The 104,185-nt window shown below is 63.9% G+C and carries 74 protein-coding genes, 5 other RNA genes and 11 pseudogenes (1 of these 90 running past the window's edge); 42 read left to right on the top strand and 48 right to left on the bottom strand.

The window, feature by feature from the left end:
- On the top strand, positions 1–534 hold a 534-nt coding region (locus NX05_RS13115), incomplete at its 5' end, for an IS3 family transposase (protein ID WP_053012861.1).
- A gap of 102 nt (positions 535–636) precedes the next feature.
- On the opposite strand, the pseudogene NX05_RS22600 reads toward NX05_RS13115, so the two are convergent.
- A pseudogene (locus NX05_RS22600) lies at positions 637–801 on the bottom strand (GDP-mannose pyrophosphatase); the annotation flags it as partial.
- A gap of 327 nt (positions 802–1,128) precedes the next feature.
- On the opposite strand from NX05_RS22600, the gene NX05_RS24210 reads away from it, so the two are divergent.
- Complete coding sequence (locus NX05_RS24210) at positions 1,129–1,275, top strand: hypothetical protein (RefSeq protein WP_173568305.1); 147 nt, start codon at positions 1,129–1,131, stop codon at positions 1,273–1,275.
- Positions 1,276–1,438: 163 nt separating this feature from the next.
- Positions 1,439–2,713: a DUF4013 domain-containing protein gene (locus NX05_RS13105; RefSeq protein WP_039436899.1), complete on the top strand. Its 1,275-nt coding sequence runs from the start codon at positions 1,439–1,441 to the stop codon at positions 2,711–2,713.
- Positions 2,714–2,952: 239 nt separating this feature from the next.
- Here NX05_RS13105 and NX05_RS13100 read toward each other — a convergent pair.
- Both NX05_RS13100 and NX05_RS24940 read right to left on the bottom strand, forming a co-directional pair.
- A pseudogene (locus NX05_RS13100) lies at positions 2,953–4,063 on the bottom strand (rhomboid family intramembrane serine protease).
- 15 nt (positions 4,064–4,078) lie between these two features.
- Complete coding sequence (locus NX05_RS24940; RefSeq protein WP_010366705.1) at positions 4,079–4,354, bottom strand: hypothetical protein; 276 nt, start codon at positions 4,352–4,354, stop codon at positions 4,079–4,081.
- A 111-nt stretch (positions 4,355–4,465) separates the two neighbouring features.
- Between NX05_RS24940 and greB the strand changes: the two genes are divergently transcribed.
- Both greB and NX05_RS22585 read left to right on the top strand, forming a co-directional pair.
- The gene (gene greB, locus NX05_RS13090) at positions 4,466–4,969 is read left to right on the top strand and encodes a transcription elongation factor GreB (RefSeq protein WP_010366707.1); all 504 of its coding nucleotides are present in this window, start codon (positions 4,466–4,468) and stop codon (positions 4,967–4,969) included.
- A 5-nt stretch (positions 4,970–4,974) separates the two neighbouring features.
- Positions 4,975–5,460: a hypothetical protein gene (locus NX05_RS22585; protein ID WP_230597661.1), complete on the top strand. Its 486-nt coding sequence runs from the start codon at positions 4,975–4,977 to the stop codon at positions 5,458–5,460.
- A gap of 34 nt (positions 5,461–5,494) precedes the next feature.
- Here the strand turns inward: NX05_RS22585 and rimO are convergent, their stop codons facing one another.
- Positions 5,495–6,859 (bottom strand): 30S ribosomal protein S12 methylthiotransferase RimO, encoded by a 1,365-nt coding sequence (gene rimO, locus NX05_RS13085; protein ID WP_010379399.1) that lies wholly within the window; start codon positions 6,857–6,859, stop codon positions 5,495–5,497.
- Positions 6,860–7,040: 181 nt separating this feature from the next.
- On the opposite strand from rimO, the gene NX05_RS13080 reads away from it, so the two are divergent.
- The 4 genes from NX05_RS13080 to NX05_RS13070 all read left to right on the top strand — a co-directional run bounded on the left by NX05_RS13080 (position 7,041) and on the right by NX05_RS13070 (position 9,118).
- Positions 7,041–7,703, top strand: a complete 663-nt coding sequence (locus NX05_RS13080; RefSeq protein ID WP_010366714.1) for a dienelactone hydrolase family protein — start codon at positions 7,041–7,043, stop codon at positions 7,701–7,703.
- Positions 7,700–8,134 (top strand): HIT domain-containing protein, encoded by a 435-nt coding sequence (locus NX05_RS13075; protein WP_039436889.1) that lies wholly within the window; start codon positions 7,700–7,702, stop codon positions 8,132–8,134. Before NX05_RS13080 ends, NX05_RS13075 begins: the two co-directional genes overlap by 4 nt.
- Positions 8,135–8,161: 27 nt before the next feature.
- Positions 8,162–8,329 carry a LiaI-LiaF-like domain-containing protein gene (locus NX05_RS24450; RefSeq protein WP_008577498.1) on the top strand — a complete coding sequence of 56 codons (168 nt, stop codon included), beginning with the start codon at positions 8,162–8,164 and terminating at the stop codon, positions 8,327–8,329.
- 603 nt (positions 8,330–8,932) lie between these two features.
- Positions 8,933–9,118 carry a LiaI-LiaF-like domain-containing protein gene (locus NX05_RS13070; protein WP_010366726.1) on the top strand — a complete coding sequence of 62 codons (186 nt, stop codon included), beginning with the start codon at positions 8,933–8,935 and terminating at the stop codon, positions 9,116–9,118.
- A gap of 27 nt (positions 9,119–9,145) precedes the next feature.
- Here NX05_RS13070 and NX05_RS22580 read toward each other — a convergent pair.
- The 4 genes from NX05_RS22580 to apbC form a co-directional block, all read right to left on the bottom strand.
- Positions 9,146–9,220, bottom strand: a non-coding RNA gene (locus NX05_RS22580) — sX9 sRNA.
- A 59-nt stretch (positions 9,221–9,279) separates the two neighbouring features.
- Complete coding sequence (gene dcd / locus NX05_RS13065; protein ID WP_039436887.1) at positions 9,280–9,849, bottom strand: dCTP deaminase; 570 nt, start codon at positions 9,847–9,849, stop codon at positions 9,280–9,282.
- Between the two features lie 104 nt (positions 9,850–9,953).
- A non-coding RNA gene (locus tag NX05_RS22575) (sX9 sRNA) lies at positions 9,954–10,029 on the bottom strand.
- Between the two features lie 63 nt (positions 10,030–10,092).
- Positions 10,093–10,944 carry an iron-sulfur cluster carrier protein ApbC gene (gene apbC / locus NX05_RS13060; RefSeq protein WP_010366728.1) on the bottom strand — a complete coding sequence of 284 codons (852 nt, stop codon included), beginning with the start codon at positions 10,942–10,944 and terminating at the stop codon, positions 10,093–10,095.
- A 337-nt stretch (positions 10,945–11,281) separates the two neighbouring features.
- Between apbC and NX05_RS13055 the strand changes: the two genes are divergently transcribed.
- Positions 11,282–14,272: a TonB-dependent receptor plug domain-containing protein gene (locus NX05_RS13055; protein WP_039436885.1), complete on the top strand. Its 2,991-nt coding sequence runs from the start codon at positions 11,282–11,284 to the stop codon at positions 14,270–14,272.
- Between the two features lie 364 nt (positions 14,273–14,636).
- Positions 14,637–17,714 carry a TonB-dependent receptor gene (locus tag NX05_RS13050; protein ID WP_039436883.1) on the top strand — a complete coding sequence of 1,026 codons (3,078 nt, stop codon included), beginning with the start codon at positions 14,637–14,639 and terminating at the stop codon, positions 17,712–17,714.
- 103 nt (positions 17,715–17,817) lie between these two features.
- Here NX05_RS13050 and NX05_RS13045 read toward each other — a convergent pair.
- Positions 17,818–18,652, bottom strand: a pseudogene (locus NX05_RS13045) (phytoene desaturase family protein); the annotation flags it as partial.
- An 8-nt stretch (positions 18,653–18,660) separates the two neighbouring features.
- Here NX05_RS13045 and NX05_RS13040 point away from each other — a divergent pair.
- From NX05_RS13040 to NX05_RS13030, 3 genes are all read left to right on the top strand, one after another.
- Positions 18,661–20,802, top strand: coding sequence for a M13 family metallopeptidase (locus tag NX05_RS13040; RefSeq protein WP_052239576.1), 2,142 nt, complete (start codon positions 18,661–18,663; stop codon positions 20,800–20,802).
- A gap of 386 nt (positions 20,803–21,188) precedes the next feature.
- Positions 21,189–23,288 (top strand): M13 family metallopeptidase, encoded by a 2,100-nt coding sequence (locus NX05_RS13035; protein WP_039436879.1) that lies wholly within the window; start codon positions 21,189–21,191, stop codon positions 23,286–23,288.
- 184 nt (positions 23,289–23,472) lie between these two features.
- Complete coding sequence (locus tag NX05_RS13030) at positions 23,473–25,488, top strand: M13 family metallopeptidase (protein ID WP_039436877.1); 2,016 nt, start codon at positions 23,473–23,475, stop codon at positions 25,486–25,488.
- 223 nt (positions 25,489–25,711) lie between these two features.
- Here NX05_RS13030 and NX05_RS13025 read toward each other — a convergent pair whose 3' ends face one another.
- From NX05_RS13025 to NX05_RS13000, 6 genes are all read right to left on the bottom strand, one after another.
- The gene (locus NX05_RS13025; RefSeq protein WP_039436875.1) at positions 25,712–26,410 is read right to left on the bottom strand and encodes a rhomboid family intramembrane serine protease; all 699 of its coding nucleotides are present in this window, start codon (positions 26,408–26,410) and stop codon (positions 25,712–25,714) included.
- Between the two features lie 40 nt (positions 26,411–26,450).
- Positions 26,451–26,858 carry an MGMT family protein gene (locus NX05_RS13020; RefSeq protein ID WP_052239575.1) on the bottom strand — a complete coding sequence of 136 codons (408 nt, stop codon included), beginning with the start codon at positions 26,856–26,858 and terminating at the stop codon, positions 26,451–26,453.
- 460 nt (positions 26,859–27,318) lie between these two features.
- Complete coding sequence (gene gorA / locus NX05_RS13015; RefSeq protein WP_039436873.1) at positions 27,319–28,689, bottom strand: glutathione-disulfide reductase; 1,371 nt, start codon at positions 28,687–28,689, stop codon at positions 27,319–27,321.
- The gene (locus tag NX05_RS13010) at positions 28,686–29,936 is read right to left on the bottom strand and encodes an NAD(P)/FAD-dependent oxidoreductase (protein WP_039436872.1); all 1,251 of its coding nucleotides are present in this window, start codon (positions 29,934–29,936) and stop codon (positions 28,686–28,688) included. The genes gorA and NX05_RS13010 overlap by 4 nt, the downstream gene beginning before the upstream one ends.
- Positions 29,937–29,943: 7 nt before the next feature.
- Positions 29,944–31,188: a DUF418 domain-containing protein gene (locus tag NX05_RS13005; RefSeq protein WP_039436871.1), complete on the bottom strand. Its 1,245-nt coding sequence runs from the start codon at positions 31,186–31,188 to the stop codon at positions 29,944–29,946.
- A 227-nt stretch (positions 31,189–31,415) separates the two neighbouring features.
- Complete coding sequence (locus tag NX05_RS13000; RefSeq protein WP_010377590.1) at positions 31,416–31,895, bottom strand: FKBP-type peptidyl-prolyl cis-trans isomerase; 480 nt, start codon at positions 31,893–31,895, stop codon at positions 31,416–31,418.
- Between the two features lie 109 nt (positions 31,896–32,004).
- Between NX05_RS13000 and NX05_RS12995 the strand changes: the two genes are divergently transcribed.
- The gene (locus tag NX05_RS12995) at positions 32,005–32,547 is read left to right on the top strand and encodes a C40 family peptidase (protein WP_010377588.1); all 543 of its coding nucleotides are present in this window, start codon (positions 32,005–32,007) and stop codon (positions 32,545–32,547) included.
- 109 nt (positions 32,548–32,656) lie between these two features.
- A complete protein-coding gene (locus NX05_RS12990; protein WP_039436870.1) occupies positions 32,657–33,406 on the top strand; it encodes a C40 family peptidase in 750 nt (249 codons plus the stop codon).
- A 209-nt stretch (positions 33,407–33,615) separates the two neighbouring features.
- Here the strand turns inward: NX05_RS12990 and NX05_RS12985 are convergent, their stop codons facing one another.
- The 3 genes and pseudogenes from NX05_RS12985 to NX05_RS12975 form a co-directional block, all read right to left on the bottom strand.
- Complete coding sequence (locus tag NX05_RS12985; RefSeq protein ID WP_039436867.1) at positions 33,616–34,104, bottom strand: acyl-CoA thioesterase; 489 nt, start codon at positions 34,102–34,104, stop codon at positions 33,616–33,618.
- Between the two features lie 245 nt (positions 34,105–34,349).
- Positions 34,350–35,184 (bottom strand): annotated as a pseudogene (locus NX05_RS12980) (class I SAM-dependent methyltransferase).
- A 9-nt stretch (positions 35,185–35,193) separates the two neighbouring features.
- Complete coding sequence (locus NX05_RS12975; RefSeq protein ID WP_039436865.1) at positions 35,194–36,534, bottom strand: dicarboxylate/amino acid:cation symporter; 1,341 nt, start codon at positions 36,532–36,534, stop codon at positions 35,194–35,196.
- Between the two features lie 141 nt (positions 36,535–36,675).
- On the opposite strand from NX05_RS12975, the gene NX05_RS12970 reads away from it, so the two are divergent.
- From NX05_RS12970 to NX05_RS12950, 5 genes are all read left to right on the top strand, one after another.
- The gene (locus NX05_RS12970) at positions 36,676–38,382 is read left to right on the top strand and encodes an alkaline phosphatase family protein (RefSeq protein ID WP_039436863.1); all 1,707 of its coding nucleotides are present in this window, start codon (positions 36,676–36,678) and stop codon (positions 38,380–38,382) included.
- A gap of 504 nt (positions 38,383–38,886) precedes the next feature.
- Complete coding sequence (gene tilS / locus NX05_RS12965) at positions 38,887–40,191, top strand: tRNA lysidine(34) synthetase TilS (protein ID WP_039436958.1); 1,305 nt, start codon at positions 38,887–38,889, stop codon at positions 40,189–40,191.
- 31 nt (positions 40,192–40,222) lie between these two features.
- The gene (locus NX05_RS12960; protein WP_010366764.1) at positions 40,223–40,483 is read left to right on the top strand and encodes an exodeoxyribonuclease VII small subunit; all 261 of its coding nucleotides are present in this window, start codon (positions 40,223–40,225) and stop codon (positions 40,481–40,483) included.
- Position 40,484: 1 nt separating this feature from the next.
- The gene (locus NX05_RS12955; RefSeq protein ID WP_039436860.1) at positions 40,485–41,360 is read left to right on the top strand and encodes a polyprenyl synthetase family protein; all 876 of its coding nucleotides are present in this window, start codon (positions 40,485–40,487) and stop codon (positions 41,358–41,360) included.
- Between the two features lie 463 nt (positions 41,361–41,823).
- Positions 41,824–42,921 (top strand): M35 family metalloendopeptidase, encoded by a 1,098-nt coding sequence (locus tag NX05_RS12950; RefSeq protein WP_039436859.1) that lies wholly within the window; start codon positions 41,824–41,826, stop codon positions 42,919–42,921.
- A gap of 69 nt (positions 42,922–42,990) precedes the next feature.
- Here the strand turns inward: NX05_RS12950 and NX05_RS12945 are convergent, their stop codons facing one another.
- The gene (locus NX05_RS12945) at positions 42,991–43,452 is read right to left on the bottom strand and encodes a DUF4870 domain-containing protein (RefSeq protein ID WP_039436856.1); all 462 of its coding nucleotides are present in this window, start codon (positions 43,450–43,452) and stop codon (positions 42,991–42,993) included.
- Between the two features lie 327 nt (positions 43,453–43,779).
- Positions 43,780–45,147 carry a metalloprotease PmbA gene (gene pmbA / locus NX05_RS12940; RefSeq protein WP_010366774.1) on the bottom strand — a complete coding sequence of 456 codons (1,368 nt, stop codon included), beginning with the start codon at positions 45,145–45,147 and terminating at the stop codon, positions 43,780–43,782.
- Positions 45,148–45,293: 146 nt separating this feature from the next.
- On the opposite strand from pmbA, the gene yjgA reads away from it, so the two are divergent.
- On the top strand, positions 45,294–45,875 hold the full coding sequence (gene yjgA / locus NX05_RS12935; RefSeq protein WP_017121291.1) for a ribosome biogenesis factor YjgA: 582 nt from the start codon (positions 45,294–45,296) through the stop codon (positions 45,873–45,875).
- A gap of 169 nt (positions 45,876–46,044) precedes the next feature.
- Here the strand turns inward: yjgA and tldD are convergent, their stop codons facing one another.
- Positions 46,045–47,490, bottom strand: coding sequence for a metalloprotease TldD (gene tldD / locus NX05_RS12930; RefSeq protein WP_039436854.1), 1,446 nt, complete (start codon positions 47,488–47,490; stop codon positions 46,045–46,047).
- A gap of 98 nt (positions 47,491–47,588) precedes the next feature.
- On the opposite strand from tldD, the gene NX05_RS12925 reads away from it, so the two are divergent.
- On the top strand, positions 47,589–48,344 hold the full coding sequence (locus NX05_RS12925) for a DUF6065 family protein (RefSeq protein ID WP_039436954.1): 756 nt from the start codon (positions 47,589–47,591) through the stop codon (positions 48,342–48,344).
- Between the two features lie 5 nt (positions 48,345–48,349).
- Here NX05_RS12925 and NX05_RS12920 read toward each other — a convergent pair whose 3' ends face one another.
- The 3 genes from NX05_RS12920 to NX05_RS12910 all read right to left on the bottom strand — a co-directional run bounded on the left by NX05_RS12920 (position 48,350) and on the right by NX05_RS12910 (position 54,508).
- Positions 48,350–52,267, bottom strand: coding sequence for a YhdP family protein (locus NX05_RS12920; protein WP_039436852.1), 3,918 nt, complete (start codon positions 52,265–52,267; stop codon positions 48,350–48,352).
- Between the two features lie 169 nt (positions 52,268–52,436).
- Positions 52,437–53,936 carry a ribonuclease G gene (gene rng / locus NX05_RS12915; protein WP_039436850.1) on the bottom strand — a complete coding sequence of 500 codons (1,500 nt, stop codon included), beginning with the start codon at positions 53,934–53,936 and terminating at the stop codon, positions 52,437–52,439.
- Positions 53,936–54,508, bottom strand: a complete 573-nt coding sequence (locus NX05_RS12910) for a Maf-like protein (RefSeq protein WP_017117854.1) — start codon at positions 54,506–54,508, stop codon at positions 53,936–53,938. Before NX05_RS12910 ends, rng begins: the two co-directional genes overlap by 1 nt.
- A gap of 137 nt (positions 54,509–54,645) precedes the next feature.
- Between NX05_RS12910 and NX05_RS12905 the strand changes: the two genes are divergently transcribed.
- The 3 genes and pseudogenes from NX05_RS12905 (at position 54,646) to NX05_RS12895 (ending at position 59,799) form a co-directional block, all read left to right on the top strand.
- On the top strand, positions 54,646–55,380 hold the full coding sequence (locus NX05_RS12905) for an SIMPL domain-containing protein (protein WP_039436847.1): 735 nt from the start codon (positions 54,646–54,648) through the stop codon (positions 55,378–55,380).
- Between the two features lie 323 nt (positions 55,381–55,703).
- A pseudogene (locus NX05_RS12900) lies at positions 55,704–58,814 on the top strand (TonB-dependent receptor).
- A gap of 310 nt (positions 58,815–59,124) precedes the next feature.
- Entirely contained in the window at positions 59,125–59,799 is a 675-nt protein-coding gene (locus NX05_RS12895) for an energy transducer TonB (RefSeq protein WP_039436846.1), read from the top strand.
- A gap of 430 nt (positions 59,800–60,229) precedes the next feature.
- Here NX05_RS12895 and rlmH read toward each other — a convergent pair whose 3' ends face one another.
- Positions 60,230–60,700, bottom strand: a complete 471-nt coding sequence (gene rlmH / locus NX05_RS12890; RefSeq protein ID WP_039436844.1) for a 23S rRNA (pseudouridine(1915)-N(3))-methyltransferase RlmH — start codon at positions 60,698–60,700, stop codon at positions 60,230–60,232.
- Between the two features lie 47 nt (positions 60,701–60,747).
- Between rlmH and NX05_RS23775 the strand changes: the two are divergent.
- Both NX05_RS23775 and NX05_RS22560 read left to right on the top strand, forming a co-directional pair.
- Positions 60,748–62,263 (top strand): annotated as a pseudogene (locus NX05_RS23775) (alkaline phosphatase PhoX).
- Positions 62,264–62,480: 217 nt separating this feature from the next.
- Positions 62,481–62,556, top strand: a non-coding RNA gene (locus NX05_RS22560) — sX9 sRNA.
- A gap of 4 nt (positions 62,557–62,560) precedes the next feature.
- Here the strand turns inward: NX05_RS22560 and rsfS are convergent.
- The 6 genes from rsfS to NX05_RS12840 form a co-directional block, all read right to left on the bottom strand.
- Positions 62,561–62,974 (bottom strand): ribosome silencing factor, encoded by a 414-nt coding sequence (gene rsfS, locus NX05_RS12865; protein WP_039436837.1) that lies wholly within the window; start codon positions 62,972–62,974, stop codon positions 62,561–62,563.
- Between the two features lie 56 nt (positions 62,975–63,030).
- Entirely contained in the window at positions 63,031–63,933 is a 903-nt protein-coding gene (gene nadD / locus NX05_RS12860; protein ID WP_039436834.1) for a nicotinate-nucleotide adenylyltransferase, read from the bottom strand.
- Entirely contained in the window at positions 63,930–64,958 is a 1,029-nt protein-coding gene (gene holA, locus NX05_RS12855) for a DNA polymerase III subunit delta (protein WP_039436826.1), read from the bottom strand. The genes nadD and holA overlap by 4 nt, the downstream gene beginning before the upstream one ends.
- A 19-nt stretch (positions 64,959–64,977) precedes the next feature.
- Positions 64,978–65,622, bottom strand: a complete 645-nt coding sequence (locus NX05_RS12850; protein ID WP_010366825.1) for an LPS-assembly lipoprotein LptE — start codon at positions 65,620–65,622, stop codon at positions 64,978–64,980.
- A gap of 507 nt (positions 65,623–66,129) precedes the next feature.
- Positions 66,130–68,772, bottom strand: a complete 2,643-nt coding sequence (gene leuS, locus NX05_RS12845) for a leucine--tRNA ligase (protein ID WP_039436950.1) — start codon at positions 68,770–68,772, stop codon at positions 66,130–66,132.
- Positions 68,773–68,883: 111 nt separating this feature from the next.
- Positions 68,884–69,495, bottom strand: coding sequence for a DUF998 domain-containing protein (locus tag NX05_RS12840; RefSeq protein WP_017117417.1), 612 nt, complete (start codon positions 69,493–69,495; stop codon positions 68,884–68,886).
- A 205-nt stretch (positions 69,496–69,700) separates the two neighbouring features.
- On the opposite strand from NX05_RS12840, the gene trxA reads away from it, so the two are divergent.
- The 4 genes from trxA to NX05_RS12820 all read left to right on the top strand — a co-directional run bounded on the left by trxA (position 69,701) and on the right by NX05_RS12820 (position 74,203).
- The gene (gene trxA, locus NX05_RS12835) at positions 69,701–70,558 is read left to right on the top strand and encodes a thioredoxin (RefSeq protein WP_017121722.1); all 858 of its coding nucleotides are present in this window, start codon (positions 69,701–69,703) and stop codon (positions 70,556–70,558) included.
- Between the two features lie 263 nt (positions 70,559–70,821).
- Positions 70,822–71,271 (top strand): DUF4442 domain-containing protein, encoded by a 450-nt coding sequence (locus NX05_RS12830; RefSeq protein ID WP_039436823.1) that lies wholly within the window; start codon positions 70,822–70,824, stop codon positions 71,269–71,271.
- A gap of 1,642 nt (positions 71,272–72,913) precedes the next feature.
- Complete coding sequence (locus NX05_RS12825; protein WP_017116402.1) at positions 72,914–73,156, top strand: DUF378 domain-containing protein; 243 nt, start codon at positions 72,914–72,916, stop codon at positions 73,154–73,156.
- A gap of 138 nt (positions 73,157–73,294) precedes the next feature.
- A complete protein-coding gene (locus tag NX05_RS12820) occupies positions 73,295–74,203 on the top strand; it encodes a peptidylprolyl isomerase (RefSeq protein WP_039436822.1) in 909 nt (302 codons plus the stop codon).
- A gap of 88 nt (positions 74,204–74,291) precedes the next feature.
- On the opposite strand, the pseudogene NX05_RS23770 reads toward NX05_RS12820, so the two are convergent.
- Positions 74,292–75,177 (bottom strand): annotated as a pseudogene (locus tag NX05_RS23770) (DMT family transporter).
- A gap of 170 nt (positions 75,178–75,347) precedes the next feature.
- Here NX05_RS23770 and NX05_RS12810 point away from each other — a divergent pair.
- From NX05_RS12810 to NX05_RS12800, 4 genes and pseudogenes are all read left to right on the top strand, one after another.
- Positions 75,348–76,338: pseudogene (locus NX05_RS12810) on the top strand (LysR substrate-binding domain-containing protein).
- A gap of 44 nt (positions 76,339–76,382) precedes the next feature.
- Positions 76,383–76,510: pseudogene (locus tag NX05_RS24445) on the top strand (DUF2867 domain-containing protein); the annotation flags it as partial.
- A 6-nt stretch (positions 76,511–76,516) separates the two neighbouring features.
- A pseudogene (locus NX05_RS24440) lies at positions 76,517–76,772 on the top strand (DUF2867 domain-containing protein).
- 78 nt (positions 76,773–76,850) lie between these two features.
- Positions 76,851–77,144 (top strand): hypothetical protein, encoded by a 294-nt coding sequence (locus NX05_RS12800; RefSeq protein WP_017112333.1) that lies wholly within the window; start codon positions 76,851–76,853, stop codon positions 77,142–77,144.
- A gap of 196 nt (positions 77,145–77,340) precedes the next feature.
- Here the strand turns inward: NX05_RS12800 and NX05_RS12795 are convergent, their stop codons facing one another.
- From NX05_RS12795 to NX05_RS22530, 3 genes are all read right to left on the bottom strand, one after another.
- Positions 77,341–78,144, bottom strand: a complete 804-nt coding sequence (locus tag NX05_RS12795; protein WP_039436819.1) for a DUF4349 domain-containing protein — start codon at positions 78,142–78,144, stop codon at positions 77,341–77,343.
- A complete protein-coding gene (locus tag NX05_RS12790; RefSeq protein ID WP_039436818.1) occupies positions 78,141–78,497 on the bottom strand; it encodes a GFA family protein in 357 nt (118 codons plus the stop codon). The genes NX05_RS12795 and NX05_RS12790 overlap by 4 nt, the downstream gene beginning before the upstream one ends.
- Before the next feature lie 23 nt (positions 78,498–78,520).
- Positions 78,521–78,596: non-coding RNA, sX9 sRNA (locus NX05_RS22530), on the bottom strand.
- A gap of 420 nt (positions 78,597–79,016) precedes the next feature.
- Between NX05_RS22530 and NX05_RS12785 the strand changes: the two genes are divergently transcribed.
- The gene (locus NX05_RS12785; RefSeq protein ID WP_039436816.1) at positions 79,017–80,822 is read left to right on the top strand and encodes a DUF885 domain-containing protein; all 1,806 of its coding nucleotides are present in this window, start codon (positions 79,017–79,019) and stop codon (positions 80,820–80,822) included.
- Between the two features lie 291 nt (positions 80,823–81,113).
- Here the strand turns inward: NX05_RS12785 and NX05_RS12780 are convergent, their stop codons facing one another.
- The 6 genes from NX05_RS12780 to NX05_RS12755 form a co-directional block, all read right to left on the bottom strand.
- Positions 81,114–82,946: an ABC transporter ATP-binding protein gene (locus tag NX05_RS12780; RefSeq protein ID WP_039436814.1), complete on the bottom strand. Its 1,833-nt coding sequence runs from the start codon at positions 82,944–82,946 to the stop codon at positions 81,114–81,116.
- A 166-nt stretch (positions 82,947–83,112) separates the two neighbouring features.
- Positions 83,113–83,709, bottom strand: coding sequence for a plasmid pRiA4b ORF-3 family protein (locus tag NX05_RS12775; RefSeq protein WP_039436812.1), 597 nt, complete (start codon positions 83,707–83,709; stop codon positions 83,113–83,115).
- Positions 83,710–83,773: 64 nt separating this feature from the next.
- Positions 83,774–86,833 carry an efflux RND transporter permease subunit gene (locus NX05_RS12770; RefSeq protein ID WP_039436811.1) on the bottom strand — a complete coding sequence of 1,020 codons (3,060 nt, stop codon included), beginning with the start codon at positions 86,831–86,833 and terminating at the stop codon, positions 83,774–83,776.
- Complete coding sequence (locus tag NX05_RS12765; protein WP_017119012.1) at positions 86,830–87,936, bottom strand: efflux RND transporter periplasmic adaptor subunit; 1,107 nt, start codon at positions 87,934–87,936, stop codon at positions 86,830–86,832. Before NX05_RS12765 ends, NX05_RS12770 begins: the two co-directional genes overlap by 4 nt.
- Positions 87,937–87,958: 22 nt before the next feature.
- Positions 87,959–88,795 carry a MipA/OmpV family protein gene (locus NX05_RS12760; RefSeq protein ID WP_039436810.1) on the bottom strand — a complete coding sequence of 279 codons (837 nt, stop codon included), beginning with the start codon at positions 88,793–88,795 and terminating at the stop codon, positions 87,959–87,961.
- A 19-nt stretch (positions 88,796–88,814) separates the two neighbouring features.
- Positions 88,815–90,278 carry an efflux transporter outer membrane subunit gene (locus NX05_RS12755; RefSeq protein WP_052239574.1) on the bottom strand — a complete coding sequence of 488 codons (1,464 nt, stop codon included), beginning with the start codon at positions 90,276–90,278 and terminating at the stop codon, positions 88,815–88,817.
- A gap of 105 nt (positions 90,279–90,383) precedes the next feature.
- Here NX05_RS12755 and NX05_RS12750 point away from each other — a divergent pair, with 105 nt between their 5' ends.
- Both NX05_RS12750 and NX05_RS12745 read left to right on the top strand, forming a co-directional pair.
- Complete coding sequence (locus tag NX05_RS12750; protein WP_039436806.1) at positions 90,384–91,073, top strand: response regulator; 690 nt, start codon at positions 90,384–90,386, stop codon at positions 91,071–91,073.
- Positions 91,070–92,263, top strand: a complete 1,194-nt coding sequence (locus tag NX05_RS12745; RefSeq protein ID WP_039436804.1) for a sensor histidine kinase — start codon at positions 91,070–91,072, stop codon at positions 92,261–92,263. Before NX05_RS12750 ends, NX05_RS12745 begins: the two co-directional genes overlap by 4 nt.
- 58 nt (positions 92,264–92,321) lie before the next feature.
- Here NX05_RS12745 and NX05_RS12740 read toward each other — a convergent pair whose 3' ends face one another.
- The 3 genes from NX05_RS12740 to rraA form a co-directional block, all read right to left on the bottom strand.
- Positions 92,322–93,587 carry a cation:proton antiporter gene (locus tag NX05_RS12740; protein WP_039436802.1) on the bottom strand — a complete coding sequence of 422 codons (1,266 nt, stop codon included), beginning with the start codon at positions 93,585–93,587 and terminating at the stop codon, positions 92,322–92,324.
- Between the two features lie 140 nt (positions 93,588–93,727).
- Positions 93,728–95,323, bottom strand: a complete 1,596-nt coding sequence (locus tag NX05_RS12735; protein WP_172645755.1) for a serine hydrolase — start codon at positions 95,321–95,323, stop codon at positions 93,728–93,730.
- Positions 95,324–95,344: 21 nt separating this feature from the next.
- Complete coding sequence (rraA, locus tag NX05_RS12730) at positions 95,345–95,845, bottom strand: ribonuclease E activity regulator RraA (protein ID WP_010366889.1); 501 nt, start codon at positions 95,843–95,845, stop codon at positions 95,345–95,347.
- Between the two features lie 579 nt (positions 95,846–96,424).
- Between rraA and NX05_RS12720 the strand changes: the two genes are divergently transcribed.
- From NX05_RS12720 to NX05_RS12715, 3 genes are all read left to right on the top strand, one after another.
- Positions 96,425–97,258 carry a DUF72 domain-containing protein gene (locus tag NX05_RS12720; protein WP_039436798.1) on the top strand — a complete coding sequence of 278 codons (834 nt, stop codon included), beginning with the start codon at positions 96,425–96,427 and terminating at the stop codon, positions 97,256–97,258.
- Positions 97,259–97,316: 58 nt separating this feature from the next.
- Positions 97,317–97,393, top strand: a non-coding RNA gene (locus NX05_RS22525) — sX9 sRNA.
- 269 nt (positions 97,394–97,662) lie between these two features.
- Positions 97,663–98,610 carry a DMT family transporter gene (locus tag NX05_RS12715; protein WP_010366896.1) on the top strand — a complete coding sequence of 316 codons (948 nt, stop codon included), beginning with the start codon at positions 97,663–97,665 and terminating at the stop codon, positions 98,608–98,610.
- Positions 98,611–98,693: 83 nt separating this feature from the next.
- Here the strand turns inward: NX05_RS12715 and NX05_RS12710 are convergent.
- The 4 genes and pseudogenes from NX05_RS12710 to NX05_RS12695 all read right to left on the bottom strand — a co-directional run.
- Positions 98,694–99,820: pseudogene (locus NX05_RS12710) on the bottom strand (GGDEF domain-containing protein).
- Positions 99,821–100,036: 216 nt separating this feature from the next.
- A complete protein-coding gene (locus tag NX05_RS12705) occupies positions 100,037–100,759 on the bottom strand; it encodes a pseudouridine synthase (protein ID WP_039436795.1) in 723 nt (240 codons plus the stop codon).
- Between the two features lie 135 nt (positions 100,760–100,894).
- The gene (locus NX05_RS12700) at positions 100,895–103,300 is read right to left on the bottom strand and encodes a putative bifunctional diguanylate cyclase/phosphodiesterase (protein ID WP_017119008.1); all 2,406 of its coding nucleotides are present in this window, start codon (positions 103,298–103,300) and stop codon (positions 100,895–100,897) included.
- Positions 103,301–103,562: 262 nt separating this feature from the next.
- A protein-coding gene (locus NX05_RS12695) for a DEAD/DEAH box helicase (RefSeq protein WP_039436793.1) crosses the window boundary here: on the bottom strand, positions 103,563–104,185 show its final stretch. 1,300 nt of this gene lie beyond the right edge of the window; the window shows 623 of its 1,923 coding nt (coding positions 1,301–1,923); the start codon falls outside the window, past its right edge — the gene reads right to left on this strand; the stop codon is at positions 103,563–103,565.

Below are 104,185 nucleotides of genomic sequence, written 5' to 3'. Positions count from 1 at the left end.
CACGCGAAGAGGCGGCTGGTGCGCGAGCGGCCAGAGCCGTTGGCGGTGCCGGAGACGATCAACCAGTTCTGGTCGATGGACTTCATGCACGACCAGTTGGCCGATGGTCGCAGCTTCCGGTTGTTTAACGTGCTCGACGACTTCAATCGCGAGGGTCTGGGGATCGAGGTCGACCTGTCGTTGCCATCGGCCCGGGTGATCCGCTCGTTGGATCAGATCATCGAGTGGCGCGGCAAGCCGCGCGTGATTCGCTGTGACAACGGCCCGGAGTACATCAGTGGCGCGCTGCTAGCCTGGGCACAGCAGCGCGGCATTCGGATCGACCACATCCAGCCGGGCAAACCACAGCAGAATGCTTACGTCGAGCGCTACAACCGTACCGTCCGCTATGCCTGGCTGGCCACAACGTTGTTCGACACCATCGAGCAGGTTCAGGACGAGGCCACACGCTGGCTATGGACGTACAACCACGAGCGCCCCAACATGGCGCTGGGCGGCATCACCCCAGCGATGAAATTGGCGATGACCGCATAGCTCCACTTTTGGCGACCGCTAAAAGCGGGGGGATTACCCGGGCATACGCGCGTTGCGCGTTTGCCTACTTACCTATATTGGGCAGAGTGGACTGGGCGCACCTCACTCCAGCACACCATGCAACTTGGCGTACTGCAGCAGCATGATGGTCTTGGCGTCGGCGATCTCGCCCGTGGAGATCATTGCCAGCGCAGTGTCGAGTGATAACTCCAATACTTCGATGTCTTCGCCGTCTTCTTCGAGCCCACCGCCGTCGCCGACCTTGTCGCGATGTTACGAAGACGAACCTGCGGGTTGCCGGTGGGGGTGAGATCCAAGCAAAGCTCATTGTGGAAATAACGACTGACTTACCGTACGGCGGCGCTGAAGATGGAGTCGCTCAACACGACTATTGAGAGAAGCGTTCCATTGTCGGTACTTGCCAACACCGTATCCAAGGCGGAAGTTTACGTGGGCACGGCACAGCTTGGTTTGGTAACCCGATGACACACGGGACGCTGGTATTTTTCAGGCTGATTAGGCATCGCGTGATAGGCACACCACCGTGCTGAATCTGTGATTGCAGCTGCCTGCACGGCATGGGGCAACCCGGCGTTGACTCGGTTCTGGTTCTGGCTCTGGCTCTGGTTCTGGCTCTGGTTCTGGCTCTGGTTCTGGCTCTGGTTCTGGCTCTGGTTCTGGCTCTGGTTCTGGTTCTGGTTCTGGCTCTGGTTCTGGCTCTGGTTCTGGTTCTGGTTCTAGCTCTGGTTCTGGTTCTGGCTCTGCAGCGGCAGCGGCAGGTGCCGCAAGGTTGCTGCCAACAATCATCCCGCCACCCGCCCCGCTGGCGGAACTCACACGTCCCAATTGCGCAGCGACACGCGCGCCCGCACAATTCCTTCACATCACAGGCTTGGGGAGCGTCATGGAAGACCGTTTTCGCGCACGCAAAGTGGCCGCGCAAGCTGCGCCTGCGCCGTTCTGGACCCGCATTCCCTCCATCGCCACGTATCCGCTGCGTGGCTCCGCGCTGTATGCGCTGATCGCGCTGACGTTATGTAGCGCGTTATTGGTGCTGCCGGGCATCGTGAAACTGGTGATTGCCGGCGTGCTGGGTATGGCGACCTACACCTATGCGTTCGACATTCTGCGCTACACCGCCGATGGCGAAACCGACGCGCCACGACTGGGGTACAACAGTTTCGACAGCGCAGTGCTTCGCTTGATCCTGCTGGCCGTTGCGCTGGGCATCGTGATCGGCATGGCTGCCGCAATCGGGGGCCGGTTCGGGTTGACCGTTGCCTATCTGGGAACCATGTTGTTGCTGCCGGGCATGCTGATCTCGCTTGCCATCGACGGCAGCCTGCGCCGCGCACTCAATCCGCTCGTCTCGATCGACATGGCGCTGCGGATCGGCTGGCCGTATTTGGCCGCTTATGGCCTGCTCTATGTCATCCAGGGCAGCGGTACGGCAGCGGTATTCTTCGCCATGAAATATCTGCCCCCACTCGTGCGCGAAGCGACGGTGGTGATGACCTCGATCTGGTCCCTGTTCGCCAGCTTTCACCTGCTGGGGTATCTGGTCTACCAGTACCACGAGGAGCTTGGATACGAGCCTAGCAGCGGAGCCGCGCACGAACGCAGCGACCCGGATCAGCGCCTGCTCGACGAAGCAGAACAGTACGTACGCGACGGCCACTCCGACGAAGCCTTCCAGGCCCTGCGCGGTGCGGTGCGTTCGCGCGCGGTGAGTCTGGCAGTGCACGAGCTGTATCAGCGCCTGCTCCGGCAGCATCACCGCAACGACGAGTTACGCGAGCACACGCGCCAATACATCAACGGCCTGCTGCAGGAAAAGCAGGAGCGGCGTGCGCTTGCACTGCAGCGCGCGGCGCTGGACCTCGACCCCACATTTACACCGCTGACGCCCGAACAAGCCAACGTGCTGGCCGAGCGCGCAAAGATGGCCGGGCAGTTCCAACTCGCAACCGACGGCCTGCTGGCCGCTATCGCTGCATGGCCGCGCGACCCAATGCTGCCGGCCTGGTCGCTGGACGCCGGCTTGCTGCTGGCCGAGCGCTTCGGTCGCGACGACGAGGCGCGCGGTGTTCTGCATAACGCAATCGATCAGTGCGACAACGACGCGTTGCGCGCGAAACTGGATGCAGCACTGAAAGCGGTGCCAATTCAACCGGCTTGAGCGGCTGCCGAACCCTTTGAGGGATCTGATCAAACAGCTCTCATCGAGACTGCGCGCAGCAGTGCCAGCCAACTGGACTGGTCCTGGCCCGCTCGCCGCCGAGGCGCTTTAGACGGCATGGATGCCGCACAAAAACCTGCATGGATGTGCTTGCAGGCCACAGATCATCCGTTCCGTTATCGACAAACTATCGCTGGCGGTGAATGTTGGTCGCAGCACGCCAAGCAAGCTGAGACGGCTCACCCATCGTCGAGCAGGAAACCTGCCTTGGTGGCCTGACCTTGTTCGGGAAACTGCTCCGCGACCATACCTAACAGCCGCGTGCGCTGCTCGACTGCCTGTAGCTCGCCATGACGTAGAGCAAGCACAAGTCACTGTGCGCCAATGCGTCGCGTGGCGCACTCAGCTCGCCTTCTTTCAACAAGCGCTCGGCATCGGCGAGCAGTCCGTTGCGTATGCGCGCAGCGATCAAAGCCCTGCGCGCCGGGAGACCATAGGCCATCTTGGCCTTGCTGAGTTCGTCGGCGACCGCCAGCTGGATACGCCTGTGTTGCGCGTTGTGCGTCTGCAGTGTCAGCAACGTCCGGCATGGCGCAGGCTGTCCTGTCCGCGTCCTGCATGACGCGCTGCGCGATAACGCGCAAGCGCAACGTCTAGATTGTGCGGCTGCTCGCTGGCCAGCTCCGCCAGCAAATATTCGGCCTCGGCGTCTTCCATCCGGCCCAGATGCCACTGCGCACACTCCCAGCGATCATCCACCGCGAGCGCGTCGCCCTCTTCCATAAATGCCGGCCGGGTTCGCCGCAACAGCACCAGCAATGCGCCCAGCAATGCACCGCTGACTAGGCCGCCTGCATGCGCTCCGAAGGCGACTGCGCCGTTGTCGCTGGATGCCAGGCTGTACAACTCCCAGCCCAGCCACAGGGGCAACAGCAGGATCGGCGGGCCGCGCGCGTAGTTGAAGACGACGAAAAACCAGTAGAAAAAGCGTACCTTGCGTCGTCCCCAGACCACGCAAAACGCGCCCATCAAGTCGGCGATGGGACCGAATCCGCCGAGTAAATACAGCAGCAGGAACCAGCCACTGCCGATCGCACCTTCCAGCAAGGTGCCTAACGCCAGCAAAAACAGCATGTTTCCCAACAAATGATCGAAGCTGCCATGCAGGAACGTGGCGGTCAGCATGCGCGCTGGCGACCATTCGGAACTGCGCTGCAGATGGCGTAGCGTGAAGATTTTGGACAGCCACGTGCCGTAAGGCGCACGCAACGCGCGCCATTCGTGCAGATGCTCGTCGTCCTTGAACAAGCTGCCGCTGCGCAGCGCTTGTTCGAAGGCGCCATCGTGCATCGTCAGGTGCGCCAGCTAGGCGAGGCGCTGCGGTTTAGCCACGCTGTCCAGTTTTGCCTGGCGCGCCGCGCGCTGCTTGGCGTCAGCGGTCTGCTGCAGGTCACGGATATGCGCATCGGCCTCCAGCGCGCCCAACCCGGATTGCACGTAATAGTGCACGGCACTCTCGACCAGGCCATCGTCCTTGCGCTGGTAGCCCAGGTAGACGACCACATTGATCAGCACCAGCAGCAGCGTCACCCAGGGAATATTTTGGCGCGAGCAGGGTTTGTGCAGCGGCATGATCAGCATGACGACGTCCGTGTCCGAGAATGGCGCAAAGCTTCGCTGTGCGGCGGCAGATGCGCAAGCACGCTATGCGCGCTAGCATCGCGGCCCCGTCGTTCGAACCTGCCCTGCCCCATGAGCCGTTGGCGCCCACCTGCCGAAAAAAGCACCGCGCTGATCACGCCCGAAGGCCACGCCCGCCTCAAGGCCGAGCTGGAAGACCTATGGCGCGTGCGCCGGCCCGAGGTGGTCCGCGCACTGGCGGCGGCGGCCGCGGAAGGCGACCGCTCGGAAAATGCGGAATACACCTATCGCAAGAAGCAGCTCGGCGAGATCGACCGCCGTGTGCGTTATCTGAGCAAGCGCCTGGAAGCGCTACGCGTGGTGGATACCGCGCCCACCGACCCGAATGCGGTGTTCTTCGGCGCGCAGGTGGAACTGGAAGATGCCGACAGCGGCGAGTTGCTGCGCTACCGCATCGTCGGCCCGGACGAAACCGATGCCGGACGCGGCTGGATCAGCATCGATTCGCCCCTGGCGCGCGCACTGCTGAAAAAGCGCGTGGACGACGAATTCGATGCGCAATTGCCGGCAGGCAAGCACACGTTTGTGGTGATGTCCGTCCATTACGAGGCTTGAAACGCATGAACCTCAACCTACTAGACGCACTGGAAAGAGCTGACATTGAATCAAGACCTGATCGCGCTGAGCGCATCAAATGGCTGGGTGCGCTTGAGCAGTATTCCGTAGCCTTTTCGAGTAATGATATCGAATCACCCACTCTTCTCCAGGAAGCAAAGAAGTGCTTCAAACTTAGCCTGGACATTGCAGCAGTTTTAACGGCATCTGCTTATATTGAGATGACTTTGGCAGATGAGCTGAAGGCTGCAGGCCGCTCACTGAAGAAGCCAACACTGGGAATAATCATTGAAGAGATGAGAAAACACCAAATACCCAATTTAGTTTTAAGCCAGAACTTGCTGAAAAATCTATGCCTACTGGTTGAAAGAAGAAATGCCTATGCGCATCGAAAAGAAGCCTACGATCAAGAGCATACTCTTGGAAGCCGACTTATAGCCGAAAAAAACATCCGCGCGCCCTGGGTCGCGAAGACGCCGAACTCGCAATGAGAGTCATGTACGAGCTATTCTACGCAACCTTGCGCTAGCTGATCACCGCAAGTTCAATCCCGCGATTGCTCTTTACCGGCAGTGCATCGCCAAACAGATCGTGCTCATCGCTGTCGGTGATTTCCACGTCGACCAGATCGCCCACCTTCAGCCCGAGCTCGCCGCCGTTCTGGATATGCACCAAACCATCGATCTCCGGCGCATCGGCACGTGAGCGCGCCACCGCGATGTCGTCTTCGATCAGATCCACCAAGCACTGCTGCACGCTGCCGATTTTTGCTTCCAGCCGCAACGCAGAAATTTCTGCCTGCTTGGCCATGAAGCGTGCCAGGCGCTCCTGCTTCACTTCCTCCGGCACCGGGTCCGGCAAGGCGTTGGCGCCGGCGCCATCGACCGGCGAATACGCGAACGCACCGACGCGGTCCAGCTGCGCCTGATCCAAAAAATCGAGCAAGGATTCGAACTCGGCATCGGTCTCGCCGGGGAAGCCGACGATGAAGGTCGAGCGCACGGTGATCTCCGGGCACATCGCCTTCCAGCGTTGCACGCGCTCCAGGGTCTTTTCCACTGCACCCGGGCGCTTCATCAGCTTGAGAATGCGCGGGCTGGCGTGCTGGAACGGGATGTCCAGATACGGCAACAGCTTGCCTTCGGCCATCAGCGGAATCACATCATCCACGTGCGGATATGGATACACGTAATGCAGGCGCGTCCACACGCCCAACTCCGACAAACCTTCGCACAGCGCCTTCATGCGGGTTTGATACATGCGGTCACGCCACGGACGCTCGGCATATTTCAGGTCTACGCCGTAGGCAGAGGTGTCCTGCGACACCACCAGCAATTCCTTGACGCCACCGCGCACCAGCCGTTCGGCCTCGCGCAATACTTCATCCACCGGACGCGAGACCAGATCGCCACGCATCGACGGAATGATGCAAAAGCTGCAACGGTGATTGCAGCCTTCGGAAATTTTAAGATACGCGTAATGGCGCGGGGTCAGCTTGATGCCGTAGTCCGGCACCAGATCCACGAACGGGTCGTGACGCGGCGGCAAGGCGGCGTGCACCGCCTCCATCACGCTCTGGTAGTCCTGCGGACCCGATACCGCCAGCACCTGCGGATACGCTTCGCGAATTTGCTCCGGGCGCTTGCCCAGGCAGCCGGTGACGATGACCTTGCCGTTGGCATTCATCGCCTCGCCAATTGCATCCAGCGACTCGGTCACCGCCGAATCGATGAAGCCGCAGGTGTTGACCACCACCACATCGGCAGCGTCGTAGCTGGGCACGATGTCGTAGCCCTCCACGCGCAGCTGGGTGAGGATGCGTTCGGAATCGACGAGCGCCTTCGGGCAGCCAAGGCTGACGAAGCCGACTTTGGGGTTCAGCTGGGACATGGAAGCAGGAGCCTGGGGAACGGAGCGGCCTGGGGCCTGAGCGGCCCGATTATAGCGGTGCGTGGGCAGCGCTCCGAGCCGCATGCCCGCGCAAGCGAGGTCACCTTAGCGGAACCCTCACCTTCGGCGCCGCCAATCCAGTCGATAATGCGCGCCTCCCCGTACTGCAGCAGGAGTTTCCATGGGTCACTGGACCACGCTCGACACCCCCGACGGCCAGGTTGCCGCCTGGCACGCCACACCTGCTTCCAGCCCGCGCGGCGGCCTGGTGGTGATTCAAGAGATCTTCGGCGTCAACGAACACATCCGCGCGGTGGCCGACGATTACGCCGCGCGCGGCTACGAAGTGCTGGCACCGGCCTTCTTCGACCTGGAAGAGAAAGACGTGCAGCTGCCGTACGATCAGGAAAGCGTCCAGCGCGGCCTGGCGCTGGCCAATGCGGTGGGCCTGGAGCGCGCCGTGGCGGTGGTAAAATCCGCCGCCACCCTGCTGACCCGCGCCGGCAAGGTCGGCACGGTGGGCTACTGCTGGGGCGGTTCGGTCGCACTGCTATCGGCGATCCGCCTGGGGCTGCCTTCAGTGAGCTATTACGGCGGCCGCAACACCCAGCTGCTGGACGAAACCCCCAAGGCACCGGTGATGTTCCACTTCGGCGAGCGCGATGCCAGCATCCCGCCCGAGGCGATCCAGGCCCACCGCGAGAAGCTGCCGCAGATGGAAACCTTCGTGTACCCGACCGGGCACGCCTTCAACCGCAGCATCGACCCGACCCATTACGACGCCGACAGTGCCGAGCGCGCACTGGAGCGCACCCTGGGTTTCTTCGCGGCGCATCTGGGATGAGCGACACCGCGCCAGGCATGCCTGCGGGCGATTTCCAACTCGACCCGCGCCTGGCGGCGGACAGCGTGTTCGTCGCCGACGGGCCGCTGTCGCAGGTGCGGCTGATGGATGACGCACGCTTCCCGTGGCTGGTGTTGGTGCCGCGGGTGGCCGATGTCAGTGAGTGGATCGATCTGGATGGCGGCCAGCAGCGCTTGTTGCTGGCCGAAATCAACCAGCTTTCGCAGTTGCTGCACACCCAACCTGCGGTGAGCAAGCTCAATATCGGCGCGCTGGGCAACATCGTGCGGCAGCTGCACGTGCATGTGGTCGGCCGTCACCCCGGCGATGCCGCGTGGCCTGGACCCGTCTGGGGCAGCGGCAGTGCGCAGCGTTTTGTGCACGAGGCGTTGCAGCAGCATGTCGCAGCGTGGGCGCAACGGCTACGATAGGCGCCTGTCTTTCAACCAGTCTCCCGCATGAAATCCAATGTCGTCGCCGCGCTGATCCTGATCCTCGTCGGCCTGCTGTTCCTGGCAAACAACCTGGGCTGGACCAATCTGAGTATTGGTCGCTTGATCGCTACCTGGTGGCCCGCCGCGCTGGTAGCTTGCGGGATCGGCATGCTGTTCGGGCGCGGCAAGTAGGTGGGACTGGGATTGGGGAGTTGGGATAGGGGATTGGTTAGGGCGGGCTGCTGGCACTGCCGATATTCCAGCGGCTGGGCGGGAGTGGCGCTTGCGCGTTGAGGGGAGGCGCTGCGCTTGATCGCGCTGTTGCTATTGCATTCGTGGCATTTCACTCAATGGCCGATCTCGTATCCATGCTTCCCGTCGGGCAGATGCTCTAGTGCTTCAGCGATGCGCGTACGCATCCGTTGCTGCAGATATGGATTTAGCTCTTGTCCTGAGTAGAGCCGGCAGTCTGTCGCTCACCGCAGTTCCCTCCTCCCATCGGGCCTCGGTTGCCTTGATGGGGAGAAGGTGTCCCGAAGGGGCGGATGAGGGTCCGGGCGAAGCCTGGTGCGCTGTCGATTGCGCTTCAAAACTTTGGGTCTGCGACCAGGCTGCGTCGGCTATCGCGTTGGTAGCGGTCAATCACACGCGGCAGCGCCCACGCCTCCGCAAACGCTCGTCGCGCCGCGTGCCACTACCAACATGACGTTTGTCATCTGCGATTGTTGACTTCCGGCACCTGATCGGCGGGCGCATCCGGCGCAGCATGGCCTCACACCCAACGAGGACATCGCCATGAACTACCGTCTGATCCCCTCCCTGTTCCTGATCGTCCTGGGCGCGCTGTTCCTGCTGGACAATCTGGGCCTGGCCCATATGGATGTGGGCAATCTGATCGCCACCTGGTGGCCGGTGTTCCTCATTGCCGCGGGCGTGCGTCAATTGCTGCGCTACCGCGAGAAGGTTGCCGCGACCTGCTGAAGGCACTGCGGATCCTTCTTCAAGGGCGGCTAATAAACGTAGCGAGCAGTCGTCAGGTGGGCGTGGACGGCGCGGAGAAACCACAGCGTACGAGTGATACATGCCGCACCGGGCACCGGCCGCACACACATGGCCACTGAGCAGTAGTGTTGATAGCTGCTTTACGTGCGCGGCAAAGTCACGCCGGTCTGGCCCTGGTACTTGCCACCACGGTCCTTGTACGAGGTCTCGCATACTTCGTCGGACTGGAAGAACAGCATCTGCGCCACGCCTTCGTTGGCGTAGATGCGGGCCGGCAGCGGCGTGGTGTTGCTGAATTCCAGCGTCACGTGACCTTCCCACTCCGGTTCCAGCGGGGTCACATTGACGATGATGCCGCAGCGCGCGTAGGTGCTCTTGCCCAGACACACCACCAGCGTATCGCGCGGGATGCGGAAATATTCCACCGTGCGCGCCAGTGCAAAGCTGTTCGGCGGAATGATGCAGACATCCGATTCGATATCGACAAAGCTGCCCGGGTCGAAGTGCTTCGGATCGACAATCGTCGAGTTGATGTTGGTGAAGATCTTGAACTCGCGCGAGCAACGCACGTCGTACCCATAGCTGGACGTGCCGAAACTGACAATGCGCTGCCCGGCAGCGTCGTGCTTGATCTGGCCGGGTTCGAACGGCTCGATCATCGCTCGCTGTTCGGCCATGCGCTTGATCCAGCGGTCGCTCTTGATGCTCATGCGGTGTTCCTTGAAGACAGAAGGCGGCGGGCCGAGCGGCCCGCGCGAAGACGGCGAATTCTAGCAAGCGACCGGCATCGACGGCCGGCCGGTGTTCCAAGAGCGGCTAACAGAACGTAGCGAGCAATCGCCAGGCGGGTGAGGACGGCGTGGAGGAACCGCAGTCTACGAGTGGCAAATGCGGATTCCGAGCACCGGCCCCGCGCGCCCCTGGCGGTGAGCGCAGCCGCTTGCTTAGCTGCTCTAAAGCAGCGACGCCGAAATCGGGATGCTGGCGCGCGGGCGCTTGCCCAGCTCCTCGGCAAGCCGCGTGGCCGCCGCCAGGTAGGCCTGGGCTGCGGCCGACGCTGGCGCGGCTACCACAATCGGCTGACCCGCATCACCCTGCTCGCGGATCGCGATTTCCAACGGCAACGACCCCAGCAACGGCACGCCGTACTGCACAGCCATGCGCTCGCCGCCGCCTTCGCCGAACAAATGCTCGCGGTGGCCGCAGTTGCTGCAGGTATGCACCGCCATGTTTTCGACGATACCGAGCACCGGGACCTCGACCTTTTCGAACATTTTCAAGGCCTTGCGCGCATCCAGCGTGGCGATGTCCTGCGGCGTGGTGACGATCACCGCACCGGCCACCGGGATCTTCTGCGACAAGGTCAGCTGGATGTCGCCGGTGCCCGGCGGCAGGTCGATCAGTAAATAATCCAAGTCATCCCACAGCGTGTCATTGAACAGCTGAGTCAGCGCGGACGTCGCCATCGGCCCGCGCCAGATCATCGGGGTGTCTTGATCGACCAACAGGCCGATCGACATCGCCTCGATCCCGAACGCACGCAGCGGTTCGATCGACTTGTTGTCCGGGCTGTCCGGCCGCCCGCTCAGGCCGAGCATCGCCGGCACGCTGGGGCCATAGATATCGGCATCCAGCACGCCGACGCGCGCCCCCAGCTGACGCAGCGCCAGCGCCAGATTCACCGCAGTGGTGGACTTGCCCACGCCACCCTTGCCCGACCCCACCGCAATTACGTTGCGGATGCGCGGATGCGGCGCCAATGCGCCCTGCACCGCGTGCGCGGCAACTCTGCGTTCGCCCGTCATGGGTGGGACGCCCGTGTAAGCGCGACTGCCGTCACGTACCCAATTTCAACCATCGTTTTCATCGCTTACTCGACTTGTAGTGTGCCAACGCGCGCGCGACGCAAGCAGCGCCCGGCGCGACATCAAAAGAGGGGCGCAGTGTACTGGCTCGGCCGAAAACAGCTGGTCTGTTCGGCAACTCCAGCCCACGCCCGCGCGATTAGCATGCGCCACGTCGTGACACATTTCGCAAATATGGACACAAGATTAAATAATTGTTACGTTCGAAATACTGTTCAGCCAGCGCTCAGCGAGCACAGCTGTGCCAATCGAATCTCAGCAAGGAATCTGCGAAATCATGTCGAGCCGTACCTCGCAACGCATCCGTCGCCACCGCCTTAGCAGCGCACTCTTCGGCGTATTGGCCGTATCTGCCGGCCATGCCGCCGCCCAGTCAGAAAACGGGGTCGCACCCGATACGACCGATCTGGACAAGGTCACCGTCACCGGCTCGCGCATCGCGCGTACCGGCTTTGTCACGCCTTCGCCAGTAACCGCCATCAGTGCCGAAGAAATCCGCGCCACCGGCGCGACCACCATCAGCGACCTGATGGCGCGTATGCCGGCGCTGGCGCCGAGCTACACGCTGGGCAACTCCACCCGCTTTATCGGTACCGCCGGCCTGGGTCTGCTCGACCTGCGCGGCATGGGCGTGGACCGCACATTGGTGCTGGTCAACGGGCGTCGCCACGTGGGCTCCAGCCCGGGCTCGACCGCGGTAGACGTCAACACCATTCCGGTGGAATGGGTCGAGCGCGTGGAAGTCATCACCGGCGGCGCGTCTGCGGTCTACGGCGCGGACGCCGTGGCCGGCGTGGTCAATTTCATTCTCAAGAAATCGTTCACCGGTTTCGAAACCCGCGCGCAGACCGGCCTGGCCGACGAAGGCAATTACAACCGCTCGTTCGCCAGCTTTTCTGCCGGCACCGATTTCGCCGGCGGCCGCGGCAACATTGCGGTGTCCGGCGAATACAGCAAGCAAGACCGCTTCGGTCGCGGCAACCGCGCCATCGGCCGCGAGTATCTGGTGAGTGTGCCCAATCCCGCGTTTGACTCCACCCGCCCGCCGAGCGAAAGCAACCCGCAAAATGTGCTCAGCGGCCCCGGCGGCAACCATTCGACGTCCTACGGCGGCACCTTCAATCTGGGCACGTTCGATTTCCGTAACCCGGCCAGCTACGGCAACCGCTATCTGTTCAATGACGATGGCAGCTTTCGTCGCAACCGTTACAACGGCACCGTGGCGAGCAACACTTCGTGCGTGGATTGCGATTTCGTCGACCTCAATGCCGTGGCCGATCTGCAACCCGGCTTCGATCGTAAAAGCGTCAACACGATGATCAACTTCGAGATCAGCGAAAACCATCGCCTGTTCTTCGAAGGCAAGTACAGCGAAACCGATTCGGAATTCTTCGGCCAGCCCGCATTCGACAGCTCGCTGCGCGTGCGCCGCCAGAACCCGTACGTGAGTCCCGAGCTCGGCGCCTTGATGGATTCGCGCGGTGCAACGCAGATTCTGATGAACCGCTTCAACGTCGATGCCGGCCGCCGCGGCGAAAACATCGAGCGCAAGACCTACCGCGCCGTGCTCGGTGCCGAAGGCAACTTCACCGACAACTGGACCTACGAGGTGTCTGCCAATTACGGCAAGACCACAGTGGACCGCCTCAACCTCAACAACCGCATCAACGAACGTTGGCAGGCCGGCATCGACGCCGCACGCGATGCCAGCGGCAACATCGTCTGCCGCACCACGCTGGATCCGACTTCGGTGAACCCCAACACCGGCCGCGTGTATTCGGCGCTGGCACGTGACGGCTGCGTGCCTTTCAGCGTGTTCGGCAATGGTGCGGTCACCCCGGAAGCGGCTGCGTGGTTCAACACCACTGCGCGCTCACAGGCCAAGATCCAGCAGACCGTGTTCAGCGCCTCAGTGGCTAACAGCAATTTGCTATCGTTGCCGGCCGGCGACATCGGCATCGCTGGCGGCGTGGAATACCGCAAGGAACAGAGCGAGGAAGTCACCGACCCGTTGGCCGCATCGGGCGTGACCTTCCTCAACGCCATCCCGAACAGCGGCGGCGAGTACAACGTCAGGGAAGCGTTCGTCGAAAGCACCATCCCGTTGCTGGCCGGTCTGCCGGGCGTGGATCGCTTGGCACTGGACGTTGCGGGCCGCTATTCGGACTACAGCAGCATCGGCTCGACCAAGACCTGGAACATTGGTCTGGACTGGACCATCATCCCGTCGCTGCGTTTGCGCGGCACCCTGGCGCAAGCGGTGCGTGCGCCCAGTATCGGCGAGCTGTACGACTCGCAGAGCGAAAACTTCGCCACCATCAACGACCCCTGCAATTACCTGCCCACCAATACAAACCGCCCCGGCACTGCCGGCGACGTGGCACTGCGTCAGGCCAATTGCAGTGCGTTGGGCATTCCGGTGCGCTGGATCGACACCTACACCGCCACGCGCCCCGGCGTGAGCGGTGGCAACCCCGATCTCAAACCGGAGCGCGCGCGCAGCCTGTCGTATGGCCTGGTGTGGCAGCCGGAGTTTTTCGAAGGGTTCGGCATGTCGATCGACTATTGGCGTATCGACTTGCGCGATGCTATCGGCACCGTGACGGCCGAAACCAATGCCACCCGTTGCGTGGATAACCCCGGTGGTATCGGCAACAACTTTTGCGGTTTTGTGCAGCGCGCACCGCTGGGCGGCTTTACCGACCCGCAGGGCCGCATCTATCCGGAACACAGCATCACCGGTTGGCAGGCGCTCAACGAGAACCTCGCCCGGTCGCGTCGTGTCGGCGTGGACCTGGAAATGGACTACCGCTTCCAGATCGGCGAAGGCAATACAGTGCTGCGCTTTGTCGGCACCCGCCTGATCCAGTCGCGCGAGTGGGTATTCCAGGATTTCCCGCAGGAATATGACGAGTACGTGACCTACGTGACCGACCCGCGCTGGCGCGCGCAGTTCCAGACCAAATACAACTGGAACGAATGGCGCGCATCGTGGGACATGAACTACGTGGACGGCAACCTGCGCGTGACCCCGGAGAGCTACAACAGCAACCCGGGCTCGGCCAGCCCGATCAAGAACGGTTCGTATGTCTATCACAACTTCCAGTTCGGCTATCGGTTCCCCGGCTCGAAGATCGACGTCTATCTGGGCATCGACAACGCCTTCGATAAGGACCCGCCGCGCAACTACTTCGGCTCGGATTTCACATCTGCGCTGTACGACAACGTGGGCCGGTTCTTCTATCTGGGCACCACAGTGAGATTCTGATGGTTTAATGCGCATCGAAAAAAAGCCCCGCTGGTCGGGGCTTTTTTTGTGGGTTTGGCAGACCCTGGGGATTCGCTAGCCGCCTGAAACAATTCAATAACGGCCGAGTTAGCTTGCGACACACCGCAATATGTATCAAATGTAACTGTTAACTTGCGGCACTGCTCGAGCTCGTCTCCCTAGGTGTGTTGTGCGACGACATTTTGTGCAGGATTCCTCACTTTCGATGCGGATTTAGGTTATTTCATTAACAAATCGTTTCAAATGCTTGCACTGAATAGCAAGCATTCATTACGTTCGGGTTAAGGCCATCTGACTCCCCGATGACCGCCCCTTATCCGAACTTCAGGTGAAAAGGTCAGGAATGAGCAATCAGTTTCGTCGCCAAGTCCTCAAACGCACCGCCCTCGCCGTCGTGCTCGGTGCTTGCCTAACCAACGGCGCGGTCTACGCGCAAAGCACCACCGGCAGCATCTACGGCAGCGCCCCATCCGAAGCGGGCAGCACGATTGTCGTGCAGAGCGACACCGGCCTCAGCCGCACTATCACCGTCGATGCCAATGGCCGCTACACCCTCGGCTCGCTGCCGGTGGGCGCCTACACCGTCACCTTGAAGCGCGGCGACCAGGTCGTCGATACCCGCAAGAACGTACAGTTGCGCGTCGGCTCGGGCACGGAAGTGTCCTTCGCTGGCGCAGGTGCTGCGGGCAGCACTGCCGATGCAACCACGCTCGGTGCCATCACTGTCACCGCCGCCAATGCACCGAAGATCGATGTCAGCTCCACCAGCTCGCGTTCGGTGATCACCTCCGAACAGTTGGCCACCTTGCCGCTGGGCCGTAGTGCTGAAGCGATTGCGTTACTTGCGCCGGGTGCCATATCCGGAAGCGGTGCGTTCAACAATGGCTCGCGCTCCACGATCTCCTTTGGCGGCGCAGGTGTCACGGAAAACGCTTATTACATCAACGGCGTCAACGTCACTAATCCCTTCAATAATCTTGGGGGCTTGAGTCTTCCCTACGGTGCCATCGACCAGCAGGAAACCTATACGGGTTGCTACAGCGCCAAGTACGGCCGTTCCACCGGCGGCGTGATCAGCCAGGTCGGTAAACGTGGCACCAATGAGTGGCACTTCGGCGCGCAAGCGGTGTGGGAACCGAAGTCACTCGCCAGCTCACGCGGCGATGCGTGGTACCCGAACAGTACGCTGCCCGAAAATTATGGGTATGAGGACGATACCTTGCCCGGCACTATCTACCGCCGCGGTAAAGACGATGTACAGAGCAGAACGGTGTACAGCGCATACGCTGGCGGTCCGCTGATCGAAGATCGGCTGTTCTTGTTCGTCGCGGGCGAGTCCGACAAGGTCGACGGAGCGACCACAAACACTGCCACGGCGGCAGGCAATCAAGGCCGCAACCACTACGACAATAGCTCGCCCAAGTTTTACGGCAAGCTGGACTGGAACATCAACGATAGCAATATCTTTGAATACACACGGATCGAAAACACCGATCGCCGTTCCGGCGTCTACAGCAATTACGATTATTCGACGTACACGGATCAGGGTCCATCCGGACTGTTTACTGACACCTACAAGCTGAAGGACAGCGTCGATATCCTGAAGTTCACCAGCTACCTCACCGACGACCTGACCTTTAATGCGACCTGGGGCCGCGACACGCAGCACAATCAACAGTGGAACCCCGGGGCGTCGTCGTTGCCCAATATCGCCAGTTCGAATCTGCAAGATCCGACGATTACGGGTGGCAGGCGCATCATCAATGATCAGGCCACGACCACGGTCAAGGCAGGCGACCCCATCAATAAGAGCCGCAATCTACGACTGGAGTTGAACTATCGCCTGGGCAACCACGACCTGACCGCGGGTGTGGACAACATGTACTTTAACGCCTACGACGAAGGCGTGTTCACCAGCGGTCCGGGCTATCGCTGGATCTATGGCAAGCAGGACGATCCCACCCAAGCAATCAATGGCGCTCTCGGTGTTGGTCCATCGGGCGGTCAGGGCTACTTCGTGAACCGCCGTGTCTTTACCACGGTCACCAGCATGTCGGTCGAACAAAAGGCCTACTACCTCGAAGACCGTTGGCAGGTCAACGACAACTGGCTGCTGACCTTGGGCATCCGCAACGACAAGTTCACCAACTACAACAGCGACCACGTGGCTTACGTGGACAGTGGTGATCAGTGGGCTCCGCGCCTGGGCGTTAGCTGGGACGTTTTTGGCGACTCTTCTTTCAAGGTATTTGCCAACGTCGGCCGTTACTACTTGGCGTTGCCGAATCAGGTGGCAATCCGCGGAGCATCCGCTTCGACGTATACCAATGAGTACTTTAGTTACTCGGGGATCGACGCAAACGGTGAGCCAACCGGCCTGGCGGCACTCGGCCCGGGCCCTGTTTCTTCCAACGGAGAATATGGTGAGGCACCGGATCCGAACTCGTTCGCCCCAAGCGATCTGAAGTCGCAGTATCAAGACGAGTTCCTGGTCGGCTTCGAAAAGACGCTCGGCGAGAAGTGGAATTCGGGCGCCAAAGTTACCTACCGCAAGTTGCAGACCGCGATCGATGATGTCTGCGATCCAGGACGCATGTCCGATACGCTCGAGGCGGCTGGCGGCGACCCGAGCAGCGTGACTATTCCTGGCTGCGTGATGTTCAACCCTGGCGAAACCAATACCTACAACCTTGCCAACATTGATGGCTCTGGCTATACCCAACTGCGTATGTCGCAGTCTGATTGGGGCTTTACGGACAAGGCCAAGCGTAACTACGTCGCTGTGGATCTGTTTATCGAGCATCCTTTCGACGAAAAATGGTATGGCCGCGTCGACTACACCTGGTCGCATCTCTACGGAAATACCGAAGGACAAGTGAAGTCGGATCTTGGGCAAGCCGACATCTCCAAGACACAGGATTGGGATGCGGCACAATTGATGTACTACGCGGGCGGCAACCTGGCCAACGATCGTCGTCATCAGTTGAAGGCATTTGGCGCCTACCAGTTCACGCCTGAGTGGCTAGCGTCGGCAACGGTACGCGTCATGTCAGGCACACCGAAGTCGTGCCTGGGTTATTACGAGGGCCCTAATGCGGCAGCGGTGGACTACGACCCGGTGGGCTATGGGTCTGCCTACCACTATTGCTATGGACAACCTGTTTCTGCGGGCGGCGCTGGCGAGACTCCATGGATCAAAAATCTCGACCTAGGCGTCACCTATCGCCCAGGATTCGCCGACCACAAACTGGCGTTTTCGCTGAATGTATTCAATGTACTGAATGATCGTTCGGTCAATCGCATTTCCAGCACCAACGAAGTCACTCGCCGCACCGTGTCCAACACCTATGGGCTTGGCACCGAAGCGTGGAGCTACAACCAGCCGCGCTACATGCGCCTGACTGCGTCGTACGACTTTTGATCGCCTAGGTATCGAAGGCGGACTTGTCTTCGATACATCACTCAACGACGCACAAAGCCCCGGCTCGTCCGGGGCTTTTTTTGCGGATGTGTCGCGGCCCGGATCAGCCGCGGAAAATCACCCGCGCCGCATTATGCCCAGGCGCACCAGCCACGCCGCCGCCGGGATGTTTCCCCGACCCGCGCATACAGCCCCAGCACTGCACCGCGATAGGCGCCCTGCCCAGCGGCAGACGTGCGCTAAACAGTTGATTGAGGCTGAGCGCACCGTGGAAGATATCGCCGCCGACCAGGCCGAAGAGACGTTCAAGATCGAGCAGGCTCAGAATCTGCCGGCCCAGGACCGATGCCGCAAACCCAGGCGCATAGCGCTCTACGGTGGCGATCATCAGATCGGCCACCTCGTCGCGGTGATCATCCCACTGCCTGCCGTCGGGCAGTTGCGGCGCTACGTGCTGGCAGAACAGGCTGGCGACATGCTGACCCGGCGGCGCAAGGGTGTCGTCCAGAGTGCTGGGAATAAGCAGTTCGACCACCGGCGCACGCGACCATCCGAACGCGCGCGCGTCGTGCCAGGCGCGATCCATATAGTCCAGGCTCGGTGCCAGGATGATGCCGGCAGTCAGATGATCGCCACTGCCGGGTAACGCGGTGAAGTCCGGCAGGCACGAGAGTGCGACATTCATGCGAAACGTGCCCGATCGCAGCGGTAATGCGCAATCCGCGCGCGCGTTGCGCAGGCACGTCACGCCGCATGAGGCGCTGATACAACAGTTTCGGATTGACGTTGGCCACGACCGCGCGGGCGCGGATCGTCTGGCCGTCCGCGGTAACGACACCGGCCGCCCGCCCCTGCACACGCCGCACCCATGACCTTCGACACCATGCCATCCGGCTGGCGAGGCGTAGAGTGCCGGCCACGGCCCTGGTGACGGGGCCTCCCATTGATGCTTCTGGAGTCCTTTGTGATTCGTACACCTCATTTATTGACGCTGACCCTGGCCGTGGCCACCGCCCTGAGCGGTTGCAAGAAGTCCGAAGAGGCCGCACCCGCGTCCCCGGCGGGCGACACTGCGGCCACCACCCCGGCGGCCCCCACGACGCTGACCCTTGACCAGAGCAAGCTGCCGGCAGTGAATCAGTTCACCGCGGCCGACCTGGACCCCAACAGCAACGCCTGTACCGATCTGAACGCCTACGCCAATGCCAAGTTCCTGGCCGCCAACCCGGTGCCGAGCGACCGCACCAGCTGGGGCGCATTCGAGATGCTCGACGAACGCTCCAATGCGATCCAGCGGCAGTTGGTGGAACAAGCCGCCGCCGACAGCAAGGCCACGGGTGTGGAGAAAATCGTCGGCGACCTGTGGTCGACCGGCATGGACGAAGCCAAGATCAACGCGCAGGGCATCGAGCCGCTGAAGCCGGAACTGGCCGCCATCGACGCCATCAGCGACCAGGCCAAGCTGGTCGACTATCTGCGCACCAGCGCAGCCAAGGGCAATAACGTGCTTTTCAGCTTCGGCGCCGAGGCGGACTTCAAGAAGTCCAGCCAGAACATCGCCTATGCCATGCAGGGCGGCCTGGGCCTGCCGGACCCGGAGTACTACACCAGCGCGGCCAACAAGGCCAAGCTGGAGGCATACCAGGCGCACGTCGCCAAGGTGCTGGAACTGTCCGGCGTGGCTGCGGCCGATGCCGCCAAGCAGGCCAAGCAAGTCGTGGACTTCGAAACCCGTCTGGCCAAGGTCTCCAAGACCAGCACCCAGATGTCGCGCGATGCGTCGCTGGCCTATAACCCGATCTCGCCGGCCGATGCCGACAAGCTGACCCCGAACTGGTCGTGGACCGAGTTCTTCAAGTCCCAAGGCGTGGCCACGCCAGAGATGTTCTCGCTGGCGATCCCGGCTTTTCACCAGGAAGTGAGCAAGATGATCGCCGACACCGACCCGGCGATCTGGCGCGCGTACCTGCGCTTCCACACCGTCGATGGTGCTTCGCCGTTCCTGAGCCAGCCGTTCGTCGATGAGAGCTTCGCCTTCTACAACAAGACCATGCGCGGCCAGAAGGAAATCAAGCCGCGTTGGAAGCGCGTGCTGGCCACCATCAATGGTCAGGCTGGCGAAGCGCTCGGCCAGATGTACGTCAAGGTCGCCTTCCCGGCCGATTCCAAGGCCAAGATGGAAACCTTGGTGACCAACCTGCGCACCGCGCTGAAGGCCCGCATCGAAAAGCTGGACTGGATGAGCCCGGAGACCAAGACCAAGGCCATCGCCAAGTGGGAAAGCTTCACGCCCAAGATCGGCTACCCGGAAAAGTGGCGTGAGTGGAACGGCCTGAGCACGGGCCGCGACAGCTACCTGGGCAACGTGATGGCCGCGCAGGAGTTCAACTACAAGTGGAACCTGTCCAAGATCGGCAAGCCGGTGGACAAGACCGAATGGGGCATGAGCCCACAGACGGTCAACGCGTACTACAACCCGCTGCAGAACGAGATCGTGTTCCCGGCTGCAATCCTGCAGCCGCCGTTCTTCGACCCGAATGCGCCGGAGGAAATGAACTACGGCGGCATTGGTGCAGTGATCGGCCACGAAATGACCCACGGGTACGACGACCAGGGCAGCCGCTTCGGTGCCGATGGCAACTTCATCCCTGACCCGGGTTGGTGGACGCAGAAGGATCTGGACGCGTTCAAGGCACGCACCGGCAAGCTGGTGGCGCAGTTCGACGGCTACCGCACGCCAGCTGGCGACAAGGTCAAGGGCGACCTGACGCTGGGCGAGAACATCGCCGACCTGGGTGGCCTCAACACCGCCTACGACGCCATGAAGACCGCCACTGCCGGCAAGGACGACCCCAAGACAGACGGCATCACCCGCGACCAGCGCTTCTTCCTCAACTGGGCCACGGTGTGGCGCCGTAACTTCACCCCGGAAGAGCTGGTGGTGCGCCTGAAGACCGACCCGCACGCACCGGCGAACTTCCGCGCCATCGGTGCACCGTCGAACATGCCGGCATTCGCCGCTGCGTTCTCGTGCAAGGCGGGCGACCCGATGGTGCGTCAGGGCGACAAGCAGGTTGTGATTTGGTAACTGCGCAATCGCTGTAAAAAAAGGGCGGCGATCGAAAGATCGTCGCCCATCTTTTTGGGCGCTCGGTTTTTCCGGCGGTGTCTCATTCATCACTCATCAGTCCGCACCAACGGCCGATGCAGGCTGCCCCCTGCCACTAGTCGACGATAGCTACACGTACTCGTCGGCAGACGCGCGCCGAGACATCGCGTGCGGCGCACATGCATCCACAACAACATCGCGACGCATGATCGTCATCGCTCGCTGCACGCAAGACCCGCAAACACCCCCTGCGACGCGCCGCGATCTGCAATCCCACCTGCATGCAAGCCTCAACAAAACTCAACGCATGCCCCCTCGTGGACGCGTCCGCTTATGCTCGAAGTTCATCCCAGCGACTGGCGCGCATGTCACCGACCAAGACCTCCACGCTTGCCCTTGCCCTGATGGTTGCCCTGACGGGCTGCCAGCGCGGAGGGGAGACAACCAGCACCAAGGAAAAAACTGCCGCGCAGGCCGCTCCAGCGACACCAGCGGCAACGAAACCTGCGTTCGATATCAGTGAACTGGATGCAGCCACCGGCGCCTGCCAGAACCTGGACGATTTCGTGAATGGCCCTTGGAAAAAAGCCAATCCCATCCCGGCCGACCGCACCAGCTGGGGCGTGTTTGATGTGCTCGTGGAGAAAAGCCTGACCACCCAACGCCAGATTGCCGAAGACGCAGCAAAACAGTCGGGGAAGCAAACCAATCCTGTCGCCCACAAGATTGGCATGCTGTACGCCTCCGGCATGGATGAAGCAGCCATCGAAGCGGCCGGCGACCAGCCGATCCGGCCACAACTAGACGCAATAGCCGCGCTAAGCTCAAGCAAGGACGTTGCCCAATACATCACCCGCCGTTTTGCCGAAGGCGATGCGCTGGTCTTCGATTTCGGTGCGCGTGCCGACTTCAAACATGCAGATAGGCAGATCGGGTCCGCGGAGGAAAATGGGCTGGGCCTGCCGACCAAGGAGTACTACACCGCGCCCGAATACGCGGCCATTCGCGAGGCATATCTGGCCTATATCGCCAAATCCTTCGAACTCACCGGCAGCACCGCTGAAGCTGCCAGAGCGCAGGCCAGCGAGGTGCTTGCCCTCGAAACGCGGCTGGCTGCCGCCTCGCTCACACGCGTCGAGGCGCGCGACCCTAAAAATCAATATCACTTCGTCAGCACGGCTGAGGCAGACAAACTCACTCCGCACTTTTCATGGAGCGGTTTCTTCGCTGCGCAAGGCATCGAAAGCGGCACTGGCTTTTCCCTGTCGCAGCCGCGGTTCTTCGCTGAATTCGATCGCCAGCTGGCAAATGCGCCGATCGCGCAATGGCAGGCCTATCTGCGCTTTCATACCATCGACGATGCCTCCAAACAGCTCAGCAAGGCCTTCGTCGACAACAACTTCGCCTTCTACGGCAAGACACTTTCAGGGCAACCCGAACAGCAGCCACGCTGGAAGCGCGTGTTGCGCGCGGTCAACGGCGCAATGGGCGAAGGGCTGGGGCAACTCTACGTTGCCAAGGTATTCACGCCTGAAGCCAAACAGCGAGCGAGCGACCTGGTCGACAACGTGCGTGCCGCGCTCAAGGCACGCATCGAAAATGTCGACTGGATGAGCCCGGAAACCAAAGCCAAGGCCATCGCCAAGTGGCAAACATTCCTGCCAAAAATCGGCTATCCAGACACCTGGCGCGACTGGTCGGGGCTGGAGATCGTGCCCGGCGCGTATTACCGCAACCTGCGGGCGGCAGCCAAGTTCAATTACCACGACGACATCGCCCGGATTGGTAAGCCCACCGACCGCATGCGCTGGTCGATGACGCCGCAGACCGTCAATGCGTATTACAACTCCAGCACCAACTCCATCAATTTCCCGGCTGGAATTCTGCAGCCGCCGTTCTTCGACGCCAGCGCAGACGATGCCTTGAACTACGGCGGCATTGGCGCGGTGATCGGGCATGAAGCCACGCACGGCTTCGACGATGAGGGCAGGCAGTTCGACGGCGCCGGCAACAACGTGGACTGGTGGACGCCGCAGGATCGCAAGGCCTTCGAGCAACGTGCCGAGCAATTGGTCAAACAGTTCGATGCCTACACGCCGCTGCCCAGCCACCCCACGGTGCATGTCAATGGCAAGCTCAGCTTGGGCGAGAACATCGCCGACCTGGGCGGCCTCAACGTCGCCTACGATGCACTGCAAGCAGATCTGCGCGCGCATCCGGAGCGAGCAGTCGCGATCGACGGCTACAGTCCGGATCAACGCTTTTTCCTGAACTTCGCGCGCAGTTGGCGTGGGCAGACACGCGAACAACAACAACTGGTCTACCTGGCAAGCGACCCACATGCGCCAGACAACCTGCGCGCCATTGCCCCGCCCTCGAACATGCCCGCATTCGCCACCGCGTTTTCCTGCAAGGCCGGCGATGCGATGGTGCGGCCCGAGAAAGACCGCGTGGTGATCTGGTAAGCCGACGCAGCCGGCGGCTGCAAGCGCTTTCAGCACGATGACACCAGGCACAGGCCCGCACGCGCGGGCCTGTCGCATTCATGCACGCGGCCAGCAGCGGGCATGAACCGCAGCGCCCGCCCGCCTGCACGGCACGCAGCCTTGCTAAACTCCGCCGACTTTACTTTGGCCACCCTTCTTCTCGATGCCCACCATTCGTCCGCTTGCCCTCGCTCTTGGCTTCAGCCTGATCTCGCTGCTGTCCGCCCCCGACGCCGACGCCGCTCGCAAGAAGAAGGCGGCAGCGCCCAAGGCGCCGGCCGTTTCGGCGGCCTGCACCAGTTTCTACGACTACGCCAACGCCAGCTGGCTCAAGGCCAACCCGGTGCCGCAGTCCGGCGCCGTGACCGCGCTGGGCCAGTTGTCCGAGCGCGCCCTGCAGCAGCAGCGCGAGTTGCTTGATGCATCGATGAACGCCCCGCAAGGCAACGTGCAGAAGCTGCTCGGCGATTTCTGGGCCAGCGGCCTGGACGAAGCAGCGGTCGAAAAGGACGGTTCCAATCCGATCGCCCCCTTGCTTTCGCGCATCGACGCGATCAAGAAAGCCAAGGATGTGCCCGCTTCCATCGCGGCGTTGCATCAGGTCGGTATCCCGGTTGGCTTCAATTTCGGCCCGGACGTAGACCTGAAGGCACTTGATCGCCATATCGGCTACTTCATGCAGGGCGGGATGGGCCTGCCCGACCCAGCCTTCTACACCCGCACCGACGCCGACACCCAGGCGCTGATGGGCCGCTACCGCGCCTACGTCAAGCAAATCCTGGCGCTTAGCGGCACCGCCGCCGACAAGCTCGACGCCGATGCCGCCTCCGTGCTGCAGATTGAAACCGCGCTGGCGCGCAGTGCGCAGTCGGTGCAAGGCATCAACAACCCGTTCAACAATTACGCGCCGATCGCCACCAAGGAACTGACTAAGCAGTACAAGAACCTGCGTCTGGGCGACTTTCTGGAAGCGCAGGGCGTCAAGGACGATCTGGTGTCGATGGCCGACCCGGCCATGTTCAAGCAGCTCGACAGCATGATCGTCAGCATCAAGCCGGAACAGTGGAAGGCTTACCTGCGCTGGCGCGTGGGCGATGCCATGGCGCCGTACCTGTCCAAGAGCTTCCACGATGCCGAATACCAGTTCCGCGGCCGTCTGCTGCGTGGCGATGCGCTGCCGCCGCAGCGTTGGCAGCAGGTGCTGGACGCGATCAACGTTGCCGCCGGCCCGATGCTTGGCCGCGAGTACGTCTCGCGTTACCTGAGCAGCGACACCCGCCGCCAGGCCGAATCCATCGCCGACCAGGTTCGCGACGCGCAGGTGGCCGCGCTGGAGCGTGCCGGCTGGAGCAACGGCGAGGTGGTTGCCGAAGCCAAGGCCAAGCTGGCTGCAATGAAGATCGAAGTTGGCGCGCCGCGTCGCGACCTGGACTACACCGTGCAGCCGATGGGCCGCGGCAGCTTCGGCGGCAACATGCTGATCGCCTCGACCTGGCGTCATCGCGAAGAGATGAAGCGCATCGGCAAGGGCAACGCTGACCGTCGCTGGGACGTGCTGCCGCAGCAGCCGGCGGTGGCCTACGACATCGCGCAGAACCGCCTGATCGTCACTGCTGCGGTGTTGCAGGCGCCGGTGCTGACCACCGGCGGCACCCAGGCCGCGCAGTACGGCGCCTATGGTGCGCTGGTCGCACACGAAATCACCCGTGCGATCGATGCCAAGGGCGCGCTGGTCGATGCCAAGGGCGAACTGCGCAACTGGTGGACGCCGGCCGAAAAGGCGAGTTGGACGATGCTGACCGACAAGGTCGCCACGCAGTTCTCCGCCTACCCGTACCCGGGCGTGCCCAATGCCAAGGTCAACGGTGCGCAGACCGCCGAAGAGAACCTGGCCGACCTGGCCGGCGTCGAATTGGCCTGGCAGGCCTTCAGCAAGGCCCAGCCGGCGGCCACCGAAGCGGACAAGCAGGCCTTCTTCACTGCCTGGGCCGGGCTGTGGGCGCAGCAGTTGTCGCCCAACGAGGCGTTGCAACGCGCAAGCGCCGACATCCGCGCACCAGGTCAGTGGCGTACCGACGGTCCGCTGTCGAACCTGCCGGAATTCGGTGCAGTGTTCAGCTGCAAGGCCGGCCAGCCGATGCAGCGCGTGGATGCCGACCAGATCAAACTCTGGCGCTGATCCTCGCCAAGGTTAGGCGATAAAAAAGAGCGCGGATTCCGCGCTCTTTTTTTGTTTCTCGCATTAGCGGGAAGGCGTGTCAGCTGCGATCCGTGCTGGCTTCTGCGTCTGCCCGTCTTGTAGGAGCAGCCTTGGCCGCGATGCGCTGTTCCGATATGGATGATGCCCATCGCGGCCAAGGCCGCTCCTACGGATCACGTGGAACGACGCAGCCTCGCCTGACTCAACGCACCACGCGCAACGGCGGCTTGCGTCCCTTGCCACCGCCCTTCTTTCCACCGCTGCCACCAAATGGCGACTGGCCACGCCAGTAGCGGATCATCAGCCAACCGAACAGCATGCCGCCCAGATGCGCGAAGTGGGCAACGCCCGGCTGCCAACCGGTTGCGCCGAGGAACAGTTCGATCGCGCCGAACACGATCACGAACGTACGCGCCTTCATCGGGATCGGCGGGAACAGCAGCATCACGCGCTGATTTGGGAACAACATGCCGTAGGCCAACAGCAGGCCGAACACACCGCCCGACGCGCCCACCACCGGCGCCACGCTTTGCGTAAACCAGGCCATCAACAGCTGACACACGCCTGCACCGGCCACACACACCAGGTAGTAGGTCAGAAAGCGCTTCTGGCCCCAGGTCTGTTCCAACGGCGCCCCAAACATGAAAAGTGCCAGCATGTTGAAGAACAGGTGGTTGAAGCCGCCATGCAGGAATGCGTAGGTCAGCAGCTGCCAGGGCATGAAGCTGGCGCCCGGCGAAAACGCGTCGAAACCATTGGACAGCGGCCACAACATCAGCCACGACAACACGCTGTCAGATGGCAACACGCCGACACTCAGGTCGCCCACCGCCCATTGCAGCAGGAACAAGCCGATGTTGGCGATCAGTAATGCTTTGGTAATGGGTGGCAGTTGAGGCATGGCGGCATCCTTCGGAATGCTGCCGATGATAACGGCAGGCTTATGAAGGCCCCCACACGGCCGCATCCAAGCGCTGCGCAGCACTGGGCCGGCGCACACGGCCCTGTTCCACCTGGACGCCTTCGGCGCGCAGCCGCTGGCATTGCTCGCGATAGCCCGCCGAGCCGTCGGGCAAGGCGATCCGGCCATCGCTGCGCAATACACGATGCCAGGGCAGCTGCGAGTCATCGTTGCCGCTGAGCACGCGCGCCACCAGCCGCGCACGTCCCGGCAAACCGGCGCGCTTAGCCACTTCCCCATAACCGGCGACCTCGCCCACGGGAATCGCGCGAATCACCTCAAGAATCCGCAGCCGCGCCTGCTCAACGGACAGCGCCTCACCCTTGGAGCCGGCACGCGCAGGAGGGCTGGAAGAGTGGCGCGGCGCTGGATGGCGAGATTTGGACATCGCACAAGCATGTCAGCTGATGGGTGTGTGTGTACGCATCGCCCCTTCACGCGAGGGGAGGCTAACAGCCTCTCTCCCCCCGGGAGAGGGGTTGGGGTGAGGGTACGGGCGCTGCAAAGCAAACCGCCGAGGCAACGCAATGAGTCGTCGTTCGCCCCTGGGTAAAAAATAAACCCACCTTGAGCACCAGATCGCGCTGGATTGGTGAGTCGCTTGTACCGAATGCTTGTACAGAACCCTCACCCCAACCCCTTTCCCGCAGGGAGAGGGGCTCTAATCCCCTCTCCCATCGGGAGAAGCTGGGGCGCAGCACCGGATGAGGGCACGACCGGTAGCAACGTCATAGCTCGATGCTAGCTCGCGGCATGGTCCGCTGCTGCCGCTATTTTCATCAGACTTCGAGAGCGCGCTGGTCAGGACGTCACCAGCACCCTGACCTCCCACACCCGCTAGACCGGCCTCAATGGATCAACACAATCTCTTCAGACGAGGTGGGATGAATCGCTACGGTCTCATCGAAGTCGCGCTTGGTCGCGCCCATCTTCACCGCCACCGCAAAGCCTTGCAGCATTTCCTCGGCGCTCTCGCCCAGCAGATGCACGCCGACCACACGTTCTTCTTCGCCCACGCACACCAGCTTGAACAAACTGCGCTGCGGTGCATCGGCCAGCGCGTGCAGCATCGGGCGGAAGTTGCTGCGATACACGCGCACCTCACCGTTGTAACGGGCGCGTGCCTGTTCTTCGGTCAGCCCGACATTGCCAAGCGGCGGGTGCGAAAACACCACGCTGGGCACGCCCTCATAGTCCATGCGCGCATCCGGTTGATTGCCGAACAGACGGTCCATCAACTTGCGGCCCGCAGCGATCGCCACTGGCGTCAACCCGACCTTGCCGCCCACATCACCGATCGCGTGAATATTCGGCACGCTGGTGGTCTGGCCATCGTCCACCAGCACCTCGCCCTTGTCGCCGAGCGCAACACCCACCGTGTCCAGGCCCAGCCCGGCAGTATTGGCGCGGCGGCCTGCTGCAAAGAACACCTTGTCGAAAACATCGTTGCCCTGCTCGCGCGGATGCGCAGGATGCCCGTGCACACGCAGTGCGCCGCGCGCATCACGCTCCAGCGCGGTGGTGGTGAAACCGAAATGCAACCGCACACCCAGATGCCGCAGGTTGTCGGCCAACTGCAAGGTCAGTTCCGCATCGAAGCGCTCCAGCAAGCGTTCGCCTTGCACAAACAGATGCACCCGACTCCCCAAGGCTTGCAGCAACCCGGCGATTTCCACAGCGATATAACCGCCGCCGATAATCGCGACGTGCTCAGGCGCATGACAGAGATTGAAGAAATCGTCGGAGACCTCGCCATGTTCGGCGCCCTCCACGTCCGGGCGCAACGGTTGGGCACCGGTGGCGATCACGATGTGCTCGGCGGTCACTGACACGCCGTCGCTGCCCATGATGGTATGGCAGTCCTGCAGCACACCGCGCTGCGGGATCAACACCACACCATCTTCGTTGAGGCGGCGTCGATAGCTGGCGTGGATGTTGGCGATATACCCCTGCCGATGCGTGACCAGCTCCTGCCAAGCAAGCGTCGGACGCGGCACATCGAATCCCAATGCAGTTGCCAGCTCGATCTTGCCCGCTAGATCGGCAGCCAGCCACATCGCCTTTTTCGGCACGCAGCCAAGATTGACGCAGGTGCCGCCCAATTCGTTGGGCTCCATGATCGCGACGCGCGCGCCATGTTTTGCTGCGCGAAATCCCGCGGCGAGGCCGCCGGAGCCGCCGCCAAGAATCACCACGTCGTAGTCGTAACGCGCACTCATGCGAATCGCTCCGCCCGGTAAGGATGCGGGTCCAGCGCAGGTGCGCGGCCCGTGATCAGGTCGGCCATCAATTGTCCGCTTGCAGTGCTCATGCTGATGCCGAGCATGCCATGTCCGGCTGCGAGCCAGACGTGAGGATGGCCCGGCACCGCGCCCAACACCGGCACGTCGTCCCAGGTCATCGGCCGCCATCCGTACCAGCGTTCGATCACTGCGGGACCGCACGGCGCATGCAGGTATTCGGCCGCTGCACGTTCCAATGCTGCCAGGCGTGTGGCGTTGAGCTGCGTATCGCGCCCGGAAAATTCCATCGTGCTGCCGATGCGCAGGCGGTCGCGCCACGGCACCACAAACACCCAGCGATCCTTCAGCACCACAGGGCGACGTGGCATCAGCGGCGGCGCGCTGTAGGTGATCGAATAGCCTTTGCCAGCCTGCACCGGCAAACGCAGGCCAAGCTGCGCCGCCAGCACCGGCGACCACGGCCCGGTCGCGACAACCACCTCGCGCGCGAAGCGCTTGCCGTGCTCGGTCTGCACGCAGGTTCCAGCTCCATCAGGCGTGAGTGCCTGCACGCGGCAGTGCGCATCGATCTCCACGCCACGTGCGCGCAGCACTCTCGCCAGCTCAGCGGTGTAACGCTCCGGGCGCAGATGCGCATCGCCAGGGAAATGGATCGCGCCAGCAATGCCATCGCGAAATGCGGGATCCTGGCGCACATAGTCCGCACCATCGATCACTTCTGCCTGGATGCCCCATTGCGCAAGCAGCGCGCATTCGTCCCGATACTGCGCAAAGCGACGCGCATCGCCGAACACGTAATCCAACCCGTCGTTACGAAATTCGCAGTCCAGCGCATAGCGCACCACCCACTCGTCGAAGCGCTGCCGCGCATCGTGCAACAACGCCGCGCGTGCCTGTGCACTGGACTGCCAATCACGTGCATTGCAGCGCCGTGCAAAGCGCAGCAGCCAGCGCCACAAGCCTGGATCCAGACGTGGTGGGATATACAACGGCGCATCCGGGGTGAACATCCATTTCGCTGCCTGCGCAAGCATGCCGGGTGCCGCCAGCGGCGGTGCATGGCTGGGCGTGATGGTGCCGCAATTGCCGTAAGAGGTCGCCGCACCAGGCGCACCGGCATCGAGCACACCCACTTGCCGGCCCGCTTCAACAAGCGCCAGCGCGGTGGCCAGGCCAATCGCGCCCGCACCAATCACCAACACATCATCGCGAATGACCCGCATGCAGGCGCTATCCGGCGCGCTTGGCGCCGCGCCACAGCGGCGGCACCTGCAGATAGGTCACGCTGCGCCACAGCCATTCCATCGGCCCGAAGCGGAACCAGTACAGCCAGCACCGGCTCAGCAGCACCTGTAACGCGAACAGCGCCAGCGCGAACGGCAATTGCCACACACGCGGCAACTGCTCGAAATAACCCAGCCCGTAGCTATAGAAGATTGCGGTGCACACCAGCGATTGCATCAGATAGTTGCTCAATGCCATCCGCCCCGCTGGCGCAAGCCACGCCAGATGCGGTGCCAGGCGCACCACCCATGCGGCATAGCCCAGGCACATCAACGGCCCGGCGATCAGCGACAGCGCAAAGGCAACTGACAAACGCATGTCCAGCCGCGCCGGATCGATCCACGGTTCCAATGCATAACTTACCAGCATCACGCCTAGCCCAAGCGGCAACACGGCATAGCGCAGCGTTGCAAACAAGCGCGGGAAGCGCTCGGGCGTGGCGATCGCACCGCTGCGTACAAACCAAGTACCGAACAGGAACATACCGAACATGGACGGGCCGTTGATGCTGAGGCCTGTCATCGCCTCCTGAAAGTCATGCCATCGCTGCGCAGTCGCCTGCACATAGGTGCCGCTGCCAAATGCGGCGCGCTGCGCCTGCACATTCGCCAGTGCCTGCTGCGCGGCATCGGCCATGGCGGCTTTCCACTGCACAGACGCAGTTGGATCGGCCTGCGCCAATTCGCCGGCCACGCTATACAACAGGACCAACCCAGGTGCGCACAGGTAAACCAACGCAGCGAACCACGGCAGAGTGGCTGTTGGCACATTGCGCGCGCTCAGCAGCAGTAATGCCAGTAGCGCATAGGTCACCAGAATATCACCGGACCACACCAGCAAGGCATGGGCAAGGCCGATTGCCAACAGCCCGAGGGTGCGACGTAGATACAGGCCGAAGAACGCGCGCCCGGCCTGCGTGGCCCGCTGTGCCATCACCGCAAAGCCCATCCCAAACAACAGCGAAAACAGCGTATAGAACTTGCCTTGCACGAACACGTAGACCAGCGCATCGGCAACCCGGTCGGCACCGTGCCAATGCGGCTCCACGCCGGTCATGGCCAGATCGAGCGGGCCGACAAAGGCTTCCATGTTCATCAGCAGGATGCCCAGCAGCGCAAAGCCACGCAGGACGTCCAGCACGACGATGCGCTCGGTCGCAGCAATGGGGAACAGCACGTTGCGGGATGTCATCACGGCTCAGGCAACCAGGTGCGGCGTCGCGCGCCGCAGAATGCAAACGGCCCGCCGATGGGGCGGGCCGTCAGGAACAGCAATCACGCAAGCGCTGCGACAGACCGATGCGTAGGCACGACCTGCGTAGATCTTATGCAACATCGCAGCGCCCAATCGGCTTACGACAGTTGCACGCGCGCGCCCTGTCGACCCCGACTACCGCGCAACCACATGCCAGCTCGATCTTAGTGGTGATGACCGCCATCGCCGTGCACATGGCCATGGTCGCGCTCTTCGGCGGTGGCTTCGCGCACTTCGATGATTTCCACATCGAAATGCAGATCCTTGCCGGCCATCGGGTGGTTGAGGTCCACATCGACCACGCTCATGCCGACCTTCTGCACCGTCACTGCGCGCGGGCCGAAGTTGGTCTGCAGCACAACCTGGGTGCCGGGCACCAGCTTGGTGGCGCCGAAATGCTTCTTGGGCACGCGCTGGCTCAGGCCTTCGCGGTATTCGCCGTAGGCGTCGGTGGCCTTGACGTCCACGCCGAAGCTCTCGCCGGCTTCCTTGTCCATCATGGCCGCTTCCAGGCCCGGGATGATGTTGCCGTGGCCAATCATGATCGCCAACGGGTCACGCTCCTTGGAGCTCTCGATCGGCTCCTGGCCGATCTCGGAAACGGTGTAGTGGAAGCGGACAACGCTGTCTTTTTCGATCTTCATGCCTGGCTCTGAATGGGCTGCCCGGTGGCAGACGGTGGAGGACGGCTTGTCGGCCGCCGGGTGCGCCGCCATCATGGCGACCTTTCGAATCCCCCATTATCCCGGCTCCATGCATATCACGCCAGTTTTCGCCGCCCGCCCGCGGCGCGTTGCGGCCAGCTTGTTGCTGGGTCTTCTGCTCTTGGGCGGTTGTTCGTCGCACGCGCCGGTCCGGCGCCCAGCCGCACCGCCGCCGGCAGCGCGCGTGTGGCCGCAGGTGCCACCGGCCGACCCGGCCGCCGCCAACAACATCTTGATGCGCGCATTGGGGCTGGTGGGCACACCGTACCGGTTCGGCGGCAACACGCCCGAGACCGGCTTCGACTGCAGCGGGCTGGTGACTTATGTGTACAAGGACGTGCTGGCACTCGCGCTGCCACGCACCTCGCGCGAGCTGGCCGCGATCCAGGGCCCACGCATCCCGCCGGAGCGGCTTGCCACCGGCGATCTGGTGTTTTTCGGCTCCGGCGGCAGCGTGACCCACGTCGGTATTTATGTCGGTGAAGGTCGCTTCGTGCATGCGCCTACCACTGGCGGTACAGTTCGCTTGGATTTTCTTGATGGAGCCTACTGGCGCGACCATTATTCAGGTTCAAAGCGGGTTTTGCACTGAAACGTGACGTGTATCACAATTCATAAAACGGAAATTTAACTATTTTTGAACGTAACAATTCATTCACCAAGGCATCATCTCGCATCGACAGCAGACCTGTGATTCCCGCGTGACGAACGACGAACAGACCAATACTGGCGCCGCACCGCTTCCGCCCCGGAAACCGTTCCGCCTGCTATGCGCCACCGCACTCTGGCTTGCAGCACTTCCCGCGTTAGCTCAGACCGCCACCAACACACCATCCGCTCCGCAGACGACCACGCCAGACAGCGCCGTCGCCGCCGAGAAAGCCGCAACCCGCAGCCGCGCCGACGCCGCTGCCACCGCAACACTGGCCGCCCTGCTTCCGCACCTGGCCGCCAACGACGCCATTCCCCTGATGGACCGCTCGGCGATGTTTGCCGGCGACCTCAGCCGCCTGCTTGCCAATTACGACGTTTCGCAGAGCGCGGTCAACGCTGCCCAGAACGCCGTGGCCGACAGCCGTGTGCAGGTGATCCTGCAGCGCGCCATGGCACTGCTCGGCACCCCGTATGTCTGGGGCGGCGAGTCCACCGAAGGATTTGACTGCAGCGGCCTGGTCGGCTACGTGTTCAAGACCGCGCTCGGCATCGACCTGCCGCGCGTCTCGCGCGACATCGCCCGCGACGAATCGGCCGAATTGATCAAGGATCCAAGCGCGGTGAAGGCTGGCGACCTGGTGTTCTTCGGCAAGCGCGGCCGTATCGACCATGTCGGCCTGGTGGTCGGCGACGGCAAGTTTCTGCACGCACCCAGCCGCGGCAAGGACGTGCGCGTGGATTCGCTGGCGAGCGGCTACTGGAGCGAGAAGTTCATCCAGGCGCGTCGGGTGCTGTAAAGCCCCGCTTGCTTCGCCTCAGTTATGAAAGGCCGCGATGATCTCGCGGCCTTTTTGTTGCGTGGGCTGGGGGCTACTTCAATGCGCACGCTGCGTGGCATGTACTAGCGCATGCTGGCTCGCATGCCAAACGAGCTGGGCCACACACTGCCTGCAGCGCATCACCCGGCCCATCGGCCAGATGACCTGACACGCGCTCACGATGCCAGTTACTGCGAGGTATCGGCCCTGTAATAGGCCATGGTGTCCTCGATGCCCTTGCTCAATTCCATCACCTTGAGCGCGTATTCCGCCAGACGCTGATCTTCCGGCGTGTCCGGCCGCCAGGATGGCACTTCCACCGGGGTGACGCCGTCCGGGTCCATCGCCACAAACACGATGATGCAGTGCGTGCACAGGCGCGAGTCGCCACCCATCGGGCTGCGCGCGCGTACATCAATGGCGAAATGCATGCTGCTGCCGGTGTAGACCAGCTTGGCCGACACCGCGACCAGATCGCCGATGCGGACCGGCGCCACGAAACGAATGCCGCCCACCGCCACGGTGACGCAGTAATGCGCGCTCCACCCGCTGGCCGCCGCAAAGCCGACCTGGTCGATCCACTTCATCACCACGCCGCCATGCACCTTGCCGCCGAAGTTGACGTCGCTGGGCTCGGCCAGAAAACGAAATGTCAGATCACGCTGTTGGCCAATCACCGCCCGCCCTCGTCAATGGATGAGCTGAAAGTGTGCCATGTCGGTGGAGACTCGGCGTACCTGCAACGTAATCGCCGTACCTGTCGACGTGAGCGCGCTACTGGATCGGCAAGCCTCATCTCACGCTTGTCCATCCACCAAGATGCTGGATGCTTTGAGATTCATCGCGTGAGCCCGAGAAGCGTCATCGTCAGATCGCCTGACTCACGCTGCTTCGCGTTATCAGACAACGTCAACACGCACACTCAACTGCCAATCACCCCAACGTTATCCCGCTTACGCAGACACAGCCATGGGAAGTGCGGCTGCGGCAATCGGAGCACCTGGCGCGCGCGCGCTCAAGCGCCGCGGGTCGAACAACCACTGCACTGCAAAGCGATCGAACGTAGCGTAGGTGTGTTGGTGGTAATGCGCAGCCAGTTCTGAAACGCCCAGCTCGGTGAAATAGCGCAGGCTGCGTGCGGCGCTTTCCTGGCCGCGTTGCGGCGTGGCGTAGAGCGGGCTGTCGAGAATATGCAGCTCGCCCTCCTCGCGCAGGTGGGCGAGCAAGCGCACGATCAATGCGGCAGGGTCGGCGAAATACTGCACGCAGGCCGGCAGCACGATGACGTCGAATACATCGCGTGGCAGCGATACCGTCTGGATATCGGCAGCAACGAAACTCAGGCGTTCCTCGTGGCCGAACACGCGCGCGGCCTGGGTAAGTTCGGTGCGATTGACGTCGATGCCGCAGACGTCGCGTTGCAGCGACTGCGCCAGCAACCGCGATAGCCAGCCATTACCGCAACCGAGCTCAAGGATGGCGCCTTCGTTGGCGCGCGTCTGCAGGTGCTGCATCAGCAAGCTGCTGGACAGCGCGCGCGCGCGCCATTCCAGCGTTGCCCCGAGTTTTCCGCTCGGACGCGGCAGGCTGCGCACCTGCGCATCGGTGTAGAGCCGCCCTTCCTTGCGCCGGATCTCCAAATATTGCTGCTCGAACGGGTCGTCAGCCAACCCGCGCTGCACGAACACGCCATCGACGCTGTCCAGCTCGGGCAGTTGCTGCAGCCGTTCGCGCAGCATGGGAAATCCGGCACGCATGCAGCAGCCTCAGCGCAGTGGCTTGGCACTGTCGGCGGGCGGATCTTCCAACCCGACATTGGTCGACGCCGCGTCGTAGATACTCTTGTCGAGCAAGCCGGTCTCCTTGGCCACCAGCACCGGCACCAGCATCTGCCCGGTGACGTTGGTCATGGTGCGCATCATGTCGAGGATGCGATCGATCGCATACAGATAGCCGATCACTTCCAGCGGCAGATTGGCTGCACTCAGCACCACGGTCGCCATGATCACCGCAGTACCGGGTACGCCGGCCGTGCCGAAGCTGCCGAGCACCGAGGCAAGCAGCACCACGAAATACTGATTGGCGGTCAGTGGCACCCCGGTGTATTGCCCAATGAACACTGCGCACAACGCGGGAAAGATGGCGCCGCAGCCGTCCATCTTGATGCTGGCGCCCAACGGCACCGCAAATGCAGCGTAATCCTTGCTGACACCCAGGTTATGCGTGATCGAACGCATCGCCACCGGCATTGCTGCAAAGCTCGACGAACTGACAAACGCCACCTGCATGCCGGGCGCGGCACCGCGGAAAAACTTCCACGGGTTAAGCCCATGTGCGAGCAACAGGCTGCTGTAGACGACCAGAATATGGATCGCGCAGGCCACATACAGCGCCAGCACAAAATTGCCGAACGGCAGCAGTTTCGCAAAGCCGTAGCTGCCGACCAGGCTGGCGATCAGGCCAAACGTCCCGAGCGGGGTCATCTCCAGCACGAAGCGCGTCACCTGGATCATGATGTCGCTCATCTGCCCGGTGAGCTTGCGCGCCTCGGCGACACGCTCACCCAGCTTGACCATCGCAAACCCCAGCAACCCGGCGAAGAAGATCACCGGCAGGATTGAACCACGCCCCGCCGCCAGCACCGTTTCGCCGGCAGCATTGGTCTTGGTGCCGATGCCGGTCAGTGCGTAGAACGGGTTGGACGGCACCACGTCCAGCAGCACCTTGATCGGGCTGGGCACATCGCGCGGCTTCCAGGCCGAATCCACACTCAAACTGAAATGGCCAGCGCCCGGCTGCATGATCGTGCCGACCGCAAGGCCCACGCCCACCGCCAATGCCGCGGTGATGACGAACCACAAAAATGTGCGCCCGCCGAGCGCGGCGACCGATTTTTGCCCGTGCAAGGACGAGATCGCATTGATCACCGCGAAGAACACCAGCGGGATCGCGATCATCTTGATCAGCGTGACGTACAGATCGCCCAGTGGACCGAACCACACATCGGCGGCCGGGCCCATGGCCGCACCGGCGATCGCACCCAGCGCAAAGCCGGCCACCACGCGCTGCCAGAACGGAATGCGCAACCAGGCCGCAACCAGTTTCATGTCGTCGAATCTTCCGGGGAGAGTGCATGCACCATAGCCCAGGCCTGCGCTGCCCGCGAGACCACAGCTGGAACAGCGCTGTGTCATCGGTGTGACACCACCCGTCGCGGCATAATGGGCATTGATTCAGCCACGAGTCCGATGCCGATGCGTTATTGCCTGCCCACCCTCGCCGCCCTGACCACGCTGTGCGTCGCCGCCTGCGCCTCCACCACCGGGAGCACCGCCTCTGCACCTGCATCGGTCCGCGTAGAGGTGCCGCAGGTCGCGCACCCGGCCGGCGAAACCCCGCAATGGTGGTACCGCTCCGGCGCCGCCCGCGCGGCCGGCAATGGCGCCATGGCCGGCGAGGCGCGCAACGTGATCCTGTTCCTGGGCGATGGCATGAGCCTGACCACGGTCGCCGCCGCGCGCATCCTGGACGGCCAGCGCAAGGGCGGGCCGGGCGAAGAGAACCTGCTGTCGTGGGAGCAATTTCCCGCCACCGCCTTCAGCAAGACCTACAACACCGATTCGCAGACGCCGGATTCGGCCGGCACGATGACCGCGATCACCACCGGGGTGAAGTCGCATATGGGCGCGATCGGGGTCAGCAGCGGCAACCGCAGCGATTGCGCTGACAGCTTGAATAAGGGCCTGCTGAGTTGGCTGCAGCTGGCCGACAGCGCCGGCATGGCCACCGGCATCGTCACCACCACGCGTCTGACCCATGCCACGCCGGCGGCAACCTATGCGCATTCGCCGGACCGCAACTGGGAAAACGACACCGACCTTCCCGAGTCGGCACGCACTGCCGGCTGCCAGGACATCGCCCAGCAGTTGCTCTCCACTGCCCGCTACGGCCGTGGCCCGCAGGTGGTGTTGGGGGGAGGACGCAGCCAGTTCCAGACCGTGCAGGAGCGCGACCCGGAATACGACGACAAGGTGGGCCTGCGCCTGGACGGCCGCGATCTGGTCGCCGAGTGGAAACAGGCGCATCCGCAGGGCGCCTATGTCTGGAACGAGCAACAACTGAAGGCAGTAGCCGGCGCACCGGCGTTGCTGGGCCTGTTCGAGCCGGACCACATGCAGTTCGATCACGACCGCAACCGCACCCCTCAGGGCGAGCCCAGCCTGACCGAAATGACCCGCACCGCGATCCAGTCGCTGTCGCGCGATACCAACGGCTTCGTGCTGATGGTCGAAGGCGGCCGTATCGATCATGCCAACCACGCCGGCAACGCCTACCGCGCGCTGGATGAAACCGTGTCGCTGTCCGATGCCGTGCGCGTTGCTGTGCAGACCGCGCCGCCGGACACGCTGATCATTGTCACCGCCGACCATTCGCACACGCTCAACTTCGTTGGCTACCCGGTGCGCGGTAATCCCATCCTGGGCAAGGTGCGCGGTACCGGCGGCGAAGAAGGCGACCGCAGCCAGCTGGCCAGCGATCTGGCTGGCCAGCCGTACACCACGCTCAGCTACGCCAATGGCCCCGGCTACACCGGCGCCAGCAACGCGCAGCCGGCCGGCCCAAAAAAGTATCCGCATGAGCCCAGCAGCAGCGAGCCGGCTGCCGGCCGCCCGGACCTGACCCATGTGGACACCGAAGCGCCCAGCTATATGCAGGAGTCGCTGGTGCCGACCAAATCCGAAAGCCACGGCGGCGAAGACGTCGGCATCTGGGCCACCGGCCCTGGCAGCGCTGCATTCCGCGGCACGCTGGAAGAGAACGTGATCTACCACGTCATCGTCCAGGCCACTCCGCGCCTGCGCGAGCGCCTGTGCAAGGCCGGCACCTGCGATGCCGCCGGCGTTCCGGTCGAGTTGCCCAAGCCGGCTACGTTCGAGGCTGCGGTCAAGCGCTGATGCGTAAGCGGTGCTGCTGCAACGGGAGGCGAGCCGACGCATGAGGCGTCCGCAGCGTGGTCACTTAATCCGCTCGCATGGCATCGCCAGCGCGCTATGCGGCAACGCCTTGGAACCGCTGCAGGTCAGGGGCACCATCGCTGCGGTCAGGCTAGCCGAGGGCGATCGGTGCAGTGGCCACGCAAAAAAGCGCGATGCCCTAGACGCGGTAGCAGTACACCAGCGCCGCAGTTGTCGCGTACAAAAGACAATGGAGTTGATGGGCGGTAACAGCTGGGAACGTCTACAGCTCCGCACCGCCAGCTTTGCGATCAGGTTGGTCGCAGGGGATTGGTGCGGTGACCGTGATACCCGAGCCGCGCTAGGTTCGCCCCAGGGCCGTAGCTTTGGCGCACAGATATGGCGCTTGCAGACAACGCGCCAATCAAGGCATCGCTCGGCAATCACGCAACGCGTTCAACGCCCGCTCGCTGGGCGCGCAGTATTGGCCGCAGGATCGCGCCTGTGGTGATCGATACCCCGCTACTGCTGCCCACCACTCCGCCCGGCCCGGTATTGCTGGCCTACAGCGGCGGGATGGATTCCAACGTGCTGCTGCATTTGCTGGCGGCGACGCCGCGCTATCGCCAAGCAGGATTGCGCGCGCTGCATGTGCATCACGGGCTGCATACCGATGCAGACGCCTGGGCCGCGCATTGCCAACGCAGCTGCGATGCGCTGCAGGTACCGTTGCAGATCGTGCAGGTGCACGTCGAGCGCGATAGCGGCCTTGGTCTGGAAGCGGCAGCACGCAACGCGCGCCACACTGCATTCGAGCACGCACTCGCCGCTGGCGAATGGCTGGCGCTGGCGCACCATCGCGACGATCAGGCTGAAACATTCCTGCTGCGTGCGCTGCGCGCCTCCGGCCCGGAAGGACTGGCGGCGATGCGCCCGCAGCGCCCCTTCGCCAACGGCACGCTGTGGCGCCCGTTGCTGGCGCATGCCCGCGCCGATCTGCTCGCCTATGCGCTCGCGCAAGGGTTGCGCTGGATCGAAGATCCCAGCAACGCCGATCCACGCCACGACCGCAATTTCCTGCGCAGCCAGGTGTTGCCGTTGCTGCAGCAACGCTGGCCGCAAGCAGCCGATGCGCTGGCGCGCAGTGCGCAACTGAGCGCCGATGCCAGCGCATTACTGCTGCAGCAGGACATGGCGTTGTTGCCAAGCGTGCGCACCGCAAGCGGCGCGCTGGATCTGCACGCGTTGCGTGCGCAACCTATCGAACGAAGAGCACGGCTGTTGCGCGCGTGGGTGAGCGCTGCTCACGCGCCCCCACTGCCGGCGCAAGGCGTGGCCGCACTGGAACGGGAAATCGACCACTACGCCGCAGACCGGCAAGCATGCTTCGCGTGGCAGCAAATGGAAATCCGCCGTTGGCGTCAGTGCCTGTTTCTGCATCGCCCCGCTGCGGTCTGGCCGTCAGACTGGCAAGCGTCGTGGGATGGCGCAGTGCCGCTGCAATTGCCCGATGGTGCGCAGTTGCGCTTGCTCGGCGCGCCCGGCCTGCGTTTTGCGCAACCGCTGCTGGCGCGCGCACGCCAGGGCGGCGAGCGCATTGTGTTGCCGCGGCGCGCGCATTCGCATCAACTCAAACATCTGCTGCAGGCGCTGGATTTACCGCCATGGGAACGCAAGCGCCTGCCGATCCTGTGGGAAGGCACGCAGGTACTTGCCGCCGGCGATCGCATCATTTCCGGCAACTTGGACGCATGGTTACAGGCCAACGCCGCATCGCTGCAATGGCGCGCAGCTGCCGATGCGAATTGACCCGCCTGCGCGCGCGCCGCACACTTTAGCGATGGCCAAGAAGTCCTTGAACGAAACGTCCCCGGTTGCCCGCTTCGAACAGTCGCTGGAAGAACTCGAGCAACTGGTGCAGAAGCTGGAGGTCGGCGATCTGAGCCTGGAGCAATCGCTCACGGCCTACGAACGCGGCATCGGGTTGTACCGCGACTGCCAGCAGGCGCTGGAACAGGCCGAACTGCGGGTGCGCCTGTTGACCGACCCTGCCCGCCCCGAGCTTGCCGAAGCCTTCGAACCGCCGTCGCTGGACGGCTGAGATGAGTTCGGCGCTGTTCGACCACTGGATCGCCCGCACCGAACGCAGCCTGGAGGCCGGCTTGCCGAGCGCTACGCATGCGCCGCAGCGCCTGCATGCAGCAATGCGCTACGCAGTGCTGGGCGGTGGCAAGCGCATGCGTCCGCTGCTGGTTTATGCAAGCGGCGCATTGTTCGGCGCTGCTGAGGACCAGCTCGACACGCCTGCGGTGGCGGTGGAGCTGATTCACGCCTATTCGCTGGTGCACGACGACTTGCCGGCGATGGACGACGACGCGCTGCGGCGCGGCCAGCCCACCGTGCATATCGCCTTCGACGAAGCCACCGCGATTCTGGCCGGCGACGCCTTGCAGACACGAGCTTTCGAACTGCTGGCCGCAGCATCCACCAGCGCCGAACTGCGCGTGGGCTGGATGCAGAGCCTGGCGACGGCTGCGGGTGCGGCCGGCATGTGCGGCGGCCAGGCGCTGGATATGGATGCGACCGGGCAACTGCAGCCGTTGCAGGACCTGCAACGCATGCATGCGCTCAAGACCGGCGCGTTGATCCGAGCGGCGGTGCGTATGGGCGCGCTCACGGGCGGCGCAGCGGCGGACGACCAGCAGCGTCTTGGCGCATTTGCCGACGCGCTGGGCCTGGCGTTCCAGGTGCGCGATGACATCCTGGATGTGGAATCGAGCTCGGCCCAGTTGGGCAAGACCGCCGGCAAGGACGCGGCGCAATCCAAATCCACTTACCCCGCTCTGCTCGGGATGGACGGCGCCAAGGCGAAACTGGCCGAACTGGCCACGCGCATGCACGACGTGCTGCAGCCCTATGGGCAACCAGGCGAAATATTGGCCAGCTTGGGCCGGTTTGCGGTGGACCGCGCGCACTAGACGCAGTTGGCACGCCGTTACACGCTGCAATGAGCGGGTGTAGCGGATACCCGAACCGGTCTTTGGCACTCGATTAGATGCCATAGCATGTGGTCGTCTCTACGGCCACATATCGGCCGTGCGAGACATAAAAACCAGCCTCGCAGGAAACGATTTGCGCACTCCGTGCGCCAGCGCACGCTCAACGTCTGTAGTGTGATCTCTCAACCAGAGAACTTGATCACATATCGAAACTTTTCCTGCGTGCATTTGTGTCAGCGACTGACACGCGCCAGCCCGCAACATATGACGAACTGCACATTATTAAGCTGAATTATCAACATAGACGATATTTCCGAGACTTTCAGTATAAATTTCAAAACAAAAATATACGAAATAAAAAAGCTTGTCGTGCCCGCTCGTCCTGCCTAGGTTTAGGTTGCCCGCATCCGCGGACATCCCCCGATCACACGGAGAGTCACTGGTGAAGAATATTTTTTTCGCATCGTTTGCAGCAGGCACGCTGGCCGTTGTCGGCATCCTCGGATCGGCGCAGGCGCAGTCCGTGCGCGGCCCGGTTCCGTTGACCATCGAACTGTCGCCGGTGGCCGACCAGGCTGGCCGCCATCAAGGCAAGATCGCCGTCACCGTCACCAACAACAGCAGCCAGATTGCACGCGTGCCGACCTATCAGCTGCCGCTGAAGTCGCTGGATAACGGCATTCTGGAAGTGAGCCGCGACGGCAAGCCAGTGGATTACACCGGGCGCCTGGTCAAGCGCGGCTTGCCCAAGGCGGCCGACTTCACCATCCTGCAGCCGGGCCAGAGCGTGAAGGGCGAGGTCGATCTGGCCGGCGCCTACGATCTGTCCACCAGCGGCAACTACACCATCCAGGTGCGCTCGGCGCTGCAGTACGCCTCCTTTTCCGACGGCAGCCTGATGAAGACCGCCAACGGCGAGCCGGCCGTGGCCACCAGCACCCCGCTTACCGTGTGGCTGGACGGCGCGCGCCGTGGCGTGCAGCGCCAGCTCAGCGTCGGCCCGACGGCTGTAGTCAACGGCATCAACTACCTCAACTGCAGCACCACCCGCACCAGCCAGGCCGGCAGTGCGGTGACTGCCGCGCGCAACTACTCGCAGAACGCGCGTACCTACCTCAATGCCGGCAGCACAGGCGCGCGCTACACAACCTGGTTCGGTGCCTATAACGCCTCGCGCTACAGCCGGGTCATCTCCAACTTCGTCAACATCGATAATGCGCTGGACCAGAACAACGGCCAGCTGACGATCAACTGCAGCTGCGAGGCGGATGCGGCAGATGCGTATGCCTACGTCTATCCGAACCAGCCGTACGAGATCCACGTCTGCAACGCGTTCTGGAGCGCGTCCACAACCGGCACTGACTCCAAGGCCGGCACCCTGGTGCACGAAACCAGCCACTTCACCGTGGTGGCTGGCACCCAGGACCGCGTCTACGGCCAGTCCGGCGCGCGCAGTCTGGCGATCAGCAACCCGGCGCAGGCCATCACCAATGCCGACAGCCACGAGTACTTCGCCGAAAACACCCCGGCGCAGAACTGATTGCGTCATCGTCTGAAACGACAAAGGCCCGGCACTGCTGCCGGGCCTTTGTGTTTCGCACCGCGCCGGTTACTTGATCAGGCGCAGCGTGAACGGATAACGGTAATGTTCGCCATTGTTGGCCTTGACCGCGGCCAGGATGCACAGCACCAGGTTGGCGATCCACACCAGTGTCGGTACGAAGAACAGGATGCCGAACGACACGATGGTCAGAATCACTGCAGCCATGTAGGCAATGATCACGGTGATCTGGAAATTCAGTGCTTCCTTGGCTTGATCGGTGGCGAACGGCTTGGAGGGGCTGGCGTCCTTGCTGATCAACCAGATCACCAACGCACCGACAAACGAGGTCAGGATGCCAAGCAGGTGCGCGGCCAGCGCGAGTGTGCGCTCTTCCGACGGACTGCTGGTGCCGACCGGCGGCGGCGGTACGGCGTGCGATTCGAATTCGCTCATCATGTCTCCCCATGCATGGTTGTGGTGCGGCGGACTATAGCAACGATTCAGCCAGCCACCAGTGCGGAAAGACATGGGCGCGCGGTCTTGCCGGAACTGCAATGCGCAGCGTAATGGCGGAGAAGGCGCCGTCCAGCGCGGCGAACTGGCTTCCACCCGCAGCACGCAGATTCCAGATCTACCGGCGCCCCGGATTGCGTATGTAGCGCGCGTAAGTAGCGAGTGCCGGCGCATGCCCCATGCCCTTTTACGCATAGTTCGTTAAAGGCGGCAGGAAGCACCAGTGGTGCGCCCGCTTGCAGCTACGCGCACGCAAGCTCACGCGCGGCGCCTGCTTGTGACCCTGCACCGCGCAGCAAACGGACGCTCGAAAACCAGCTATCTCGGCACCACGAATGCCGCTTAGCTGTCACCAGCCACCGTCATGCGATTGATCAGCACCGAGCCGATCTTGACGTGCGAGCGCGGATCAACATCGCTGCCCACCGCCTCGATGCCGGCGAACATATCGCGCAGATTGCCGGCGATAGTCAGGCCATCGACCGGGTAGGCGATCACGCCATTCTCGATCCAGAAACCGCCGGCGCCGCGCGAGTAATCGCCGGTAACGGGGTTGACGCCGTTGCCCATCAGCTCGGTGACCAGCAGGCCGCGCGACATGCCGGCAATCATCGATGCCAGATCGCCCGCGTTGGCGGTGACCTGCAGGTTATGTACGCCACCAGCATTGGCAGTGGTCTGCAGGCCTAGCTTGCGTGCGGAGTAACTGCCCAGCACATAACGCTGCAGCACGCCGTCGTTGATCAATGCCGAGCGCCGGGTCGCCACGCCTTCGCCATCGAACGCGGCCGAGCGCAGGCCACGGCGCAAATGCGGTAGTTCTTCGATGTTGAACCAGTCTGGAAACAGCTTGGTGCCAACGCTGTCGAGCAGGAAGCTGGCGCGGCGATACAGCGCGCCGCCGGAGACGGCACCGAGCAAGTGACCGACCAACGAGCGCGCCACTTCCGGCGCAAACAGCACCGGCAGCTGGCCGGTGGGCAGCGAACGCGGCTGCAAACGCGCCAGGGTGCGCTCGGCAGCATGCCGGCCGATCGCATCCGGCGCTTCCAGATCCTCGCGCGCCAGCGCACTGCTATACCAGCCATCGCGCTGCATACCGTCGCCCTGCCCGGCAATCAACGCGCAGCTGATCGAATGATGGGTGCCGCGCTCGCGGCCGATGAAGCCATGCGAGTTGGCGTACACCGCCAGGCTGAGCCCGGTGCTGGCCGAGGCGCCATCGGAATTGCTGATGCGCGCGTCAGCGTCGCGGCCAGCGGTTTCGCAGGCCAGCGCCAGATCCACCGCGGTATCGGCGTCCAGTGCCCACGGATGCCAGCTGTCCAGCTCGGGAAACTCACGCGCCATCAACTCCGGGTCGGCCAGGCCGCTGGCCACGTCGTCTTCGGTGAAACGGGCGATCGCGCAGGCCTGCGCCACAGTGGATTCCAGGCTGGAATCCTGCAAATCCGCAGTGCTGGCACTGCCCTTGCGCTTGCCGAAGTAGACCGTGACCGCAATGCCGCGATCGCGGGTGGATTCGACCGTCTCCACGTCGCCCAGCCGCACGTTGACGTCCAGGCCGCGCTCTTCGCTGCAGCTGACTTCGGCCTGGGTCGCGCCGGCGGCGCGCGCGCGCTCGAGCAGGCGCTGCGAGATGTCGGTGAGCGCCTCAAGGCGCTGCAGGCTGTCGTCGGTGACACGGATTTCGGAGGAGAGTGCGTTCAATGCTTTATCCTTGGGAACGCGGATCCGTCCGCGAAAGCCCGGCCATCCGGGGCCGGAGTGTTTGAATTCAGTGCGGAATGTTCCGCCGACGCCCGGCCGTTCAAGGCCGGAGATGTTTATCAACCAGGTTTCGGGATGTAGTGGCAATGCGCGGACGCGATGAAGACACCGGTGAATTTCGCGGCGCCAGCCGTAGCCAGCAGCGGCGCGAAGCGCTCGAGATTTTCGACCTGGGCGAGAAGCTGGTCGCGCTGACCCCGGCGCAATTGGCCAAGCTGCCGGTGCCCGAGTCGCTGATCCCGCATATCGAAGAGAGCAAGCGCATCACCTCGCATATCGCGCACAAGCGGCAGCTGGCATTTCTGGCCAAGCATATGCGCCGCGAGGACGACGAGACCCTGGCAGCGATCCGCGATGCACTGGATGCAAACAGCGACACCGCGCGCCGCGAAGTGGCGGCGATTCACCGGGTCGAGCGCTGGCGCGAGCGCCTGCTCGCCGACGGCGACGTGGCGCTGGCCGAACTGCTGGAAGCCTACCCGGCCGCCGACCGCCAGCAACTGCGTCAGCTGGTGCGCAACGCGATCCACGAACGCGCCAAGAACAAGCCCCCGCGCGCCTACCGCGAACTGTTCCAGGTGCTGCGCGACCTGTCGCAAGAGCAGGGATTGGAGAGTGCGGATTTGGGATTGGAAGACGGCGAATCGGCGTCGGAAGACGACGAGTAGGGATCCGCCCGATCCATCAATCGAGGCAACGGCGGTGCCAGCCGTTGCCAATCCCAAATCCTGACTCCCGATTCCCCTCTGCTGAACCGGCAAACGGCAAAGGCCCGACGCACTGCTTTGCGCTCCTGCCGTTGCGAATTCCAAATCCCGATTCCCAAATCTCCGCATCTCAGGCCTGCGTTCCGCCAACCGTAATGCCGTCGATCAGCAGCGAGGGCTGGCCGACGCCGACCGGCACGCTCTGCCCGTCCTTGCCGCACACGCCCACGCCTTCGTCCAAGGCCAGGTCGTTGCCGATCATGCGCACTTTCTGCATGGTCTCTGGGCCATTGCCGATCAAGGTGGCGCCCTTGACCGGCGCGGTGACCTTGCCGTCTTCGATCAGGTAAGCCTCGGTGGCCGAGAACACGTACTTGCCGCTGGTGATATCGACCTGGCCGCCGCCGAAATTCACCGCGTAAATGCCCTTCTTGACCGAACGGATCATCTCTTCCGGGTCATGCTGGCCGGCGCGCATGTAGGTGTTGGTCATGCGCGGCATGGTCAGGTGCGCAAACGATTCGCGGCGGCCGTTGCCGGTGGGCGCCACGCCCATCAGGCGCGCGTTGTGGGTGTCCTGCATGTAGCCCACCAGCACGCCGTCTTCAATCAGCGTGGTGCACTGACTCGGTGTGCCTTCGTCGTCGATGTTGAGCGAGCCGCGACGGCCATCCAGGGTGCCGTCATCGACGATGGTCACGCCCGGCGATGCCACGCGCTCGCCCATGCGCCCGGCATAGACGCTGGTGCCCTTGCGATTGAAGTCGCCTTCCAGACCGTGGCCCACCGCTTCGTGCAACAGCACGCCAGGCCAGCCTGGGCCGAGCACCACCGGCATTACGCCGGCCGGTGCGGGGATCGCGTCCAGATTCACCAACGCCTGACGCAGCGCTTCGCGGGCGAAGCCTTCCGGGCGGCCGTCGGCAAACAGTTCGGCATAGCCGTAACGCCCGCCGCCGCCGGAATAACCGGATTCGCGGCGCCCACCCTGTTCGACAATCACTTGCACGTTCAAGCGCACCAGCGGGCGCACATCGGCCGCCAGCACGCCGTCGCTGCGGGCGATCAGCACCGTATCCACGCCGCCCGACAGGCTCACCATCACCTGCTTGACGCGCGGGTCGGCAGCGCGCACGTACTGGTCGATGCGGCGCAACAGGTCCACCTTGGTGGCGCTGTCCATGTCGTCGATCGGGTCGGTGGCCGCATACAGCGCACGGCTATTGCCACGCACCAGCGAGCGCGTGGATTGCGCCCCGCCCTCGCGCGAGATCGCGCGCGCAGACTGCGCCGCTTCCAGCAGCGCATCGCGATGGATGTCGTCGGAATAGGCAAAACCGGTTTTCTCGCCAGCGATCGCGCGCACGCCGACGCCTTGTTCGATGGAATGCGCACCGTCCTTGACGATGCCGTCTTCCACGCTCCAGCTCTCGCGCCGCGAATGCTGAAAATACAGGTCGCCGAAGTCGATGCCCGGGCCCAGCAGGGCGCCGAAGGTGCGGTCGAGATGGCCGGCATCCAGGCCGGAAGGAAGCAGCAGCCGGGTTTCGGCCAAAGTGAGAGCGTTATCGGTCATGTGGTCAGGATGGGGCCCACGCGCCGGGGAGACAAGTCGTTCCGCTGAACATGCGCGCAGCTATCATCGCCAGCCAGCTCTTCACCGATCACCCGCGCATGAAGCTCATCGCCCACGTTCTGGACGGCCACACGCTGGACATCCGCCCGGCCCCGCATGAGCGCGCGTGGATGGACGCCACCGACCAGCGCTACGCCTACCGCTGCCTGCCGCTGGCGATTGCCAACGCGCATGGCTGGGAGCTGCTGTGCCAGTCCGGCTTCGAGGCCAGCTGGGACGGCAGCGACGCGCTGGCGGCGATCACCATCACCGCCGATGCAGGCACGCATGCACCACCGGCGATCAGCCACTTCGGCTATGGCGTGCTGACCTTCCATGTGCCGTGCCTGTTCCGCACCGACACCGGCATCGACCTGTTCGTCACCGGCCCGTTGAATCAGCCAAAAGACGGCATCGGCGCGCTGAGCGGCATGGTGGAAACCGACTGGAGCCCGCACACCTTCACCATGAACTGGCGTTTCACCCGGCCCGGGCGGGTGCGCTTCGAGGCGGGCGAGCCGTTCTGTCATCTGTTCCCGCTGCAGCGCCAGTTGATCGAGCAGGTGCAGCCGCAATGGAAGCCGCTTTCCGAAGCGCCGCGGCTGGCGCAGCAACATGCCGACTGGACCCACAGCCGCACGCGCTTTCTGGATGAATTGCCCGATGCGCAATCGGCGGCAGCGCGCGAAAAATGGCAGCGCGGCTATTTTCTTGGCGTGGCCGCACCCGAGCAGCCGCCAGTGCCGGGGCATCGTTCGCGGCTGCGGCTGCCGGTGTTTACGCGTGCCGGCAGCGATGACACGCCCGCCGGCTAAGTGTGTCAGCGCAGCGTGGGATCTGCCTTGCCGGACTTGGCTGGCGCGGCCGGTTTGCTCGGCGCCCGCTCGCGCGCCTCGCGCTCCACCACGTCCACCTGCGGATCTTTCCACGGCCCGGTGACGTGATAGGTCTTGGCACCGATCGCACCCAGCGGTTTGCCGAGCACCGCGTTGGCCGCCGCGCCGACTGCCGCACCCACCGGGCCGCCGGCAACTGCGCCGACCACCGTCAGCAGGTTGCCGGCTTTGGGGTTCACGTCGACGGTTTGATCGAAGGTCTGCGCGCGCAAGTCGGTCTGCCCGCGGATGGCGATATCGGCAGCCGGGCCTTCGATGCGGATGGCATCGGTGCGCGCGAAGCCTTCACCGAAGCGCACTTCGCCGGCCAGCTTGTTGAACGCCAGACCCTTGGAGAAGAAATCGCGGAAGTCGAACATCAAGCGGCGCGGTAGCTGCGCCACGCTCAGCAGGCCGAGCACGCGGCCGGCGCCCGGGTCCACTTCCAGCAACTGGCCATTACGCACCTCAACCTTGAGGTTGCCTTCCAGCGAGCCGAGCGCAAAGCCAGTTGGCGAGCCTTCCCAGCCAGCATTGAGTTCCAGCTCCCCTTCGCCGCCGCGCAGCTGGCCGCCCAGGGTGAGGTTCTGCAGCAGATTGCCCAGGTTGCGGCTGTCCACACGCGCCGACAGGCGCGTCGTGGCTGCGTCGCCCTTGCCGCGCCAGGCACCGGTGAGGCCGATGTTCTGGTCGTCCGAGCGCAGCTGCAGCTGATCTACCTGCATGCCATCGGTGAGCCGGCTGCTACGCAGGGTGGCCGCACCGAAGGTCATTTTGCCGATCTGCAGATCGTCGATATCCAGTGACAGCGGCGGGATCGACACCGGGTCGAATTCGGCCACGGCGCGACGCGCAGGTTCCGGCAACGCGCCGGCCAGCGGATCGCCGGGTTCTGGCGCGGCCGGCGCGGCCGGCGCCGCCACCGGCTGCCAATGCACGGTCTTCAACTTGCCCTGCACGGTTGCACCATCGGCGGTGGGCACGGTGAGTTGGCCGGCCAGCGAGGGGCCCTCCAGCGTCACCGCTACCGCATCGCGGGTGGGGCGCAGGCGCAGGCGCGTTTGCGGGAACACGCCGCCGATCATCAGCAAGCGGTCCGCCTGCACGTCCACCTCCTGCAACGGCATCGCGTCTTTCTTGGAAATGGCCGGCTGGCCGGGCGGTGGCGGCATGTCTGTATCACTGCTGGTGCTGCGCGCCAGGCTGATCCAGTCGATCGCATCCAGCGAAGCGGCGCGACCCGTGACCACCAACCCGTTGGCCGGCGGCCGTTCGGTGACGGTATCGGTGCCCATCACCACACGCACGCCAGTCTGCTCGCCATGGCTGCTGGCCTTGAGCGCCACCAGCTTGCCGAAGGCCACATCGATATCGCCATCGCCCAACGGCAGCGCCACCTTGACCCGGGTGTCCAGTGGCTGGCTGGCTGCCTTGTCCAGCGGCGCTGGCAGGTCCAGCGTGGTGCCGATCAAGTTAGACCGTAGCGTCAGCATCGCATTGGCAGTGGTCTGCCCCGGTGGCGGCAGCGGCACGTCCACGCTGACCTGCCAGGGCGCGCTGCCATGCACGTACGGGCGCAGCCACTCCATCTGCGGTGCGCGGTCGAACAATTCCTTGGCATCCAGGGCGGCGCCAAGACGTGCTTCGAAGGCCTGCTTGGGGTCCTGCACCAACCCGCCGGCGCGCAACGACAACTCGCCGCTGCGCCCCTCGTGCTGCACGCTCAACTGCTCGGCGGCAAAACCGGTGTCGCGGTACTCGGCCTGCCCGCTGACCTGGTCGAACGCCAGATCCCAGCGTGCATCGGCCAGCTTGGCACCTTGCAATGCCACCGTGCCCTGCAGATGGCCGCCAACGCCATGGGTGCGCAGGGGACGCAGCAGATCGAAGGTCACCGCAGCCGGGCCGGATACGGTGAGATTGCGCAAGGTGTCGCCATAGCGGCGCTCCAGCGGGCTCTTGCGCAGCATGCCGAGCAACTGCGCTGCGTCGGCCTGGGTGGAGGCGCGGACATAAAGTTCGGACGTGGCGAAACTGGGGATGCCCGCGTCCAGCTGCGCAATCGGGGTGCCCGCAAGGTCGCCCTGCCCCTGCAGCGAAAAACCCTTGCCGATAAAACTCAGGTGCGCCTGGACCTGCTCCATCGCCGGCCAGTCCGGCTGGAAGCGGATCACGCCATCGCGAATCTGCCCGAATGCTTCGAAGCGCCCGTCGTTATCGTCGAACGGCCAGTCGTCCAGATCGCCGCTGACCAGGCCAGTGCCGCCGGTGACGGTGCCGCCGGCCACGGCCATGTCGAGCCAGTCGATGGCGGCCTCGCTCATCTTGGAGCGGATCCAGAACTTGCGCGCCACCGGCACCGCCACATCGTCCAGTTGGGCCGCCAGTTGCATGCGCGGGCGGCTGCCATCGCCCTGGAACCACAGCCCGCCGCGCACGTTGGCGCCGTAATCCTTGCCCTGCACACGCAGCGCCGGGGTGGCGACCTGCCAGCCAGCGCCTTCGCGCCAGCCGACGATCTTGCCGGCCAGTTGAATCTCATGCACCACGCCAAAGCCGGTTGGCCAATCGAAGCGCAGCGTGGCGTCGGGTGCGGGGTCCAGTTCCACGCCCTGCGCATCGCCATCGATCGTGCCGCGCAGGCCGCTGATGCCCGGCGCATTGCCCACCGGCAGAAACCCCAACTCTTCGATCTGGCCCTGCGCGCGCATCGCGCCGCCTTGCTCGCCGGCGACCTGCAGGTCGGCCACGCGCAGCTGCGGCTTGGACAGGCTCAGCCAGCGCCGCAAGGCAGGCGACAACTGCTCGCTCAGCGCGGCCGCGGCGATCAGGCCAGAGACGTCGACATGCTTGCCCATCACCGCATAGCGGCGCCCGCCGGCAATGCTCAGCCCATCCAGGTGCTGCAGTTGCGCTGCCTGGCCCAAGCGCAACAGCGGCGCGTCCACCCGCCAGCCGCCGTCGATGGTCTGCCAGCGCGCGCGCGCCTGCAGCCGCTCCCAGGTGAGCGTGCGCCGCGCGGTCTCGCCTGGCAGTGCGGCCCCGGACAGGCGCAGCTGCTGCAGGTCGGCATCCACGCTTACCGCAGCGATCCGGCGTGAACGCAGTTGCGCCCAGGCCTGCACGCGCCCGCCACCGCCATCCACGCGCATGCCGCCGAACTGCAGCAGCGACGCCCATGCCGACAGGTCGGCCGGGTCGGCTTGCGCGTAAGCACTACCGTCGCCACTGTCGCGGTCGAATTCCAGCACCGCCGTCAGCGGCGCGCGCTTGAGATCGATCCAGCTACGGCTGCCCACCTTCACGGTGGATCCGCTAACGCGCAGGCGCAGGTCAATGCGCGGCAGCGTGGTATCCAGGCCGATCGATGGCGCGGCCACATGCAGGCGCGCTTCGGCCAGTTGGATCTCGCCAAGCCGGCGCAGCGCATCCAGCGGATCGGAGTTCCCGCCGCTGGGCATGCCCCGCACCGACCATACCCCGTCGTCGCTGCGTTGCAAGGTTAGCGCCAGGCCACGCAGGCGTATTTCGGTCAGCGAATGGCCCGGCAACAGCCCGGCGTACATCGCCAGCAGCACCTCGGCCTGGCCGACGCGCACCTCGCCTTGCGGACCGATGCGCAAGCCATCCAGCCGCAATAGCGGACCGCGCCGGGTCCATTCGGTCTGCAGCCGGTCGAACGCAATCGGCTGACCGGCACGCTGGCTCAGCCACTGCGCAATCTGCTGCGGGTGTTCCTCGGCCAACGGCAGCGCCTGGCTGGCCGCGCCCACCAACAACGCGACCGCCACCAGCGCAAGCGCGCTGGCAGTGATGGCATAGCGGCGAAACAGACGGAGACGGCGGCGCAGCGGGGTGGGCATTAACGGCTGGGAATGGGGAATGGGGAATAGGCAATCGTAAGGGCACCAGCCCTTGCGGACGACCAGTTAGCCGCCTGCCTGCGCAACGAACTAGAAGGGATACCAAAGGTCCCGTAGAGCGGCTGTTGCTCCACATCCATTCCCCACTCCCGATTCCCGATTCCCGGCCTCACAGCAGCACCACATCGAACTGCTCCTGCAGATACTGGTCGTCGGACTGGAAGCGGATGCTCTTGCCGAGGAACTCTTCCAGCTCGGCCACGGCTGCCGACTCTTCGTCGGTGATGCGCGCGACCACTTTGGAGGACGCGATGACCAGCAGGCGCGCCGCATCGAACTGGCGCACCGCGCGGGTGATCTCGCGGAAGATCTCGTAGGTCACCGTTTCGGCGGTCTTGATGGTGCCGCGCCCGCCACATTGGCCGCAGGTTTCCGAGAGTTGGCGCTCCAGGCTTTCGACGGTGCGCTTGCGGGTCATCTCCACCAGGCCCAACGGCGAGAACTCGTACACGGTGGTCTTGGCGTGATCGCGTGCCAGTGCCTTCTCCAACGTGCGCAGCACCTGGCGGCGATGCTCCGGGTCGTCCATGTCGATGAAGTCGATGATGATGATGCCGCCCAGATTGCGCAGCCGCAGCTGCCGCGCCACCGCCTGTGCGGCTTCCAGGTTGGTGCGGAACACGGTCTCTTCGAGGTTGCGCTGACCGACGAACGAGCCGGTGTTGACGTCAATGGTGGTCATCGCCTCGGTCTGGTCGATCACCAGATAGCCACCGGATTTGAGCGGCACCTGCTTGTTCAACGCCCGTCCGATCTCGTCCTCGACCCCGTACAGGTCGAAGATCGGCCGGTCGCCGGTGTACAGCTCCAGCCGCTCGGCCAGCACCGGCATGTACTTGGCCACGAAGGCCTCCAATTGCACGAAGGTCTCGTTGGAATCAACCTTCACCTTCTCCACGTCACGACGGATCAGGTCGCGTACCGCACGCAGCGGCAGGCTCAGGTCTTCATAAATGATGCTGCACGGCGGCGCCTCACGGCCGCGGCGCTCAACCACATTCCAGACCCGCGACAGGTACGCGATGTCCTCGGCCAGCGCCTCGGCCGGCTGGCCTTCGGCATTGGTGCGGATGATGTAGCCGAAGCCGCCATGCTGGGACGAGACCTCGCTGACGATGGTCTTCAAGCGCAAGCGCTCGGCCTCGTCTTCGATCCGTGCTGACACCCCGACCACCTTAGACTGCGGCAGCAGCACCAGATAGCGCGACGGAATGCTGATCTGGGTGGTCAAGCGCGCACCCTTGGTGCCGATCGGGTCCTTGACCACCTGCACCACGATGTCCTGGCCGTCGCGCAGCAGTTCCACGATCGGCACCGAGGCAGCCGGCGGCGGCGGGATCGGGGTTTCTTCGGTATCAACCACGCTGGCCGGCGCAGGCGCCGGACGGATCACATCGTTGGCGTGCAAAAACGCGGCACGCTCCAGCCCTACTTCAACGAAGGCAGCCTGCATGCCAGGCATGACCCGCTGCACCTTGCCCTTGTAGATATTACCCACCACGCCCCGGCGCCAACCGCGCTCGATATGCAGCTCCTGCAGCATGCCGTTCTCGATCACCGCCACACGGGTCTCACGTGGGGTGACGTTGACCAAAATCTCTTCCGACATCAATGCGCTCCGAAGGCTGTGAGCAACTGCGAGGTGTGATAAAGCGGCAATCCCATCACGCCGGAATAGCTTCCGGACAGATGGCGGATGAAGCGTTCGGCGCGGCCCTGGATCGCATACGCGCCGGCCTTGCCCATTGGCTCGCCACAGGCGGCGTAAGCAGCAATCTGCGCATCATCAAGTGTGTCGAACGTGACTTCCGACACCACCAGTGCCTGCGCCGGCGCGCGCTGTGCGCAGACTAGAACCACCGCCGTGAGCACCTGGTGGGTGCGCCCGGACAAAACGCGCAGCATCGCGATGGCATCGTCCACATCGACCGGCTTGCCGAACACCCGCTCGCCCAACACCACTTCGGTATCCGAGCCCAGCACGATGGCGTCGGGGTCGGCGCCCTGTACCAGCGCCAGACCGGCGTGCGCCTTGTCCAGCGCGACGCGCTGCACATAGTGTTCGGGCGTTTCATCGGCTGCGCGCAACTCGGGCACATCCAGTTGCAACGTCTGGAACGGCACATCCAGGCGTTGCAGGAGTTCTTGTCGGCGCGGCGAACGGGAGGCGAGATAGAGCATCCGTCCAGCATACCCGTTGCCCGCACTCGCCCGCTTGTCTGGTGAACGCACGCAGCGTTGCCGATGTGTTGTTGCGTTCGACTCACAACATATTCATCGAGGTGCTAACACGCTCTCCACATAGACAAGGAGATCTCATGCGTACCTACCTCAAGCCGTTGTTGCTGGCCCTGTCCATCGCTGCCGGAACCGCCATGACCGCCCACGCCCAGCCTGCCCCGAGCTACACCATTCCCAGCGACGGCACCCTGCTCAACGTGTCGGCCGAGGCGGAAGCCAAGCGTGTGCCGGACATCGCCACGCTGTCTGCCGGTGTGGTCACCCAGGCCGCCGACGGCAACGCCGCCATGCGCCAGAACGCCGAACAGATGAGCAAGGTCATGGCCGCGGTGAAGGCCGCCGGCATCGCCGACAAGGACGTGCAAACCAGCGGCATCAATCTGAGCCCGCAGTACACCTACAAAGAAAACCAAGCGCCCAAGATCAACGGCTACCAGGCCAGCAACACGGTCAACCTCAAGGTCCGCGACATCACCCGCCTGGGCAAGGTGCTCGACGCCCTGGTCGCGCAGGGCGCCAACGATATCAACGGCCCCAGCTTCTCGATCGACCAACCCGAACCGGTCTACGACGAAGCGCGCGTGGCCGCACTGAAAAAAGCCCAGGCGCGTGCCGAAACCTATGCCAAGTCGCTGGGCCTGAAGGTGCGCCGCATTGTCAGCATCTCCGAAGGCCGCAGCGGCGGTGCGGTGCGCCCGATGATGATGGCCGCCTCCATGCGCTCGGCCAAGGCCGAGATGGACACCCCGGTCGCTCCAGGCGAGAGCACGCTGTCGATCAACCTAGATGTGACGTTCGAACTGGGGCGCTAAGAGCGCTTGTCTAAATCCAAAGCATCGTTTCTTTACTGCCCTCTTCGGAGGGCAGTGTCGTTTGCGCGGTCGATCAAAAACTCTTGCCTGCTTCTGGCCAAATGTAGTTACAGCATTGCGCCTGTGACACAAGGAAAAACCTGGTTACTTTCATGTGCCCAGAGTCGCAGTATTTCAGTCTGAATAGACGTTATTTAGCGTTTGTGCTTAAAAAAGCATGAAATTTAGAGAAATTGTTCTTTAAGCGGGCGCGACCGCTCTCTAGCATCGATTGTCAGCGCACCGTCATCTTCGTGACGGCGCCAATCTGGAGAGCGATCGAAATGACCAGTCACGCCGCGCGGCAACGCCGCCCGTTATGCTCCACGTCGCCCGCGCGCTATGGCCGCATTAGCGTGCTTGCGCTTGCCCTGAGCGGCGCCGTCGGCATGCTCGCCACCGGCACTGCGGCCGCGCAAAGCACCACTGCCGGCATCTACGGAAGCGCGCCGGCCGGCGCAGGCGCCACGGTCACCGTGCAGGGCGACACCGGTTTTACGCGTACTGCAACGGTCGATGCCAACGGCCGTTACGCCATCGGCAACCTTCCGGTGGGTACCTATACCGTCACCCTGCAACGCGAAGGCCAGGCCGCCGAGACCCGCAAGAACATCGCGCTGCGCGTCGGCGCCGGCACCGATGTGTCCTTCGGCAGCAGCAATGCGCCCGAGGACACTGCCACCCTGGGCACCATCACGGTGACCGGCAAGAACATCTCGCCGGTGGACGTCTCCGCCACTGCTTCACGCACCGTCATTACCGCCGAGCAATTGCAACGTTTGCCGCTGGCGCGCTCGGGCGAAGCGATCGCGCTGTTGTCGCCAGGCGCGGTGCAAGGCAGCGGCTACTTCGGCAATGCCATTTCCTTCGGCGGCGCCGGCGTGACTGAGAACGCCTACTATCTCAACGGCTATCTCAGCTCTAATCCGCTAACCAACATCGGCGGCGTCACCCTGCCCTACGGCGCCATCGACCAGCAGGAAACCTATACCGGCGGCTATAGCGCCCGGTACGGCGGTTCGGCAGGCGGCGTACTCAGCCAGGTCGGCAAGCGCGGCACCAACGAGTGGCACTTCGGCGGCCAGATGCTGTGGCGGCCGAAGAGCTTGTCCAGCGACTACAAGGATGTGTTCTATCCGGACACGCCACTGCCCTCTTCCGACTATTCCTATGCCAAACCAGATTTGCCCGGCACGCTGTACCGTAGCCGCAAGGGCGACAAGGCCTGGAATACGGTCTTTAGCGCCTATGCCGGTGGACCGCTCATTGAGGACAGGCTGTTCGTTTTCGTTGCCGCCGAGCAGGAGCGTACCGAAGGTGTATCGACCGCAAGCCGCGAAGATTCGGTTATCGGCCGAGACACCTATCGCGTGGACGAGCCGAAGGTTTACGCCAAGGTCGACTGGAACATCAACGACCGCAACATCCTTGAATTCACCGGCGTCAAGAACAACTACCGTACAAGCGGCGCGTACAGCGATTTCAGCTACCCAGGAGTGATCACCCAAAGCGCAAGCGGTGCGTTCGCCGATACGGTCAAGGTCGACGACCGTTACTACATCGGCAAATACACCAGCTACATCACCGACGCACTGACCTTCAGCGCGACCTATGGCAAGAGCCAGCAGAGCGACTATCGCAACAATCCCAGCCTGGCTCCATATCTGTACAACGCCAATCGGCAGGATCCGGCCATTACCGCTGGCAGCGAAATTCGCAACAACCAGACCTCGACCCAGGCACGCGATGGCGAGAATCGTACCCACGGCCTGCGCCTGGACTTGGAGTACGTGCTCGGCAGTCATACGCTGGCCAGCGGCGTGGACAACATGTACTTCAACGCCAACAACGAAGGTGCACTCACCACTGGACCAGGCTACACCTGGACCTAGGACAACCTCGCTCCCGACGTGCCTATCGCCGACTCGTTGGGTGTCGGTCCGGCAGGCGGCGATGGCTACTACGTCTACCGCGGCGTCTTCCAAACAGCCACCAGCATGTCGGTCAGGCAGAAAGCCTATTTTCTCGAGGACAAGTGGCAGATCAATGATCGTCTGTTGCTGATCCTGGGCGTGCGCAACGACAAGTTCACCAATTTCAATGATGCTGGCAAGGTCTATGTGGAAAGCGGCGACCAATGGGCGCCTCGGATCGGCATCAGCTGGGATGCGTTTGGTGACTCGTCGTTGAAGGTCTACGGCAATGTCGGTCGCTATTATCTGGCGCTTCCCAATAGCGTGGCCATTCGTGGTGCGTCGCCCTCGACGTATACGAGCGAATATTTCACCTATACCGGTATCGACGCCCAAGGCAACCCGACCGGCCTGACGCCGATCCCGGTGGATCCAAGCGCTGGCGCTTCGTGCTCCGGCAATGTCGTCTCTTCCAATCGCGAGTGTGGGCAGCAACCCGATGCCGCGTCAGTCGCGGCCACCGACCTGAAATCGATGTACCAGGATGAGTTCATGGTCGGCTTTGACAAGACGCTGGGCAGCGATTGGGTCACTGGCGCCAAGCTCACCTACCGCAACCTGGGCACCACCATCGACGATGTCTGCGATTCGGACAAGATGCGCACCAAGCTGGCCGCGATTGGCGTGGACCCCAGCACGGTCGATGTTCCTGGGTGCGTCATCTTCAACCCGGGCGAAACCAACTCCTTCAGCCTGGCCAACCTGGATGGTTCCGGCCGCACCGCGCTTTCGATGTCGTCGGCCGATTGGGGCTTCGACAAGAAGGCCAAGCGCAAGTATCTGGCACTGGATCTGTTCCTCCAGCATCCGTTCGACGGCAAGTGGGAAGGCCGCATCGATTACACCCTGTCGCGCAACTTTGGTAACACCGAGGGCCAGGTGAAGTCGGACATCGGCCAGAGCGACGTGTCCAAGACCCAGGACTGGGATGCGGCCGCGCTGATGTGGTACTCCGGCGGTTACCTGGCCAACGATCGTCGCCACCAGATCAAGCTCTACGGCTCCTACCAGCTGGCACCAGAATGGCTGATCGCCGGCAATATCCGTGTTCTGTCAGGCACTCCGAAGTCGTGCCTGGGTTATGTCAGCATCAACGGCACTGACGAGTCTTCCGATGCGGGCGACCCGGTCGGGTACGGCTCGTCTTATCACACCTGCGACGGCCAGCCATCGCGGCCAGGCGACGCCGGACGTTTGCCTTGGACGAAGATCGTCGACCTGGGCCTGACCTATCGCCCGGCCTTCGCCGGCAACAAGCTGGCCGTTACCCTGCAGGGCTTCAATATCTTCAACGAGCGTAAGCCCTTGCAAGTCAACTCCACCTGGGAAGACAACCACTACAAGCTGTCCAACATCTACGGCATGGGGGTCAATTTCACCCAGCCACGCTACGCCATGTTGTCCGTGTCGTACGACTACTGACGTCTCTCCCGTCAGCGTTGTTTTCCCAGCCCTGCGAAGGGCTGGGCTTTTTCTCAATCCACGCCCAGCTTCGGCTGGGCGTCTTGTTTGTGCAGATGCTTGCAATTGGCTGCTGCACCGTGGCGTTCACACGTGGCAATGCGCCGTGAGCACCGCTTGAATGATGCCTGCCTATCTGGCGGCGCCGTTGCCGCAACGCAATCCAAGCAGCGCTTGTGAAGCCGCGCCAGCTGCGGTAAACCTACGCCACCGGATGGTGATGTGCGTCCGGGTCGCGCTGGTCCTTTCCGCAGTTCCGTTCTGGAGGTGGATGATGGTTCGCACGCAATCGCAGGTTTCTTCCCGTCCTTTCGGCATCGACCCCTCGCGCGTGCTGGCGATGAGCACGGCCGTGGCATTGCACTTACTTGCGGGCGGGTTGTTGCTGATTCCGCTCTCGCACCGGGCGATTCCCCAGCAGACCGCACCCAAAGAGCGCTGGCTTATGCCGGTCAGCATCCCCACGCCGCCGCCACCGCTGGTGTTTCCAGTCAACGTAACGTTCAAGCCGAAAACGCATATACCGACCAAGACGCTGCCGGTTCCTGTGCAAACCGCAGTGATCACGCAGGAGCCTGTGGTCGATAGCGCGGCGTTTGCCGTTCCCGCGAGGATCTCCGACGTGGTCGCAGAAAGCACCCCGACGACAACCGCGCCCAGCGGACCGATCGAAGCGGGTCAACTGCAGTATCTGAGTTCGCCAGCGCCGAGCTATCCGGCGGCCGCACTGCGCGCAGGTCAGCAAGGCACGGTGCTGCTGCGTGTGCTGGTCGGCATTGATGGACGTCCGGCCGAAGTCAGCGTGCAGACCAGCAGTGGTCATCGCGTGCTCGACCTTGCCGCGCGTAGCCAGGTGCTGCGCAGCTGGCGCTTCCAGCCGGCCATGCAGAACGGTCAGGCCGTGCAGGCCTATGGCCTGGTGCCGGTAAGTTTCTCGTTGAATTGATGGAGACGTGATGCGGCGGCTTGCAAGCACAGCCGCCGCATCGACACGCCTCTGCTCATAGGAGCGACTACTGCCAACCATGCGGCTACGAACGCATGCGCTATGGTTAGCAACAAAATGCAAAATCGCCAAAGCGTTTGTTGATGCACGCACGCCATCAATAGCCGGTACGTCCATCGCCTACGAAGCTCCTCATACTCCGCATCGCGCGTGCAACTTGGAGCAGCTGATAAGACGACTGCGCCGCCATCAGACAGATGCGGCCAGCGTTCGGAACGGCATGTGGTAGGCGAGCACTGCAACGCTTCAGCGCCATCCATACCGACCTGGCGACTACTCGCGACGTGTTGTTAGCCGCTCGGTTCCATCGTTGGTGGCGTGGCGCCATGACCCAAGCTTGCTGCTGGAGGTGCAAGAGCTGCGCGCGTTGCTATGCGCGGTGATACGGATGGTTGGCCAGCATCGCCGCGGCGCGATACAGCTGCTCGGCGACGATCAGGCGCACCAACATGTGCGGCAGGGTGAGCGGGCCGATCGACCAGCTCTCACTGGCGCTTTTCAGCACCTTGGCCGAATGGCCTTCCGGCCCGCCGATCAAAAACGCCAGATCGCGCCCCTGTCCGCGCCAGTGTTCCATGCGCTGGGCGAGCTGTTCGGAACTGAGCGGGCGCCCCGGCACATCCAGCGCGATGACGTAGGCATTTTTCGGCAGCGCGGCGAGCACGCGGCGGCCTTCGTCGTCGGTCGCGCGCTGCGCGTCGCGGCCCTTGCCACGCAGGCCGGGTTCGATCTCGACCAGCTCCAGCGGCATCCAGTGCGAAAGACGCTTCTGGTATTCGGCAAACCCTTGCGCCACCCAGCTTGGTGCGCGCTCGCCGGTAGCGATAAGTCGGCATTTCATGGCTACATGATATCCGCGCGACCACCCAGCCACGCAGGAGTCGTTCGATGCCGGTTTTCGATCCCGCCCGCCGCCAGATTCTCAAGGGCACCCTTGGCAGCTTGAGCGCACTGCAGTCGCGCCAGGCCCAGGCCGCCACCTCGCCCTCCACGCGGTTGGCACCTTTTCCCAGCCGTTACGGCCCACTCGCGCCGGTTGCCGACCAAAGCACCGGTCTGCCGCTGCTGCAGCTGCCACAGGTTTCAGCTACCGCGCGTTCGGCTGGAGCGGCGATCGCATGGACGATGGCCAGCCCTGCCCCGACCGGCATGACGGCATGGGCGTGGTCGGTCTGCGCCGGCCCGACTGGCGGCCCGGTGGCGACCCGCTGCGCGGCCTGGCATATGTGCTGATCCGCAACCACGAACGCGGCGCGGGCAGCCCGTTCCGGGCGCCGGCGATGTGCGACACCGGCATCGTCAGTGGCACCAGCAGGCCAGCGGCGGCACCACCACGCTGAGTGATGGCCGGCGCTGCTGGGGCAGCCTGGAGCCGCGCCTCGGCGGCACACTGGTCAACTGCGCCGGCGGCCCCACGCCGTGGGGCACCTGGCTGCGCTGCGAAGAGATCAAGACCAACGCGGTCTCCAGCAACGGCCGCAAACATGGTTACGTGTTCGAGGTGGACCCGGACAGCCACCGCACCACAGGCCGCCCACTGGTTGGGCTGGGCCGTTTCAGTCACGAAGCGGTGGCAATCGACCCACGCACCGGCATCGTCTATCTCACCGAAGACGACCGCAACGAGGCCGGCCTGTACCGCTTCATTCCCAACGACCGCCGTGGCCGTAACGGTTCACTGGAAAACGGCCACCGCTTGCAGGCCGCGCGCGCGCGTAGGCGCCGCAATGCCGACCTCACCGTGGCCAGCATCGGCCAGCATCGGCCAGCAATTCCAACTGGATGGGTGGATATTTCCGAGCCCGATCTGGACAGCATCGCCGCACCCGCAGGCTTTGCCGATATCGGCGCCAACGACACCTTGAGCGGCCCGTTTGCAAAGCCTGCGCCGATGGCGCGCTGCGCATGAGCCGCGGCGAAGGCATCTGGTACAGCTACGGCAAGATGTTCATCGTCGACACCAGCACCGGCGTAAATGCGCAGGGCCGCCGCGGTTACGGCAATGGCGCGGTGTGGGTGCTGGACCTGTTTACCCAACGCCTGAGCGCGCTGTTCGTCAGCGGCAATCAGCTGGCCGCGCACAACCCGGACAACGCGACGGTGAGCGCGCGCGGTGGCGTGGTGTTGTGCGAAGACGGCGGCGAGAGCCCGGACGAATACGGCCCGGGCGCGCGCGCTCGGGCTGACCCTTAACGGCGAATCGTTCTACCTGGCCAAGAACAATGTGCAGCTGACCTCGCAGCAGATTGCCAACGCCGGCAAGACGATTGCCGAAGGCGATTACCGCGATACCGAGTTCTGCGGTGCGTGTTGGGATCCGTTGGCGCGCACCTTGTTCGTCAACATCCAGACGCCGGGCATCACGCTGGCGATCACTGGGCCGTGGGAGCGCGGACCGTTGTAAGTGCATGGCGCTGTACGCTGGTGATGGGCATGTCCCGAACCGCGGGCTAGGGAATGCACGAAGCCGCTCGATTGCGCAGTGAATGACTCAAACAGCAACGGCGCCCAAGGCGCCGTTGCTGGTCATGCACGCACGCCGCGCAACTGCGCAGATTTAGAGCAGCTAACAAAACTACTGATCAGCCGCCAGGCGGGCGTGGCCGGTGCTCGGAATAGGCATGTACCACTCGTACACTCCGGTTCCTGTGCGTCGTCCGCACTCACCTGACGACTGCTCGCTACGTTTTGTTGGCCGCTCTTAGCGCTGTTCGTCGGACTCGTCTTCGTCGGATGGGCGCTGATCGCCGACCGTCCACAGACGCTCCAGTGCATAGAATTCGCGCACGCGCGGCAACATCACATGCACCACCACATCGCCCAGGTCGACCAGCACCCACTCGGCTTCGCGCTCGCCTTCCACGCCCAGCGGCATCACATCCAAACGCTTGGCGAACTTGACCACTTCATCGGCGATCGATTTGACGTGGCGGGTCGAGGTACCCGACACCACCACCATGTAGTCGCAGACACTGGACTTGCCGCGCACATCGATCTCGACCACGTCCTTGGCTTTCAGTTCTTCGACAGCCTCGCGCACGGTGGCCAACAGGGCCGGCACGGACGGCGGCGGGTTCGGGAGAGAGGTCTTGATGACTTGGGCTTGGCTGGTCAAAGCGGCAACTCGATGGAATTGATGTGAATTATAGGCCGGTCCCGCCGGATGCGTGTTCAGCTAGCCGGGCGGGCGCTGCGGTACAGGCCTTCGCGCTGAATCATTGCGGCCACCGGCGGTGGCACCAGGGCCTGCCATTGGCCAACAGCAGCGATACGTGAACGCACTGCGCTGGCCGATTCGCCGCGCAAGGGCTGATGCAGCAGATAGAGCCGGCCGGCCGGGGCGCTGACCAGGTCGTCCGCACTGCAGACCCAGCGGCCCTGCACCGCCGCGGCCAGCTGCGGTGCGTCGGCCAGCTCCAATGTGGTTCCCGGGCGTGCAGCCACCACGAAATGCGCCAGCCCGAACAACGCCTCCCAGTCATGCCAGTGGTCCAGCCCGACGAAGGCATCGGCGCCGAGCAGCCAGGCGATCGGGGCGGTGGGGCCGAGTTCGGCACGCAGCTCGCGCAAGGTGTCCACGGTGTAGGACGGCGCATCGCCATGCGCGGCGCGGCGCAGCTCGCGGGTATCCAGCTGCAGCCCTGGGTGGTCAGTGAGCGCCAGCTCCAGCATCTGCGCGCGCTGCGCGGCAGTGGCGCCGGGCGCGGGGCGATGCGGCGGGTCGGCGGCCGGCACCAAGTGCACGCGTGCACCCAGTTCGTCGCGCGCCGCGCAGGCGATGGCGAGATGGCCGAGGTGGATCGGGTCGAAGGTGCCGCCGTAGTAGAGATGCAGCCTGGAACTGGGAATTGTGAATCGGGAATCGGTGTGGGATCGGGATTCGGGATTTGGGACTTGGGATTTGGGAAGAAGCGGGTCTGAGGTGGCGGACTCGGCGTTGATGGCCGGTGACCTCAGAGCCGAGCTGATAGAGGCTGCCGGCTGTGCGCTTTGCTGTGCGGTTGCGCTAGTTGGAGGCTGCCGGTTTCCGGCGCCGGCGCCTTGCTCAGCAGTTCCGGCCTCCCTCGCGGTCACGCCAACAATCTCACCGCGCGGGCTTCGGCCACGGCCACCAGCAGGCGTTCCAGACCCACCCAGGCGTCGCCGTCGGCGCGACCTTTGGCCATGCGATCGACCAGCCCGGCTTCGGCGACGAAGCGTTCCCAGCGACGCGGTTCGGGGTGACGTTGCAGCGCGCGCTTGAATGGTGCCTGGCGCGATTCCCACAGCCCCTGCGCCTTCATTTCGGCAGCCAGGTTGCCGCCGTTGGCCTGCACCTTCGCCAGCGAGGCAGTGCGCAGTAATTCCTTGATCAGGATCGGCATCAGCGCGGCAACCGCCTCGCCTTCGGCACGCAGGCCGGCGAGCATACGGATCACTGCCGCCGGCTGCCCGGAAAACGTGGTTTCGGCGAGCCGGAAGACGTCATAACGCGCGGCGTCAGCCACCAGCGATTCCATCGCTTCCAGATCCAGCGTCTTGCCATCGGCCAGCAGGGCGAGCTTGTCGATCTCCTGCGCGGCGGCGAGCAGGTTGCCTTCCACCCGCTCGCTCAGACGCTGCACGGCCCCGGCATCGGCGCGCAGGCCGTGCGCACGCAGGCGACGCTCGATCCAGTCGGATAGCTCATGCGGCTTGATCGCCCAGGCCACCGCAATCGTACCGATGCGGCCGACGGCCTCGGTCCACTTGCCCTGGTGCGCCTTGCTCCAGTCGTTGGCGGTAATCAGCAGCACCACGTCCGGCGGCGGGTTGGCGCAGAAGCGGGTGATGACCTCGGCGCCATCCTTGCCCGGCTTGCCGCTGGGCAGGCGCACCTCGACCAGCCGGCGCGGACTGAACAGGCTGGGCGCATTGAAGCTGGCGTCGAGCTGATTCCAGTCGAAATCGCGGCCATCGGCATCGAAGACTTCGCGTTCACCGATGCCTTCGGCGCGCGCGCGTGCACGCACCGCGTCGGCGGCCTCAAGCACACGCAAGGTCTCGGGGCCGGCGATCAGATAGACCGGCTGCAACGGCTGATTGGACTGGCCGGCCAACTGCTCGGGGCGAAGTTCCATACCGGTGAGCGGGCGCGGCTTAGTTGCCCGAGGTCGGCGCGGGCGGCAACGAGGCCGGCACGCTGGATTCGGGCGTCGTAGTGGGCTGTACTGGCTGCGCCGGGGCCGGCGGCAACGGCGCAGTCGGGGTGCTTTCTAGGCTTTCGCCACGCTTCAAACGTGCACGCACCACGCTGTCGATACGACGCAGGATCGAGGCCGACATGTCTTTGCGCAGTTCGTCGGCAAGAATCTCGCGCTCGGTCGCGGTACCGGTGGCGTCCACCGGCGGCGACACGTAATCGCGCGACAGCTCGATCACCTGCTGCGGCACCAGCACAGAGCCATTGGCAGTGGTGACGGAGAAAATGGCCGCGTAGCGCAGGCTGTATTCCTGGGCACGGCCCTGGCTATCGATGGCGATCGGCAGATCGCCCCAGCGCTCGGACAACACCTGCACCTGCGCGAAGCCGGTCTTGGCGTCTTCATCGGCCAGCGTGGCGCCGGAAGCCTTGAGTCCACGCCGCAACAGCTTGGCCAGCTCGCTGTACTGCACGGCCGACTGCACCTTCACCGCCGGTGTGTCGGGCGGCAACGCCAGCGAATTACGCAGATGGAAACCGCAGGCGGTGAGGCTCGAGACGAGCACAAGGGACGCAGCGAAGGCAGTAGGAAATCGAATCATGGGCACAGTCTGGATGAGCGCCCCGGCGGCGGCAACAGGCGGCTAGCCTGCCCGACACCGCGTGAACGGGGCTTGAGAGGCGCCGCAGTAAACCGCGGCGCCCCAGGAATGACAAACGCGTCGCCGCGCGCCAGTGTAAAGAAGTACCGATAACCATCGCGGAAACCATCGACGCGTCGCCACGCACTGATGCAGCGAACTGCCAGGAACCACCAGGGAAACCCCATAAGCGTGCCGTAACGCAGCGGTGAAACACCAAGCCCCCCCCTATCTGTTGCTGCGCGCCAGCGCAGTGCATCGCCAGGACCATCGCAGCACCGCACCCACGCATCGACCCGCGGGTGCGGTGTGTCGCAAGCAACAACAGCAGCAAAGTCCCTGATACTTCGCCTTGCGCCCACACCATCAATTGCGAAGAACCTCGGCAGGCCACCCTACAACCGTGGCAGCGCACCGATCCGGCGAACTGCCCGGACCGGCGATGGCAAACCGCCGCATCAGCAGCACTTACCCCGCAACGATATTCACGATCTTGCCCGGCACGATGATGATCTTGCGCACGCTCAGGCCGTCGAGGAACTTGGCGGCGTTCGGCTCGGCCTGCGCCAGTGCTTCGATCTGTTCGCGGGTCGCATCGGCGGCGACGTCGATCGTGCCGCGCAATTTGCCGTTGATCTGCACCGCCAGCGTCAGTGCATCACGCACCAGCGCGCTGGCGTCGGCCTGCGGGAAGGCCACGTTTTCCAGCAGCGTCTCGCCACGCCCGAGCATCTGCCACAAGGCGTGGCTGGCGTGCGGGGTGATCGGGTTGAGCAGCAGCACCATCGCTTCCAGCGCTTCCTGGCGCACGGCACGGCCCTGGTCGCTGGCGTCGTCAAACTTGGCCAGCGCATTAGACAATTCCATCACCGCAGCAATGGCGGTGTTGAAGCTGTGGCGGCGGCCGTAGTCGTCGCTGACCTTGCCGATGGTTTCGTGGGTCTTGCGGCGCACGGCTTTCTGCTCGGCGCTCAGTGCGGCGACATCCAGCACGACGGCAGCGCCCTCGCCCACATGCTTGTGCACTTGCACCCACAACCGGCGCATGAAGCGCGCCATGCCGTCGACGCCGGCCTCGTTCCACTCCAGCGACTGCTCCGGCGGTGCGGCAAACATCGAGAACAGACGCACCGTATCAGCGCCGTACTTGGCCACCATCGACTGCGGGTCCACGCCGTTGTTCTTGGACTTGGACATTTTCTCGGTGCCGCCGATGTGCACCGGCTGGCCGTCGGCGATCAGCACCGCACCGGTGACGCGGCCACGCTCGTCGCGCTGAATTTCGACATCGGCCGGGTTGATCCAGTCCTTGCCGCCATTGTCCGCGTCGCGATAGAACGTGTCGGCGATGACCATGCCCTGGGTGAGCAGATTGGTTACCGGCTCGTCGCTATCTACCAGCCGCGCGTCGCGCATGAGCTTGTGATAGAAGCGGAAGTACATCAGGTGCAGGATCGCATGCTCGATGCCGCCCACGTACAAATCGGCCGGCATCCAGTAATTGGCGCGGCGGTCAACCATGTCGCGTGCGTTCGGGCTGGTGTAGCGCGCCACGTACCAGCTCGATTCCATGAAGGTATCGAAGGTGTCGGTCTCGCGTTCGGCCGGGCCGCCGCACTCCGGGCAAGTGGTCTGGCGCCAGGTCGGATCGGTCTTGATCGGTGAACCGGTACCGGCGAATTCCACGTTCTCCGGCAATACCACCGGCAACTGGTCTTCCGGTACCGGCACTGCGCCGCACTTAGCGCAATAGATCACCGGAATCGGGCAACCCCAGTAACGCTGGCGGCTCACGCCCCAGTCGCGCAGACGGTAATTGACCCGGCGCTGGCCCTGGCCCTTGCGCTCGAAGCGCTCGGCCAAGGCTTCGAAGGCGCCGCCGAAATCCAGGCCATCGAACTCGGCCGAATTGATCAGCTCCAACTCGCGGCTCTTGTCGGTGTACCAGTCGCGCCACTGGGTGGCGTCCCAGGTCTGCTCGTCTTCGTTGCGCGGCTCGCGCAGCTTGACCACCTGCACGATCGGCAGGCCGTACTTGTTGGCGAACTCGAAATCGCGCTGGTCGTGGCCGGGAACCGCCATCACCGCGCCGGTGCCGTAGCCCATCAGCACGAAGTTGGCCACCCACACCGGCACCTGCTCGCCGCTGATCGGGTGCACCGCGGTCAGGCCGGTCGCCATGCCGCGCTTTTCCTGGGTTTCCAGCTCGGCTTCGGACACGCCACCGTGCTTGAGCGTTTCCAGCAGCGCGGCCAGTTCCGGGTTGGATTTGGCCGCATGCAATGCCAGCGGATGCTCGGCCGCGATCGACACAAAGGTCACGCCCATCAGCGTGTCCGGGCGGGTGGTGAACACGCGCAGCGGATCGAGTGCCGCGCCGTTGGTGTCGCGCACGTCGAACTGGATTTCCAACCCTTCCGAACGGCCGATCCAGTTGCGCTGCATGGTCTTGACCGAGTCCGGCCAGCCGTCCAGCTGGTCCAGGCCGTCGAGCAATTCCTGCGCGTAATCGGTAATGCGCAGGAACCACTGCGGAATCTCGCGTTTTTCCACCACCGCGCCGGAGCGCCAGCCGCGGCCGTCGATGACCTGCTCGTTGGCCAGCACGGTCTGGTCGATCGGGTCCCAGTTCACCACCGCATTGCGGCGATAGGCCAGGCCCTTGCGCATCAGCCGGGTAAACATGCGCTGCTCGTGCACGTAATAGTCCGGCGTGCAGGTGGCGAACTCGCGCGACCAATCGATGGCGTAGCCCAGCGACTTCAGCTGCGCGCGCATGTGCGCGATGTTGGCGTAGGTCCACTTGGCCGGCGCGGTCTTGTTCTTGATCGCGGCGTTTTCCGCCGGCAACCCGAACGCATCCCAGCCCATCGGCTGCAGCACGTTGTGGCCGGTCATGCGCTTGTAGCGGCTGACCACATCGGAAATGGTGTAGTTGCGCACATGGCCCATATGCAGCGCACCGGACGGGTACGGCAGCATCGACAGGCAATAGAACTTCGGCTTATCCGAGTTCTCGTCGACCTGGAAGGCGCGGGTGGCATCCCAAAACTGCTGGGCGGAGGTTTCGACCTGCTGCGGGTCGTAGACGTTCGGTTCGACGGTGGACATTGGGAGCAGATGCTCGGGCGGTGCAAAGCGGTACAGGGTACCGCAGTGCAGCAGGTGCACCAAACCGTTGCCTTAGACCGTTGCCTTAGACCGTTGCCTTAGACCGTTGCCTTAGACCGTGGACTTCGCCGGCCACGCCCAGGCCGCCACTGCCAGCCAGCCCACCCAGGCCAGGAACGCCAGCCGCTGGGCAATGGCCTGGCGCAGCAGGCCCGGCGGGCCGAACGCCAGCACCGCCACCAGCAGCCCTGCCGCCAGGCTCAACCAGGCCAGCGTGCGGGTCGTGGCATCGTTGAGCAACGCGGCGGCAATCAACAACATGCCGGGCACGAACGCCACCGCCCACAACAACCAGGCGGTGGCATGGGCCTGGCTGGCGCGGCCATCCAGATCGGTGGGGTCCAGCGGCAGCATGCCCATGCCCAGAAAGGCCAGGCCGGCCAGCACGATCAACTGTCCGCCCACGCGCAGACTCCAGCTGGCTTTGGCCGGCATACGCGCCAGCAGGCTGACCCCGGTGACCATGCCCAGCGCACCCACCAGCACGAATGCAATCAGATTGAAGCCCAGCGCATGCGGCACGCCTTGCGCACCCAACAGTGCTACCGGGTGGCTGGCCTGCAGATAGCCCGGCAGCGTGGCGCCGAATCCGGCGAGCGCCAGCACGAAGACCGTTGCGGCGATCAGGCCGATGTAGCGCTGCGCGCTGTCAGTGGTTGGCATTGTCTTGCTCCAGCACGGGGCGCGATGCGCCGTCAGAACGCGGCATTGTCGTGCCGGGCGGGCGCGGCGTGAACCCCTGACGCTGCCACGCCCGTGCTCCAGGCGACCACGCAGGGCGCCGAAGCGCGTCATTGCGGCTAGGCTTGTGTCAGCCGCGTTTGCCACCATTACCTCCCACTGTCGCCGCACTCACTTCTGGAAGCCCATGTCCGACAAGCCGCATGTATTCGATGCCACCACCGACACTTTCGAGACCGAGGTCCTGCAGAAATCGTTGACGACGCCGGTACTGGTTGACTTCTGGGCCACCTGGTGCGGCCCCTGCAAGTCGCTGACGCCGATCCTGGAAAAGCTGGCCGGCGAGTACAACGGCGCCTTCGAACTGGGCAAGGTCGACGTGGACAAGGAACAGCAGATCGCCGCGGCGTTCCAGATCCGCTCGGTGCCGACGGTGTTTTTGGTCAAGGGCGGCGAGATCGTCGATGGCTTCCCCGGCGCGATGCCGGAAGGCCAGGTGCGCGAATTCCTGACCCAGCACGGTGTGCTGCCGGCCGAGCCGCAGGTAGCCGAAGCAGCGCCGGTGGCGCCGCTCGACCCGCAGGCGCAAGTGGCGGCGCTGCGTGAGGCGATCGCTGCCGCGCCGGACAAGGACGAACTCAAGCTGGACCTGGCGCTGGCCCTGCTCAAGACCGGCGACACCGCCGAAGCCGAGCAGTTGATCGATGCCCTGCCCGCCAACCTCGCCACCGACGACCGCGCGGTGCGCGCCAAGGCGCGGCTGAGCTTTGCCAACGTGCTCAAGGACGCCCCGGACACCGGCACGCTGCAGGCCACCGTAGATGCCGACGGTGCCGACCTGCGCGCGCGACATCTGCTCGGCGTGCGCCACCTGCTCGACGGTAATGACGAAGCCGCGCTGGAGCAGTTTCTGGAAATGCTGCGGCAGGACCGCACATTCGACGACAGCCTGCCGCGTCGCAGCCTGATCGATGCGTTCCGGGTGATCGAGGATGAAGATCTGGTCGGCCGCTATCGCCGCAAGATGTCAGCGCTGGTGTTTTAAGCGCCGGGTTGAGGCCTGACATCGGGCTGGGTTGGGCGGTCGTGCGATCGCGCTGCTCATCGCGTGATCCGCGCCGGGCCTGTGCCCGGCGCGTTGCGTTTGGGCCATACAAGGCGTCGACACCCGGCTGACCGATAGCGGTGGCACCGATTCGCAGTGAGCAGCAACAGACGCACGACCATGCCGACATGGCCGACACACCGCCATCCATACGCATGCGAATGTTATGCTAAGCACCTTCCTCGCCAAGGAGACAGGCCCGCATGCGCGCATCGCTGTTCAAGTTAGGCATCAATCTGTGGCCGCCGTTTTTGTTCGCCGGCATCCACGTCACCGTGCTGTCGGCCGACTACCGCTTTGCGCGGGTGGAGCTGCGCCAGCGCCCGTGGAATCGCAACTACGTGGGCACCCATTTCGGCGGCAGCCTGTTCGCGATGATCGACCCGTTCTGGATGCTGCTGACCATGCACAACCTGGGCCGCGATTATTACGTGTGGGATAAGGCCGGCAGCATCGAGTTCGTCAAACCAGGCCGCGGCACGGTGACGGCGGATTTCGTCATCGACGACAGCGTGCTGGCGCAATTACGCCGAGCCACTGCAAGCGGCGAGAAACATCTGCGCTGGTTCGAAAACGACGTGCACAACCGCGACGGCGAGGTGGTCGCGCGCGTGCGCAAGCAGCTTTACGTCAAACGCAAGCCGGCACGTTGAGGATTACGGCGGTGATCGCTGCCAAGCCAGCTGATACGGCGATGCATACATTCGCTGAAACCGCAGCTCACGCAGAGATTATCGATGACAGTGCACGAAGACACTGATCCGCCTTCATGCACCAGGTTCGATTGCAGCAGCAGGAACCGAATAGGACCGCCTGTTGCTACGGGCGCAGCGATAGCAGATGCGCTCCCCAGCCGAAAGCGCGCTAGCCCATTGCTGCAGCCGTCGCGAGATCGATGGCATCGCATTCGCCCAATCTAGGCACAGCTGGGTCACAAAATATGTTATGGATCTGAGTGTTGTTGTCAAACCACGCCGCGCTAAGGTAGATACACACTGGCATCGGCCTTGTTCGGGGCCGCTGTACTCAATGACAGTGGGAGATGGATGCACGCCGGTCACGCCCTATGCATCGATTGCGCACCAAGCGCAGGTTCGCAACCGCACTCGTTCGGATATGGCGATACAAAATCTGCTCTGCAGACAGGAAGGTGCGGATCCGGTGGTTCAATCCTCGCGCGGTGCACTCACCTATTTGCCCCCATCAACATTGGCAGGTTCGGAACGCAGCTTAGCTAGGAAGGAAGTTCCACGGCATGTGCGATACAACTTCATGCCTCGCTCGCCAACTGCCTTGGTACGCAAGTCGATCTATCTGCCGTATATACCCCAGGGGATATGTCCGATGAATTCAGCTGCATCCCTCGATCAGGCCAGCCGCAGTACCGGGACGTACACCACAAAGATTCAGGAGCCGGAGATCCGGCAAACGGAACTCGCCAATGCTCCACCCTGCGCGACCTGCAGAATTGATTCCGCACGTGACCCGGCACTTAGTCCACTTGGACGCGCGCCTGTCAGGCGAAGCAGTGGGATGACGCCAGGAGCGCCGCTGGCTGGACCCGGCAAAGACGCCCAGGCACTCGGTTTGCAACCGCTAATGTCCCCGAGCGAAGCGGAAGCGACGAGCGCACCACAGCGTCAGCCATCGATATCCCAAGTGGCACAGTTGCACCCGGAGCATGCCCCGGTCCAGAACAGCCCGAGCCGAGCGAAGCTGGGGCACACGAGCAGCGAAATAACGCGGTGCAAGAGTGCTAGGGACTTGGCGATGGAATTCCACGGGTTCGCCCGCAGAGCCGGCAAACACGCCAAGGACTTGGTATGAGGTGATCATCCGGCGTGTTGCGAGGCTTCCCTCCCTGCAACATGCCGGATGACGTGCCCCAAGCCGAGCAAGAAGCCCGTTGATCAGCAAGGCGCGAACCACACGCACTTGCCGATATGCAGACAGGGTGGTCCCGATGCGGGCCCTGTTTGAAAGATGCCCAGATTGTGGGGTCGCCCGACTGTTGATCGCAGCGCGGTGCGCACCTTACCGCTGTGTGCGAAGGCCGTTCGACTATGGGCTCCACAAAGGCTCGCAGTCGAAAGTCGGATCGCCGTCGGTCTGCCAAGCATCGATCCTTCGGCGATCGCGCCGCTGGCGACCCCTGCCTGGACATGCCGACACGGCGCGCATGGCAGGCGGATGTGACCGACATGTGTGCAAAGCGCACCGCAAGTGAGCAACGCTCACGGGCTGCTCGCTGGGGCAGGCGGAGTCTGGGGGTTCCCACCCACATGGAATGCTTTCATGAAAGCGATCAACGTCATCACTCTGGTGCTTCTTATCGTCGGCGGATTGAACTGGGGGCTGGTCGGCCTGTTTCAGTTCGATCTGGTGGCCGCGCTGTTCGGCGGGCAGGACGCGCTGCTCTCGCGTGTGGTCTACACGCTGGTGGGCATCTCGGCGCTGTGGCAGCTGGTGCCGCTGTTCCGCAACAACCATGGTGTTGCCGAGCATCACACCAGCCCGCACGTGCGCAACAACCCGTAAGCACCCGCTTGCAGCGAGTCTTCGCATCTGGATACGACGCCGGCGCAACCCGTCGGCGTCTTGCTGTGCGCCACGCAGACTTTGCGTCCGGGCGCGTGGTCGGCAAGAATCGCAGGCACCTCCCTGCTGGCTGCCTTCATGCTCCTGCGCACTGTTGCTTCCGCCTGCCTGCTCGCTCTGCTGTTACCCGCAGCCGCCAACGCGGCCTACCGTAGCCCGCAACAGATTCTGGACAGCTCACCGGCCAGTGCATGGCGCGTGCTCGACCCGGACCGCACGCTGTACCTGGAGCTGGATGCCGGCCGGGTCATCATCGAGCTGGCACCGCAATTTGCGCCGGAGCACGTCGGCAATATCCGCACGCTGGCGCATGAGCGCTTCTGGGATGGGCTGAGCATCTACCGCTCGCAGGATAATTTCGTGGTGCAGTTCGGCGACCCGGATGGTGAGACACCGGCCAAAGCCAAATCGCTCGGCTCGGCCAAGACGCATCTGCCGGCCGAATTCGAACGCACATCGCAGGGCCTGGACTTCCAGCGCCTGCACGATAGCGACGGCTGGGCACCGCAAGTGGGCTTTGTCGACGGTTTCCCGGTTGGCCGCGACCCCGCCACCGGCAAGACCTGGTTGGCGCATTGCTACGGCACCCTCGGCGCCGGCCGCAACAATGATGAAGACAGCAGCATCGGTGCCGAGTTGTATGTGGTCACCGGGCAATCGCCGCGCCAACTGGATCGCAACATCACGGTGGTCGGGCGCGTGGTCAAAGGCATGGAATTGCTCAGCGTGACGCCACGCGGCCCCGACCCGATGGGTTTTTACGACGACCCCGCGCAACGCGCACCGATCCGCGCGATTCGGCTGGCCAGCGAGGTACCTGCGCCCGAGCGCATACCACTGCAGTTGCTGCGCACCGATAGCCAGACCTTCCGCGATGTGGCCGAAGCTCGCCGTAATCGCAAGGATGATTTCTACAAACGCCCGGCCGGGCATATCGATCTGTGTAACGTGCCGTTACCGGTGCGCACGCCGCCTGCTGCTGGTTGAATCGGCACTTGGGATTGGGGATTGGGGATTGGGGATTGGGGATTGGGGATTGGGGATTGGGGATTGGTAGAAGCGCGCCGCGCATGGCTTAGCGGGCGCGCTGGCTGAAGGCCACGCTGCCTAGGATCAGTACCGCGGCCACCAGCATCGTCCAGGTCAACGGTTCGCCCAGCAGCGACCACGCCAGCAGCGCACCGAACACTGGCACCAGATAGGTCACCGTGGACGCACGCGCCGGGCCGATGCGCTGGATCAGCCGGTAACATCAGAAACGCCAGCCCGGTGCACACCACCCCCAGCGCAGTGGCGCAGGCCCACGCCACTGCCGGCACCGGCGTGGTCGGCCACTGCCACCAAGCCAGCGGCGCCAGCAGCAACGCACTGCAGCCTAGCGTGGATGCTGCCGATGCGGCCGGTGGCAAATCGCCCATGTGGCGCTTCACCAGGTTGTAGCCGATGCCGTACAGCAGCGAGGCAGTTGCGCCGGCCAACGCCGCCGGGCCCACGCTCAAACCGGCCGATTTGCCGGTGGCCAGCACCAGCACACCGATAAAGCCCACCAGCAAGGCCAACGCGCGACGCGTGCCGATACGTTCGCCAAAAAACAGAAATGCGATCAGCGCAGTGAACAACACCGTCATCGCATTGCAGATCGCACCCACTGCCGCCGGTGCGTGTTGCGCGCCCCAGGCGAACAGCAGGAACGGTAACGCAGAGTTGAGGACGCCAATCGCCGCCAACATCGGCCAGCGATGCAGCGCGAAGCGATCGCGTGCCAGCCACAGGAATGGCAGCAGCACCAACGCGCCCAGCGCCAGGCGAATTTCCACCAGCACCACGGTGCCGAACTTTGGCGCGGCCACGCGCATAAACAGGAACGAGCAGCCCCAGACGATGCCCAGAAAACCAAGCTCAAGCGGCGTGCGCCATTCGCGTGTTGCCAGCTCAGGTTGCGCCGACGATTGTGCGCTCATGGCCGAGCTCCCGCACCGGGCTGTGTTATCAAGAAACGGCAGAACACAACAGCGGGCGAGCTGAGGGACATGGCACGATCATCGTGAAGGGATGGCGCAGCATCGGTTGCTACTGCGAGGGCGACAAGCGCGTAGTATCGGGGCGAGCCACAAATCTCACTCATGCCTCGATGAATCTGCGCGCCACCCTCTTACCTGCGCTGGGCGTATTTGCAGCCGCTGCGCCACCAGAATTTCGCGCATGCCGCCGAAGAACTGCACCTCACCGCCAGCGCAGTTAGCCACCACGTGCGCAAGCTCGAAGCATTGCTGGGGGCTACGTTGTTTCAGCGTCTGCCGCGCGGCGTCAAACTCACCGCCGAAGGCCGTCAGCTCGCCGATGCCGCCACCGCTGCACTGGCCGAAATTGCTGCGGTGGCCGGCAATCTGCATCCGCGCGAAGACGCCATTCCGCTCCGCGTGACCACGTTGCGGTCGCTGTCATACTGCTGGCTGCTGCCGCGGCTGCCACGCTTTTGCCGCGCCTATCCGCACATCCGTATGGATCTGCAATCGGACGCGGCCTTTTCGCGTTTCGAAGAAGGCGGCCCGGACCTGGGTATCCGTTACGGCCAGGGCGCGTGGCCCGGATTGACCTCGCATCATCTGATGGACGACGCGTTATTTCCCGTCGCCTCGCCGTCGTTGCTGGAAGTGGCCGCATTGCGCACGCCAGCGCAGATCGCGCAATTGCCGTTGCTAACCGACATGTCGCCGCAGGGCTGGCGCGACTGGTTTCGCGCCGCTCAAGTGCGCGGCACCACCTTGCCGCCGATGCACACCTTCAACGACAGCACCGACGCAACGCGCGCTGCCGTATATGGCTTGGGCGCGGTGTTGGCGCGCAAACACATCGCGCAACCCTACCTGCAACGCTACGAACTGGTGCGCCTGCCCGGACCCACGCTCAAGGCGCGTTATGCGTACTACATCGTGCACCCCAGCCACCGCGCGCTCACTCCGGCGGCGGCATTATTTATCGATTGGCTCAAGCGCGAAGCACTGGACGAACGCACCCCGATGCCGGCACTGCCGGCCGGGTTGGTGACGTTGCCGCCGAGCGAAGGCGTGCGGGAGCCGCGGGTGCGTCGGCTTTCGCGCAAAGCATCGGCAGCGCAATGAAGTCACGCAGGTGTCTTGGCATTTGAGCGAGGCGGCATACATCCCTGGTCAAGCCATTGGGACTACGCACCTCGCAGTTGGGTTGCCCGGTGTCTTCGTTGCTCGACCGAGCGCGGCGCAACGTTTCGCCGGGCGCTTTCCGGTGCTGGCACAACGTAGCGATGCCGACGGGCAGCAGGTGCAGATCGTGCTGGGTGCCGACGACAAACATCTGCGCTTCCGCTGGTCAGTGGCGTTGCGCCGGGTCGGCACGAAATCGCGCTGGCCATGGCCACGCAGGTGAGCTGCCGCAACGGGTTCGGTCGTGTCTACATGGCATGCATCCATCATGCGCAACATCACTACATCATGCGACGATGCTGCGCGTCGCAGTGCGACGCATGCTGCATTCCGCGCCGGCGACAAGCGAGGCGTGGCCGGCACAGCTCGCGTGACGCGGGCAGCGTGCACCATCACCTCGTTTTGTCTTATCGATGCCTAGGCTTGACGTCCCCAATCCCCAGGACACTCCCATGCCTACCCTTCGCATGCGTATCACCGGCACCGACGACGACGCGCGTGCCATTGCCAACCTGCTGCAGAGCATCGACGGCATCGAGCACGTGGAAGAAGTGGATGATCTGATGCCGCATCTGGACGACGACGATTCCAGCTCGGCCGGCCTCTCCGATGACGAAGGTCCAGGCAGCCATGAGTTCGAAGTGGAAGCAGGCAACGAAGCCACCGCGCAAAAGGTGCGCGACGCCGTGCAGGAATTGGCACTGCAGCTGGACGTGTTTGTGGAATATGAGGTCGACGAAGGCTGAGCCCGGCTCAGCCTTGCGGGTTTCGAGGTTACGGCACATCTGGAACCGGTTTGATGCACTAACGCGCGTTGTCGCTTTCGGCGTGCGCTAAACCAGTCAGACGGCATGCGTCTAAGCACTGACGACGCATGCCGCAAGCAACCACAAATCAGCTAATTGCGCAGCTGCACGGCAGTGCCGCGCAGCTGCAAGTGTTTCAGGACATCCGGCGGCGGCGTGCGCGCCAACGCCATGCCTGCAACAGCAACCAGCCGGCAATCAATGCGAGCACGGCTACCGGCAGCAGCGCTGCCACTGCGCGGATCACAAACGCCACGCTGCTGGAAAACACCTCCCCAAACTCGGCGGCGGCTTCGGCAATCTCGCCCCTGCCCTGTTCGCTTCCGGTGCTGCGGAAAGTGAGCGTCAGCAACTGCGTGCGCACACGCCGCTGTTGCTGCGCTGCCTGTCGTTGGGTCTGCTGGGCTTCGGCTTCAATCTCGGCCAGCCGCTTGGACAAGGCCAGCAGATCGGTCACCGCCAGATCGGGGCGTTGCTGCAATTCGAGCAGACGCGCATGTTCTTTTTGCAGCCGCGCCTGGGCCAGGCTAGTGTCGGCGATCTGCTGTGCCAGGTCTTCCGCACGCGTGCTGCGCGCGGCGACATCGCCATGTTGGCCAGCCAATTGCACCATTGGCTCAATCCCGTCCGGTGCCAGGCGCACGCTGACGCGCCCGCTGGGGGCGCGCCCGCCTTCCTGCTCTACCGCCAGCAAGGCGCAATCGCCGAACTGTGTGCCCTGGCAGGCAGTGCGTATGGCGGCGATGCGCTGGCCAATCTGATCGGCAGGCAGCTCGATGCGCACATCGTGCTCGTAGGCCAAGGCATTGCCCTGCGTGGCGGGCGGTGCCGGCGCAGCAGCACCGCCGTCGGCCGCCATCTCCGCTTGATGCTTCGCACACCCGCACAGCGCCCATCCGAGCAGTATGACCGCGGCATACCGCTGCATCGCGCGACTCATCGGCTGGCTCCATCGACTGCATGTACCTGCAGCCCGGCAAGATCCAGAGCCGGCAGGCAACGCACATTGACGGCGACGCCCATTTCGCCGGTCTTGGGGCTGATGCCTTCGCTGGAGGGCGCGGTTCCGCACTGCGGGCAGTAATGGTGATCGATGTGCTGCTGATTGAAGCGGTAGCGGCCTACCGCTGCTGGTTCGGCGTGCGGCTGCAGTTGCGTGTGCGTGCCGAAACAGAGCAAACCGCCGCGGCGGCGACACAGCGAACAATTGCAGTCGTCGACCTCGGTGATGGGTACTTCGGTCTCCAGATCGAACGCGATGCGTCCGCAATGACAGCTACCGGCGTAGTGCATGTGATCCTCCTTGGAATAAAAGCGGCTAACAACACGTAGCGAGCAGCCGTCACGCGGGCATGGACGGCGCGCAGGAACCGGAGTGTACGAGTACGACATGCCGATTCCGAGCACTGACCGCGCCCGCCTGGCGGCTGCGTAATGCTTTTTAGGTGCTCTAAACCACCGGGTGGGTGGCAAGCATGATGTTGCCTGTGCGCGTTGCCTGGTGGCGAGGCAGTACGCAGGAACCGGAATGTACGAGCGATCGCGCCCGCAACATGCACCTACCCTGCGCGCCGAGCGGTCGGCGCTGCCGGCCGGCTGCGGGGTAAGGGCTCACCAACACGTGGTGGGCATCTGTAGGGGGCGTGGACGGCTCGCAGGAACCAGGGGGACGCAACACATGCCGGTTTCGCGCACCGGCCGCGCCCGCCTGGCGGTGCGCGCCATCGGCTTGTTGGCTGCTCTAAACCAATGGCGGATGCAGACACGCGCGCAGATGCCTATGCTGGTGGTTTGATTCCACCAGGACCCACGATGCGTCAACGCCTGCTTGTCCTTGCCCTGCTCACTGGCCTCAGTGCCTGCCAGCAACAGCCCGAATCCCCGCGTGCCGATGCAACCGCGCCTGCCGCCGCCGAAGCACAGACTCCGGATGCGCGCTTTACTGCGTTGTCCAAACAGGCGCTGGACACCTGGATGCAGCTGTCGCCGGTCACCGCCACGCAGACCGGCGATCACCGCTTCGATACGCAGATCGATGACCTGAGCGCCAGCGGCCGTCAGCGCAGCCTGGATGCGGGCAAGAAGCTGCTGGCCACACTGGATGCGATCGACGTGGCCAAGCTGTCGCGCGAGAACCAGGTGGATGCTGCGATTTTGCGCAATCAGCTGCAATCGGAAATCTGGAATACCGAAGTGCTGCAAAGCTGGGCCTGGGACCCGCAGATCTACAACGGCCTGGCCGGCAGCGCGCTGTACAGCCTGATGGCACGCGAATTCGCGCCAATGCCCGAGCGCCTGACTGCGGCCACCCAGCGCATGGAAAAGATTCCGAGCATTTTTGCGCAGGCGCGCGAGAACCTGGACCCGGCGCGGGTGCCAAAGATCCACGCCGAAACGGTGGCCAAGCAAAACAAGGGCATCCTGAGCATCGTCGATAGTTTCATCGCGCCCAATATCAGCCAGCTGGGCCCAATCGAAGCGGCGCGCGCGCAGGCGGCCATCGACAACCTGCGCAAGGCAGTGGCTGAGCAGCAGACCTGGCTGGACACGGTATTGGTGCCCAACGCCAAGGGCGACTTCCGCATCGGCGCAGAAAAATACGACCAGAAGCTGAAATTCGCGCTGCTGTCGTCGCTGTCGCGTGCCGACATCAAGCAACGCGCCGAATCCGAGCTCAAGCGCGTGCGCGGCGAAATGTATGGCATTGCGCGCACCGCGCTGAAGGACAAGCCGGGCGCTCCCAAGTTGCCCGAATCGCCCAATGACGACCAGCAGCAGGCCGCGATCGAAGCGGCATTGGAGCTGGCGTATGCCGACAAGCCGGCGCGCGACAAGGTGGTGGACGCAGCCAAGGCAGCGCTGGCGCAATCGACTGAATTCGTGCGTCAGAAAGATTTGATGACGCTGCCGGATTCGCCGGTGGACATCATCCTGATGCCGGAATTTCAGCGTGGCGTGGCGGTGGCCTATTGCGATTCGCCCGGCCCGCTCGACAAGAATCTGAAAACGTTCTACGCGGTGTCGCCGATCCCCGACGACTGGAACGACAAGCAGGTGGATTCGTTCCTGCGCGAATACAACACCCGCATGATCCAGCTGCTCAGCATCCATGAGGGCACGCCGGGCCATTACCTGGAAGGCTGGCACTCGGCCAAGTTCCCCTCCACGCTGCGCGCGGTGCTACGTTCAGGCATGTTCGCCGAAGGCTGGGCGGTGTACACCGAGCGCATGATGCAGGAACAGGGCTATCTGGATAACGACCCGCTGTTCCATCTGGTGCAGTTGAAGTTCTACCTGCGCACCATTGCCAATGCCATTCTCGACCAGGGCGTGCATGTGGACGGCTGGGATCGCGACAAAGCAATGCACCTGATGACCCACGACACCTTCCAGCAGGAAAGCGAAGCCTCGGGCAAGTGGGTGCGCGCGCAGCTCTCGTCCGCGCAGCTGCCGACCTACTTCGTCGGCGTGCAGGAACATCTGGACACGCGCAAGGCGGTACAGGAGAAGCTCGGCGACGCGTTCAACCTGAAGGCCTATCACGACAAGATGCTGTCGTACGGCGCCCCGCCGGTGCGCTTCGCACGCGAGCTGATGCTGGATCAGCCGATCGAGTAAGTGCCTCTATTCTCTCACCGGGACATTGTCCCCTTCATGGAGGAGAAGGTGCCCGTGGGGCGGATGAGGGTGCGGGCGCAGCGTCGTATGGCTAATGGAGGAAACTGACCTTCGTTGTGTGATTCAGCAACGAAGAAATGTGTGCCGTCCACATGGCTAGTGGCTACGCCCCGTACCCTCACCCCAACCCCTCTCCCGATGGGAGAGGGGCTTGGATGCTTGCTAAGTTCCGTTAGCAGGTTTTCAAGCCACACGAAGCCAATTGCGTGTCCTCACGCGTCGCTTTTTCCGTCACGCATCCGCCGCAACAAACCCACCGGTCTGCCGCGCCCACAACCGCGCATATAAGCCGCCGTGCGCGATCAGTTCCGCATGCGTGCCTGTCTCGACAATCTTGCCGCCGTCCATCACCACCAGCCGGTCCATGCGCGCGATAGTAGAAAGACGGTGCGCAATTGCGATCACGGTCTTGTTGCCCATCAAGGCATCCAGGCTGTCCTGGATGGCGGCCTCCACTTCCGAATCCAGCGCCGACGTCGCTTCGTCCAAAATCAGGATCGGTGCGTCTTTCAGCAGCACCCGCGCAATCGCGATGCGCTGGCGTTGACCGCCGGAGAGTTTGACCCCGCGCTCGCCCACATGCGCATCGAAGCCGCTGCGGCCTTCGCCATCGATCAGCGTGTCGATGAAACTGTCGGCGCGTGCCTTGCGTACGGCGTCGAGAATCTGCGCCTCGCTGGCTTGCGGCCGCCCATAGAGCAAGTTGTCGCGGATCGAACGATGCAGTAACGAGGTGTCCTGGGTGACCAAGCCGATCTGCCCGCGCAGGCTTTCCTGCGTCGCGGTTGCGATGTCTTGCCCATCGATCAGGATGCGCCCCTGCTCCAGGTCGTACAGCCGCAGCAACACATTGACCAACGTGGATTTGCCGGCACCGGAAGGCCCGACCAGGCCGATCTTCTCGCCGGCACGCACCTGCAGATCCAGCCCGGCAATCACCCCGCCGCGCTTGCCGTAATGGAAGTGGATGTGCTCGAACTGCACCTGCCCCTGGGTCACCTGCAGCGGCACCGCATCCGCTACGTCCTGCACCTGCACCGGTTGCGAGATGGTCTGCATGCCGTCCTGCACCGTGCCGATATCTTCGAAGATGCCGTTCACCGTCCACATGATCCAGCCAGACATGTTGTGGATGCGGATCACCAGGCCGGTAGCCAAGGTGATCGCGCCCACACTGATCTGCCCGCGGCTCCACAGCCACAGCGCCAGCGCGCAGGTGCCCACGATCAAAAACCCGTTCGCCACTGCAATGGCGGTATCCATGGCAGTGGTCACCCGGGTCTGCCCGCGATGCTTCACCGCCAGCTCGTCGATGGCATCGCGCACATAGGCCTGTTCGCGACCGGCATGGGCGAATAACTTGAGCGTGGAGATATTGGTGTAACCGTCGACGATGCGACCGGTCGCCTTGGAGCGCGCATCCGATGCCACCCATGCGCGCGCCTTCATGCGCGGCACGAAGAACGCCATCAGCGCCACGTACACCACCAGCCAGATCAGCAACGGCGCCATCAGCCAGGGGTCGGCCTGTGCAAACAACCACAACGCGCTGCCGGTGTAGACCACGATGTACCAGAGCGCGTCCACCATCTGCACGGCCGATTCGCGCAGCGAGGTACCGGTCTGCATCACGCGATTGGCGATACGCCCGGCAAAATCGTTGTTGAAAAAGCCCAGGCTTTGGCGCACCACGTAGTTGTGCATCAGCCAGCGCGAACGGTTGCTCAGGCCCGGCACGATCGCCTGATTGACCAGCAGATTGTGCAGGCCGGTAAAAAACGGCCGCGCCACCAGGGTGATCACCGCCATCCAGATCAGTTCGCCTGCGTGGAGCCGGAAGAAGTCCGGCCCCGGTTTGTTGGACAGCATGTCGACGATGCGGCCGAGGAAGTCGAACATCGCCACTTCCACCAGCGCCAGCAGCAGTCCGGCGATCAAGGTCGCCAACAGAATTGGCCACAACGGCCGCAGATAATGCAGATAAAAGCGCCACACGCTGCGTGGCGGCATCTCCCGCTCGATGGGCGGGAAAATATCGATCAGGGACTCGAACCAGCGGAACATTGCGCAGACTTCGGAAAAACCGGGGCCTCAGGCTAGCCGATCGGGCGTCAAGCCGCAGTGGCGCTGGCCTGCACGCGGTGTTTGATCAGCTAGCGCAACGCGTGAACGCCGCAGTGGCGCGCGAAAACCAAGGTGTTCAGCGCCTTCCCAGGCCAGGCGACACGCCTCACTCGCGCACGCGTGCGAGCAAGCGGTTGACCTCGGCCAGATCGAAATGAGCGGGTTCGAAGCGCCCGCCCAAGGTCGCCAGTTCCTGCACATGCTGCGGGTGGTCCGGGTCGGCGATGATCTGCACCAGCGTCTGATAGTTGTCAATGTCGCCACTGCGCTCTGGCGGGCAGGCGTTGGCACCGTCCACGCAGCGCGCCACACGCAGGCCGGCATCCGGCGGCAACAGCGCTTCCACCTGCAGGCGATGCTGCCAGCCATGGCCGGCGCCGTAGAAATAATCGAAACCTTCCAGTTCGCCCACTGCGCTTTCCAGGGTGACGCGCCCGGCATGTTTGAGCCGTGGACGCTCCGGCACATCCAGCCCGGATTCGCCATAACGCCCACCGCCCAGGTCGAACTCGTAGGGGTGCGCGCCATTCCAGCCCATCACCGGCTGCAACACGCGATGTAGCGTGGCCAGGCGCACCGCACCCGACACCAGCAGGCGCCGCCAGATCAGCGGCGCACTGCCGGTCACTGCCACATGCAGTTGATACACCGGTGCAGGTGGCTGCACCGGCTGCTGTGTGGCTTTCTTTTTTGCCTTGGTCATCGTGTCGTGTTTGCTGCTGTCTGCCCCAAGTATGGCGTGCCGGGCCGACGAATGCAGGCGCGGTTTAGGCACCGCGCCGCATGCGCAGACCGAACAGCAGGTCGTACAGGATCGGGATCAAGCCCAGCGTCACCAGCGTGCCCAACGCCAACCCACCGATCATGGTGATCGCCATCCCGGTCCACAGCGGGCCGGCAAACAGCATCAGCGGTACCAGGCCGACGATGCAGGTAAGCTTGGTCATGATGATCGGACGCAGACGTTTTACCGCGGCAGCAACCACTGCCTTGCGGCATGGCAGGCCATCGGCAAGTTCGGCCTCGATGCGTTCCAGCAGCAACACCGCGTTGTTGACGATGATGCCGGCCAGCGCCAGCAAGCCGAACGTGGCCATAAAGCCAAACGGATAGCCGGTGATCACCAGCGCCAGCGCCGCGCCGATCAACCCGAATGGCACCGCAGACAGCACGATGAACAGTTTGCGGAACGAGTTGAACTGCCACACGAACAGCAACAGGATCGCGCCCAGCGCATGCGGCATGTAGTGCAGCAAGGCTTGATTGGCTTCGGCTGAATCCTCCAGCTCGCCGCCAATCTCCACGCGGTAGCCTGGTGGCAACTTTAGCGCAGCGATGGGCGCCGCCAGCCGCTCGACGATCTCGGTCGCGGTCAATTGCGGATTGCGCGCAGTCACCGTGATGGCACGGCTGAGGTTGCGCCGCTGGATCGCCGACGGCTCGCTGTCGCGCAGCACCGTGGCGATTGCCGCTAGCGGCACCGGCGCGCCGCCCGCCTGCGGATACACCAGCGTATCGGCCGGATTGCCGTTGCCGGCGCGCTCCTGTGCGCTGCCGCGCACGACCACCGGCACATCGGTGCCGTCGTCGCGGATCAACGTAGCGTCCACACCGCTGTAGCGCGCCTGCAATGCCTGCGCCACGTCTTCGCTGCTCACACCGGCGCGGCGCGCTTTGAGCTGGTCGACCTGCACCACATAGCGCGGAATGCGGGCTTGCCAATCGTCCTGCACATCTACGGTGCCCGGCACTGCCCGCAAGGCCTTGGCAATGGCGGCAGCGCTACTGCGCAACACGGCCTCGTCCGGGCCCACCACGCGGTACACCGCCATGCCGGCTTCGGTCGCGCCTAATGAAAAGCGTTTGGGCTCGGCACGCAGAGAAGGGAAATGGCTGCGCACATGCGCGCGCACCCGTGCGATCACCGCATCGATGTCGGTGCCGGGCCGCACGCTGACCGTGAAGTACGCCTGGTTGGCCGCCGGCAGCGGCGGATTCAGGCCCAGCACGATGCGCGGCCCGCCATCGGCGACATAGCCGATGCTGTCCACCACCTCGGGGTTGGCGCGGCGGTCGCCCAACCAGCGGCTGAGGTCGCTCACCGTGCGCAGGGTTTCGCGTGCGTCGCTGCCCGCTTGCAAGGTCACCGGCATCTGGAACTGCAGGCGATCAGACTTGGGCAGGAAATCGTACGGAATCGATATCAGCACGGTGATCGCCACCGCCAACATCGCCGCCATGGCACCGATGAACAGCGCCTTGTGCTGCAGCACACGTTCGATGACGCGCCGGTAGCCACGATAGAACCGCGATTCCACTGCGTCGCTGCTCCTGGTGGCATGCACCTTGGCGAAGTACATGCACAGCAGCGGCGTCACCGTGATGCTCAGCAACCACGACCCGAGCAGCGTCACGCCCAACACGGTGGCCAGCGAGCGCAGATATTCGTTGGTGCTGGTCTGGCCGAAGAAGAATGGCGAGAACGCCAGCACGATGACCAACGACGAGGTCAGCAACGGTGTCGCCAGCGTCCGGCCCGCATCGATACAGGCCTGGCGGCGTTCCTCGCCGGCCACCAGACGGCGCTCGATGTCTTCGGCAATCACGATGCCGTTGTCCACCAACAAGCCCAGCGCAAGAATAATGGCGGCAATCGAAACCGTCTGCAGCTCCACGTCCAGCACGCGCATGACGATCAACGAAGCGAAGATGGTCAACGGTACGATCGCGCCGACGATCAAGCCGGTGCGCCAGCCCAGGAACAACATCACCACCGCCATGACGATGACAATCGTCTCGCCCATGACGTGATGCATCTTGCCCATCTCGCGCTCGACCACATCGGCCTGGAAGCTCACCACGTGCTGAGTGAAGCCGACAGGCAGTTGGCGCGCGGTGTCGTCGAGCTTGGCGCGCAGCGCCTTGCCGAAGTCGGCGATATTGCTGCCGGGCTGCATGGACACCGAGACCACCACCGCCGGCTGGCCTTGGTAAACGGCCGCGCTTTGCGGCGGGTCGGCCGGCATCACCTGCACCTGTGCCAACTCGCCCAGGGTCACTTCGCGAGCACCGCCGGCAGGCGCGCCGGGCACGCTCAGCAGAACACCGCGCAACTGCTCGGGCGTGCGGATTTCGCCGGACGTGGCCACGGTCAGCGCCAATCCAGACACCGCCACCTGCCCACCGGAGCCCACCACATTCTGCGCGCGCAATTGCGCCATCACGCTGGACGGGGTCAGGCCGCTCGCCAGCAGACGCGCGCGATCAAACGACACGTACACGCGTTCGTCCTGCAGGCCGAACAACTTCACCTGCTCCACGCCGGGCAAGCCATACAACTGCTCGCGCATGCGCCGCAGCGGGCCGCGCATTTCGCTCATCGAAAAGCCCGGCGCGGTGACTGCAATCGAGGCCACCGACACGCGCCCGAAGTCGTCGTCGACGAACGGGCCAAGCGTACCGGCAGGCAATTGCGCACCGGCCTCTGCGGCCTTGGCGCGCACACGCTGCCAGAGCGCCGGCAAATCCTGCACATCGTCGTAGGCGGTCAGCTGCACGATCGCGCTGCCCGGGCGCACCGTAGTGACGATGCGCTTAATGCCTGCCAGCTCACGCAGCTGCTCTTCAATGGGGCGTGCCAACAGGTTTTCCACCTGCTCGCTGGGCATGCCGGGATAGGCCACAGACACCAGCGTGTCGCGCACGGTCACCGACGGTTCTTCCTGCGAGGGGAAGCCAAGGAAGGCCACGATGCCACCGATCAGAATCATCGCTGCCGCAAACAAGGTCAGCCGGCTCGAACGCATCGCCATCTGGGTCAGCTTCATGGCGCGCGACCTCCGCTCAGCTGGGTCTGTGCCTGCAGTGGGGTCACCGGCTGGCCGCTGACCAGAAAGCCCACCCCTGCGCTGACCACCTGCTCGCCTGCACGCAGCCCGCGCAGAATCTGGACGCGCTCACCGACAATCGTCCCCAGGTCGACTGCACGTTCAATGACGGCCCGCTTTGCCGGCTGGTACACGAACACACTGGCCTGTTGCCGATTGAGCCGCGGCACGACCGCCGACAACGGCACGCTGGGCGTGGAAGCAGCATGCGTAGGCAGTGTCAGCAGCACGCTGTCGCCGCTACGCAGTGCCGTCGTTGCGGCGACCGGCTCGAACAACGCCTGCACCGTTGCGGCATTGTCCACGCGGCTGGAAAGACTGCGCAGACGTAGCGCGACCGGCGCGGCGCCAGCATCAACTCTGCGTGCGTGGACGGTTTGCCCGGGCACCAGATCGGCAGCGGCAGCTGTCGGCAGCGTGGCGACCAGTTGCACATGGCCCTGCCCTTCCACCTGCAGCACCGTCTGCCCCGCTGCCAGATCCGCCTGCGGCTGTTGCAGGCGCGCCACCACGCTGCCATCGAACGGCGCGCGCAACTCGCCCAGACGCATACCGCGGCGGGCCATGGCCAGATCGGCCCTGGCCACCTGCAGTTGTGCGGTAGCGGCATCAGCCGCCGCGCGCGCGGTCGTCAAGGTCGCATTGGAACTGGCCCCGTCATCGAACATCGCCTGTTGCTGGCGCAACTGCAGTTGCCGTTCGCCAGACTGCGCCAGCGCCGCACGCACATTTGCGTCGGCCTGCTGTTCGCGCAGGCGCAGCGGTTCATCGTCCAGGCGCGCCAGCACTTGCCCGCGCGTCACGCGGTCGCCCACATCCACCAATACCGCAGCAAGACGGCCCGCTCCTTCGAACGCCAACTCGGCGCGCTGTTCCTGGCGCGCCAGCGCCGGCACCTGCAGGGGGTTGTCGCTGCCGGCGCCAAAGCGCTCCAGCTTCACCGCGCGCGGCGTCTCGGTGGCGGGCGCATCCGGCCCACTGCAGGCGGCCAATCCCAGCAGCAACGTGCCGCACACCAGGCCGCGATAAAACATCGTCATCATTCGATCCCCCGGTCTGTGCCGCTCAGCGGCTGTAGGTCAGTGCAAAGGTGCCGCCGACCAGAGCGCGGCGCGCCACCAGCGGGCTGTCTTCGGCGTTGTCCAGGTAGCGCGTGCCGGTGACGCCCAGCGTGGTGGCCCAGTGGTCGCCCAGCGAATGCGTCCAACTGCCACCGACTGCGGCGGCGTAGACGCCGGATCCCGCGTTGAAAGCCTCCAAACGCGTGCGTCCGGCCTGCGCATCGGTGACGCCGAAATAGGCCTGATTGAAGCGGTGGTCGCCGCCATGCACGTCCAGATCCAGGGTGACCGTGTCGCTGGCGCGATGCAGCAGTGTGAACTCCACTCCGGCGCGATAGCGGTTGCGACGCGCCGCATCCTTGAGCGCGAATTCCGCCTCCGCATTGACGTTCATGTAGGGCGTCACTGGCTGCATCACCAGCGTGCGTGCCGTCACCGACCCAGGCACATCGCCCATGCCGGCCAGCAGGCGCGAGCCCGGCCGCCAGTTGCTGTCGCTTTGCAGCCGGCCCAAGTCGTAATACAGCGATTGCGAGATGTAGAAGCCAGACTTGCTCTGGTATTGCAGGCCGGCACCGCGCGCCGTATCGAAGAACAGCACACCGCGTTGCACCACCAGCACCGGATTGAATTGCACGCGCGCGCGTTCGGCACCGGCATATTCTGGCGTGGCAACTGCTGCGGCGCCCGCAGTGATTTCAGTCCGCTCTCCCAGCAGGCGCGAGCTCCCGGTCAGGTCGGTTTGTGCATGCGCGATGCACGGAATGGCGCTCATACACGCAAGGACGCCGGCGCGAACAGCATGGTTGCCACGCAGGCGATTGAAGGACAGTACATTCATCGAAAGTCTCCAGCAGACGTCAGGAAGAGGTAGGCAGGCGCACGCCGTAGAACGCCTGAAACAGGGCAATGCGGCTCAGCACGCGTTGACGTGCGGTGTCCAGGTAATCAAGTTCGGTTTGGGCGGTGCGCGTGCGCTCGGCCAGCAGCGCGCTGCGGTCTTCCAGGCCGGCATCCATGCGCTCGTGCATTCGAGCAAGACGCAGTTGTTCGCGTTCGACCTGCTCACGCGAGCGCGGCTCGGCCTGCGACAAGGTCGCGTGCGCGTCGAGCGCATTGGCGACCTCACGAAACGCAGACTCGATCGCCTGCTCGTAGGCGACCACATCGGCGCGTTTACGCACCTGCGCCAGATCCAGATTGGCGCGATTACGGCCACCGTCGAACAACGGCAGATTCAGTTGCGGCATAAAGCTCCACACCCCGTGGCCAGCGGAAAACAAGCCGCTCAATCCGTCGCTGGCGGTGCCCACGCTGGTGCTCAAGGTGATCGACGGGAAAAACGCCGCACGCGCCGCGCCGATATCGGCATTGGCCGCGCGCAATTCCAGCTCGGCTTGCTGGATATCCGGGCGTTGCAGCAACAGTGACGAATCGAGTGCGCGCCACGCGCTCGCAGGCGTATCTGCAGCGATCAAACCCTGTAGATCGCCGGGTACCGGCGTGCTGTCGTAGCCGGCCAGCAACTGCAGGGCACGCACTGCCGCCGCGTGGTTATCGTTGCCCTGCAAGGCCGCCACATGGGCCTGATCGGCCTGACGGCGCTGCGCATCGCGCTCGTCGCGCGCAATCAGCCCCACCTGATATTGCCGCTCGGCAATGGCCAGGAGCGCAGCGCTGTCGGCATCCAGCGATTGCAGGTGCTGCAGCGCCTGCGCAGCCGTGCGCTCGGTGGTGTAAGCACGCAGCACCTCGGCAATCAGGGCACCACGCGCTGCATCGCGGCCGTAGGTGCTGGCCAGGTAACGCTGCCGCGCAGCCTCGGACATCGCCTGCAGCTTGCCGAAGAAATCCACTTCGAAATTGCCGATTCCCGCGTCGGCAATCACCAGATCCTGCTGGTAACGCGCATCCAGCGCCGGATTGTCGAAATGTTGCCGCAGCTGTTGTGCGCCGACAGCGATCGTGGGCAGACGCGACGCCTGGGCGATGCCGTACTGCGCGCGCGCCTGCTCCACTTGCAGCGCAGCGCGGCGGAAATCGCCGTTGTGCGCCAACGCGCGTTCAACCAGGGGCTGCAGGTCGCGGCCCGGCGCGAAGGCCTGCAGGAATGCGCGCTCCTGCGTGTTCAAACTCACGGCAGCCGTGGCATTGGCGTCGGGCTGATCGGGCGCGGATGCAGCCTGTGGGCTACCGAACGTGGCCGGCACGCTCACCGGCGGCCGCTGATAGGCCGGCGTCAGCGAGCAACCAGCCGACAGCACGGCACTGGCGGCAACCAGGCAAACGCAAGACCAACGGCGCGGAATAATTTGTGGAATCATGATGTCGGAGCACAGAGCCAATCTCGACCGACATCCTCGACCTGTAGCGTCCAGGTTGTTTTCGGGAATTATCCAGATTTGATCGAGACGACAGGGCAGCACGCCATGACAGGCAAAAAGGTTCTGCTGGTGGAAGACGACGCCGATAGCGCCAGCATTCTGGAGGCCTATCTCCGCCGCGATGGCTTCGATGTGGCAGTGGCCGGCAATGGTGAACGCGCCATCCAGCTGCATCGGCAATGGGCACCGGATCTGGTGCTGCTGGATGTGATGCTGCCCAAGCTCAGCGGCATCGAGGTGCTGTCGGCGATCCGCCGCGCCGGCGACACGCCGGTGATCATGGTCACCGCCATTGGCGATGAACCGGAGAAGCTCGGCGCACTGCGCTATGGCGCCGACGATTACGTCGTCAAGCCGTACAGCCCCAAGGAAGTGGTGGCGCGCGTGCATGCCGTCCTGCGCCGAAGCGTGGCCGTGCGCGCGCCGGGCGAGCCCCTGCAGCACGGTCGGCTGAGCGTGGATCCTGCCGCCGTGGTTGCCAGCGTGCAAGGTGACAACGGCGACAGCGTGGCGCTGGATCTGACACCGACCGAATTCAATCTGCTTGCGCTGTTGCTCAAGACCCCATTCAAGGCCTTTACGCGCAGCGAATTGCTCGACGCCTGCCTGCCCGGCAGCGATGCGCTGGAACGGGTGGTGGATTCGCACATCCACAACCTGCGCCGCAAACTCGAAGTGCATGGCATCACCGGCGTACTGGTCACCGTGCGCGCAGTGGGATACCGCTTTCAATGAAGGCCCTGCGGCGATTTCATGCGTGGCGTAGTCAGGCGCCGCTGTGGTGGTGGGTGGGGCTGCGCATGAGCGCGCTGGCGGTGCTGACCATGATGGTCATCGCCTTCGGCATGTGGTGCTATTTCAATCTTCGCTACAGCCTGATCCTGAGCACCGTGCCGGCTGAGCCGCGCGCGGAAATCGCTCAGCTGATCGAACAACCCAGGGCCAACCAGGCGCGCCTGTGGGAGCTGTTCCAGCGCTATTACGACATCGAGAATTTCCTGCCCGGGCTGGCCAATCCGGACTGGTGGATGCTGGGCGCCATGATGACCATCTCGGTCCCGGTCATCCTGTTCTGCGGCCTGCTCGCATCGCGGCCACTGTCGCGGCAATTTTCGCAGGTGGCTTCCGCAGCGCACCGGGTCAGCGACGGCGACTTCGGCGCGCGCGCGCAAGTAGTGACTGGCGCACCGGACGAGCTCACCGCCCTAGCCGACGACTTCAACACCATGAGCGGCAGGCTGCAGCAGTACGAGCGCGAATTGCGCGACTCCAGCGCGATGCTCGCGCATGAATTGCGCACCCCGCTCAATGCCGCAATGGGACGCGTGCAAGGCATGCTGGATGACATCTTTCCGCGCGAACCCGAGCAACTTCGGCTGGTGCATCGCCAGCTGGAGCAGATCAATCGGCTGATCGGGGATTTGCACCTGGTGTCGCTGGCGCGTGCCGGCCAACTGGTGCTGGAGCCGGAAAGCGTCGACCTGCACGAGCTCGTCGCCGAGCGCATCGAGTGGGCGGGGCCCGTGCTGCGCGAGGCGCAAATGGCCATCCACTACCCCACGCATCCCCCGCTCCGCCTGCGTGCCGACCGGCATCGGCTGGGCCAGGTGTTGTCGATCCTGATCGACAACGCGGTGCGCTACGCCGCAGCCGGCAAGGTGCTGGAGATAGAGGTGCGCCGCGATGGCTCCGGCGTGGAGCTCACCTTGGGCGACCGTGGCCCCGGGGTAGAGCCTGCGCAATTACCGCACCTGCTGGACCGCTTCTGGCGCGCCGACAGCTCGCGCGCGCGGCATTCCGGCGGCAGTGGCCTGGGCCTGGCGATCGCATCAGCCATCTGCCAGGCGCACGATGGCCGCCTGGTCGTCAGCAATCGTCCTGGCGGTGGCCTGCTGGCCAGCGTGCAGTTGCCGCTGAGGCGTTGACGCGCCACCCGGCGCGCGCACCGCTGCAGTTGTCTGCACAGCAGACAGCTGCGCGCCCTCACCGCGATTGCAGGCTCGGCACCGCGTCGCTCACATGGGCGTGGCGGCGCATGATCCAGTTGAACAACGGGGTGGCCATCAGCGTGGACAGGATCGCCATCAGCACCAGCACCGAGAACAGGCCTTGCTCGATCACACCGGCCTGCAAGCCGATATTGATGATGATCAGCTCCATCAACCCGCGCGCATTCATCAGCGAGCCGATCGCCATCGCGTCGCGGTTGTTCTCGCCGGTGGCACGCGCCGCGGCCCAGCAGGCCACGCCCTTGCCGATGAACGATGCCGCCAGGATCGCCACGCCGGCCAGCAGGATCTGCGGCTGCAGCAACACGCTGAGCTGCGTTTTCAAGCCCGAATAGGTGAAGAACATCGGCAGCAGCAACACCACGACAAACGGCTGCAGCATCTCGCGCAGCTTCTCGGTCAATGCGCCCCTGGGCAGGCAGACACCGAGCAGGAAACCGCCGAATACCGCGTGGATGCCGATCGCATCCATCGCCCAGGCGCTGGTGCAGAACAGGATCAGCACAACGGCCAACACACTATTGCTCAGCGGCTGGCCGGGCACCACATGATTGGCGAGCCGCTTGAGCAGATGCCGTCCGACAAAAATCATGAAGACCGCATAGCCGATGCCGCCGCCGATGGCCAGGTAGGCACTGCCCCAACTGCCGCCGAAGCTGGCCAGCACCACGGCCAAAATGCACCACGCAGCCGCATCGTCGAACGCACCAGCGGTCAGCGCCAGCGTGCCCAGGGGGCTATTGGTCAGACCGCGCTCGTGGATGATGCGCGCCAGCATCGGAAAGGCAGTGATCGCAATCGCCGCGCCCAGAAACAGCGACGCTTCCATCAGCTTGGCCTTTTCCGAAAACAGGCCTTCCACGTTGATCAACCACGGGCACATGGCAAACGCCAACAGGAACGGCACCGCGATACCCGCCATCGACACGCTCATCGCGCTGCGATAGCGCGCGCGAAAGTGATCGCTGCGGAAATCGGTACCGACCAGGAACATGTACAGGCCCACGCCGAACTGCGCGAACACGTACAGCACGTCCATGGTCTGCTTGGGGAACAAGGCCGCCTGCGCGCCTGGTGCCAGCAAGCCGAACAACGAAGGCCCCAGCATCACGCCGGCAATCATTTCGCCCACCACCTGCGGCTGCCCGAGGCGCTTGCCCAACATGCCGACCAGCCGGCACGCCAGCAAGATCGCGGCAGCCTGCAAAAAGAAATACACCGACATCTGCGGGGTGGTCATGCGTGCGGCAACATCCCTGAAAAGTGCGCAGATCGTAACCGGACATGCTGCGCTTCGATAGCGTGCGGTTGACTATCTGAGCCCAAGTACGCGCTTGGGCCCGCCAGACGCAGCGCGGCGGCTACCCGCGCTTGACTGCATCATTTGCCCGCAGCGGTTTCGGTCGGCACCGGCGTCAGCACCAGATCCTGAAAATCGAAGCTGAAATCGGTCAGCGGCGAAATCGGCTCCATGCGCATCTCGCGCAACGCGCCATCTGGCGTCAGCGAAAAATTGACGAAGGCATCGGCATTCAAGGAGCGGTCGTCCCAGCGCACGATGAAGCTGTCGTGCTGCCAATGCTCCAGTGTGCCGACCAATTGAGCGGTCTTGGCAAACTGCAGGCGCAGCCGCTTGCCGTCCTGGCGAATCACCACATCGCCGTACCACGGGTCGCGATAGGTGGTTGCATAACTGCGCAGCGGCAACGACGGCGTGGAGTGCGCCGCACGTGCGTCCTGATGCTTCTTCCAGCTGACGCCCGCATCGCTATCGGCCTTCTCCACCAATTTGGCGTAGGCGGCAGTCCAGTCGGTTGGCGGCACCTGCAAGAACGCATCCAGCACCTGGAAGGTCACTGCGTTGAACGCAGCGCCCACTTCCTGATTGGTCAATACCACCACGCCCAGTTTTTGATCCGGCAGCAGCGTCAGGCGCGACACCATGCCGGGCCAGCCGCCGGTGTGCCACACCATGCGATGCCCGCGGTAATCGCTCAGGCTCCAGCCCTCACCGTAACCGGCAAAGTTCGGACGCGCCGCGGCAAGCTCGGGCACCTGCACCTCGTCGATCGGAATCGGCGTGATCATCGACCACATCTCGTGCTGACGCTTGGCGCTGAACAAAGGTTTGCCATCGGGCAGGATGCCGCCGGCCAGTTGCACGTTCATCCACAGCGCCATGTCGTGCGCACTGGAATAAATGCCGCCAGCGCCGGAATTGTTGGACCAGGTCAGCGGCGCCACCGTGCGCAACTTGGTGAAGTCGTATTTGGCATGCCCCACTGCTGCGTTATCGCCGGGCTGCAGATGGTCGGCGTTGAAGCGTGTGCCGCGCATGCCCACCGGGGCGAAGATGCGTTGCTGCAAGAACGCCGCGTAGCTCTGCCCGGAGACCTGCTCGATCACCTTCTGCGCGACCGCGTACAGGATGTTGTCGTACGCATAGCGGTCGCGAAAGCCGCCCTTCAACGGCACCTTGGCCAGGCGCTGCACGACTTCTTCGGTGGTGTAGCTGGTGGTGGGCCAGAACAACAGATCGCCCGCACCCAGACTGAGCCCACTGCGGTGCGCCAGCAGATCGCGGATACGCATCTCGCCGCTCACATACGGGTCGGACATGCGAAACCACGGCAGATGGTCGATGACCTTATCATCGAGCGAAAGCTTGCCTTCGTCGGCCAGGATCGACAGCGATGCCGCGGTGAAGGCCTTGGTGTTGGATGCAATGGCAAACAACGTGTCGGCCTGCACCGGCGCGGGCTTGCCGGTCTCGCGCACGCCGTAGCCGCGCTCCAGCAACACCTGGCCGTCCTTGACGATGGCCACCGCAATACCGGGCACGTCGAACTGTTTGCGCACGCGTTCCATCTGCGCATCGAACTGCTGCATGCCGGCGGGGAGTTCGGCCGCGTGCGTTGTCGTCACCAAACTTGCCACCATCAGCACGCCCCCACTCAGCCATCGGTTCAAGGTCACTGTGTCACCCTCAGTTTTCTGTCAGATCGACCCGCCGGCGCCATCCAACGACAACGGCTGCGGCGCCACCAGTACGCCATTGGCATCGGCATACAGCCAATGGCCTGGAACGAAGGGCACGCCAGCGAAATTCACCGGCACATCCACATCGCCCAGATCGCGTCGCTCGGTGCGGCGCGGGCAGGCGGCCAGCGCCAGCACCCCCAGCGGCAACGTGGCAAGAATTTCGACATCGCGCACGCAACCATGGATCAGCACGCCGGCCCAACCGTTCGTCACCGCGTTGGCCGCGATCTGGTCGCCCAGCAGCGCATGCTTTAGCGATCCCTGCCCGTCCACCACCAGCACGCGGCCATCGCCCGGCGTGGCGGCCAGTTCGCGCACCCGCGAGTTGTCTTCGAAACACCGCACCGTGACCATCGGTCCGGCGAATGCCGTGCGCCCGCCGAAATGGCGGAACAGCGGCTCGGCAATCGTCACCTCGGGGTAGCGGTCACATAGATCGGGCGTGGTCCAGGTCATCGGGGCGATCTCGCGCGGCAGAGCTGGCATGGTAGCCGGCTACGGCGGTGCATGGGCGACGGGTGCGGCGCCACGCAGGCAGGCACAGGCAGAGAAGGTGCGCGTGGGTGGGCAGCACTTCGTTCTGCCGCTGCATGGTTGCCGCTGCAGTGAGTTCGCCGTGCGTTGTTCGCTGCGTGCTGGTCTTGCCAATATGTACCGGCGTCCGCAGCGTCCAGGGCATCAGCCCAAAGCGCGCCCCGCAAATGCGCAGCGCTGTCGCATCGACGCTGCGTAAACGCAGCAGATGGAATTGCCGACACCTGCGCTGTTGGCGTCTTGCACAGATCGCCTAAAACGGGATGCACTTGCCCATCCGTTAGACCAGCACGGTCGCAATGCGCCTCAGCACATCGGCGGCAACGCCATTACTGGATATGCGCCATACAGGCTCAACCATTGCAGCGCGAAACAGGCAGCTCATTTGCAACCGCGCCTTCTCATCGCACCACCTACGTCACAGCTATGATCGGCCGGCGCTCGCTGCCTTCGCAGAAGCATCCGCAAGGGCGCACGCCCCCGCCAGCGAGTATCCACGCAATGACCGATCTGTTCGCTTCCGCCCCGCCCGCCCTCCACGGCATCCATATCGGTATCGGTGGCTGGGTGTATGCGCCGTGGCGCGCGGGCATGTTCTACCCGGACGGGCTGGTGCAGCGCCGCGAGTTGGAATATGCAAGCCGCCATGTCACCGCCATCGAGATCAATGGCACCTACTACGGCACGCAGAAGCCGGCCACCTACGCAAAGTGGCGCGACGAAGTGCCACCCGGCTTCGTGTTTTCGGCCAAGGCGCCGCGGCGCATCACCCAGTCGCGCAAGCTGGCCGGCGCCAAGGCGCAGGTGGAAGACTTCATAGGCGGCATTTTCGAGCTCGGCGCTACCCTGGGGCCGCTGGTATGGCAGTTCGAACAAGGTCATCGATTGCAAGCCGACGATCTGGACGCGTTTCTGTCATTGCTGCCCAAGCGTGCAGGCACGCGTGCGCTGCGCCATGTGCTGGAGATTCGCGACCACGATGCGGTGGACGCGTCGCTGCTGGCCTTGGTGCGTCGCCACGGTGTGGCCACGGTGTTCACCGATTCGGACGAGCATCCCTCGTTCGCGGATCTGTCCACCGATTTTGTCTACGCGCGTCTGATGCGCAGCCAGGCGCGCCTGCACGCGGGATATCCGGCGCCGGCATTGGCGCGCTGGGCTGAGCGCATCCAGGCCTGGCGGCGCGGCGATGACCCGGCCGATCTGCCGCACGTGGATGCATCGACGGCGCCGGCACGTCAGCCACGCGAGGTTTTCGTGTTTTTCATCAGTGCGGCGAAAGAGCGCAACCCTGCGGCCGCGATGGCGCTGTTGAAAGAGCTGTCGACGCGTTAGAGCAGCTGGCAAACCGACGGCGCAGCCGGCAGACGAAGGGGCCGTGGCTCGGTGCGGCGGGCACCAGTCGCACACGCTGATTCCGCGTGCGCCGTCCACGCCCACCTGACGACTGCTCGCTACGTTTGCTTGGCCGCTCTTGGTCCGCGCATGCGTGCAATCGGCGATGAGTGGTGCAGCGATGTCTGGAGGTACAGCGTTGATGGTTGAGGTGGAGCAATCGATCGAGGTGCGATGCGCTAAGTCGCTCGCCGATTAGCTTGCCGCGATGCGGTTGGTCGATGCTTAACAGGTCGCGCGATCACTGTTTAGCAGTCACGCTAGCCGTCCCCTTAACCCACCTCTGCGCCCAGACGTCGCGTCACTCGCAGCGCCGATCAGCCCGTTTTCGGCGACAATGGCGCATGCCCACGACCGACCTGCGCAAGGCGCAACTGCAAATCCATTTCTGCGTGCTGCTTTGGGGCATCACCGCGATCCTGGGCAAGCTGATCACGCTGCAGGCATTGCCGCTGGTGTGGTGGCGCATGTTGATCGTGGTGGTAGCGCTAGCCTTGTGGCCGCGCGTGTGGCGCGGGCTAGGTGGCTTGTCCGGGCGTGTGGTGCTGGGCTATTGCGGCATCGGCGCGCTGGTCGCCCTGCACTGGCTCACCTTCTACGGCGCGATCAAGCTGGCCAATGCGTCGGTGGCAGCGACCTGCATCGCACTGGCGCCGGTCTTTACCGCGGTGATCGAGCCATGGGTGACCAAACGCCCGTTCCGCCCGCGCGAATTGCTGTTCGGGCTGGCCGTGTTGCCTGGCGTGGCGCTCGTTGTTGGCGGGGTGCCGGATGGCATGCGGGCCGGCGTGGTGGTGGGCGCGATCTCGGCAGTATTCGTCGGGTTATTCGGCTCGCTCAACAAGCGCATGGTGGCGCATGCCGACCCGCTCACCGTCACCGCGCTGGAACTGGGCGCCGGCACGCTCACCTTGACCCTGCTCGCACCAGCGATGCCGCTGTTGCTGCCGGCGTTGCATGGCGATCTGCTGGTCGTGCCCAGCCTGCACGATGGCGTATTGCTGCTGGCACTGTCATTGGCCTGCACCTTGCTGCCGTTCGCGCTGGCGTTGGTGGCGCTGCGCCATCTCAGCGCCTATTCGGTGCAGCTGGTGACCAATCTCGAACCGGTCTACGCCATCGTGCTGGCGATCGCGCTGCTGGGCGAACAACGCGAGCTCACCCTGCAGTTCTATCTCGGCGTGGCGATCATTCTTGGCGCGGTATTCCTGCATCCGGTGCTGGAACGTCGGCGCAAGGTGGTGCATCCGGAATTGCTGGGCACAGCCGAAGCGAAGAACATCGTCGACTGAGGTGCACAACGCAATGCGAATTGTCGCGCGGCCGTCAGTTCGGCGTAATCGGCAGGCACACAAACACACACAACACACCAACCCTACTCCAGCGCCAGCACCAGATCGCGCCCTCCGCGCTTGGCTGCATATAAGGCCTGGTCGGCGCGCTTGATGACTGCCTCCACGTTTTCCTGCGGATGCAATGTCGCCACACCGATGCTCACTGTCACCGGCAGCGCGATGGTCATCACTGCCACGCGTTGGCGTAGATGTTCGCATTGCACGCGTGCCTGCAGCAGATCCGCATTGGGGAGCAGCAACACGAACTCTTCGCCACCATAGCGGGCGATGGTGCCGACACCGCCCACATGCGCCCGCAACAATGTGGAAAGTTCGCGTAGCACCACATCGCCCTGGTCATGCCCATGCACATCGTTGACGGTCTTGAAATGGTCCACGTCCAGCAGCGCCATCGACAACGGCTGGCCAGCTGCACGCGTCTGCTCGGTGGCCGCCGCCAATGCCACCGCAAACGCGCGCCGGTTCGGCAGGCCGGTCAGCGGGTCGGTACGGGTCTGCTCGACCAGATCGGCATTCAAGGCATCCATTGCGGTGTAATCGCCGGCCATCTGCTGCTCGTACCAATCGCGCTCGTTCAATTGCTGGCGCAGCTGCTGCCGGCTAACCGCAGCTCCAGCAGATGCGAGGCCTGGCGCGACAATGCCTGCAGAGCCTCGCGCTGGTCCTCGCGCAAATGCGCCGGGGTCTGATCGAACACGCACAGCGAGCCCAGCGCCTTGCCTTGGCTGGTCACCAGCGGCGCGCCGGCGTAAAAGCGCACCCCGCCACTGCCAAGCACCATCGGGTTATCGTGGAAGCGCGGGTCCAGGAAGGTGTCGTCCACCATCAGTACTTCGTCCGGGCGCAGGATCGCGTGCGCACAGAACGAAATGTCACGTGGTGCTTCACTGCGCGGCACGCCGTGCGCCGCCTTGAACCACTGGCGGTCGTCGTCCACCAGCACCACTGCGGCCATCTGCGTCTAGCACAGCGTGGAGGCAATCATGGTCAGGTCGTCGAACGCGCTTTCGGCAGGTGAGTCGAGCACGTTGTACTGGCGCAGCGCGACCAGCCGCTCGGCCGCGTTGCTCGGCAATTCCGGTTTAATCACTGCCGCTCCCTGGCTGTTAGCGGGAGGAATATGCCGGAGCCCAGGAAGCGCGACCATCGGGAAGCGCCCCAGCCCGCAAGCCCGCGTGCGCACCGTTCGGGCCGGCGGCGGGGGTATGGACGTGGTCAACAACCCGGGCATCGAGCATCTGGCGAGCAGCCGCCAGATAAAACAGCAAGGCCACCGAGGAACTGCAGTGTGCGAGTGATCGGTGGCGACGCCGAACACCGGCTGCGCTCGCCTCACAGCGGTGCAGTCGGTGCGTCGGCAGGTTTACCAGTCAGTGCATTGCGGCAGCAGGCCGCGCAATTCCGCATCGCTGAGGTTGCGCCATTGGCCCGGCTTGAGCGCGGCCAGCTTGATGTTGTCGATGCGCACCCGGCGCAGCTGCGTGACCCGATAGCCGAACTCGGCAGCCATCAAGCGGATCTGCCGATTCAAGCCCTGCTCCAGCACGATGCGGAAGCCGAATTTGGCGATGCGCGCAGTGCGGCATGGCAGCGTGGTCTCGTTGTGGATGCGCACGCCGCGTGCCATGCCACGCAGGAATTGGTCGGTGACCGGCTTGTTGACCGCTACCAGATATTCTTTTTGATGGCGGTTTTCCGCGCGCAAAATCTCGTTGACGATGTTGCCGTTGCTGGTCATCAGGATCAGCCCTTCGGACTCCTTGTCGAGCCGGCCGATCGGGAAAATGCGCTGCTCGTGGCCAACGAATTCGACGATATTTCCCTTGACCGAACTCTCGGTGGTGCACGTGATGCCCACCGGCTTGTTGAGCGCGATGTAGACATGCTTGCGGCCGCCGAGCTTCTTGGCCTCACGCACGCGCAGCGGCTGGCCATCCATCAGCACGGTGTCTTCCTCGCCCACCACCGCGCCGGTGCCGGCGGACACGCCATTGACGGTCACCCGCCGTTCGCCGATCAGGCGATCGGCCTCGCGGCGTGAGCAGAAGCCGGTTTCGGCGATGTATTTATTGAGTCGAGTTGTCATCCGCCAATTATCGGCGATTTAGCGCGGGCAATGCGCCATACCGGCTGCCCAGAGCAGCAATCGAGGGCAGGCGGTCGCCAGACGCGTGCACGCAGCGCGCGTCTGATGCAGCGCAGAGACATTTGCTCAGGCGCCTTAGCCAGGCACGGCCACCAAATGCGGCGTGTGCACCAGGTCTTCCAGCGGGCACGGACGATGCAGGCTGAAACCCTGCACCTGGCCCACACCGGCTTCGCGCAGCCCGGGGATGTCGGCCTCCGATTCCACCCCTTCGGCCACCACTTCAATCCCCAGCGCCAGCCCGACCTGGGCGATCGAATGCACCGCCGCGCGATCCACCGCATCGTGCGCATAGTTGCGGACGAAGCCGCAATCAATCTTCAACACGTCTACGGTGAATTGCTTGAGGTAGCCGAACGAGGCCATGCCGCTGCCGAAATCGTCCAGCGCCACGTGGCAGCTGCGCGCGCGCACGCTCTGCACGAAACGCTGCGCGTGTTCCAGATCGCCGATGACCGCGGTCTCGGTGATCTCCATGCACAGCTTCGGCACCAGTGACGGGTAGCGTTCGAACAATGCAAAGACGAAGTCGAGAAAATCCGGTTGCGCGATCGATTGCGCAGACAGATTGACGTGGCACAGATCCAGCGTCGCCACATGCATCGGGTTGGCCGACAACTGCGCGCACAGCGCTTCCAGCACATAGGTATCGACCATGCGCCCCAGGCCGTAACGCTCCACTGCCGGCAAGAATTCACCCGGACTCAGTACCCGCCCGTCGCTGGCGCGCATGCGTACCAATACCTCGTACTGCAGGCGTCCTGGGTCGTTCAGCACCTGGATTTTCTGCGCATACAACAGCAAACGCTCTTCGGCGATCGCCTGTTGCACCGCACTGATCCAGCCACCATCGTGGCGGCGCTGCGCCAGCGCCAGATCGTTTTCGTTGAAGCAGCGAATGCGGTTGCGCCCTTCTTCCTTGGCCGCATGACAGGCCAGATCGGCGGCAGTCATCAAGGCATTGAGGTCGCTGACGCCCTGGCGAATCTCCACCACGCCAAAACTGCAACTGGGCGTCAGCGGTCGCCCGCCTTGATGGCTCCACGGTTGCCCGAGCGTGCCGTGCATGCGTTCCAGCACGATCTGCGCCTGCGCCAGATCGGTATTGGCCAACAGGATGGCGAATTCATCGCCCCCCAAACGTCCCAGCCAATCGCCGGGACGCAATTGCATTGTGATCACATCGGCGAAGTGGCACAGGAATCTGTCGCCGACCGCATGCCCGAAGGTGTCGTTCACCAGCTTGAAATGATCCAGGTCGACGAAACACAGCGCGTGGCACATCTGCGGCGATTGCGGCAGTTCGATCAGGCGTAGCAGCCGGCGTTCGATTTCATGCCGATTGATCAGTCCGGTCATCGCATCGTGTCGCGCATGGAAGGCCACTTCGTCGGCCAGCTCATGTGCGTGCGACACATCTTCGATCACCGCCAGCACCAGGGTCGGCTCTTCCGGACCTGGCTCCACCAGCGAGGCGCTCCAGCGGCCCCACATCACCCCGCCGTCGGCACGCAAAAAGCGCAGCTCGCCGGACTGCAGCAGCTTTGGCCAATCGATCATGCCGCGGCTGTCCAGCTTGATGTCTTCCGGGTGCATCACCTCGGCCAGGGTGCAGGCCTGCAGCTCTTCCGGCCGGTAGAACAGGACGTTGGCCATCGAGGCGTTCGCATCAAGCACGTTGCCGCGCAGATCGAACTTGACCATACCCAGTGCCGCCTGCTGAAACGCGGTGCGGAAGCGGCCCTCGTGCGAGAGCAGGTAATCGCGGATGCGCCGCATTGCCAGCACGCAGGTGATCAACACCAGCAGCAAGGTGGCCAGGCTGCAGACCACCATGACATCGTGCAGCAGCCGCGCGCAGCGGGTCAGGTCGCCCAGGAATTCGGAAGCGTCGCGGCGCATGCGGCCGTCCAGCAGATGCAGCTCATCGCTCAGTGCCTGCAGCGCGCGCGGGTCGGGATGGTTGGCGGCCTGCACCGAGGCGGCACGGTCAGCCAGGCCGCTCATTTGCAGGATGCCGGCGTCGCTACGCTTCCACAGCGCAATGGCGTCGCCAAGGTAGGGAAATTGGTGCCCATAGCGGTACAGCCGCACCATTTGCGGCATGTCCTCACGAGCGTTTCGGCCAGCGCCCAGGCCAGCGTAGACCGCGTCCCAATCGATCACCGGCTGTTCGATCGCCACGCGCGCCGCGCGGTCGCCCAGCGGCACTTCCAGCGCGCGGCAAGCGGCCTGCAGATCGGCTGCATCGCCGCTGCCCAGGTAGCGCTCCATCCAGTACACCGATTCCTGCTGGGCATTGGACCAATGGCTTAGGCCAACGATCCAGGCGGTGGCGCCGGATTGGATTTCAATCACCAGCGCCGAGATCACCGCCATACAGACAGCGATCCCGATCAAGAGCGCCAGAGGAAGCGTCAGCCAGCCACGCACCAGGTGCATGGTCTGTCCAACGCCCTTGCCGCGTACTGCCTGCGCCATCGCCGTCTGTCCTTCGCCGCCCAGTGCGACTCAGGCGCCCAGTGGGCGCCTGAAGATAGTAACGGCCGCAACGGCCCAGTCTGTATGGCAATACCCGCTTGGCGTGAGGCAAGTCGGGTTAGCGACGCTGGCTAGGTCAGCCTGATCGCCGGCGCAGCGAGGCGCCGGAACGCTTCACCGGCTCGCTATGCGAATTTACGCATAGCAATACTAGGCAACCACACCGCCTGCAGGGTGAACCTGCGGGCGGTGCCGACCGCGCTTACTCGCCGCGCGGCTTCGGCGGGCCCTTGCGGTGCGGTGCGCCAGCGCGGTCCATCGGACGGCCCGGGCCGTTCGGACGACCGGAAGGCTTGCCGCCACGCGGGAAGCGTGGCTTGGACGGCGACGCGGCCGCCTCGCCCTCTTCCAGCTTGCGCATGTTGAGCTGCTGACCGGACACCCAGACTTTCTTCAGGTGGGTGAGCAGTTCGCGCGGCATGTCGGCCGGCAGATCCAGGATCGAATAATCGTCCTGGATGTCGATCCGGCCAATATAGCGGCTTTCCAGCCCGGCTTCGTTGGCGATCGCGCCGACGATATTGGCCGGCTTCACGCCATGGGTATGACCCACTTCGATGCGGTAGCTCTCCATGCCGAATTCCGGCTCGCCGCGCGGGGCGACCGGGTCGCGACGCGGACGCTCGCCACCGGCATCGTCGCCACGCGGCGGACGCCCAGCGCGCTCACCGTCGGCACGCGGGCCACGCTCGAACTTGGGCTCGAACCGCGGGCGCTCGCCACGGTCATTGCGATCACCGCGGTCGGCACGCTCGTTGCGCTCGCGCGGGGCGAACTCTTCGCGCGCACCACGCACCGGCGGGGTCAGCAGGAACGGCGAGTCGC

The sequence above is a fragment of the Xanthomonas vasicola genome, assembly GCF_000772705.2.
Lineage (GTDB): Bacteria > Pseudomonadota > Gammaproteobacteria > Xanthomonadales > Xanthomonadaceae > Xanthomonas > Xanthomonas vasicola.
This window is presented reverse-complemented; position numbering and strand designations above follow the sequence as displayed.

Coding starts and splice junctions, on each gene's coding strand:
- NX05_RS12750 (WP_039436806.1), top strand. CDS start 90,384: ATGACAGGCAAAAAGGTTCTGCTGGTGGAAGACGACGCCGATAGCGCC.
- NX05_RS12825 (WP_017116402.1), top strand. CDS start 72,914: ATGAAAGCGATCAACGTCATCACTCTGGTGCTTCTTATCGTCGGCGGA.
- NX05_RS12785 (WP_039436816.1), top strand. CDS start 79,017: ATGCGTCAACGCCTGCTTGTCCTTGCCCTGCTCACTGGCCTCAGTGCC.
- NX05_RS12770 (WP_039436811.1), bottom strand. CDS start 86,833: ATGAAGCTGACCCAGATGGCGATGCGTTCGAGCCGGCTGACCTTGTTT.
- NX05_RS12960 (WP_010366764.1), top strand. CDS start 40,223: ATGGCCAAGAAGTCCTTGAACGAAACGTCCCCGGTTGCCCGCTTCGAA.
- yjgA (WP_017121291.1), top strand. CDS start 45,294: ATGCGCGGACGCGATGAAGACACCGGTGAATTTCGCGGCGCCAGCCGT.
- NX05_RS12995 (WP_010377588.1), top strand. CDS start 32,005: ATGCATATCACGCCAGTTTTCGCCGCCCGCCCGCGGCGCGTTGCGGCC.
- NX05_RS12720 (WP_039436798.1), top strand. CDS start 96,425: ATGACCGATCTGTTCGCTTCCGCCCCGCCCGCCCTCCACGGCATCCAT.
- NX05_RS13010 (WP_039436872.1), bottom strand. CDS start 29,936: ATGCGGGTCATTCGCGATGATGTGTTGGTGATTGGTGCGGGCGCGATT.
- NX05_RS13070 (WP_010366726.1), top strand. CDS start 8,933: ATGAACTACCGTCTGATCCCCTCCCTGTTCCTGATCGTCCTGGGCGCG.
- NX05_RS12970 (WP_039436863.1), top strand. CDS start 36,676: ATGCCGATGCGTTATTGCCTGCCCACCCTCGCCGCCCTGACCACGCTG.
- NX05_RS12895 (WP_039436846.1), top strand. CDS start 59,125: ATGATGGTTCGCACGCAATCGCAGGTTTCTTCCCGTCCTTTCGGCATC.
- NX05_RS12760 (WP_039436810.1), bottom strand. CDS start 88,795: ATGAATGTACTGTCCTTCAATCGCCTGCGTGGCAACCATGCTGTTCGC.
- NX05_RS12790 (WP_039436818.1), bottom strand. CDS start 78,497: ATGCACTACGCCGGTAGCTGTCATTGCGGACGCATCGCGTTCGATCTG.
- apbC (WP_010366728.1), bottom strand. CDS start 10,944: ATGACGGGCGAACGCAGAGTTGCCGCGCACGCGGTGCAGGGCGCATTG.
- holA (WP_039436826.1), bottom strand. CDS start 64,958: ATGGAACTTCGCCCCGAGCAGTTGGCCGGCCAGTCCAATCAGCCGTTG.
- NX05_RS12700 (WP_017119008.1), bottom strand. CDS start 103,300: ATGGCGCAGGCAGTACGCGGCAAGGGCGTTGGACAGACCATGCACCTG.
- leuS (WP_039436950.1), bottom strand. CDS start 68,772: ATGTCCACCGTCGAACCGAACGTCTACGACCCGCAGCAGGTCGAAACC.
- NX05_RS13105 (WP_039436899.1), top strand. CDS start 1,439: ATGGAAGACCGTTTTCGCGCACGCAAAGTGGCCGCGCAAGCTGCGCCT.
- NX05_RS12795 (WP_039436819.1), bottom strand. CDS start 78,144: ATGAGTCGCGCGATGCAGCGGTATGCCGCGGTCATACTGCTCGGATGG.
- dcd (WP_039436887.1), bottom strand. CDS start 9,849: ATGAGCATCAAGAGCGACCGCTGGATCAAGCGCATGGCCGAACAGCGA.
- NX05_RS12920 (WP_039436852.1), bottom strand. CDS start 52,267: ATGCCCACCCCGCTGCGCCGCCGTCTCCGTCTGTTTCGCCGCTATGCC.
- NX05_RS13000 (WP_010377590.1), bottom strand. CDS start 31,895: ATGAAGATCGAAAAAGACAGCGTTGTCCGCTTCCACTACACCGTTTCC.
- NX05_RS13055 (WP_039436885.1), top strand. CDS start 11,282: ATGTCGAGCCGTACCTCGCAACGCATCCGTCGCCACCGCCTTAGCAGC.
- NX05_RS12910 (WP_017117854.1), bottom strand. CDS start 54,508: ATGCTCTATCTCGCCTCCCGTTCGCCGCGCCGACAAGAACTCCTGCAA.
- NX05_RS13040 (WP_052239576.1), top strand. CDS start 18,661: ATGCTTCTGGAGTCCTTTGTGATTCGTACACCTCATTTATTGACGCTG.
- NX05_RS12850 (WP_010366825.1), bottom strand. CDS start 65,622: ATGATTCGATTTCCTACTGCCTTCGCTGCGTCCCTTGTGCTCGTCTCG.
- rraA (WP_010366889.1), bottom strand. CDS start 95,845: ATGACCTGGACCACGCCCGATCTATGTGACCGCTACCCCGAGGTGACG.
- NX05_RS12745 (WP_039436804.1), top strand. CDS start 91,070: ATGAAGGCCCTGCGGCGATTTCATGCGTGGCGTAGTCAGGCGCCGCTG.
- NX05_RS12905 (WP_039436847.1), top strand. CDS start 54,646: ATGCGTACCTACCTCAAGCCGTTGTTGCTGGCCCTGTCCATCGCTGCC.
- NX05_RS12830 (WP_039436823.1), top strand. CDS start 70,822: ATGCGCGCATCGCTGTTCAAGTTAGGCATCAATCTGTGGCCGCCGTTT.
- NX05_RS13075 (WP_039436889.1), top strand. CDS start 7,700: ATGAGCGACACCGCGCCAGGCATGCCTGCGGGCGATTTCCAACTCGAC.
- NX05_RS13080 (WP_010366714.1), top strand. CDS start 7,041: ATGGGTCACTGGACCACGCTCGACACCCCCGACGGCCAGGTTGCCGCC.
- tldD (WP_039436854.1), bottom strand. CDS start 47,490: ATGACCGATAACGCTCTCACTTTGGCCGAAACCCGGCTGCTGCTTCCT.
- NX05_RS24450 (WP_008577498.1), top strand. CDS start 8,162: ATGAAATCCAATGTCGTCGCCGCGCTGATCCTGATCCTCGTCGGCCTG.
- rlmH (WP_039436844.1), bottom strand. CDS start 60,700: ATGAAATGCCGACTTATCGCTACCGGCGAGCGCGCACCAAGCTGGGTG.
- NX05_RS12740 (WP_039436802.1), bottom strand. CDS start 93,587: ATGACCACCCCGCAGATGTCGGTGTATTTCTTTTTGCAGGCTGCCGCG.
- greB (WP_010366707.1), top strand. CDS start 4,466: ATGAGCCGTTGGCGCCCACCTGCCGAAAAAAGCACCGCGCTGATCACG.
- NX05_RS12975 (WP_039436865.1), bottom strand. CDS start 36,534: ATGAAACTGGTTGCGGCCTGGTTGCGCATTCCGTTCTGGCAGCGCGTG.
- NX05_RS12780 (WP_039436814.1), bottom strand. CDS start 82,946: ATGTTCCGCTGGTTCGAGTCCCTGATCGATATTTTCCCGCCCATCGAG.
- NX05_RS24940 (WP_010366705.1), bottom strand. CDS start 4,354: ATGCTGATCATGCCGCTGCACAAACCCTGCTCGCGCCAAAATATTCCC.
- NX05_RS12925 (WP_039436954.1), top strand. CDS start 47,589: ATGAAGCTCATCGCCCACGTTCTGGACGGCCACACGCTGGACATCCGC.
- NX05_RS22585 (WP_230597661.1), top strand. CDS start 4,975: ATGAACCTCAACCTACTAGACGCACTGGAAAGAGCTGACATTGAATCA.
- NX05_RS13050 (WP_039436883.1), top strand. CDS start 14,637: ATGAGCAATCAGTTTCGTCGCCAAGTCCTCAAACGCACCGCCCTCGCC.
- NX05_RS12820 (WP_039436822.1), top strand. CDS start 73,295: ATGCTCCTGCGCACTGTTGCTTCCGCCTGCCTGCTCGCTCTGCTGTTA.
- NX05_RS13030 (WP_039436877.1), top strand. CDS start 23,473: ATGCCCACCATTCGTCCGCTTGCCCTCGCTCTTGGCTTCAGCCTGATC.
- NX05_RS13005 (WP_039436871.1), bottom strand. CDS start 31,188: ATGACATCCCGCAACGTGCTGTTCCCCATTGCTGCGACCGAGCGCATC.
- NX05_RS12715 (WP_010366896.1), top strand. CDS start 97,663: ATGCCCACGACCGACCTGCGCAAGGCGCAACTGCAAATCCATTTCTGC.
- NX05_RS13025 (WP_039436875.1), bottom strand. CDS start 26,410: ATGCCTCAACTGCCACCCATTACCAAAGCATTACTGATCGCCAACATC.
- NX05_RS13020 (WP_052239575.1), bottom strand. CDS start 26,858: ATGTCCAAATCTCGCCATCCAGCGCCGCGCCACTCTTCCAGCCCTCCT.
- NX05_RS12765 (WP_017119012.1), bottom strand. CDS start 87,936: ATGATGACGATGTTTTATCGCGGCCTGGTGTGCGGCACGTTGCTGCTG.
- rng (WP_039436850.1), bottom strand. CDS start 53,936: ATGTCGGAAGAGATTTTGGTCAACGTCACCCCACGTGAGACCCGTGTG.
- NX05_RS12955 (WP_039436860.1), top strand. CDS start 40,485: ATGAGTTCGGCGCTGTTCGACCACTGGATCGCCCGCACCGAACGCAGC.
- NX05_RS12775 (WP_039436812.1), bottom strand. CDS start 83,709: ATGACCAAGGCAAAAAAGAAAGCCACACAGCAGCCGGTGCAGCCACCT.
- NX05_RS12945 (WP_039436856.1), bottom strand. CDS start 43,452: ATGTCTTTCCGCACTGGTGGCTGGCTGAATCGTTGCTATAGTCCGCCG.
- NX05_RS12755 (WP_052239574.1), bottom strand. CDS start 90,278: ATGATTCCACAAATTATTCCGCGCCGTTGGTCTTGCGTTTGCCTGGTT.
- gorA (WP_039436873.1), bottom strand. CDS start 28,689: ATGAGTGCGCGTTACGACTACGACGTGGTGATTCTTGGCGGCGGCTCC.
- trxA (WP_017121722.1), top strand. CDS start 69,701: ATGTCCGACAAGCCGCATGTATTCGATGCCACCACCGACACTTTCGAG.
- NX05_RS12705 (WP_039436795.1), bottom strand. CDS start 100,759: ATGACAACTCGACTCAATAAATACATCGCCGAAACCGGCTTCTGCTCA.
- NX05_RS12840 (WP_017117417.1), bottom strand. CDS start 69,495: ATGCCAACCACTGACAGCGCGCAGCGCTACATCGGCCTGATCGCCGCA.
- NX05_RS13035 (WP_039436879.1), top strand. CDS start 21,189: ATGTCACCGACCAAGACCTCCACGCTTGCCCTTGCCCTGATGGTTGCC.
- NX05_RS12800 (WP_017112333.1), top strand. CDS start 76,851: ATGCCTACCCTTCGCATGCGTATCACCGGCACCGACGACGACGCGCGT.
- rimO (WP_010379399.1), bottom strand. CDS start 6,859: ATGTCCCAGCTGAACCCCAAAGTCGGCTTCGTCAGCCTTGGCTGCCCG.